Annotated in this window: 99 protein-coding genes; 51 read left to right on the top strand and 48 right to left on the bottom strand. The window is 48.9% G+C overall.

Annotated features, from left to right (window positions below; all coding sequences use genetic code 11):
- Nucleotides 1–153 precede the first annotated feature (153 nt).
- The 10 genes from IM638_04220 to IM638_04175 form a co-directional block, all read right to left on the bottom strand.
- Nucleotides 154–1,026: a pirin family protein gene (locus IM638_04220; protein ID MCA6362217.1), complete on the bottom strand. Its 873-nt coding sequence runs from the start codon at nt 1,024–1,026 to the stop codon at nt 154–156.
- A 97-nt stretch (nt 1,027–1,123) separates the two neighbouring features.
- Complete coding sequence (locus tag IM638_04215) at nt 1,124–1,711, bottom strand: Crp/Fnr family transcriptional regulator (protein MCA6362216.1); 588 nt, start codon at nt 1,709–1,711, stop codon at nt 1,124–1,126.
- Nucleotides 1,712–1,781: 70 nt separating this feature from the next.
- Complete coding sequence (locus IM638_04210) at nt 1,782–2,072, bottom strand: hypothetical protein (protein ID MCA6362215.1); 291 nt, start codon at nt 2,070–2,072, stop codon at nt 1,782–1,784.
- A gap of 42 nt (nt 2,073–2,114) precedes the next feature.
- Nucleotides 2,115–2,957 carry an isoaspartyl peptidase/L-asparaginase gene (locus IM638_04205; protein ID MCA6362214.1) on the bottom strand — a complete coding sequence of 281 codons (843 nt, stop codon included), beginning with the start codon at nt 2,955–2,957 and terminating at the stop codon, nt 2,115–2,117.
- Nucleotides 2,958–2,969: 12 nt separating this feature from the next.
- On the bottom strand, nt 2,970–3,842 hold the full coding sequence (locus IM638_04200; protein MCA6362213.1) for a cyanophycinase: 873 nt from the start codon (nt 3,840–3,842) through the stop codon (nt 2,970–2,972).
- A gap of 73 nt (nt 3,843–3,915) precedes the next feature.
- Nucleotides 3,916–4,347 (bottom strand): hypothetical protein, encoded by a 432-nt coding sequence (locus IM638_04195; GenBank protein MCA6362212.1) that lies wholly within the window; start codon nt 4,345–4,347, stop codon nt 3,916–3,918.
- An 87-nt stretch (nt 4,348–4,434) separates the two neighbouring features.
- Entirely contained in the window at nt 4,435–4,980 is a 546-nt protein-coding gene (locus IM638_04190; protein MCA6362211.1) for a TetR/AcrR family transcriptional regulator, read from the bottom strand.
- Nucleotides 4,981–5,005: 25 nt separating this feature from the next.
- Entirely contained in the window at nt 5,006–5,983 is a 978-nt protein-coding gene (locus IM638_04185; GenBank protein ID MCA6362210.1) for a J domain-containing protein, read from the bottom strand.
- Nucleotides 5,984–6,125: 142 nt separating this feature from the next.
- A complete protein-coding gene (locus IM638_04180; GenBank protein MCA6362209.1) occupies nt 6,126–7,823 on the bottom strand; it encodes a DUF4139 domain-containing protein in 1,698 nt (565 codons plus the stop codon).
- 89 nt (nt 7,824–7,912) lie between these two features.
- On the bottom strand, nt 7,913–9,700 hold the full coding sequence (locus tag IM638_04175; GenBank protein ID MCA6362208.1) for a peptide ABC transporter substrate-binding protein: 1,788 nt from the start codon (nt 9,698–9,700) through the stop codon (nt 7,913–7,915).
- Nucleotides 9,701–10,155: 455 nt separating this feature from the next.
- On the opposite strand from IM638_04175, the gene IM638_04170 reads away from it, so the two are divergent.
- The 4 genes from IM638_04170 to IM638_04155 all read left to right on the top strand — a co-directional run bounded on the left by IM638_04170 (nt 10,156) and on the right by IM638_04155 (nt 15,854).
- Nucleotides 10,156–10,968 (top strand): hypothetical protein, encoded by an 813-nt coding sequence (locus IM638_04170; GenBank protein ID MCA6362207.1) that lies wholly within the window; start codon nt 10,156–10,158, stop codon nt 10,966–10,968.
- Between the two features lie 71 nt (nt 10,969–11,039).
- Nucleotides 11,040–11,441 carry a methylmalonyl-CoA epimerase gene (gene mce, locus IM638_04165; protein ID MCA6362206.1) on the top strand — a complete coding sequence of 134 codons (402 nt, stop codon included), beginning with the start codon at nt 11,040–11,042 and terminating at the stop codon, nt 11,439–11,441.
- A gap of 112 nt (nt 11,442–11,553) precedes the next feature.
- On the top strand, nt 11,554–12,930 hold the full coding sequence (locus tag IM638_04160; GenBank protein ID MCA6362205.1) for a T9SS type A sorting domain-containing protein: 1,377 nt from the start codon (nt 11,554–11,556) through the stop codon (nt 12,928–12,930).
- A gap of 242 nt (nt 12,931–13,172) precedes the next feature.
- Nucleotides 13,173–15,854 (top strand): T9SS type A sorting domain-containing protein, encoded by a 2,682-nt coding sequence (locus tag IM638_04155; protein MCA6362204.1) that lies wholly within the window; start codon nt 13,173–13,175, stop codon nt 15,852–15,854.
- Between the two features lie 20 nt (nt 15,855–15,874).
- On the opposite strand, the gene IM638_04150 is transcribed toward IM638_04155, so the two are convergent.
- The 3 genes from IM638_04150 to IM638_04140 are packed head-to-tail and all read right to left on the bottom strand — an operon-like array spanning nt 15,875 to nt 20,122.
- On the bottom strand, nt 15,875–16,513 hold the full coding sequence (locus IM638_04150; protein ID MCA6362203.1) for a class I SAM-dependent methyltransferase: 639 nt from the start codon (nt 16,511–16,513) through the stop codon (nt 15,875–15,877).
- Between the two features lie 3 nt (nt 16,514–16,516).
- Nucleotides 16,517–17,149, bottom strand: a complete 633-nt coding sequence (locus IM638_04145) for a response regulator transcription factor (protein ID MCA6362202.1) — start codon at nt 17,147–17,149, stop codon at nt 16,517–16,519.
- 3 nt (nt 17,150–17,152) lie between these two features.
- A complete protein-coding gene (locus IM638_04140) occupies nt 17,153–20,122 on the bottom strand; it encodes a hypothetical protein (GenBank protein MCA6362201.1) in 2,970 nt (989 codons plus the stop codon).
- A gap of 149 nt (nt 20,123–20,271) precedes the next feature.
- On the opposite strand from IM638_04140, the gene IM638_04135 reads away from it, so the two are divergent.
- From IM638_04135 to IM638_04120, 4 genes are all read left to right on the top strand, one after another.
- Nucleotides 20,272–22,446, top strand: a complete 2,175-nt coding sequence (locus IM638_04135) for a T9SS type A sorting domain-containing protein (GenBank protein ID MCA6362200.1) — start codon at nt 20,272–20,274, stop codon at nt 22,444–22,446.
- An 18-nt stretch (nt 22,447–22,464) separates the two neighbouring features.
- Nucleotides 22,465–23,802: a cellulase family glycosylhydrolase gene (locus IM638_04130; protein ID MCA6362199.1), complete on the top strand. Its 1,338-nt coding sequence runs from the start codon at nt 22,465–22,467 to the stop codon at nt 23,800–23,802.
- 245 nt (nt 23,803–24,047) lie between these two features.
- Nucleotides 24,048–24,524 (top strand): dCMP deaminase family protein, encoded by a 477-nt coding sequence (locus IM638_04125; protein MCA6362198.1) that lies wholly within the window; start codon nt 24,048–24,050, stop codon nt 24,522–24,524.
- A 3-nt stretch (nt 24,525–24,527) separates the two neighbouring features.
- Nucleotides 24,528–26,105 (top strand): S41 family peptidase, encoded by a 1,578-nt coding sequence (locus IM638_04120; GenBank protein ID MCA6362197.1) that lies wholly within the window; start codon nt 24,528–24,530, stop codon nt 26,103–26,105.
- Nucleotides 26,106–26,174: 69 nt separating this feature from the next.
- Here IM638_04120 and IM638_04115 read toward each other — a convergent pair whose 3' ends face one another.
- Nucleotides 26,175–26,414, bottom strand: a complete 240-nt coding sequence (locus IM638_04115; GenBank protein MCA6362196.1) for a hypothetical protein — start codon at nt 26,412–26,414, stop codon at nt 26,175–26,177.
- A gap of 138 nt (nt 26,415–26,552) precedes the next feature.
- Here IM638_04115 and IM638_04110 point away from each other — a divergent pair, with 138 nt between their 5' ends.
- The 3 genes from IM638_04110 to IM638_04100 all read left to right on the top strand — a co-directional run bounded on the left by IM638_04110 (nt 26,553) and on the right by IM638_04100 (nt 28,396).
- Complete coding sequence (locus tag IM638_04110; protein ID MCA6362195.1) at nt 26,553–27,161, top strand: superoxide dismutase; 609 nt, start codon at nt 26,553–26,555, stop codon at nt 27,159–27,161.
- 41 nt (nt 27,162–27,202) lie between these two features.
- Nucleotides 27,203–27,850 carry an outer membrane beta-barrel protein gene (locus IM638_04105; protein ID MCA6362194.1) on the top strand — a complete coding sequence of 216 codons (648 nt, stop codon included), beginning with the start codon at nt 27,203–27,205 and terminating at the stop codon, nt 27,848–27,850.
- Nucleotides 27,851–27,922: 72 nt separating this feature from the next.
- Nucleotides 27,923–28,396, top strand: coding sequence for a TM2 domain-containing protein (locus IM638_04100; GenBank protein ID MCA6362193.1), 474 nt, complete (start codon nt 27,923–27,925; stop codon nt 28,394–28,396).
- A gap of 77 nt (nt 28,397–28,473) precedes the next feature.
- Here the strand turns inward: IM638_04100 and glmS are convergent, their stop codons facing one another.
- The 3 genes from glmS to IM638_04085 are packed head-to-tail and all read right to left on the bottom strand — an operon-like array spanning nt 28,474 to nt 32,533.
- Entirely contained in the window at nt 28,474–30,312 is a 1,839-nt protein-coding gene (gene glmS, locus IM638_04095; GenBank protein ID MCA6362192.1) for a glutamine--fructose-6-phosphate transaminase (isomerizing), read from the bottom strand.
- Nucleotides 30,313–30,324: 12 nt separating this feature from the next.
- Nucleotides 30,325–31,680 carry a DUF4270 domain-containing protein gene (locus IM638_04090; GenBank protein MCA6362191.1) on the bottom strand — a complete coding sequence of 452 codons (1,356 nt, stop codon included), beginning with the start codon at nt 31,678–31,680 and terminating at the stop codon, nt 30,325–30,327.
- Between the two features lie 22 nt (nt 31,681–31,702).
- A complete protein-coding gene (locus IM638_04085) occupies nt 31,703–32,533 on the bottom strand; it encodes a glycogen/starch synthase (GenBank protein ID MCA6362190.1) in 831 nt (276 codons plus the stop codon).
- A gap of 259 nt (nt 32,534–32,792) precedes the next feature.
- On the opposite strand from IM638_04085, the gene IM638_04080 reads away from it, so the two are divergent.
- Entirely contained in the window at nt 32,793–33,638 is an 846-nt protein-coding gene (locus tag IM638_04080) for a pantoate--beta-alanine ligase (protein ID MCA6362189.1), read from the top strand.
- An 89-nt stretch (nt 33,639–33,727) separates the two neighbouring features.
- Here IM638_04080 and IM638_04075 read toward each other — a convergent pair whose 3' ends face one another.
- From IM638_04075 to IM638_04065, 3 genes are all read right to left on the bottom strand, one after another.
- On the bottom strand, nt 33,728–33,883 hold the full coding sequence (locus IM638_04075; GenBank protein ID MCA6362188.1) for a hypothetical protein: 156 nt from the start codon (nt 33,881–33,883) through the stop codon (nt 33,728–33,730).
- Nucleotides 33,884–34,030: 147 nt separating this feature from the next.
- Nucleotides 34,031–34,909 carry a hypothetical protein gene (locus IM638_04070; GenBank protein MCA6362187.1) on the bottom strand — a complete coding sequence of 293 codons (879 nt, stop codon included), beginning with the start codon at nt 34,907–34,909 and terminating at the stop codon, nt 34,031–34,033.
- A 267-nt stretch (nt 34,910–35,176) separates the two neighbouring features.
- On the bottom strand, nt 35,177–35,650 hold the full coding sequence (locus IM638_04065; GenBank protein MCA6362186.1) for a hypothetical protein: 474 nt from the start codon (nt 35,648–35,650) through the stop codon (nt 35,177–35,179).
- Nucleotides 35,651–35,877: 227 nt separating this feature from the next.
- Between IM638_04065 and IM638_04060 the strand changes: the two genes are divergently transcribed.
- Nucleotides 35,878–37,404 (top strand): hypothetical protein, encoded by a 1,527-nt coding sequence (locus tag IM638_04060; GenBank protein ID MCA6362185.1) that lies wholly within the window; start codon nt 35,878–35,880, stop codon nt 37,402–37,404.
- Nucleotides 37,405–37,412: 8 nt separating this feature from the next.
- Here IM638_04060 and IM638_04055 read toward each other — a convergent pair whose 3' ends face one another.
- Both IM638_04055 and IM638_04050 read right to left on the bottom strand, forming a co-directional pair.
- Nucleotides 37,413–38,423, bottom strand: coding sequence for a zf-HC2 domain-containing protein (locus IM638_04055; protein ID MCA6362184.1), 1,011 nt, complete (start codon nt 38,421–38,423; stop codon nt 37,413–37,415).
- Between the two features lie 56 nt (nt 38,424–38,479).
- Nucleotides 38,480–39,058 (bottom strand): sigma-70 family RNA polymerase sigma factor, encoded by a 579-nt coding sequence (locus tag IM638_04050; GenBank protein MCA6362183.1) that lies wholly within the window; start codon nt 39,056–39,058, stop codon nt 38,480–38,482.
- 224 nt (nt 39,059–39,282) lie between these two features.
- Here IM638_04050 and IM638_04045 point away from each other — a divergent pair, with 224 nt between their 5' ends.
- Nucleotides 39,283–39,492, top strand: coding sequence for a hypothetical protein (locus tag IM638_04045; GenBank protein ID MCA6362182.1), 210 nt, complete (start codon nt 39,283–39,285; stop codon nt 39,490–39,492).
- Between the two features lie 231 nt (nt 39,493–39,723).
- Here IM638_04045 and IM638_04040 read toward each other — a convergent pair whose 3' ends face one another.
- On the bottom strand, nt 39,724–40,719 hold the full coding sequence (locus tag IM638_04040) for a hypothetical protein (GenBank protein ID MCA6362181.1): 996 nt from the start codon (nt 40,717–40,719) through the stop codon (nt 39,724–39,726).
- Entirely contained in the window at nt 40,719–41,189 is a 471-nt protein-coding gene (locus IM638_04035) for a hypothetical protein (GenBank protein MCA6362180.1), read from the bottom strand. The genes IM638_04040 and IM638_04035 overlap by 1 nt, the downstream gene beginning before the upstream one ends.
- A gap of 154 nt (nt 41,190–41,343) precedes the next feature.
- On the opposite strand from IM638_04035, the gene IM638_04030 reads away from it, so the two are divergent.
- Nucleotides 41,344–42,204, top strand: a complete 861-nt coding sequence (locus IM638_04030; GenBank protein MCA6362179.1) for a leucine-rich repeat domain-containing protein — start codon at nt 41,344–41,346, stop codon at nt 42,202–42,204.
- 229 nt (nt 42,205–42,433) lie between these two features.
- On the opposite strand, the gene IM638_04025 is transcribed toward IM638_04030, so the two are convergent.
- Nucleotides 42,434–43,237, bottom strand: a complete 804-nt coding sequence (locus tag IM638_04025) for a helix-turn-helix transcriptional regulator (protein MCA6362178.1) — start codon at nt 43,235–43,237, stop codon at nt 42,434–42,436.
- 90 nt (nt 43,238–43,327) lie between these two features.
- On the opposite strand from IM638_04025, the gene IM638_04020 reads away from it, so the two are divergent.
- Nucleotides 43,328–43,750, top strand: a complete 423-nt coding sequence (locus IM638_04020; protein ID MCA6362177.1) for an SRPBCC domain-containing protein — start codon at nt 43,328–43,330, stop codon at nt 43,748–43,750.
- Nucleotides 43,747–44,286 (top strand): hypothetical protein, encoded by a 540-nt coding sequence (locus IM638_04015; protein ID MCA6362176.1) that lies wholly within the window; start codon nt 43,747–43,749, stop codon nt 44,284–44,286. The genes IM638_04020 and IM638_04015 overlap by 4 nt, the downstream gene beginning before the upstream one ends.
- Nucleotides 44,287–44,346: 60 nt before the next feature.
- On the opposite strand, the gene IM638_04010 is transcribed toward IM638_04015, so the two are convergent.
- From IM638_04010 to IM638_03985, 6 genes are all read right to left on the bottom strand, one after another.
- The gene (locus IM638_04010) at nt 44,347–44,841 is read right to left on the bottom strand and encodes a DUF1761 domain-containing protein (GenBank protein ID MCA6362175.1); all 495 of its coding nucleotides are present in this window, start codon (nt 44,839–44,841) and stop codon (nt 44,347–44,349) included.
- Nucleotides 44,842–44,937: 96 nt separating this feature from the next.
- Nucleotides 44,938–45,339, bottom strand: coding sequence for a hypothetical protein (locus tag IM638_04005; GenBank protein ID MCA6362174.1), 402 nt, complete (start codon nt 45,337–45,339; stop codon nt 44,938–44,940).
- A 12-nt stretch (nt 45,340–45,351) separates the two neighbouring features.
- Entirely contained in the window at nt 45,352–46,041 is a 690-nt protein-coding gene (locus IM638_04000; GenBank protein MCA6362173.1) for a hypothetical protein, read from the bottom strand.
- A 2-nt stretch (nt 46,042–46,043) separates the two neighbouring features.
- Nucleotides 46,044–46,853 carry a hypothetical protein gene (locus IM638_03995; GenBank protein ID MCA6362172.1) on the bottom strand — a complete coding sequence of 270 codons (810 nt, stop codon included), beginning with the start codon at nt 46,851–46,853 and terminating at the stop codon, nt 46,044–46,046.
- A gap of 108 nt (nt 46,854–46,961) precedes the next feature.
- The gene (locus IM638_03990; protein MCA6362171.1) at nt 46,962–47,615 is read right to left on the bottom strand and encodes a response regulator transcription factor; all 654 of its coding nucleotides are present in this window, start codon (nt 47,613–47,615) and stop codon (nt 46,962–46,964) included.
- 2 nt (nt 47,616–47,617) lie between these two features.
- Nucleotides 47,618–49,465, bottom strand: a complete 1,848-nt coding sequence (locus IM638_03985; protein MCA6362170.1) for a tetratricopeptide repeat protein — start codon at nt 49,463–49,465, stop codon at nt 47,618–47,620.
- A gap of 352 nt (nt 49,466–49,817) precedes the next feature.
- Here IM638_03985 and IM638_03980 point away from each other — a divergent pair, with 352 nt between their 5' ends.
- Nucleotides 49,818–51,329 (top strand): lamin tail domain-containing protein, encoded by a 1,512-nt coding sequence (locus IM638_03980; GenBank protein MCA6362169.1) that lies wholly within the window; start codon nt 49,818–49,820, stop codon nt 51,327–51,329.
- 64 nt (nt 51,330–51,393) lie between these two features.
- On the opposite strand, the gene IM638_03975 is transcribed toward IM638_03980, so the two are convergent.
- A complete protein-coding gene (locus IM638_03975; protein MCA6362168.1) occupies nt 51,394–52,593 on the bottom strand; it encodes a hypothetical protein in 1,200 nt (399 codons plus the stop codon).
- A gap of 239 nt (nt 52,594–52,832) precedes the next feature.
- On the opposite strand from IM638_03975, the gene IM638_03970 reads away from it, so the two are divergent.
- Both IM638_03970 and IM638_03965 read left to right on the top strand, forming a co-directional pair.
- Nucleotides 52,833–53,900, top strand: coding sequence for a hypothetical protein (locus tag IM638_03970; GenBank protein MCA6362167.1), 1,068 nt, complete (start codon nt 52,833–52,835; stop codon nt 53,898–53,900).
- 159 nt (nt 53,901–54,059) lie between these two features.
- Nucleotides 54,060–56,285, top strand: a complete 2,226-nt coding sequence (locus IM638_03965) for an HYR domain-containing protein (protein ID MCA6362166.1) — start codon at nt 54,060–54,062, stop codon at nt 56,283–56,285.
- A 66-nt stretch (nt 56,286–56,351) separates the two neighbouring features.
- On the opposite strand, the gene IM638_03960 is transcribed toward IM638_03965, so the two are convergent.
- Nucleotides 56,352–56,972 carry a CAP domain-containing protein gene (locus IM638_03960; GenBank protein ID MCA6362165.1) on the bottom strand — a complete coding sequence of 207 codons (621 nt, stop codon included), beginning with the start codon at nt 56,970–56,972 and terminating at the stop codon, nt 56,352–56,354.
- 273 nt (nt 56,973–57,245) lie between these two features.
- Here IM638_03960 and IM638_03955 point away from each other — a divergent pair, with 273 nt between their 5' ends.
- From IM638_03955 to IM638_03890, 14 genes are all read left to right on the top strand, one after another.
- Entirely contained in the window at nt 57,246–59,705 is a 2,460-nt protein-coding gene (locus tag IM638_03955; GenBank protein ID MCA6362164.1) for a hypothetical protein, read from the top strand.
- A complete protein-coding gene (locus IM638_03950; protein MCA6362163.1) occupies nt 59,689–60,417 on the top strand; it encodes an acyltransferase in 729 nt (242 codons plus the stop codon). The genes IM638_03955 and IM638_03950 overlap by 17 nt, the downstream gene beginning before the upstream one ends.
- Complete coding sequence (locus tag IM638_03945; protein ID MCA6362162.1) at nt 60,414–61,718, top strand: glycosyltransferase family 4 protein; 1,305 nt, start codon at nt 60,414–60,416, stop codon at nt 61,716–61,718. The genes IM638_03950 and IM638_03945 overlap by 4 nt, the downstream gene beginning before the upstream one ends.
- Nucleotides 61,669–62,745 (top strand): glycosyltransferase family 4 protein, encoded by a 1,077-nt coding sequence (locus IM638_03940; protein ID MCA6362161.1) that lies wholly within the window; start codon nt 61,669–61,671, stop codon nt 62,743–62,745. Before IM638_03945 ends, IM638_03940 begins: the two co-directional genes overlap by 50 nt.
- 117 nt (nt 62,746–62,862) lie before the next feature.
- Nucleotides 62,863–64,071: a DUF1972 domain-containing protein gene (locus tag IM638_03935; GenBank protein ID MCA6362160.1), complete on the top strand. Its 1,209-nt coding sequence runs from the start codon at nt 62,863–62,865 to the stop codon at nt 64,069–64,071.
- A gap of 2 nt (nt 64,072–64,073) precedes the next feature.
- Nucleotides 64,074–65,153, top strand: a complete 1,080-nt coding sequence (locus tag IM638_03930) for an undecaprenyl/decaprenyl-phosphate alpha-N-acetylglucosaminyl 1-phosphate transferase (protein ID MCA6362159.1) — start codon at nt 64,074–64,076, stop codon at nt 65,151–65,153.
- A 208-nt stretch (nt 65,154–65,361) separates the two neighbouring features.
- Nucleotides 65,362–66,720 (top strand): sigma-54-dependent Fis family transcriptional regulator, encoded by a 1,359-nt coding sequence (locus IM638_03925; GenBank protein ID MCA6362158.1) that lies wholly within the window; start codon nt 65,362–65,364, stop codon nt 66,718–66,720.
- Nucleotides 66,717–67,253, top strand: a complete 537-nt coding sequence (locus IM638_03920; protein MCA6362157.1) for a heme NO-binding domain-containing protein — start codon at nt 66,717–66,719, stop codon at nt 67,251–67,253. The genes IM638_03925 and IM638_03920 overlap by 4 nt, the downstream gene beginning before the upstream one ends.
- Nucleotides 67,243–70,089 (top strand): PAS domain S-box protein, encoded by a 2,847-nt coding sequence (locus IM638_03915; GenBank protein ID MCA6362156.1) that lies wholly within the window; start codon nt 67,243–67,245, stop codon nt 70,087–70,089. Before IM638_03920 ends, IM638_03915 begins: the two co-directional genes overlap by 11 nt.
- A gap of 137 nt (nt 70,090–70,226) precedes the next feature.
- Nucleotides 70,227–71,411 (top strand): response regulator, encoded by a 1,185-nt coding sequence (locus IM638_03910; GenBank protein ID MCA6362155.1) that lies wholly within the window; start codon nt 70,227–70,229, stop codon nt 71,409–71,411.
- Nucleotides 71,412–71,491: 80 nt separating this feature from the next.
- Nucleotides 71,492–73,615 (top strand): hypothetical protein, encoded by a 2,124-nt coding sequence (locus tag IM638_03905; protein ID MCA6362154.1) that lies wholly within the window; start codon nt 71,492–71,494, stop codon nt 73,613–73,615.
- Entirely contained in the window at nt 73,612–74,841 is a 1,230-nt protein-coding gene (locus IM638_03900; protein ID MCA6362153.1) for a hypothetical protein, read from the top strand. Before IM638_03905 ends, IM638_03900 begins: the two co-directional genes overlap by 4 nt.
- Nucleotides 74,823–75,947, top strand: coding sequence for a glycosyltransferase family 4 protein (locus IM638_03895; GenBank protein MCA6362152.1), 1,125 nt, complete (start codon nt 74,823–74,825; stop codon nt 75,945–75,947). Before IM638_03900 ends, IM638_03895 begins: the two co-directional genes overlap by 19 nt.
- The gene (locus IM638_03890) at nt 75,932–77,248 is read left to right on the top strand and encodes an O-antigen ligase family protein (protein MCA6362151.1); all 1,317 of its coding nucleotides are present in this window, start codon (nt 75,932–75,934) and stop codon (nt 77,246–77,248) included. The genes IM638_03895 and IM638_03890 overlap by 16 nt, the downstream gene beginning before the upstream one ends.
- A 74-nt stretch (nt 77,249–77,322) precedes the next feature.
- On the opposite strand, the gene IM638_03885 is transcribed toward IM638_03890, so the two are convergent.
- The gene (locus tag IM638_03885) at nt 77,323–79,479 is read right to left on the bottom strand and encodes a gliding motility-associated C-terminal domain-containing protein (GenBank protein ID MCA6362150.1); all 2,157 of its coding nucleotides are present in this window, start codon (nt 79,477–79,479) and stop codon (nt 77,323–77,325) included.
- A 130-nt stretch (nt 79,480–79,609) separates the two neighbouring features.
- Nucleotides 79,610–82,249 (bottom strand): AsmA family protein, encoded by a 2,640-nt coding sequence (locus tag IM638_03880; GenBank protein ID MCA6362149.1) that lies wholly within the window; start codon nt 82,247–82,249, stop codon nt 79,610–79,612.
- Nucleotides 82,250–82,401: 152 nt separating this feature from the next.
- On the opposite strand from IM638_03880, the gene IM638_03875 reads away from it, so the two are divergent.
- On the top strand, nt 82,402–82,611 hold the full coding sequence (locus IM638_03875; protein MCA6362148.1) for an alkylphosphonate utilization protein: 210 nt from the start codon (nt 82,402–82,404) through the stop codon (nt 82,609–82,611).
- 64 nt (nt 82,612–82,675) lie between these two features.
- On the opposite strand, the gene IM638_03870 is transcribed toward IM638_03875, so the two are convergent.
- The 10 genes from IM638_03870 to IM638_03825 form a co-directional block, all read right to left on the bottom strand.
- Nucleotides 82,676–83,128, bottom strand: a complete 453-nt coding sequence (locus tag IM638_03870; GenBank protein MCA6362147.1) for a hypothetical protein — start codon at nt 83,126–83,128, stop codon at nt 82,676–82,678.
- A gap of 88 nt (nt 83,129–83,216) precedes the next feature.
- Nucleotides 83,217–84,143: a hypothetical protein gene (locus IM638_03865; protein ID MCA6362146.1), complete on the bottom strand. Its 927-nt coding sequence runs from the start codon at nt 84,141–84,143 to the stop codon at nt 83,217–83,219.
- Nucleotides 84,115–85,449 (bottom strand): RIP metalloprotease RseP, encoded by a 1,335-nt coding sequence (gene rseP / locus IM638_03860; protein MCA6362145.1) that lies wholly within the window; start codon nt 85,447–85,449, stop codon nt 84,115–84,117. Before rseP ends, IM638_03865 begins: the two co-directional genes overlap by 29 nt.
- On the bottom strand, nt 85,361–85,666 hold the full coding sequence (locus IM638_03855; protein ID MCA6362144.1) for a hypothetical protein: 306 nt from the start codon (nt 85,664–85,666) through the stop codon (nt 85,361–85,363). Before IM638_03855 ends, rseP begins: the two co-directional genes overlap by 89 nt.
- 154 nt (nt 85,667–85,820) lie before the next feature.
- The gene (locus tag IM638_03850; protein MCA6362143.1) at nt 85,821–86,195 is read right to left on the bottom strand and encodes a hypothetical protein; all 375 of its coding nucleotides are present in this window, start codon (nt 86,193–86,195) and stop codon (nt 85,821–85,823) included.
- Entirely contained in the window at nt 86,192–87,982 is a 1,791-nt protein-coding gene (locus IM638_03845) for a hypothetical protein (GenBank protein ID MCA6362142.1), read from the bottom strand. The genes IM638_03850 and IM638_03845 overlap by 4 nt, the downstream gene beginning before the upstream one ends.
- Nucleotides 87,983–88,212: 230 nt before the next feature.
- The gene (locus IM638_03840) at nt 88,213–89,382 is read right to left on the bottom strand and encodes a 1-deoxy-D-xylulose-5-phosphate reductoisomerase (protein ID MCA6362141.1); all 1,170 of its coding nucleotides are present in this window, start codon (nt 89,380–89,382) and stop codon (nt 88,213–88,215) included.
- Between the two features lie 49 nt (nt 89,383–89,431).
- The gene (locus IM638_03835) at nt 89,432–91,600 is read right to left on the bottom strand and encodes a T9SS type A sorting domain-containing protein (protein MCA6362140.1); all 2,169 of its coding nucleotides are present in this window, start codon (nt 91,598–91,600) and stop codon (nt 89,432–89,434) included.
- Between the two features lie 192 nt (nt 91,601–91,792).
- Entirely contained in the window at nt 91,793–92,581 is a 789-nt protein-coding gene (locus tag IM638_03830; GenBank protein ID MCA6362139.1) for a hypothetical protein, read from the bottom strand.
- A 12-nt stretch (nt 92,582–92,593) separates the two neighbouring features.
- Nucleotides 92,594–93,460, bottom strand: a complete 867-nt coding sequence (locus IM638_03825) for a M23 family metallopeptidase (protein ID MCA6362138.1) — start codon at nt 93,458–93,460, stop codon at nt 92,594–92,596.
- Nucleotides 93,461–93,596: 136 nt separating this feature from the next.
- Here IM638_03825 and IM638_03820 point away from each other — a divergent pair, with 136 nt between their 5' ends.
- The 3 genes from IM638_03820 (at nt 93,597) to IM638_03810 (ending at nt 96,961) form a co-directional block, all read left to right on the top strand.
- Nucleotides 93,597–93,842 (top strand): hypothetical protein, encoded by a 246-nt coding sequence (locus IM638_03820; GenBank protein MCA6362137.1) that lies wholly within the window; start codon nt 93,597–93,599, stop codon nt 93,840–93,842.
- Nucleotides 93,839–94,150, top strand: a complete 312-nt coding sequence (locus IM638_03815) for a hypothetical protein (GenBank protein ID MCA6362136.1) — start codon at nt 93,839–93,841, stop codon at nt 94,148–94,150. The genes IM638_03820 and IM638_03815 overlap by 4 nt, the downstream gene beginning before the upstream one ends.
- Before the next feature lie 159 nt (nt 94,151–94,309).
- Nucleotides 94,310–96,961, top strand: coding sequence for a tetratricopeptide repeat protein (locus IM638_03810; GenBank protein ID MCA6362135.1), 2,652 nt, complete (start codon nt 94,310–94,312; stop codon nt 96,959–96,961).
- Between the two features lie 253 nt (nt 96,962–97,214).
- Here IM638_03810 and IM638_03805 read toward each other — a convergent pair whose 3' ends face one another.
- Entirely contained in the window at nt 97,215–97,604 is a 390-nt protein-coding gene (locus tag IM638_03805; protein MCA6362134.1) for a hypothetical protein, read from the bottom strand.
- 161 nt (nt 97,605–97,765) lie between these two features.
- Complete coding sequence (locus tag IM638_03800; protein MCA6362133.1) at nt 97,766–98,482, bottom strand: DUF2807 domain-containing protein; 717 nt, start codon at nt 98,480–98,482, stop codon at nt 97,766–97,768.
- Nucleotides 98,483–98,574: 92 nt separating this feature from the next.
- Between IM638_03800 and IM638_03795 the strand changes: the two genes are divergently transcribed.
- The 13 genes from IM638_03795 to IM638_03735 all read left to right on the top strand — a co-directional run bounded on the left by IM638_03795 (nt 98,575) and on the right by IM638_03735 (nt 109,985).
- Nucleotides 98,575–98,994 (top strand): polymer-forming cytoskeletal protein, encoded by a 420-nt coding sequence (locus IM638_03795; protein ID MCA6362132.1) that lies wholly within the window; start codon nt 98,575–98,577, stop codon nt 98,992–98,994.
- Entirely contained in the window at nt 98,957–99,187 is a 231-nt protein-coding gene (locus IM638_03790) for an AtpZ/AtpI family protein (protein ID MCA6362131.1), read from the top strand. Before IM638_03795 ends, IM638_03790 begins: the two co-directional genes overlap by 38 nt.
- A gap of 113 nt (nt 99,188–99,300) precedes the next feature.
- Complete coding sequence (locus tag IM638_03785) at nt 99,301–100,041, top strand: hypothetical protein (GenBank protein MCA6362130.1); 741 nt, start codon at nt 99,301–99,303, stop codon at nt 100,039–100,041.
- A 13-nt stretch (nt 100,042–100,054) separates the two neighbouring features.
- Nucleotides 100,055–100,744, top strand: a complete 690-nt coding sequence (locus IM638_03780) for a hypothetical protein (protein MCA6362129.1) — start codon at nt 100,055–100,057, stop codon at nt 100,742–100,744.
- Nucleotides 100,745–100,789: 45 nt separating this feature from the next.
- Nucleotides 100,790–101,179: a hypothetical protein gene (locus IM638_03775; GenBank protein ID MCA6362128.1), complete on the top strand. Its 390-nt coding sequence runs from the start codon at nt 100,790–100,792 to the stop codon at nt 101,177–101,179.
- Between the two features lie 324 nt (nt 101,180–101,503).
- On the top strand, nt 101,504–102,577 hold the full coding sequence (gene atpB, locus IM638_03770; protein ID MCA6362127.1) for a F0F1 ATP synthase subunit A: 1,074 nt from the start codon (nt 101,504–101,506) through the stop codon (nt 102,575–102,577).
- A gap of 34 nt (nt 102,578–102,611) precedes the next feature.
- Nucleotides 102,612–102,863: an ATP synthase F0 subunit C gene (gene atpE, locus IM638_03765; protein ID MCA6362126.1), complete on the top strand. Its 252-nt coding sequence runs from the start codon at nt 102,612–102,614 to the stop codon at nt 102,861–102,863.
- A gap of 113 nt (nt 102,864–102,976) precedes the next feature.
- Complete coding sequence (locus tag IM638_03760) at nt 102,977–103,471, top strand: F0F1 ATP synthase subunit B (GenBank protein ID MCA6362125.1); 495 nt, start codon at nt 102,977–102,979, stop codon at nt 103,469–103,471.
- Between the two features lie 2 nt (nt 103,472–103,473).
- Nucleotides 103,474–104,031: an ATP synthase F1 subunit delta gene (gene atpH / locus IM638_03755; protein MCA6362124.1), complete on the top strand. Its 558-nt coding sequence runs from the start codon at nt 103,474–103,476 to the stop codon at nt 104,029–104,031.
- A 37-nt stretch (nt 104,032–104,068) separates the two neighbouring features.
- A complete protein-coding gene (locus IM638_03750; protein ID MCA6362123.1) occupies nt 104,069–105,649 on the top strand; it encodes a F0F1 ATP synthase subunit alpha in 1,581 nt (526 codons plus the stop codon).
- Nucleotides 105,650–105,721: 72 nt separating this feature from the next.
- On the top strand, nt 105,722–106,597 hold the full coding sequence (atpG, locus tag IM638_03745) for an ATP synthase F1 subunit gamma (protein MCA6362122.1): 876 nt from the start codon (nt 105,722–105,724) through the stop codon (nt 106,595–106,597).
- A 12-nt stretch (nt 106,598–106,609) separates the two neighbouring features.
- Nucleotides 106,610–108,295 (top strand): hypothetical protein, encoded by a 1,686-nt coding sequence (locus IM638_03740; GenBank protein ID MCA6362121.1) that lies wholly within the window; start codon nt 106,610–106,612, stop codon nt 108,293–108,295.
- Between the two features lie 247 nt (nt 108,296–108,542).
- A complete protein-coding gene (locus IM638_03735) occupies nt 108,543–109,985 on the top strand; it encodes a hypothetical protein (protein ID MCA6362120.1) in 1,443 nt (480 codons plus the stop codon).
- Nucleotides 109,986–110,159: 174 nt separating this feature from the next.
- Here IM638_03735 and IM638_03730 read toward each other — a convergent pair.
- Nucleotides 110,160–111,620, bottom strand: a 1,461-nt coding sequence (locus IM638_03730; protein MCA6362119.1) for a pseudouridine synthase, incomplete at its 5' end; no start/stop codon positions are given.

Below are 111,620 nucleotides of genomic sequence, written 5' to 3'. Positions count from 1 at the left end.
TGAGATTTGTTATGAGTGGATTTTTTCTCAGACAAGGCGCTTTTCGCAGGCGATACTTAGAGCGTATCGACAAGAAATGCAACGCAGGATGGGGAAAAATTCACCATAACAAAGCCGAAGGATGAAATTTGAACAGCCTCTATAGCGAGCGTATTAATTCATGGGCACTTCCATAAGCAGCAGCTCGGTGCCGGTTGTGGCTTTCAGTTTCAGCGTATTTATATCCCACACCCCAAGCCCGTCGCGTGTATTGAGCGCCTGACCGCCCACACTTACATCGCCTTTAAGCACGAACACATACACGCCGTTTCCGGGCTTTTTCAATGTGTACTCAAGTGCTGTTCCCGCATCCATATCGGTGAGGTGAAACCAGGCGTCCTGATGAATCCATACGCCTTCATCATCAGGTTTTGGCGAAAGGATTTGCTGAAGTTTGTTTTTGCGATCGGCAAGATTAAGTGTAATCTGGTCGTAGCGCGGCTCTACATTTTTGGTTTTCGGATACACCCAGATTTGCAGAAACTTCACCGGCTTGTCGCTGTTCTTGTTGTATTCACTGTGTGCAATGCCGCTTCCGGCGCTCATTACCTGAATATCGCCGTGTTTAATTACCGCCGTGGTGCCCATGCTGTCTTTGTGTTCAAGATCGCCTTCGAGCGGAATGGAAATAATTTCCATGTTGTTGTGCGGATGTGTGCCAAAGCCCATTCCCGGAGCCACATGGTCGTCGTTAAGCACGCGCAGCACGCCAAAGTGCATACGTTCGGGATTGTGGTAATTGGAGAAACTGAATGTATGAAACGAATCGAGCCAGCCATGGTTGGCGTGGCCGCGTGTATTGGCTTTGTGAAGCACCATGTTTTCCATAATTGCAGATTGTGTATTGGGTAAATGATTAAAACCAACGGCTTCTTCTTTTTCAGAAGGTGCATTACTGGTTTGTGCCACTACTTTGGCAGTAACTGCGGTGGCCGCAACGGCCAGTGTGCCGGTAAGGCCCTTTTTCAGAAAATCCTTTCGATCCATGGAAATACTCCTTTCTGATTTACACCACAAAAGTAGAGCAGGAGGAATGGCCGCACCAATAATCTAGATTAAGTACGAATGAAAACCCGGCAATACTTCAGCTCCTGAGCTTAAGTCCGGCTTTCATTTTGCTGAAAAATTCGGGGGTAACGCCAATGTAGGCCGCAATCTGTTTTTGTGGAAGCGAGTCGATAAGTGTAGGATAGCGAACACAAAATGCCTCGTACCGCTGTACTGCAGTCAGACTCAGGTTATCAAGCACACGTTGCCGGTTTGTAACCAAAGAGTTTTCGGTAATGATGCGGAAAAAACGCTCAAACTTCGGCACCTCGCGGTAAAGTGCTTCCTGATCTGTTTTTGAAAGCAACAGTATTTCCGAATCTTCCAATGCTTCGATAATGAGCGAACCGGGTTTCTGGGAAATAAGGCTGTACATGTCGGCAATCCACCAGTTTGGCGGTGCAAACTGAAGCACATGCTCATAGCCGTTCTGGTCAATGGTAAAACCACGCAGGCAGCCGCGTGTAACAAATGCCGAGTACCGGCAAACTTCGCCTTCGTCGAGTAAAATTTCCTTTGCTTTCAGGCTGCGGGGTTTGAGCATGGCGCTGAAGCATCCGGCCTCGGCACGCTCAAGTGTAATGTAGCGTGAAATATGTTGTAGTACGTCGGCGTGTGATTGCATGTAAGGCAAGATACGAAGAGAAGCGGTAGTTGTAAATACTCAATCGTACAGCGTTGCAGTACCGGAATCACTACCTGTGTTTGCCGCATCTTCCGCTCGAATGGCGTGTGGTGGCACGGCATTGCCTGTATATACTGAATGAATTGCTTCGCTGGTGAGGAGCCAGATAGTCGGAGCCGCTGCATTGCCGGGCAGGCCCTGTACTTTCAATCGAATCCTGAATGAAGCGAAGTCCGTATGTGGAATTATAGTCAATGGTATAATCGCTTCCGCATGGTTTCGTTAACAGCAAATCAGCTGTGGACTGAACGCCGCAGGACGCAAACAGTACAGCAAGAAAAAGGAGGAAACGTACCGGCATGAGAAATAGTATTACCGCAGCTATGGTGCAGGAATACGAATATCAGCCAAAAACCTGAAAGTTTGTACCGTCAAAACTCGCAAACACCATGCTCGGGTGCGAGTCCTGATGATACAAATTGCCATCTTTGTCGATGGCGATAGCGCCGGCAAATCCGTCGAACGGTTTAAGTTCATTGAACGTGCGGCTGAATGCTTCGGCCAGCGGCAAGCCGTCGGTAACGCGGGTAACAATTTTGGTGGCCACAGCTGCGCTCACAATATCTTCGCCCACGCCGGTGCAGCTAACACCGCAGTGTGCATTGGCGTAGTTGCCTGCAGCGGTGGCTGAGTCGGAAATGCGGCCGGGAATTTCAAAGCCTTTTCCGCCGGTAGAAGTGGCGGCGGCAATATTTCCCTGCGCATCCAGCGCCACGCAGCCTACTGTGCCTGTGCCCGTGGCGGCCAGTTTGGCCTCGTACTCACGGCGGCGCTGCGGAATTTCGGTACTGAATTCGGCGAAGCCCTGCTGCCGTGCAAAACGCGTGGCTCCTTCACCGCCCAGCACACGATCATCAACCGCAAGCAGCCTTTCTGCCACACGCACCGGATTCTTTACATTTTCAATATTAATCACACCGCTGAACTTCAGCGTGCGCCCGTCCATAACCGATGCACTCATGCGTATCACACCATCGCTTTGAATCTGCGAACCGATGCCGGCGTTAAACAACGCATCGTCTTCCAGCAATTCTACTGCATACACTACAGTTTCGAGTGCGGTGTGCGTGTGCATGTAGTCAAATGCTTTTGCGGCAATATGGCGAAGCGCGTTTTGCTTGGCCACCTTGGTTTCGGCGCTGGTTGACGATTCGCTGAAAAAGCCGCCGTGAATAATCAGTTTCATGTGCGCGTGTGCTTAGGCGTGCTGCGTGGTGTGCAGCGTCATACGATGTGTGTGCAGGTCGTAACGGTCGTACATACTCATTACATGCACCACCAGGTTTTTGATTGAAATAGGCTGCCCCATTTCCACTGCCGTAAGGTTGGTGTCTTGTATGTGTCGTCCGTCAACCAGAATAACCAGCCCGGAACCGATTGCTTCCATGTGGCGGCCTTCGGTAATGAGCAGGCCGGTGTCTTCGCCCAGGCCAATGCCAAGCACTTTCGGGTTGCCCACCACGGCCTGAAACAAACGGCCAATGCGCCCGCGCTGCACAAAATGCGTATCAATAATAACGTGATCAATAAGCCCGAGACCGCTGGTGATTTTCACCTCGCCTTTCAGCAATGCCTCCTGACTTGAGCCCTGATAAATCATGCTGTCGGATGCCGCCGCCGCGCCTGCCGATGTGCCGGCAAACAAAAACTGCTCATGCGTATATTTTTCCAGCAGCAGATCATGAAACGCGGTGCCGCCGAGAATGGAGGTGAGGCGCAGCTGGTCGCCGCCGGTAAACATGACTACATCGGCCGCTTTAAGCCGTGCTATGTTTTCGGCTTCTGTGGCCTGCTCACGACGTTCAATGTGCATTACATCCACATTTTCCGCACCGAGGAACTGAAACGCACGTGCGTATTCAGGCCCCACTTCACGCGGAATTTTTGATGCCGTGGTGATTACTTCAATCCGTGATTTTTCCCCCTTGAGCGACTCGGTGATGATTCGTTTCAGAATCCCAGTTTCAAAAAAGTTCAGGTTCTTTTCAACCTGCTTGTCGAAGTTTTTCTCCGTGAAACTTCCCTTGTCAACCGCCCCCCCGATAATTACGAGCTTTCCTTTTGGGTACATGCCTGCAAAAATACGAAGACTTAGCGAAGCCGCAATATTTCGTTAATCTTTAGCATACAGGCAACAGCCGGAATTATACCGTGGCGGGCTCCTTTGCTTTCACCCAAAGCGGCCCCACCGCCAGCAGCAGCACAACCACATTGTAAAGCACATTCGACAAATTGCCCGAAGCCGCAGAGCCCGAACTGTCGAGCACAAACCAGGCGCAAATGCCCGCCACCACTGCTTTTCTTACCTCGTCGGGAGCTTTGTCGTAAACCCATTTCCGCAAAAACCAGATGGTGGCACCCCAACCCAGTAAAAAACCGCCGGTTAGCGCACTCAGAAAACGTGTGGTGGGTGCGTCATAACGCTGCACACCATCAATCGGGTGACTCAAAAAATCGAGTGTAAAGCGGGCGGGCTCCGAAGTTTCAGCCATTGTACCCAGAAAAAATACAGGCGCAAACGAAGCCACCACAAAGGCGCTTATGAGTAACCAGAATTTGTGAAACTGTTGTGTCATACAGGTTGTAAGTATTGATGAGGACACAAAAGTTTACTTAATTATCGGGCCGGGTTGTACGGTGGCGTACAATTCGCTGAAATACGCTCAGCAAGCGCCTGCATCAAGCTTTCGGGAAATCACTTTCAGCTCCGCAAAATAGTTCGAGAGCCAGGGGTAGTTTATGTTTTCAGGATTAATCTGAAGGAAAAAATTTTCAAGGGCAAGCTCAAAAATTCCAAGTAGCTGATCCACACTCAGACTTAGTTGCAGATCGTTTTTCCAGACATGCACAAAATCTTTTCCGATAATGCGGTTCGATTTTTCGAGTGTGCTTTTATACGTATTGTTGTTGCTGTGAAAGCGGAGCTGACGGTTGAACAGCAGATCCGTTTTATGTTCGATGAGGATGTGAATGAGTTCAGGATCTATTTTCAGGACCGCATTTTCTTTTCCGGCAAGAATTTTTACCTGCACAAGATGATAGGCGAGCAGGGTTTCGAGAAAAATTTCCGTGCCGGCAAAATGATGATAGAATGATGATTTGCTGATGCCTGCCTTTTTCGCAAGTGTTTCCACTTTCAGCCCCGGTTCTCCGTGCAGTGCAAACAATTCATAACCTGCGGTAATCCATATTTGTTGCGATTCTTTCATAACAGGCAGGAGATATAAGCAGGGTTTATTTGCGGGGATCGCGTGTGAGTTCGCGGGCAAAAAACACGTCAGGTTTTATGGGGGTGAAATGATGATGCAACGGGTTGAGCGAAAGTGTGTCGGCAACGGGAATGCTTGTGCCGGCGGGAGAATAAAGTTTAACTGAGGGTTCGGCGGAAATGTAAAACGAATCGTCTTTTGTAAATCCGCCAACCCCGTTTCGGCTTTGTGTGTTCCAGCGAAAGCCGGTGTTGATTTTAAAAAAATATGTACCAGCCGGAATATCCCGCAATACAATCCAGCTGTTTGCCTCCAGGTATTCGTTGCGAATGGTGCGCCACGGCGGACGCTCTTCTACAAGGCAAATTACCGTTGGCTGTGGCGGACTAAGCACCATAATGCTGTGTGGCGAAAAATCGTCGTACACCCCCGGGCCAAAGAGCTTGTCGAAAGGAGAGTCGAAATTTACTATAGAACGGTTACCCTTTGGGCCATCTGTAGCGTTGAGCTGTTCATAGCGTTCAAGTTCGCGTTCGGCCGCAAATTCCTTACGCTGTTCCTGTACCCAGTTATCAAACCAAAATGCAGCGGTAATAAACAGCACAAAGGTGATAACCATGGCCACAAATATTTTGCGGCGGCGTGTAAAGTGTTCAAGCAACCGGCGTTTTCGCTTCGTTTCAGCCCACTCCCAGGTGGCTTCCGAGTATTTTGCTCGTCGGTCGGTGGCAGTTTGTGTTTTGTTTTTCTGATTATCGGAAGCGGCAAAGAAAGGGCCGGGCGAGTAAAGCGATTCGCGCAAACGCTTTTTGTCATAATTGCTGCGCAAAATCGGGTCGGAAAGCACTTCGTAGGCCGAAGCCACCTCTTTGAATTTCTCGGCCGCACGCGCATCGCCCGGATTCAGGTCGGGATGATAACGCTTGGCCAGCGTGCGGTAGGCCTGTCTGATCTGCTGATCATTGGCATATTCCGAAACGCCGAGTATGCGGTAGAGGTTAATCACGCTGCAAGATACAAAGCCGGGGTGTTTTCACATACATGTATGCAGGCCGAACGACATTCCCATATAAAAGATTGTGGGGGTAATAATGAATCGGGGCCGGAGAATTTTCTCCGGCCCCGATCAAATGCCTGGAAACACATTACAACTTGGCGCGGGAGGCGCGTTTGTAGTTGCGGGTGTTAAGTGTTTTGTTTTTCGGATATTTTACAGAATAGGAAAGTACCACTTTCACCGATTCGCCTGGCGGAATAGTGAGTTTCCAGGTAATCAGGCCTGTGGCCGGATCAAGTACACCGCCGGTCATGGTTTGGGTTTCCACAATAATTTCGGCATCCTGCGAAACCGGAATCTGATCGATGATTTCTACATTAACGGCTGCTTTTCGTGTATTCTTTACCGTAATTTCATACGAGTAGCTTTCCTTTTTGGTGGTGCCTGAAGGTTTTTCCGAATTCATTTCCTTGAGCTTGTTGCGCGTAACAAGCAGCTTCTGGTCGCGGCCAAAAGAAAGGTCGAGTGTGTCGTTTGTGCTGCGGGTATAAATGTATGACTGCCCCACATAGGTGCCGCCGAAATACACATTGGCCGGGCCTTCCACAAGGTCAAGCTCTTCCCAGCCGGTAATGCGCGCCATAAGAAATGCATCGCGGTCGAGTTTGGGTACGGCGCGGTACTGGAAGCTGGCGTTGAGGTTGTAGCTGGTTACATCCACAATGTAGGGCTGTCCGTCGGCAGGCACATCATAGGCCGATTTGATGTCGAACTCTGCGCTGAGTTCGGAGATCTGAATCTCTTCGAACTGCGGTGCGGCTTGTACTTCTTTCTTTTGCACCACCTGTTCGTCCAATTCGTATGCACCGGCCATGGGAGCCGCAGCGGGAGCACTGTTGCGCAGCGCCTGGCTTTCGAGGCTTTGCTGCTGGGGCACATTGTTGTAATAGCCTTGTGTACGGCCATAGTACGTGTCGTTGCTCTGGAAATTGAGCACCCAGCGTTCGGGCTGCGGAGCTACAGCACTTTTCATCGGGTCGCCGGTAGAGAGGCGGAGCTTTATATCTTTCCAGGCCACGTCGGTGCGGTTAAACACTTTTGCGCGGTACTTCAGGTCAATCGGTTTGCCCACATCTTCGGCCACCAGATCATAGCTGGGTGCCCAGCCGGCATTACTAACCACATAGCGCAGCGTAATGTCCGATACAATTTTTACACCGCCCGTTACATTCACCAGCACGGTTACTTCGGCCATGGGCGGATTTTGGTTTGAATTTTCGCGGTTAAGCTGTGCACTCAGGCGCGCGGTGGTTTCGCTGATGCGGTTTTGCCGGCGCTGCAGCTTGATGATCTCCGTATTGATTTCGGTAATACGGCTGCGGTAAAAATCGGCGCTCAGCTTCAGCTCAGCAGCCGAAATACCTTTTTCGGTTCCGCTCATGCGCTGGTTGGCGTCAAGCAGTTGTTTCTCTTTGGTAAACGCATCAATCTGCCCGCCGATCATGGCATACTGGTCATTCATCATATCCAGCGAATCGCTGAGCTGGCGTACACGCGCATCGCTCTTAATCTGACCAAACAGATAGTCAATACGATTGCTGATTGCAAGCAACGATACTGTGCCCGAAGCCGTAAACTGGATGCTTTTCGGAATGAGGTACGATGAAAGTCCTACAAATTTCAGTTCGTTGCGGCCGGGTTGCAGCGTTACCTGTTTGGTATGCATCAGCTCCGCTCCGTTGAGGTAAACAATAGCCGATTTTACATCGGACTCTATTCGTTGCTCGTTCTCAGCGGCCAAAGCGGCCAGAGGAAAAAACAACAAGAGGAGAAACAAATTTTTCATTGCAAATGAATTAGGTGGATTTTGGAACGCCCCTTATTAGCAAAAACCCCGCCATGGTTGAACCAAAGCGGGGCTTTTTGTGAGCGGCATTATTTTTTTTCCTGCTCTTCTGTTTTAGCTTCTCCGGATCCGGCCTTTTTGTCGTTGCCTTTACCTTCGTTCTTTTTCGGTGTGTGATCGAGATACACTTCCGAGAAGTTAAACATACGCAGCGCATTCTGCGAGAAGTTCTTTACATAATTCTGCAAAAGCAGGTAGTTTTCGTCGTACCAGAGCACCATCACAGGTGCATCATTTATCATAAGCTGTTCGGCCTGCAGGAAGTATTTGTTTGACTCTTCAAGCGTTTTGGCCTTGCAGGCGCTCTCATAAAGTTTGTCGTACTCAGGATTGCGGTAGCGTGAAGAGTTCGGGAACGACGGCTTGGAAAGACTGTCGGGCACATCAGCGCCGTAATACATGAGCAGGAATGATTTGGGCGAAGGATAATCAGCCGTCCAGCCATCGCGGAACATTTCGCTGCGGGCATAATCCTCGTCGAGGCGTTTTTGCTCAAACGACACGTTGTTGATTTCAATATTCACGTTGAGCACTTCGCGCAGCTGGTTCTGAATTTCAGAAGCCACGTTGGTGTTTCGTGCCCCGCCACTGTTTATTACAAGACGCACGGTAGGGAAATTTTTACCGCCCGGATAACCCGCTTCGGCCAGCAGCTTGCGTGCCAGCTCGGGGTTGTAATCATAACCCTTTATTTCAGAGGCTTTGTAGCCGGGAATTTCGGGCGGACAAATGCCGTTAATGCCGGGGCCGTAAGCTTCGCCACCAAGCACATCTTCGATAATCCGGTTGCGGTTTACCGCATAATTAAAAGCCATACGCACCTTGCGGTCATTAAACGGCGGGCGGGTGGTGTTGAATTCATAATACTGGGAAGCCATTTCGGCCGTATGCCCCAGGTAGTACTTGTCTTTAAACTCGTTTATTACCTGCGGTACAAATGATTTTACCGCATCAGCATTCAGGCCCCATACAAAATCAAGTTTGTCTTCGCGGAAAAATGTCAGCTCAGAGCCTTTGTTGTTTACGTAAGTAATACTGATTGTGTCGAGAAACGGAAGTTTGTTGCCGTGCTTGTCGGTTTTAAAGTAATCGGGGTTGCGAACAAGCGTAATGGCTGATGAGTCTGACGAAATTTCAGTGAGAATAAATGCGCCGCATCCCACGTGAGCTTTCGCCCCGTATTTTTCAACGGCTTCTTTCGGAATAATGGCGCACATAGCCGAATAGGCGAGCACCTGAAGAAACGAAATGTCAGAGCGCACAAGTTTGATCTGTAACGTATTCGGATCAACCACCTTAATACCACTGAGGCTTCCGGGTTTGGCCGAGCTGCCAGCGTTGTAATATTCGTCGGCGCCTTCAAGCAATCCTTTAAATATACTGCTGTAGTTTTTGTTAAGCGGCGAATTCGTGCATAGCAACTCAAACGAGTAGCGCACATCTTCGGCTGTCAGTTCGCGCCCTTTCCCTTCTGGAAAACAGGCATCGTCATGAAACTTTACACCTTTTCTCAGGTGAAAGGTATAAAGTGTGCCACTGGTATCGGTTTCCCATTTTTCAGCAACAGCAGGAATTACTTTAAGTGTAAACGGGTCGAAGGCCACCAGACCTTCATATATCTGCTGTGCCACATGCGAAGAGGCCAGATCAGTTATAAAAGTAGGGAAAAGTGTCTGAACTTTCTCGTTTTCATTAAAGCGAAGCACGCCACCATAAAACCGGCCGCCTTTGGCCTCGGTTGTTTTTTTGGACGAGGAATCGCCGGAACACGATACGGCAAACACGGCAACAGTTGCCAACCATAAGAAAGATCTCATAGGTAAATAAGTAGCAGTTTAACAGGTCAATATGGAATCTAAGGGAGGCTGGTACCAGATATTTTCCGGGCCGTATGCCTTAAACACCATACCCTGTCAAGAAAAAGGTCAGGTAATGGATGAAAACGCAACGAAACCCGCAAAACCGGATATTTTTTAATTCCCTTTGGATTCCAGGTCGAAAGATAGGAATTCGGCTTCATCGCGGATAATTTTTGCAAGAAGTTTTTGTTTCGGCCTCATTCCGTGCCAGATACATCTTGCCTTTAAACAAGGTCAGCATTTGAGTTTGCAGAGGCATTCTGGCTTAAAAAAGCAAAAATCAGGGTTTTTGCGGATATACGTGACGAAGAAATATTAGGGTTTGTCTAAAAATATTCGGGTTTTATTTTGAAGTTGTGCCATAACGTAGTAATATTGCCCACCAATACCTGAAAAGCTGAGCCCCCTGCATTATGGCTGTTGCTGCAATGAAAACCCGTGTACTGCTTGCCCTTTGCTTCGTCTTCCTGATGAGCCTTACAGGCTATAGTCAGGCCATGATCCTGCTTGAAGGTACCTATCAGGGCAAAAATGTTTATGTACAAAACCCGTTTGCCAGCAATGGCGTTGGTTTTTGCGTGTATGAAGTGCGTGTAAACGATAATGTAACTACAGACGAAATCGGCTCTAACGCTTTTGAAATAGATCTGCGTAACCACAGTCTCAAACCCGGCGATGCAGTTTCCATTAAAATTTTCCATAAAGACGACTGTAAACCCAAAGTACTCAATCCTGAAGTCCTCCGCTCAAAAAGTACGTATGAGATTGTGGACATGCAGGTAACCTCAGACGAAGTGCTGAAATGGGTAACCAAAGGCGAACAGGGGAAACTTACTTTTGTGGTTGAACAGTATCGCTGGAACAAATGGGTAAAAATTGGTGAGATTGACGGCGTGGGAACCCCCGGCAACAATACCTATACCTTTAAAGTAACCCCCCACTCAGGCGAAAACAAATTCCGCGTTAAGCAGGTTGACTACACCAATCAGCCCCGTATTTCCAAGTCGGTTACCTTCATGTCAACCCGCAAGGAGATCACATTCTATCCCACCAAAACCGATAAGGAAATTGTATTTGATGGTGGCGAAACCATGTACGAAATTTTCGATCAGTACGGTGTTATTGTGAAGAAAGGTTTTGGCAGCAAGATTGATGTTTCCTCACTTCCCAAAGGAGGTTACTTCCTGAATTACGACAACAAACAAGGCCAGTTCTTCAAGAAATAATTCGGTGTCACAACACATCTACAAAACGCCTTTCCGCAAACCGGGAAGGCGTTTTACATATCACACAAGCCATGAACAAAATTGAACATATCGGAATTGCCGTAAAGAGTCTTGCCGAATCCGACAACCTCTTTCAACGCCTCTTTGGCGCTGCGCCCTACAAACACGAAAGTGTAGAAACAGAAGGTGTAACGACTTCGTTTTTTCAGATGGGCGAAAGTAAAATCGAGCTCCTTGAAGCGACACGTGCCGACAGTCCGATTGCAAAATTTATCGAAAAAAAAGGCGAAGGTATTCACCACATCGCTTTTGCCGTTGATGATATCCGCGCCGAAATGCGACGCCTGCAGGCCGAAGGCTTTCAGTTGCTGAACGAAGAACCTAAACCGGGCGCTGATAACAAGTGGGTTTGTTTCCTGCACCCCAAAGGCACAAACGGTGTACTTATTGAACTTTGTCAGGAAAGAGAATAAAAAAATTATCACAAAATAATGGTATTGATAGCTGCCTGAACGAAAGTTTTATCTGGGCAGACCATTAGATTGGGCTAAATTTGCAGCTAAACGATTACCCTAAATCAAAACCATGAAAAAAATCTACACCCTGCTTGCTCTTTTTGCCGGAGTAAGTCTTTCAGCACAACAAACCGACGACGGTCGTCTGCACGCCGCATCGCAGCCAGCCACCAGCCAGAACAACAGCATTCAGACTGCAATTTTCAGTTGTGATACTACCGGCACCACGCTTGCCGCTGGCAATGGCAACGATGGTATCATGTTCGACGTAACGGCAGTGCAGAATGTGCGCATTACCTACATTGATGTAGCGTTAGATGGCAGCGGCACCGGCAATATGGCCATTTTCTATAAATCAGGTACACATGTGGGCAGCGAAGCGAACAGCGGCGCATGGACCTTCCTCGATTCGGCGCACGTTGCTTTTGCGGCCAGCGGATTTGTGCATCTGCCTATTTACATCAATCAGGTGGTAACAGCCGGAAACACCATTGCTTTTTATGTGACCGGCGATAATGGTCCGCTTGCAGTGGACTACACCAACGGCTCGTCTGTAGGTAATGTATTTAGCCAGGACGGTTTTATACAGATCAAAGAAGGCACCGGTATCGACTTTCCTTTTGGCGGCACATTCACCCCCCGCATTCCCAACGTAAACATCAACTACTGCGATTTAACCACCATTCCGAGCTGTTTCAGCGATACCACCACGCTCACCAGCAACAACGGCAACGACGGCAACATGTTTGATGTAACCATCGGCGCGGCTGATCTTACCCTTCGTCGTATGTACTGCAATGTAAATAACACCGGCTGGTGGCATATTTATTACCGCACAGGCAGCTACGTAGGCTTTGAAAGTTCACCCGCTGGCTGGATTTTAATCGACAGCGCGTATGTTACCTCTGCCGGCTTCGATCAGCCCACACTTATTCCCATCGACATGGACATTTATGCACCGGCGGGAAGTACCATTGCTTTTTACACCACAGGAAACGGCACCGGTGCTGATCTCAACTACACGGACGGAACCACAGAAGGTGCCGTATTCAGTTCAAACGCTGACCTTTCCATTAAAGAAGGTAAAGGCATGACCTGGCCTTTTGGCGGCCTTTTCACCCCCCGCGTGTGGAATGGTATTCTGGAGTATTGTGCAGGCCCCACCGGCGAGTCGGAAATACTCAGCACAAGCCCCGAATGGTCAGTGCAGGTAATGCCTAATCCGGCCGGCGATCAGGCACAGCTTATGATTACGGCTCCCGCGCAGGTTCAAAACGCCAGCGTACATATTTACGATATGAATGGCCGCGAAGTAACCGTTATTGGCGGCGTAAACAGCAACCTCGTGCAACTTCCTGCCGATCAGCTGAGCAGCGGTGTTTATTACTGCCAGGTGCGCAGCGAAGAAGGTGCTATTCTTTGCACGTCGAAGTTTGTACGTCAGTAATACACCCGCACCTCACTATAAAAAGCGACTCCGTACGGGTCGCTTTTTTTGTGAGTGAAGTTTTGTGCGGATGTGTGTTTATGCGGGCTGCCATGCCAAAATACCTAAACACATTTGCTTTAGATGCAGCGTTTTACGGCTGATATTCGTTTGCAAACGGGGAAGCGGATTTAAGGCTGCCGGGGTAAGCAGTGTTTGTATTCGGCGTAAATTCACATTACTCCATTGTGCTGCTTTTACCCATGAAAAAACGGCTTGTTCTTTTTGCCTTGCTCTGTACACATGTTGTACTTGCACAAACCACCGGCGACTACCGTTCGGCGGCTACGGGCAACTGGAGTACATTGGCCACGTGGGAAACGTTCAACGGCACAGCCTGGGTGGCCGCTACGGTAGCGCCCACCGCCACCAACGCGCAGGCCATAAACATCCGCACAGGTCATACTGTAACCATCACCGCAGCCATATCCGGCGGTATCGACCAGACTACGGTTGATGCGGGCGGCACACTCAACACCGCTGCGGCCATTGCGCTTGCCATTGCCAACGGCACAGGTGTTGATCTCACCATTAACGGCACTTTTGGCGATCTTTCCACGGCAAGTGTAACGTTTACCGGGACATGGCAAATGGGAGCGGCGGGCACACTCATCAAAACCACCGCATCCTCTTCAAACAACTGGCAAAATGCCTATCAGGGAGGCATTGCCACCATTCCGGCCACCGCAAACTGGATTTTGCGCAAAACCGGCACACAAAACCCCGCACTTTCCACCACTGCACCCGCAACCGGTTCGGTTTACCCAAACCTGACCATTGAAAACAACACCGCTGCAAACTGGATAACCCCGGCCGGCTCATCATTTACCGGCACACTGGCTCACGCAACCATTAAAGGCAACATCGATATCGGCGGTAGTGGCACCAACACGGTCGATTTTCTCACCTCCAATACATTTGGCTCTCCAGTTCTCGTTCAGGGAAACATGACCATCCGCACCGGCTGCAATTTCCGCAACTATGGCACCGGTATTGAAATACAGGGCAATTTGCTCGCCAACGGCTCTATGAATTATGATGCGGCCGATGCCAGACAGCTTGTGTTTTCGGGCGGCAATGCACAAACAGCGGGTGGAACCGGCGCTTTAGGCATTTTTGCATTTGTAATTAACAAAGCGGGCGGAAGCCTTACACTCAACCGCAGCATTACGGTTGACAATTCGGCCACATTTACATCCGGTATTGTGGTTTCAAGCTCGGCCAACTTATTCATTTGTGCGGCCACCTGCTCCGTGAGCGGAGCCTCAAACACCAGCTTTGTAAGCGGGCCGGTGCGCTATCTGGGCACCGCGGCCTTTACGTTTCCCATCGGAAAAGGCAGCAGCTATCGCCCCGCCGAAACCGGTGCATTTACGCCCACCTTGTGGACCGAAACATTCAACAACGGCTGCACGGCCAACTGTTTCGGCTCGGCATACTTGGGAGCAAACGGCGCCTGGACGGAAACCATTACCGGTACCGAAGGCAGCGACCCGAATCCGTGGTACGTAAGCTGCGCCGAAAACGGCTACACGGCCGGAGGCTGTGGCACGGGCTGCGTTGCTGCTTCATCTACGGCTACGCTTGCCTCCATGCACATCGGCTCCAATGCCACCATTTTTGGCGACATTGGCGCGGCTTATTTTTCGGGGGGCTTTTGTGGCTTGCTGGGCTGCCCAACCACCGATCGGCGTATTGAGTCGCCAACAATAAACTGCACCGGCATAATCGGCCCGTCAGTTTCGTTTACCTACATCGAAAACGGTTCGGGCACTATTGATAATGCCACGCTCTGGTATTTCGACGGCAGTGCATGGGCGCAGCTTGCTGATATGCCAAAAACCGCACTTTGTGGCGTGCAGGGCACATGGACAGCCTATTCCGTGGCGCTGCCCGTTTCGGCAAACAATAATCCCAATGTGAAAATTGGTTTCAGGTGGGTGAATAACGATGATGGTGCAGGTACCGACCCTTCTTTTGCCGTGGATAATTTAACAGTTGGTGTGCCCGAATATTTTACAGCCGAATATTTCCCGGCCAATCCGCAAACCACATTCAACAATGTGCTGGCACCCACAATAGACGCCATAAGCAGCTGCGAATACTGGGTTATCGACCGTGCGCCCGGCACGACCACCAGCGCCACGGTAAGGCTGAGCTGGGATGCAGCCAGTTGCAATGTAACCACGCTTAGCGATATGCTGGTGGCCCGTTTCGACGGGGCTATGTGGCAGGATCATGGCAATGGCGGCACAACCGGCACAACAGCTGCGGGCACGGTTGTTTCTGCGGCAGCGGTTACCAGCTTTAGTCCGTTTACACTTGCCACGCTGCCGCCCACGCCGCTGCCCGTTGAATGGCTTTCGTTTACTGCTGCCTGCAACAGCGCACAGGTACAGTTAAGCTGGACAACAGCAAGCGAAGAAAACAATCAGGGTTTTGAAATACTGCGCTCGGAAAACGGGAATGAGTTTTTGCCACTCAGCTTTGTAAACGGTCACGGCACCACCAGCATGCCGCATACCTATACCTTTACCGATGCAGCTCCGCCCGCGGGCATGATCTACTACCGCCTGCGGCAGCTTGATTACAACGGGGCATACGAATTAAGTCCCACCGTGGTAATCAATACAAGCGACTGTGCCGGCAAACAGTTGGCGGTAAACACGGCTGTAATAGCAGGCGGGCAGCTGCTTGTAGGCTGGAGTGGTGCGCAGGGCAATGTAACCGCGCAGGTATTTTCGGTAAACGGCATGCGGCTGGGCGAAGCAACAGCAAACGGCGAAAGCGGTTTTTTACAACTGCCTTTTCAATATGCAACAGGTGTGTATCTCGTGCGCATTACCGATGAGAAAAACTCGGCAACCACACGCATACTTCAGTAACAGGTTGGGAAAACAACAGTTTATTTCTTTCGCGCAATCAGAATGAGTCCTGTTTCGGTGCGGCCATCAGGTTTTTGCAGCACTTTGCGGAATGTGTGTGTCACCATAAAGTTGTTTTGACTGAGCATATCCAGCAAATCCGTTTCGCGATAATAGAACTGCCAGGTGCTGTGTTGTCCGTTGCTGCTGGTTTGCAGCTGTGAGCGGGCGTAATCGTCTTCAATAGTACTGAGGTAAAACGCACCGTTTGAAGCAAGCAGGCCTGAAACATCCTGTATCAGCTTTTCGGCATCGGGGCGGGCGAGGTAGGGCAGGCAAAAGCCGCAGATCACCCCGTCAAACGGGCCGGGTAATGTGCTTATCTGGCTACAATCCATTACCTCAAAACGTGCAGCAGGATTGTTTTCTCTGGCCAGTTCTACCATAGCCGGAGCCGCATCGATACCGTAAATGCGAAAACGCGAATAGTGCTGCAGGATATAACGGGCTATATTTCCCGGCCCGCAACCAATTTCAAACAAAGCATTTTCAGGTTTTTCACAAAGTGCACAAAAGGCATCATACGTATCATCATACAAATCAAGATCCATGTAACTGTCTTGCCATTGTTTGGCCAGCACATGAAAGGCATTGATCGTATTTTGATAGTCGTAAGGCATTTTTCAGATCACGAGTTTTTGCTGAAGAGCTTTTGCCACGGCTTCGGTGGCTGAGTTTACCTGAAGTTTAAGGTAAATATTTTTGATATGCGAACGCACGGTATCAATCGATACAAACGTATCAGCGGCAATGCGTTTGTAGGTGTGGCCTTTTACCAGCAGTTCAAGCACCTCAAGCTCGCGCTTGCTCAGATTGAAATTAGAAGGCCCGGGCGCCGGTGCTCTGAATGCCTGCAATACTTTTGTGGCCACCCCCGGACTGATTGATGAGCCGCCCGAGGTAGCGTTGTAAATAGCATCAAAAAGCTGCGAGGGAATATCTTTTTTAAGCAGATAACCATCAGCGCCCGCCTTTATGGCATCAAAAATTTTTGCATCGTCTTCAAATACCGTTAGCATTACAATCTGTGTTTCGGGGCGTGCTTCTTTAATCATTCGCACGCCGGTAATGCCGTCCACCTCGGGCATGTCAATATCCATGAGCACCACGTCGGGCTCTACGCGCATCACTACCGGAACAGCATCGCGGCAATTGGGGTGCATTTCGACCAGCTCAAAATCGGCATTGGCAGCCAGCATCAGTTGCAGCGACTCGCGCAGGTTTGGACGATCCTCGAAAAGAATAATTTTAATCACGTGTCAGTATTTTACAGTAAGCGAAATGAAGGTGCCTTTCCCCGGTGCTGTATCAATTTTGAACACAGCCTGAATGTCCGCTGCACGTGCGGCCATATTTCCAAGGCCGTTTCCTTTTGTGCGCTGTGCATCCGTAATTCCCACGCCATTGTCTGAAATATCGAAATGGAGCGCACGCGAAGAGCAGTTAAAACGAATGCGAACATCTTCGGCGTTTGAATATTTTGCGGCGTTGTTTACGGCTTCTTTGAAAACGAGGAAGAAATTGTATTTGATTTTGCTGTTGAGGGCTATGGTTGGAATGGAGTCGGGTTGTTCAATGGTGTAGCTTATTCCGGTTGCTTCAAGAGACTCGGCGGCATAGCGTGTCATTTTCTGAAATAATTCGGCCACCGAATCAAATTTCGGGTTCACGTTCCAGATAATATCATTAATGGTATTGCTTACCTGCACCGAATACTCCGAAATTTTATCGAGCATAGGCCGTATTTTTTCCGAGCCGCCCTGCTGCGAAAGCATACGTGCCATAATGTGAATGCTGCTTACATTGGCTCCCAGTTCGTCATGCAAATCGCGCGAGATCTGGTTGCGGATAGTACTGATTTGCTCGCGTTGCCGTTGTCTGTAATAATAAAACACCAGCACACCGCTCACGGTAAGCAGCATGAGCAGAAGATAAAACCAAAGGGTGTTGTAAAAGGGCAAACTTATGTTAATGGTATAATGCAATATATCGGATAGCTGCCCCGCCCCCGAATAAGCTTGTATAGCAAGCTTGTACTGGTTTGGAGCAAGGTTAAAAAAACGGATTTGTCCGTCTGTACTTATTTTCCAACTTGTATCGCCAGGTATAATCCGGTAACGGAAAAAATGCTTATCGGCATGTGGATAAATGGGTAATGCAAGATGAAATGCAATGTTATTTTGGTTGTGCCTGAGCGAAAAACGATAATCGCCGGGCGTAAAGAGCTGATCGTTGATCAGGATTCTTTCGGTGATGACGGGTAAGTAATTTTCAGGTGAAAATGTGATTTGCGGATAATTACTCATCAATAAGTGATCGCCAACCGTGCATAATACAAAGCCGCCGTTTACAAAGGAAAGCTGGTTATACCATTTCTGATTATAGTTTTCATATTGTGTAATACGAGTTGCTTTTTCGGTTTTCAAATCAAACAGGTATAAACCGGCGCGTGTGTTGTACACAATTTCCATCCCCGAAAATCCCGTAAGCAGCTGTTCCACCACATCGCCATCAAGTCCGTTTGTACTGTTGTATTGCTTGTAATTCTGGGTGTTTCCGTTATGATAACGCGTCATACCATAGGTTGAACTCACCACTACATCATTATTACATGCAATGATAGCGTGATAATCAATGGCAAGCGGCTGCATGTGCGGCGGTGTGGCGCTTGTTTTTTTTCGTGTGGTGAGGTTCACACAATCGGGTCCGTTAAAAAAGCGGAGCAACCATATTACATTGCCTTGCAGCAATGCATCTTTTGTTATGGCAGCCGGCGCATTACGTGGCTCATTGAGCAAAATGGCATTGGTGTGGTAGTTCCAGACCACTGCGCCGGTGTGTGTGCAAATGGCCGCAAGCGAATCGCTGAGCACACACACATTGAGCAACGAAAGCCGCATTTCGGGGCAGAGGGTTATGGCAGTTGCTTTTTTAAGGTTATCTGCCGAAAGGCTGTAAAGGCCTGATGAGGAGGCAATGAGCCACGTGTGTGCGTTAAGTTTTGCGATAGCATGTATGCCTGCACTGTCGATGTGGCCGAGCGGTATCTGCTGCATGCGGCGGAAATTGTTTGTACACAAGAACAGTCCGTTTCTATCGGTGCCAAGCAACAACGAATCGCGGCCGGCGAATGCGGCTGTATTCAGTTGTGCCCTGTCGGGGTAGCCGGGAATATTGTAGAAGTACAGCAGTTTGTTTTGCTGCAGACTGTGGTGGAAATACGAAAGCCCCTGACTGGTGGCTATCCATAACCCGCCGTTATTATCGGGTGTAATATTGTTTATCTGATTACCGCAAAGACTTTGCGGGTTATTCAGATCTGCACGGCAGTTGTAGGTTTGGCCGGTTTGCAGGCTAATGATTACAAGCCCGGCATCGAGTGTGCCGGCCACAATAAAAGTTTCGCGCCCAAGTGTATATACAGCTGCGCAGAGAAAGGCCTGCGAATTATATACACCTGCATCGAGCGGAAGCAGCATACCTGTTTTGCGGGAATATTCAACAAGCCCGTGTGTTTTCGTGCATAGAATCAGCCACTCATCGTCAAGCTCACAAACTGAATGCACCACTACTTTTGTGCCACGGAGATAAAGCTGTTTATTGTAATTCAGCTGACCGGTTGAAACAGAATAACTGATGAGCGAAGGATTGTCTTCGGGGCAGGCCCAGATGGTATTTGAATTATCGCAGAATAATTGTGTGATGGAATTGCCCGAAGTGCCCGGCAGCGCTGGTTTTGCAGTAAGAGTACTGCCGTTTGCTTCATACTGATCTATGCCTGTCCACGAAGACACAAACAGCCGGTTGGTTTTGTCGGCACAAATTTTACCCCAGCCTGCCTTACGCTGATTAAAGTTCACCACTGAATCGCGGGCCACATCTACCATACAAAACCCGCGGTCGGTATTCACATAAATATTCCCGCTTTTATCGCCCGAAATATCCACCACCCAGTTGGCGGGAATGCGGTGTTTGGGATTTACGCTCTGTTGCTGATAGCTCTGCCAGAATGTGCCGTTAAACCGCGAAAGTCCGTTCAGTGTGGCAATCCAGATCCGGCCACGGTTGTCTTGCACCACATCATAGCAATAGTTTGAGGCAAGTCCGTTTTTCATGGTATAGTTCTGAAAAACAGGTTGCGTAAACAGAAACCCTGCGGGCGACTGTGCAAGGCTTTTCAGCGCAGGCAGCAACAAGAGTGCGAAAAGAAAGCGGAAACATTTCGGCATGGTACTCCTGCAAAGCTAACCACATCCGGCAAACAGAAAATCACATCATCATGTGGTGGCGTAATCTATAAGTAAGCCCCAACTTTGCCGGGTAAGTTAACACTATATAAATCCGCAAGCCCGGCGGCCGTTCATAAACCCACCTACACATGAACAGAACAACAAAAATGTTATTTGCACTGCTCGGTTTTCCTCTAATGGCTTCCGCGCAGCTTCCGCTTGTCAACCTTCAGGCGCACTACAATTTCAACGGTAATATATACGACCAATCAGGCAATGCCAATGATATCACATCTTACAGCGGAAGCTTTACCTCCGATCGCTTTGGTGTTCCGGGCAATGCCTTTCTGTTCGACGGAGTAGCCGACTCACTCGTGCTTCCTGTTCCGCAATTTGCACCTGTACAGGCCGATTTTACCATTTCGCTCTGGTACAAAACAAATTCCCCTCAAATCATGAATTTGTTTTCGTCGAAACAAGCGCCTGATGACACCATCGATAATTTTGAAATACAGCTGAACAGCCATAATCCGTTTTTTCTCGAATTTCTTAAGCAAACCTGGTTTCAGACATTTACATACTGGAATGGTGCAGGTTATATAACAGACTCGTCGGTAGTGGCCGAGGGGTCACCTGGTCCTTATCTGAAAGGCGAATGGTGTCATTTTGCATTTACCCGCAATGCCGATACGATGCGCATTTACCGCAACGGCACAACAGTTTGGCTGAGTGCGAATAATCATTACAGCGGGCCGCTTGGCGATGCGGTTGCATTGATATTCAGTGCGGCTCCCTACAAGTTTAAAGGTGCAATTGATGATATGCGCCTTTACGACCGCTGTTTAAACGATGCCGAAATAACGCAGCTCTGGCATGAAGATCAGCCGCTTATTTTTAAAGCACCAAAACCTACGGATGCGTTTGTGCCCGGTTCAGTGTTGTTGGTAGAATGGATGTATAACGACAGTGTGCTGAGCGATTCTGTGCTGGTGGAATACCGCCTCAACAATGGTGCATGGCAGACGTGGCTGCCCCATTCGCAAATGGCGTATGAAAATGCTTTTTACATGTCGCTTGGCTATTCACCCGGCACCGAAATAGAAATTCGTGTGACCGATGTGGCTGATTCTTCGATACGTTTATCATCCGGCACATTTCTGATCAGCGAATACGACTGGCAGGAAGTAACACCCACGTTGCCATTTAACAGTAAAGACGGCGCGGGTTTGCTCACCTGCAACAACCAGATGTGGCTGCTTGGTGGCTGGGATCCGCCCTATCATCCGCCGCTGAGTACACACAGTGAAGTATGGACATCAACCGACGGACTGACCTGGACGTATGTAACCACTGCCGACTGGCCGGCACGTCATTGCGGCGGCTGGCTCAGTAACGACACTGCGATGTGGGTAATTGGCGGCGATCCGCAATCGGGCTGCCTTACCGATGTGTGGAAAAGCACTGATGGCACAAACTGGGTTGAACAGGTAAACGCCATTCCCGGATACAGCAACCGGAACAACGCCAACTACGCCATTACCGACTCCGCCATTTTTATGTTTGGCGGTGAAGTGTGCAGCGTGGGTGGCACAAACGAAGTATGGAAAAGCACCGATGGTGCAAGCTGGACCCAGCTGCCCAATGCGCCGTGGAGCGGAAGAGGGATGCAGGTTAATTCGTGCGTTGACGATCAGGGACAGATCTGGATGCTGGGCGGATCGAATGAGGGCGACAGGCGTTCGTACAACGAAGTGTGGAAAACGAGCGATGGAATTAACTGGATATTGGTAAACGAATCGGCTCCATGGGGTGGGCGTAACTGGCACACTGTGGCGTGGTTTGATAATAAGATATGGCTTATGGCCGGTATGCTTCAGGGTTCGGAAATGAATGATGTATGGTATTCTTCTGATGGAATTACCTGGCACGAACTCAAAAGCACGACCGGAAACTGGCCCGCCGGAACGCGGCATGCGCAGTCAACCACGGTTTATAATAATGCGCTCTGGTACATGTGCGGCATTTCTACAAACAATGTATGGCGCATTGTAAACGGTTTAACCGTTGGCCAAAAAGAGCCGGCAGCTGTTTCGCAGCGCAACTATCAGCTTTACCCGAATCCTGTTTCCGGCACGCTTCGTGTTGCAGCGCAAGGCGTGGATGCCATTGGTGCGTATCAGGTAGTGAATGCACTTGGCGAAGTGGTAAAAACAGGTGTGATGCCCTCAGCAAACGGAGAAGTTGAGTTGAATGAATTGGCGCCGGGTTTTTACTTCATCTCATTCGCAGCAGATCACTCAACGATGAAATTCATTAAACAGTAAATTTTTATCTTACAAACTATGAATAACGGAATACGCAAAAAATCAGCAGCAGGCCAGCCTATCAAATTCAGCATGTTTTTCCTGCTGCTGATTTTTTCGATGCAGCTTGTTCAGGCACAAACATCCACGCACATCACCACCTCGGGCCGATGGATAATTGGTCCGTGTGGCGATACATTGCTGCTTAAAGGAATAAATTATGCACCCTACAACTGGGGCTGGTCGCCGGCGCAGTTGCAAATTAACCAGCTTGCACAAACAGGAGCCAACTGCGTGCGTTTACCGTGGTATGTGAATACCCCCGACGGCCCCACACCGCAGGCCACTTACAACAACTTAGTGAATTTAGACAGTGCGCTTGCGGCCTGCGTACGCTTTGATATGATTCCCATTATTGAACTGCACGATCAAACCTGCCAGAATAACGTGCAGGCATTGACTACACTGGCCAGCTGGTTTACGCAGCCTGCCGTGCTTGCACTCATTACGCAATATCAGCACAGCATTATTGTAAACGTGGCCAACGAAGCCTTGTACGTGAACTGGACCGCCAATCCGCAGGCGGCACAGAATACATTTCAAAACACCTACAGCAGCATTGTAACCACACTGCGCAATGCAGGCATCAATGTGCCCATAATGATTGACGGCCCTGATTGCGGCACCAACCTTGATGTGCTTGCCGCCACAGGCCCCGCGCTCATTGCCGCCGATCCGCAATCGAACCTCATCTTCAGCGCACACGCTTACTGGTATGCCTATGCCAACAACGATTCGCTGCAAATGCAGAATAAGGTTAACAATGCACTTGCGCAAAATATCCCGTTTGTATTTGGCGAAATTGCCAACCTGCAGGATGATCAGCAGATGTGCCAGTACACACTCAACTACCAGCCTTTGCTGCGTATTTGCAGGCAACACCAGATCGGCTGGATGGCCTGGAGCTGGAACAACGATGGCTGTGCCGCCCGGCAAATGTCAACCAACGGAAATTTCGCTAACCTCACAGCCTACGGCACGGATCTGATTTACAATCCGGGCTACGGCCTGCTTACACAATCTGCTGAAAAATCAAGCTACCTGCTTAATAACGGTTGCCTTTCACTGAGCATGCACACGCACAATCAGCATCCTGAAATAAACCTTGTACCTAATCCCGGCAACGGAATTTTTACAGTCGTTTCAACTCACCCCTTGCTGCGTGTTGAAGCCGCAAACCTTGCCGGACAGGCTGTAGGTATAGTGAAGTCAGGTACATCAGTGTGGGAAATTGAGCATAAAACACCGGGAATGTATTTGGTTACAGTGATTGATGAAAACGGATTCCGCATCACAAAAAAACTGGTTGTGAATTAGTGCCTCTGAGAAAAAATCTGCTCATCATAAACATCAAAACCGAATTTTATAAGACGCTTAACAACAGCTGAAAAATTTCGGCAGAAGCTGAAGTGGTTTCATGATGTGATGTGCTTTTTCCCCCTTATTCATTTTCGCCCCAGACCAATGTATCTGCTCGAATATTCTGTGTTAATTGGTTAACCCGTCATGTGGTTTATCCATGAGCCGCGCGCTCTTTGTATATTTGAAGAATATCTTCAACTATGCATCGTCCGTCGTTTGATGAAATATATATGGATCTGGCAGCCAATCTGGCGCTGCGATCACACTGTGTAAAGGCTAAAGTAGGTGCTGTGCTCACCAAAGACACACGCATTATTTCGCTTGGATACAACGGTCCGCCTGCGGGTACGCACAACTGCGATGTGGAATGGCCTCAGGAAGGTTGCCCGCGCGACAGTAAAGGAAGCTGTTCGCTGGCGCTGCATGCCGAGCAGAACGCCATTTTATATGCGGCAAAAAATAACGTACCCATCGAAGGCTGTACGTTGTATGTTACGCTTTCGCCCTGCATTGCCTGCGCACGCATTATTTACACCACCGGTATTAAACGTGTGGTGTATAAAGAATCCTATGCGCAGTATAAAGGTATAGCCAGCGACGAAGGCGTTGATTTTCTGCGCAAATTCGGCGTGGAAGTATTGCATTACAGTGAACTCAACGTCACCCCTCAACCCTGATTCATGCGAAGAATTGTAATTCTGCTTCCGCTGCTTTGCGGGGTTATGCTTGCCCTCGGGCTGCTGCTTGGTGTAAAACTCGGTTCGGGCGGAAGCTATACTTCTTCGCCGGGGCCGATGAATAAAGTGCGTGCGGTGCTCGATTTTGTGGATGCGCATTATGTGGATACGGTGGATGCAAACCGTCTGGCCGATATGACAGTGGAGGCGTTGCTCTCGCAGCTCGATCCGCATTCAGGATATGAGTCGGCCGAGGAAATGCGTGCGCTGAATGAGCCGCTCGAAGGCAAGTTTGAAGGCATTGGTATTGAGTACAACATTCTGCGCGATTCGCTTACCGTAGTGGCTGTGGTGCCCGGCGGCCCGTCGGAAAAAGCAGGCCTGCAGGCGGGCGACCGGCTGGTGCGTGCCAGCGGCGGCTCACTAACCGGCCCCGCCGGCGTGAAAGACAGCAACATACGCAAACTCCTGCGCGGCGCGGCGGGATCTACCGTTAAAATAGAACTTGTGCGCCGTGGTGCACCGGGCCTGCTGGCCTACAATGTTACACGCGGCAGCATTCCCATTCGCAGTGTGGATGTGGCCTACATGCTTGATGCACAAACCGGCTACATACGCCTGCTGCGTTTTGCCGACAAAAGCCGCGAAGAACTTGTGGCCGCCGCATCGCAGCTTAAACAACGCGGCATGAAACGCATGGTGCTTGACCTGCGCGGCAACGGCGGCGGATTTTTGCACGCGGCCGTAGAAATCTGCGACGAATTCCTCGGCAACGGCAAAATGATTGTATATACCAAAGGCCGCACCGATGGCCGCCACGATTATAAAGCCACCGCTCAGGGCACACTCGAACAAATGCCGCTTGCCATACTCATCGACCAGCATTCGGCCTCGGCCAGCGAAGTGGTGGCCGGCGCCATTCAGGACAACGACCGCGGCACGGTTATCGGCCGCCGCAGCTTCGGCAAAGGACTCGTGCAACAACCGCAAACGCTGGCCGATGGATCGGGCTTCCGCCTCACTATTGCGCGCTACTACACACCCACCGGCCGTTGCATCCAAAAGCCCTATACCGAAGGCGATGAAGAAGGCTACGCCGCCGACGATAACAACCGCTTCCGCAACGGTGAACTACTCAGCGCCGACAGCATTCGCTTTGCCGACTCGCTCAAATTCAAAACACCCGGTGGCAAAATTGTATATGGCGGCGGCGGCATTATGCCCGATGTGTTTGTGCCGATAGACACCGCCAAACGCTCGCTCTGGCTCACGGAAATGGTGTTCGACAACCTCTTCACACTTTTCGCGCTCGAATATGCCACTGCACACAAAGCCGAACTAAAGAAAACCGGCCGAGATGAATTTGTAAAATCGTTTGTGGTTACACCCGCCATTGCAGATGCGTTTTTTGCCACCACCAAAGCTACACGCGATGCGGCCGAAGAACAACGCGTAAAAGTGCAGTTTCACCGCTACATCAAAAGCTACATCGGCCGCGCGGTCTGGAACGACGAAGCCTTCTACCCGGTCTGGAACGAGGCCGACCCGGTAATTGAAGCGGCGCTCAACGCGTTTAAATAATCAGATATAGTAAAAAGCAAAGCGCGGAATCCGAAACGGTTCCGCGCGCTTTATTTCAATGCGTGATGATTATTTTTTCTTCTCACCGGCTGCTTTGGCAGAATCGGCCTTACGGGCAGAATCGGCTTTGGCGGCCACCTGAGCAAGCGAATCCGCTTTATTCATCGAGTCAATCATACGGTCTTCCGCAGAACGCATGTCTTTGCTCACCGAATCTTTTTCCTGCTTCTCTTCCGCTTCAGACGGACCGCAGGAGGTGAATGAGAGTACGAATAAGGCGGGGATGGCAAAGGCAAGAAGTTTTTTCATTTGGATGGCTGTTTTAGTGAAGCGAAATTAAGAAAATACTAATCCACCCCGAAACCGGAGTGCGCATATCTTCAATTCTTACCTTTGTATGTACAAGGGCAACCGTATTGCCCGCATAAACCACAAACACAACTTACTATGGCATTTGAATTACCTGCACTTCCTTACGAGCACAACGCGCTCGAACCCCATGTAGATACCCTCACCATGCAAATTCACCACGGCAAGCACCACCAGGCTTACGTAACTAACCTCAACAACGCAGTGGCCGGCACTCCTGCCGAAAACATGAAGATTGAAGATATTTGCAAAAACATTTCACAGTATCCTGCAGCAGTGCGCAACAACGGCGGCGGGCACTACAACCACTCGCTTTTCTGGACAGTAATGGGCCCCGGCAAAGGCGGCGCTCCCTCGGGCGACCTCGCCGCAGCAATTGATGCTGCTTTCGGTTCGCTGGATAATTTCAAAACGCAGTTTGCGCAGGCTGCGGCTACACGCTTCGGTTCTGGCTGGGCATGGCTTATTGTAGGTGCCGACGGCAAACTCGCCATCACCTCAACCCCCAATCAGGATAATCCGCTTATGGATATTGCCGAAGTAAAAGGCACACCCATTCTCGGCCTCGATGTGTGGGAGCATGCCTACTACCTCCACTACCAGAACCGCCGCCCCGATTATGTAGCTGCCTTCTGGAATGTGGTAAACTGGGACGAAGTGGCACGCCGTTTGCAAGCAGCCAAATAAGCACTATATTGCAAACTCAACCTACCAAACACCCGCTATCTATGAACAAGAGAAAAATCATTCTTGCCGCTGCCATACTTATGATTATTGGCGTAGCCATGCCCAATAAGGCGGCTGCACAAAAATATCAGGGACAAAGCGTAATTACCGGAGGCGTTGGATTTAGCTTGACAGGTCTTCTATTCAGTGTAATTGAACGATCGCTCGACGCAACAACCGACATTAGTTCAACCCGCACTCCTGTTCTGATCGGCGCGTATGACTATGGCCTGTCTGACCGTTTCAGTATTGGTGTAGGATACACGTATCAGAGCCTTACCTTGAAATATGACAGCTATTATTTCAATGGTATGACCGATTCATTAGTAACAGGAAACTTTACTGACCGGGTGGTGCGCCAGAATTTTGGTATTCGTCCGCTTTTTCACTTTGGCGATAATGATGATCTGGATATTTATGCCGGTGTTCGTCTGAGTGCTGTTCGCTGGAGCTATACTACCGACAGGACTGATATCGGCACCGACCGGTGGGTTTCTGATGTACTTGGCGGATTTAGCCCGGTAAAGGTGCAAGGATTGTTTGGTATGCGTTACTTCTTTACCGAAAACATCGGCTTTAACACCGAGCTTGCCATTGGCCCCAGCTACTTTGCGATGGTAGGAATCAACGCCCGTTTCGGCGGCAACTAATTTAGTATTGCTTTTGCAAGCCCTGTCTGGTTTTCCTGACAGGGCTTTTTTTGTGGTTGCTCACATCGGGGCGTGAATAAGAAAGTGGCCGCGTTTACCTGCCGCGCCATGTTTTGCCCATCTTTGCGGGTAATGATGAAACCGCTGTTGTTTATTGTGTTTCTGTTTTGCGGCGTGCTGCAGCTGCATGCCGCCGAAAACCGCATTGCCGTGGTGCAAACCTTTTCTGCCGATTCAGACTCGGTGTATGTTCAGGTAGCACTTCCGGCCGACTCAGCTGCACAGCCACAACTGAGCCAACCCCCCGCTCGCGATAACGTGAAACTGGTGGCCGCCATTCTGGCGTTTCCCTTTCCGTTCGGAATGATCGGGCTGCACCGTATTTATCTTGGCACAAAGCCCTGGGTGCCCATTGTGTATCTCTGCACACTGGGCGGATGTTTTGGGGTGCTGCCGTTTATTGATTTTGTGGTGATTCTGATTCAGGATGAAGAAGGGTTAAAACAATATCAGAATAACGATAAGGTGTTTATGTGGGTGAAGTAAGCCTGCGCAATTCAGAATAAAAAAACCGCCGCGCTTACGGAAAGTAAGCGCGGCGGTTTTAATTTGTATGGCGGGGATTATTCCACCGTTACCGATTTGGCTAAGTTACGCGGCTGATCCACGTTGCAGTCGCGCATTACGGCGATGTGATAGGCCAGCAGCTGCAGCGGAATAACCGTAACAAGCGGCGCAAGTTTTTCGTCGGTTTCCGGAATTTCAATTACATGGTCGGCCATGCCTTTTACGGCTTCATCGCCTTCGGTTACCACGGCAATAATTTTGCCTTTGCGCGCTTTTACTTCCTGAATATTGCTCACCACTTTTTCATACGAGGCGCCTTTTGTAGCAATTACCACCACAGGCATTTCCTCGTCGATAAGTGCAATGGGGCCGTGTTTCATTTCGGCGGCCGGATAGCCTTCGGCGTGGATGTATGAAATTTCCTTGAGCTTGAGCGCACCTTCGAGCGCCACCGGGAAGGTGTAGCTGCGGCCGAGGTAGAGGAAATTGCGCGCATCCTTAAACATGCCGGAGAGGTAGCGGATCTGATCATTCAGTTTCAGGATACGCTCTACTTTGGCCGGAATGGCTTCGAGTTCGCTCAGGAGCTCGAAGTAATGTGTTTCGGTAATGGTGCCGCGACGGTGGCCCAGCATAAGTGCCATAAGCGTAAGCACGGTTACCTGCGCGGTAAACGCTTTGGTGGACGCCACGCCAATTTCGGGCCCGGCGTGTGTGTAAGAGCCGGCATGTGTGGCGCGTGCAATTGACGAACCAACCACATTGCACACTCCAAAAATGGTGGCACCTTTTGATTTGGCCAGCTCAATTGCCGCAAGCGTATCAGCCGTTTCGCCCGACTGGGAAATGGCAATCACCACATCCTTCTCGCTGATTACCGGGTTACGGTAGCGGAACTCCGAAGCATATTCCACTTCAACCGGAATGCGCGCAAGATCTTCAAACAAGTATTCACCCACAAGTCCGGCATGCCACGAAGTGCCGCATCCTACAATAAGAATACGGTCGGCATTCACAAACTTGTTCATGTATTCGCGTATGCCCCCCAGTGCCACTACGCCTTCGGTGCTGTTGAGGCGGCCGCGCATGCTGTCTTTAATGGAACGCGGCTGCTCCCATATTTCCTTGAGCATGAAATGATCGAAGCCGCCTTTTTCAATGGCTTCGAGCTGGAGCTGCAGTTCCTGTATGTAGGGCGTAATTTCCTTGTTGTGAATGGTGCGGATGTGATACTTGCCATCGCGGTTGAGTACAGCAATCTGTTCATCATCCAGATAGACCACGTTTTTGGTGTACTCCACAATGGGCGTGGCATCAGAAGCCACAAACAATTCGTTTGCGCCCACACCAATTACCAGCGGCGAGCTTTTTCGTGCAGCGATAAGCTGGTTCGGATTGTCTTCGTTGAGAATTACAATGGCATAGGCGCCCACCACGTTGTTCAGCGCAATGCGCACGGCTTCATCAAGCGCCACACCTTCGCGCTGCTGAATGTCTTCGATAAGATGTACCAGCACCTCAGTATCAGTATCACTTTCAAAAACGTGGCCACGGTTTTTCAGCTCGGCTTTCAGCGAAGCGTAGTTCTCGATAATACCATTGTGAATGATCACCGTTTTGCGCGAGCCTGAGTAGTGCGGATGCGCATTTACATCGTTAGGCTCGCCGTGCGTGGCCCAGCGTGTGTGGCCAATGCCAATGCTTCCGGTGCGGTCATTATGTTGTGCAATGGCTACCAGATCGGCTACTTTGCCTTTGCTTTTATATACGTTAAGGCGGTTGCTTACTAATGCAACACCGGCACTGTCATAGCCCCGGTATTCGAGGCGCTGAAGGCCTTTGATCAGAATCGGGTAGGCTTCACGCTCACCGATGTAGGCAACAATTCCGCACATAGTTCTTCGGTATTAGTTAACGCGGGTATAAGTAATGCGCAGTTTCATCTGGTTGGCCGAAAGCGGGTTGCCGCTTCCGATAACCGCTCTGCGCGCATTGTTGTTGGGCAGTACTTCTTTCAGCAGCAGCCCTGTATTGGGTTCAGTGCCGTTAATCAAACGCTGGAAATAAATGGCCATGTTTATGCGGTACTCGCCGGCATCAGGATCGTAATTGCCATCAAAATTAGATGCGGGCACGAGGAAATCGGTGAGCAGTTGCTGCTTGCCCTGGTCGTTAAAAGAGGTGAGGTAAAAGCGTGTATTCGGCGGAAGATTCGCATTACCAGAGTAAGCAGGATCTGTATTTATCAGCAACTCGGCTTTATTGATGGCAATTTTGTAGCCGAGGTTGGCTTCATACAGGCGGGTGATGAAGGGGAACTCAATACGTGTGCGAAGACCTGCCATCGCCTGCACGTAGTTTTCGGTAAAACTCCAGGGGCCGCTTGTGGTGGTATTGAGTTGTGTGGTAATGTCTGTAGTCGTAACCGAAGAATAGTCATGCTGGTAATTACCGAAATAGGCCGTTTGTGCGTTGATGACAAACGAAAACTGTTTGGCGGTGTTGTTTGATTCGCGGTAGAAGACCGAGAGGCGCGTGAGGGTATCTTTCGGGCTGAAATACAGCAAAGCCCCCTGATTGGTAGGTTGCCCCGGATTGTTGGGGGCAATATACAGGCCCTTGAGGTTTTGCAGCCAGTTCTCGTTGTTGGCCAGACCACTCTGGCCGCTGAGGGCAAAAATGCTTGCCGCAAAACCCGGGTCGAGTTTTATGCGCAGGTGAGCCGGCAGTGTGTCGGTGCCTACTACAACGTTTGTGCGGGGGCGCGGTGTAAAGGTAACCGTGCCCACGGGCGATGAGCCGATGGTTTTGCTGTCGCTTTCGTAATAGGAAGAGTCTTTGTGTATCGACTCATTCATTTGATACACCACAAAGGTTTGCTGCGTATTGGTATCGCCGTAATAGTCGAAACTGTAGCGCAGCATCAGCACCATCGAGTCGAGCGTAGCGCCAGCGCCGAAGTTGATGTTTTGCAAACTGCCCGGAATCAGAAACTGCGTGTAAAGGCTGGCCTGCGTTTTGCCAAAATCAGGATCGTTATTGCTGCCGATTACGCAAACGGATGATTTATCGGTACGCACCGAGTCGTCGCGTTCTGTTTTGGTCCAGAGCGTAATTGTATCGGTAAATTGTGCGTTGAGGAGTTCGTCGCCCGGCTGCAAACCAAGCCCGATGTCTGATTCTTTTTTACAGGAAGAAAGGCTGAACAGACTTGCTATAAACAATGCAGCGGGCACGAGCGCCCGCAACATTGTTGTATTCAAAGAAGGAGTAGTTGTCATACGATTAATCAACGAGTGATGGCTCTTCGGCCAAAACCGCGTCGTAAAATTCGGAATAAGCATCAATATATTGTTCGGCTGTTTTGTATTCGAGCACATTTTTCCCGCTTTTTTTAAGATATTTTTCGACTTCGGGATTGATTTTCGGTGCTCCTTTAATTACAGCGTCCGAGTAATCTATCGCCAGTTTCATCAAATTGGCAAACGTCGGAGCTTTAGCCACCTGCTCTACGTCACCCTTCTCAATTCCGTCGATCGGAATTTTGGCAGAGAAGTTTTTCTGGAGTGAATCAGGGAATTCTTCGTCGTAAACCGAATATACGACGCGGGTATCCGCAAAAAGTGGGTTGTCGCGGAACGCTTTTTTCAAATAAATAGGCATCAGCGAGGTAAACCAGCCGTGGCAGTGCACAATATCAGGTGCCCAGCCCAGCTTTTTCACCGTTTCAATTACGCCGCGGCAGAAGAAAATCATGCGCTCGTCGTTGTCGTTGAAGTACTGGCCTTTTTTATCGGTGAGGATAAATTTGCGCTGAAAAAACTCGTCGTTATCAATAAAATACACCTGCATACGCGCGGCCTGAATGGAAGCCACCTTAATGATTAGCGGATGATCCGTATCGTTGATAATCAGGTTCATGCCCGAGAGACGTATCACCTCGTGGAGTTGATTCCGGCGTTCGTTTATGCAGCCGTAACGGGGCATAAATGTCCGTATTTCTTTACCGCGCTCCTGAATACCCTGAGGAAGCTGGCGGGCGATCTGACCCATCGTGGTTTCATCGAGATACGGAGTGATTTCTTGTGATACGAAAAGAACTCTGGCTTTTTTCATAGTCTAAAACAGGAAACTGTTTGGTGTCACGGATTTCAGAATTGTTTTTACCGATTAATGCACGGGAACATCGGTTAACTTACCGCCTGACAAGGTTTTGCAGGGAGAGTCGGGCAACTTACAGACGACCGAAAAACAAATCTTCATCAATGTCTGGTGTGAAGGATTATACAAAAATAAGAATTAAAAGCCGAAACCCCAAGAAAAGCCGTAGCTTCGCCGCCTTGCAGGCACGAAAAATGTGCCCATTACAGTTTTGATACAGGTTTCACATCCCGATGCACTGCGTAGCTGGCTCGACTGGCAACGTTCCAAAGGTCACCGCGTGGGCTTTGTACCTACTATGGGGGCCCTGCACGAAGGCCATGGCCGGCTGGTGCGTCAGGCCCGGGCTGAAAACGATGTGGTGGCGGTGAGCATTTTTGTTAATCCCACACAGTTTAACGACCCCAAAGACCTGGTAAATTACCCGCGCACACTTCAGGCCGACTCTCAACTCCTTGAAAATGAGGGTTGTGATGTGCTTTTTGCGCCCGGCGTGGCGGAAATGTACCCCGATGGCTTTGAAGAACCACCGCTGTCCGTATCGCTCAACGGCCTCGACCAGCTTATGGAAGGCGCACACCGGCCCGGGCATTTTGCCGGTGTGATGCAGGTGGTAAATAAGCTGTTTGATGCAGCCGGACCCTGCCACGCTTACTTTGGTCAAAAGGATTTTCAGCAACTGGCCATTGTGCGGCGCATGACTGCCGAGCTGCAACTGCCGGTAACCATTGTGGCCTGCCCCATTGTTCGTGAAACAGATGGCCTTGCCATGAGTTCGCGCAACCGCCGGCTGCAACCGCATGAGCGGGCCGTGGCACCGCTTATTTATCAGTCGCTCGAACTGGCCAGATCGCTCTGGGGTACATGCCCCGCAGCCGAAATTGAACAACAGGCCGCCGCATTGCTAAGCCGTGAACCGCTTTTTACACTCGAATATTTTCAGATTGTGGATGCCGATTCACTGCAGCCGGTGGCTGAGGGGCAAATGAAAAACGCCGTGGCTTGCATTGCTGCCCGCCTCGGCGTTATACGACTGATTGATAATGCGGTGTTGGGTTAGGAGGGGAAGGAACCGGAAACGAACCAAAAGACCCAATACTCGCTAGAATAATTCCGACAGGGTTGCCGGAATCCCGCATTTACCAGCCGTCAAGTTTTCAGGGGTTGAAAACCGGGATTTTCATTTTCAGAAGTATCTCCGTTGCCAAGTGAATCGGCATGTGCCTGAGCAACCATGCTCGCAGCATAGGCAAGCTCACGCAGTTTGTCGGGACAATCGAGGCAACCGAGTATTACTCCTAACATTTTATTATTTATTTAGAGAAACGCAGCGGGTTATGCTGTTTTGTGTTTCATTGACAAAGCGAAGTAACATCAATACCCGGGCTGTTACAAGCAAACTTCAGGGGCATTTTTGGATGTCAAAGCACCCTAAATTTTCATAAAGTGCTGTTAATCAATATGAAGCCGTGTTCGGGAGAGTACCTTTGCCCGGCAGTGAAGAGCGCCTTCCCGCTGCGAAAGTTCAAAATAATTATCGGCCGCAAACACCACTTCGGCCACACCGGCAGCTTCCAGATCGAACCTAAGTTGCTCTTGTACAGCTTCTACAGCTACTTTATAGAGGTGGTTTACACCGGGAAGCGGATCGGGCGGTGTGTAGTCGGGTAAAATGAGGCGGCAATGGCCGTTGTTGTTCTCGGCAAAGGCATTGGTATAGCTGCCAATGTGCGCAAGTTCCGTATCAAAAGCCAGCACCGGCACGCGTATTACGCTAAAACGGATTCCATTTACGCCATTTTCAAGCCATCGGGCTGTTTGGTTCAGAGCGGCTGCAAGTTGGTGTGTTTTTTCGCTTTGCCCGGCCAGGCAATATTCAGCTTTCAGCTCGGCTACAAGTATGTGTTGCAGCGGCGTGGCCGGAACAAGTCGGCCTAGCGGGCACACATACAGATCCACATGAAAGAGGGGCTGCATACCGTTTCGCATGCCGCTTTCGGGGCTGCTGCCCGACAATATGAGTGCAGGTGTACGAAACGCCTCCGCGAGTGAAGAAGCCGAATAACCAGTCTCATTTTCATTTTCCGGAACGCGCAGCATATCGGCCCCGGCAATCAGATAACGGCTGTCTTTATCAATTACCGGCCACAAATTGCCCCCCGCAAGCCTGCCAAACGGATGCAGTAAAATTTTCAGATCCGGCAAATACGTGCAGAGCTTTTCAATTGCACTTCGGTCCAGCCGGTTTTCATCAACACACAACCAGCTACAACCCGCATTGTCCTCAAAACTGATAACCACATCCTGCGCCCAGCTTGTGAGGCTGTGCATAAGTGTTGTTTTATCAGGGTTTATTGGTATTAAATAAATATTTGGTGCTGGCTGTGGCAACTCATCAATTCCGGTTCCGTGGGCTAATTGTATTAGAATATATACATTCACCTCTGCCCCAAGCGCATTTATAAGTCCTGAAAAACGAAGCCCCGTCAGCGCAGGATTTTCGCTGACAGGGCAATGATAAAACAATAGTATTTCACGAATACTTCCGTTTACACTGCAAACAGGCAATACGTTTTCAGGTAAACCAAACATCGTTAATCAATCGTAAAAAGAAGCAGATGTAGAAGTTACATCAGCCGTCGTTTTGCATGCTGACTTTACAATAGAGCAGTTCTGGTCGCCGCATGCGGTATAAATACAAATCTTGTTTGTGCTTTCGTACTTAATCACCACATTGGGGCAGTTTTCTGAATCGGTTAGCGGATAGGTGGTATCCTTCATTGTAATACCTCTATCGTCTCCCAAGCCAATAACAATTGAACAATCGGTGAGTGCAATGGTGCCTCCACAAGTATCCATCTGATAGCTTGTTTTAAACAAACTTGTGGAAGGAGCAGCTTCTAAAACGAGTTCGTCAGTTGAGGTGTCGATGGAGATTTTTCTTCCATTTACGAGAGAATGCACGGCAATTACTTTTTTCTGGGTGAAATCATAAATGCCGAGTTTTTTGTACGATTCAAAAAACACAATGGAGAATGTACCCATTGTGTAACGGGCGGGTAGGGTAGGCATAGAGGGGAAAAGGTTTTAGGGTGAATTTAATACTAGGGATTGTTGAATTTTACTAGGGCCGAATTCGAATTCAGCAAGTTCTACGTCCAATTTTCAAAAAGGTTAAGGTTTAGCAGAACAAAAACAAGGCACATTCTTGGAAGTCAAGATTCAATTAATACGGCTATAAAAAGTGCAGAACGTCAAATAATTCTTAGCTTAGTCGGGCAAAACGCCCCCACAAGAGAATGAAGGCTACAGACGATCTGCACAGGTTGTTGCATAGTTTAACACAGGCAGAAAAGCGATATGTAAAAATTTTTGCGTCCCGCCATTTAATCGGGGAGCAAAATAATTACATGCTTTTGTTTGATGCGGTGCTTGATCAGGATGAATACAATGAGGACAAACTCAAAGCCAAGCTCAAAACACGGCACCTTTCGTCTGAAAAAAACTACCTCTTTCGCTTCGTATTAAAAAGCATGCGCACCTTCCACGCCGAGAAAAACGTGGATAAGCAGCTTAAAGAGTCGCTTCTCGATATCCGGTTTCTGATCGACAAACGGATTTATGATGTAGCGGTTAAGGAATTGGAGAAGGTGAAAAAGCTGGCGTACGAATTTGATAAGTTTCTTGTATTAATTGAGGTATTTGCACTGGAAAGAGCCATTGTTACTGAAAAGCAAACGAAAGAAGTTCGCAAAAAAATCCATGAAATCAATGAGGAAACCCGTAAGGTGTTAGATAAATTGGTAGAATGGCAGAATGGAGCAATGTTACAAAATGACATATTTCTTTACCAAAGAAATAGGGCAACCTATTCACCTGAAACATTAAAAGAGTTAGATCGTCTAATCGAAAATCCATTCTTTCAAAAAGAACCAGATAGCAATTCGTTTGAGTTGAGTTTCAGTTATCTTTTTGCAAAGTCTATTTATTATCAGCAGTGCAATGATTTTATAAAGGCGCACAATTATCAATTAAGATTAATTCAGCTGTGGGACAGATTTCCCCAATATGTGCAAGAGGAAAGTTTAAGATTTAAGAAAATGCTTTCCAACTATTTGAGCATTTGTATGCGAATAGACCGATTTGAGGAGTTTCCAGCTACATTAGAAAGAATTCGATCCATCCCTTGTGATTCAGCGGAAGAAGAGGCAGAACAGTTTCAGAACGTTTATTTTTTCGAGTTTTTATATCATATGAATCTGGCTCAGTTCGACGAGGCTGAAGCGCTCATTCCTGAAATTGAAAAGGGGATGAAGAAATACAAAACCAAAATCAACAAGGCGCGTGAACTCACATTTTATTCGAACATTTCTACGCTGCTTTTTATTAAATCTAATTACAAAGGGGCATACGAATGGTTGAACAAAATTATTCAGGACGGGAAATCAGACAGCCGTCAGGACGTTCAACATTATGCCAAAATCCACCAGTTGGTGCTGCTTTTTGAACTAGGCAAGTATGATTTACTTGAATATACATTTCGTTCTGTACAACGTCACATCAAACAAAGTGAAATAAGTTTAGGCTACGAAGACGTTCTATTACAAACATTACGAAAATTAGTTGATGTACATGAAAATGAAAGACTACCAGTATATAATAAGTTTTACGATAAATTAGTTGAAATAAGAAAAGAGAAAAAAGGTTTTTCAACCGGACTTGATGAAATTCAAATCTGGGTGAAGCACCATATCCAAGACAAACCTATGACAGAAATTTTGTCAGAGATGGTTCTTTCTGCGAATCAGAAAGAGCTTCAGAATTAGGGGTGGTTTTATTCAAACGTAATTCCTAACCGCACATCAATCAAGCCGCGTTTTGAGCCGGGAGTCCAGCGGGGCATTGCTTTGACTACGCGCATAATTTCGGCATCCACTTCAGGGGAGATGGAAAAGGAGAGTTCGGCCAGCGAGACTTCGCCGGTTTTGGCATTTACCACAAAGCTGAGTCCTGTAGAAAGGCGTTTAAGCTGTTCGCGGTTGGTAATTATGGGTTTGAGGTTTGTGAGGAAATAGTTTTTGAGTTCAGCATCGCCGCCGGGGAAATGGGGCATTTCGTCGAGTTCGAAGCCGCCGCTGCGTGGTTTTGAGGGGCCGAGTTGTCCGCCTGATCCGCCTTCGCTGCGGCCAGACCCATCTACGTGCGTGGTTTTGCTGTAGAGCGTAACGTGTTTTACACGCACGGGCGATGTATTGGGGCCGGGCGTGCGTGTGCTTGCGGGTGCAGGCTGCGGGGCCGCAACAGGTTCGGTAGTGGTTTTAGCGGCAGCAGGCTCAGCAACGGGTGGAGTACTGGCCGGCAATGTAGTTTCTTTTGCGGGTGGGGATTTGATGGCCGTTTCGGCAGGCGGATTTTTTACTTCAGCAGCGGGCCGGGATTCGGCAACTGCGGTGTAGCGGGGTTCTTCGAGCACCGCCTGCGGCGCGGGAACAGCCGGAGCGGGCTCACTGCCATGTGGTTGTTGCTGGGTGGTATCGTGCGGTGCTGCAGGCCGGGGCTGGGCCGATGAGGAAAGCATCCACCAGATAATTCCGCCACCTGTAACCAGAAGCACCACCGCGGCCGAAATAGCCAGACCGAAACGCTTCATAAATGGAATGGGTGGCGGCGTATTCATATATACAGCCAGCCGGCGATGTACGTTGGAAGAAACTTTTTCGATGTTTTTTGAACGGCGTGTGGTGAAGCCGTCCATTGCTGCCGAACACAGGCCACATTCCAACATGTGTTTCTCTACCTCGTGCATACTTTTGGCCGAAAGTTTCCCGTCGGCATAAAGTCGCATCGTGTCGAGTGAGAGACACTCTCCTTTTTGAAATATTCGCTGTAATTCTCGCGGCGTCATGAATCAATGCCCACGAGTGCACCTTTCAGGTTTCTCTTTCCGTTCTGGAGGTAGCTTTTCACTTCATTTACCGAATAGCCGGTAAGGTCAGACACTTCCTTGTAGCTCTTCTGTTTAAAGTAGAAAAGTTCAATGCATTGTTTCTGTTCCTGCGACAAACGCGTAACGGCATCCTGCAATTTCTCCAGTTGATTTTCCAGCCGTATTGCCTCGGTTTTCGGGGCTTCGTCCACAGCAACGTGGCGCAGCGCCTGCTCCACATCCAGCGTTTCCATGCTGTCTTTGCGAAGCTTTTTGAGACAATGGTGCTTGGTAACGCTATACACCCAGGTTTTGAAGTTGTTTACTTCATGATGCTGGAGATCGCGGAGGATGATTTCGAAGACTTCCATAACGGCGTCTTCGGTATCCACCTCGTTTTGCATATAATTATATGCCACAGAGGAGATAAGCTGTGTGTAGCGCTGGAAGAGTTCGCCAGCATACCAGGAATTAGACGTACGCTTGTACTGTTCTATTAATTCCTGATCGCTGAGCTTGACTTCCTTTTTAGACCAGAGAAATCGGAGCCGCACCTTTTTTGAGGTTTACAGGTGAAACATGAATTATTTGCCACTCCCAATTTACGAAAAAAAGAACGTCTTGTTGCACTCGGTTGCTTTAAAGGGTAAAACGAACTGATTTTCCACAAAATCAGCCGAAAAAAAATTTTTTTGCAAAATGTGTGTGGAATTTTGTGAATTGCCTCCCTATTATACAGAAAGCAATTCATACTAACCTTTTAACTCAACACAAAAGCATGGTACAAGCATCTCTCCGTCAGTTCTTTACAGTGAATAAAGCCGCAGTTCTCGGTTTCTTCTTCATCGCCGGAGTGGTACTTGTAAGCATTCCTTCTTGTAAATCAAGCCACGGTTCTTGTGATGCCTATCAGGGAAGTTCACGTTCCCACAAAAAGAAGCGTGCTGAGGTTGTACGTGAATTGCCCCAGAGCAACAAGCTCGCTTAATGTAGTATTCCCGAAGCGCGAGTTTCGCTGAAACCGTTCTTCAATCTATACATGTGTTTCATGTGTTTGCCGCAAGCGGACCCTGCCTTCAGCAGGGTCTTCTTGTTTTTAATAAGTTATCAGCATAAAATTCTGCCGGCCCGCTATTGCCACTTTGACGCATCAGCGCGAGTGCAAAAACGGCTATTAAACAGATAATAATCTGCTTGTCAAATTGTTAAGGCGTTTTGCTTAAAATCCGAAGGAAAAAGCGGTTCCAAAATGAAAGCCGTCGGTTGGAAGGCGGAAACCGTAATTTTTTCCCGAGTGCCGGTAAAATACGGCCAGCACCGGACGGTCATAGCGCGTAAGGCTTAAACCAACTGCTCCCGAAAAAAGCCAGGGCAAACCTGATACATACCTTGTTTCGCCGCTGAGTATGAGGCCAACGGTATAGCGGTTGTACCTCAGTCGCTGCTTTGTAGTAGTATTTTTTCCGGGAAGCGAAACCAGGGGAATCGAAAAGTCGATACGGGGTTTGAAGAATGCGCGGTTTTTTTCGGGGCTGCCCAGCCAAACCGGGTTCTGACTGTAAAGCCGGGCATAAGCCCGCCCCTGCGTAAGCGCAAACGAATCGGCAAAAAGCACCTGCTCCAGTCCGTCGAAACTATTGTGCAGCCAGCCAGCCTGCAAAGCTATACCTGCCGAAAAAATCTGGCCGGTGCTGCTGTATCCGCGTGTGGAATAGCCGCCCACAGTGGCCGCCAGCATTGAACTGTAGCGCATACGCTGTAAGCCATAGTTAGTGCCCGGTTCGGGTATTACAAAAAGATATTGCTGGGTTACACCACCAAACCGCGCATAAATTCCCCGCACCACATTGCTTTTGGAAGAATAATTTGCCCGCGACCGAACCCGCGCAAACGAAATCTGCGCATCAGCTCCCGGCCGGTAATTAATACCAATTGCCGCCACATTTTCGTCAGAACGCAACGCAAAATCATACTGCCGGTAGTAGCGGGTTACTTCTTCCAGATCATGCGCACCCTGTATATACTGCCTGAACACACTGCGCGTAAGACCCAGCCGCAAATCGCTGCCGGCATAGTTCACAGCCGAGTAAGAGGAATCATTACCCTTGGTAACCGGCCTGAACAGCGCCGTTTCATCTTCCGGACCTGCATACGGGAACTGCGCAAATGCAGGTAAACTGCACAGCAGTAAAACAGACAGAAAAAATGTGCGCATCAGGGTGTGGTGTTGGGGTCGGTGGTATGGGGCTGTGCGGGGGTAATGCCAAAATCGGCAAAACTGAAGCTGCGTTGTACCTGTTCAAGCATTTCGCTTATTTCCTGCTCCACAAACTGAGTTTTGCCGTTTATGGTTATGAATCCGCGAAACAATCCCTGACCGGTATTTACCCGAAACAGGGTGCAGATTTCATTACCGCCAATGGCTGCATCAATGCGGGTTACTTTGCCTTTTACAAGCAATATCGGTTTGCTGTTTTCAATTATAAACGAACAGTACTGGCAATCGCCCTCGTACTTTACTTCAATGGTTTGAATCTGATCCATGGCGGTTTCGGGCGGGCATCCCCTGCCGGCAGTGGTATCGGCGGCAAGCGAATCGGGCGGTGATTTTTTTCTGCTGCTTTCCCCGCAGCCTGCGGCAGCAAGCAAAATCAGGCAGGAGGTAAGAAGTAGGAGTTTTTTCATTTTGTAAATGTACGCACGGCGCGTACACCTGTCAATTTTTATCCAACGCCGCAAAAACAGGTAAGCGGAATGGAATTAATGCTGATTTAAGCCGTTTGGCGCATGCCGCAACAACACTTATTACGATTTTTTTGTTCTCTTAAAAACCAACCACATGATACGTACCCTGCTTTTGTTTTTTGTCTCTTTGCTTAGTGCAAATGTCTTTGCGGTAAGTTATGATACGCTTCATGTCCGCCTTTTTCCGGCCCAACGCTGGGCGCAGGTGCCGCATGCCACGGTAAAAAATCTGCATGTCGATACGCTCGACGCGGCGGCATTAACGCAGCTCGCGCAGCTGAAACAGGTGGAAGCATTATCACTGCGCGGACATAAACTGGGCGAGTTGCCTGCATCGGTATGCGAGCTTGCTACACTGCGGCAGCTCGATCTTTCGCACAACCGGCTGGTTACGCTTCCGGCCTGTGCAAGCCGTTTAACAGGGCTTGAAGAGCTCTGGCTGGGCTACAATCCGCAGCTTGATCTGGGTAAAGTAATTGATGTGCTGGCGCTGTTACCCAATTTAAAAGCCCTGCATCTCGAGGCTGATAGTATTGAGACAGTGCCGCCAGCCATTGCCCGGCTCCGCAACCTCCAGCTGCTCGACCTTTCGGGCAATACGTTTACGCAGTTGCCGGTTGAGTTCGGGCAGCTTACGCAGCTCAATACACTTTGGCTCGACAACGAGGCCGCCGGTTTTGATCTTGGTGCCAACATGGCTGCCCTGCGTCCGCTGCAAAACCTGCGCGAACTGCATATCGAGGGTGATCACCTCACGCAGCTGCCTCCGGGACTCATGCAGCTTCCTTCGCTCGAGCGTGTGTATGCCGGCAACAACCCGATACTGCGCATGCCGCCCCGCCGCGCGTTGCGCCACAGCCACCTGCGCCTGCTCGATTTGCACAACGCTCCGCTGCCACCGGCCGAAATACAGCGCATGCAGCAAACCGCGCCCGGCTTGCGCATACGCTTCTAGCGGTTACTGTGCTTCTCAAACAGTATCATCATTTGTTAACTACTAAACAGGAAAAAAATAATGAGGAGCATATTCTGAAGTGCAGTGAACAAACACCTGTCCTGTCTTCCGCTATACTCCTCGGCGCAACGCAAAAAACTAAAGCATTTTACTACCTGCGGGGTGCCGCTCCAGCCAGGGCTAATTAATACCGTTTGGTGCGTTAAAAAACCAGCAGGTATGCAAGTGTTCAACTTTGCAGCCGTTTTGCGGCATACGCGGCTGGCGTTTCGCCGGTAAGCTTTTTAAAATCGCGTATAAAATGCGCCTGATCAAAATAGCCGAGCTGTTCGCACAGGCCAATCCAGTCGGGTGCGGCGTGTGTGGTGTTCAGCGTTTCCACCGCTTCGTGCAGGCGGTAGCGTTGTATCATCCACTTTGGCGAAACGCCTACCCACACACCAAACAGGCGTTGCAACTGCCGGATGCTTAACTGCTCGCGTTCGCAGAGTTGTTCTACACGCAGCACATTGCGGTCGTTGCAAATGCGTTCGCAAATGCGGCGTACACGGGCAAGACGCTGGTCGTGTGCGGGCTTTCGCGCCAGCAGGGCCGCCTGCGCACAATTCACAAGTGCTTCGTGTTTTTGCAGTGTGCGCATTTCGTTTTGCAGCGCCTCCGCGTGGTTGAAAAATGTGTGCAGCGGAAGTTGTTTACCGGCAATACTGCTTACCGGCCTGCCCAGCCAGGGGTAAAAAGCGCCCGGTAAAAACTTGATGCCGAAAACACGTCCGCGCCCGGTAAGCTGCCGCGTAAAACGCCCGGTTCGTATGCCGCCCACCGTGGCTTCCGCATCGTCAAACGTAATATGAATGCTTGGGTGCGGAAGCGTGGCCACCTTGTGTACCGCATCGCCAAAATTCCACTCTACAATCCAGTAATGCTCAATCCATTCGGCCAGTCCGGCACAAGGCAGGTAGCGCCGGTGCAGCGTTTGCCCTGCAAATGCGGCCGGATGTAAAATTCCTCGTGCGGGTTTGGACTGTTCCTGCATGTACTAAAGCGCTGCACCAAAAATAGCGACGCGTTTTTACAATCGCATCAAAAAAACACATCCTACTTTTGCCTGCAAACCAAATCATTCATGACACCATTCTCCACACACTGCGAATTTATTTTCCGCACCACCGCCCAAAAACTCTGGCACACACTCACCGATCCCGCTACAGTAAAACAATATTTCTACGGCACCAACCTTATTACTACGTGGGAGCCCGGTACACCCATACGTTTTACCGGCGAGTGGGAGGGAAAAACATACGAAGACAAAGGAACCATACTCGCTTACGAGCATAACCGTTTACTCAAATACGATTATTACAGCAGCTTCTCGCCGCTTCCCGATTTACCGGAAAATTACATGCACATTACGTATCGTGTAACCGAATTACCCGAAGGTGTGAAACTGGAAATTATTCAGGAAAACGCAGCCTCACAGGAAACAGCTGATCATTCGGAGCAGAACTGGAAGGCGCTGATGGAAGAAGTGCGTAAATTGGTGGAATGAAGATTCTGGCAACTTGTCTTACAGTATTCCTCTTGTCGGCTTCTTTTCTTACCAGGCAAAGCGGGTGTGTAAGTAATTTTTCACCGTGCCTGATTCAGGACAAGATTGATTCGGTGCGTAGTTTGCTTTCGCCGACTGATACACTTGTGGTGTATTTGAAGGATGGATGTGAAAACGAAAGAACGATTATTTGTTTCAGGGAGCAAGGACAACTTTGTGCTTTGGCCTACAGCGATAGTGTGCGCTTTGAAAAAATCTACGGAGCAACATTATCATCTGTATTTAAGTCAATAGACATTCCCAGAACTGCAGTAAGAAAACACGAAGACAAGCTGGTGTTTAAATCTCCGATTTTAGGATCTTGTGGCTGCAATGTTTCACTTATATATATAGGTAAAAATAGATTTATTGTTGAATATGGAGGTGATTGTGATTACCAGTTGGACCGTTCGCGGAATAATAGCAGGAGAAGTTATTTTAAAAAATTAGATACCTGCTTCTCAATATTGAATTTTACAGGGAATACCCGAAATTGATTAATAGAATAAAAAAAGGAGCGCAAACACGGCGCTCCTTTTTTGTTGAGGAATATCAGATTACATAAACTGGCAAATCACACCACCCATAAGCATGCAGGTAATTACCCAGTAGCCGAGGTGAATAAATATGTATTTACCGCCGCGGCGCTCAAACAGCGCGTTGATGCCCATTACAGGGAGTGCAAAAAACAAACCGGCAATTGTACCGTGAAACATGCCGTGCTTGAATGTGCGGTAGTTGTGTGCATATTTTGTATTAAGCAACTCCAGAAAACGGCCTACTTCCGAATTCGGATTGGTCATGTCGGGGTCGCCCACAAAAATAGACGGCACACTTGCCTGGTGGATAACCAGAAACTGAATTACCATGGCCATCATCACTGAAAACAAATAGGTGAGGCCGAGAATAACAAGCATGTTGCTGTTTTTCATTTTCTCCTCAGTCATGCCGCTGGCCTGCTGCCAGGCTTTACCGAAAACCTTATCGCTGTACCAGATAAAGCCGATAAACAGCGGAATTAATGCCGAAGCAAAGAGTACGAGAAAATTCATTGGAAGAGAGTTTGGTTTGCTGCAAACTTAAACCAAAAAAGCACAAACGCCGCACAGATTCTTTTGCACGGCGTTTGAAGCGGGTTGCTTTCTTCTTTACGGACGTTTGAAATAAAATACTTCCGAGCGCACAATGTTCAGGTCGGCATCGGTGTAATGGCGGGCAAGTATGAGTTTGCGGCGGTTGTGTTTTACTATGTTGTAGCCGCCAATGCTTACCATTTTGCCCACATTGCCTTCCCAGCCATACATATCGAGCGGAATGGCCAGCGAGCTGCCGGCCTGGTTGGTCAGTTCGTCATCGTCCCAGAGGTAAAGAGCGCCGCTGTTGGCTACCGAGCTGTCGCGAACCATGGCGTTGTTTGCATAAAATTCATACACCACTTTTTCGCCTTCCCACACACCGCCAAGTTTGCGCTCGTTTACCACTTCTTTTGAGCAGCCTGCAGCGCCCAGTGTGGCGGCGGCAAACGCAATAAGGAATACTGTATATTTCATTATCGTAATTTTTTAGTCGATGTATTCGCCGAAATGAACCACAAAACCCACGCCGGCAGAAAACGCACGGAACGTATGTGTGGCGGCAGTTTGTCCGAGTACTATGCGCGGCGCGGCTTCCGAATCGTTGTTGACTATTGTGTAACCGGCATCGAGTGTGAGCCAGAAATAATCGGTAATGCGGTGATGCAGCGCCAGCCTGAAATTACCGCCTATGTTTACCCAACTTTGCTGGCTTGAAAGGCCGCCCGCAAAATAGTCAACCTCATCGTTAGGCAGAATAACATAAGAATCGGAAGTGCTGCGGCAGGCCGTTAAGCCCGCTTCAACAATTATCTGGTTGTTTTCGCCGGGATAGAAGTAACCAATGTTTACATTCCAGAAACGGTAGTTGTACCGGATTTTCCGTTTCGCTCCGTTTGTAAAAGTGGCGTGTGTTTGCGAAGAAAAACGGCTGTTGCGCAGCGACATCGACATTTTCAGAATCCGGTAGCCAAGCTCAATCGAATAGCCGGCACCCAATTTCGGATTCCCCATTTTTTTGCTCAGGGTCGAATCAAAAAGGGTGTTGTAGGCATTCGAAAAATCGCCGAAAAAAGGCGCCGTGTTCAGGAAACCCTGTCCCTGCACACCAAGTGTAAACTGCGCACGAAGTGTAAACACCGTGCAGCAAAGCAGAAGGAATAGCAGTGTGCGTTTCATGGTCAGTTAAAGTTGTAGAGCAGGGCAAATGTGTTTGAGGCAACCGGAAAAGCTTTCGACGACCAGGGAATATTGGTGTATTTATTGGTTTGCGAATTCATATCGCCGTTGAGCAGGCCCCAGTTGTGCGAGTAACGCAGGGTAAACTTCCCGATGTCGTAGGCGCCAATCAGGCTTACAGAAGCAATTGGTGTGCGTGGCGTTATGCCGTCGCCCAATACTTTGAACGAATAAAACCACGGCGCCCATTTCCCGTTTTCCGCCGGATTACCATCGTCACTAACCTTTGTCACCGTTTTCAGCATACCAATATCAATGGATCCGCCCAGAAACAGGTTTTTGCTTAACAACGACTGTGTGCCAAATGCAAACACTACCCAGTTCATGGTCATTTTTACCTTCTGGTAGTAATTGTAAACGGGAGTTGAAGGACCATTGTCATACGTGTACTCAATGTCCGATACGCTGCGCTGATGCTGCCATAACAACGAGTAGGAGATTGCACCATCCACACGAAAACCAAGCATACCGCCGTAATAATTGTTTATGTTTCCGAACCGGTCTTTTACTTCCAGCTGCCTTTTTGCTGATGAGTTTCCGTAAGGATCAATGAAGCCGTTGTTTTTGCGCCACATGTAAATTTCGGGTCCCGACATGTGATACTGATACATGCCGTAAACGGGACCGGCAAAAAATCCGGATTTGTCAATTTCGCTGTCCGGGTGCTGAAATTTGTTGCAGGCAGGCATTGCGTGCAAACGGGCGCAAGCCGGAATGAGCAGCACAAGTGCGTGTAAAACTATTTTTTTCATGTACAGAATTGAAGGTTCGGGATATGTGCAAAACTAAATCTTAACCAGTCTGCACAAAGGGGTATAGAATAGGGTAAGAATGGGTATAAGTCCCTATTTACGGTCAGACTATTCCATCCCGTTACGAATAGCAAACTTCACCAGACCGATGGTTGTTTTACACGCTGTTTTGGAGAGAATGTTCTGCCGGTGATTGTCAACCGTTTTTTTACTCAGGAAAAGCTTTTGTGCAATTTCTTCGCTGGTATGTTCTTTTACAATGAGTGAAAGTACTTCGCGTTCGCGGGCCGAGAGCACAGAGAGTGCGTCCTGCTGCTGCTTTTCCCGCTGATACTGGTTGTAGATAATGGGAATAATGTCTTGCGCGAAGTAGGTGCCGCCGTCGGTAATGCGGTGCAGGGCTTTAATAAATTCGTCTTTACCTGCGCTCTTGAGCAAATAGCCGTCGGCCTCGGCAGCAAGTGCTTCCTTTACTACCGATACGCCGCTGTACATGGAAAGCACCAGCACTTTAATTTCGGGATACTGCTGCTTTACATGGCGGCAAAGGTCAATGCCGGTCATGTGCGACATGCTTACGTCGGTAATGACAAGCTGAAATTTTTCAGGGGCCGACTGAATGATATTCAGGGCTTCCTGACCGTTGTTGGCTTCTCCGGCAACGATGTAGCGTGTTTCGTTTTGAAACATGCTTTTCAGTCCGTCAATCACCAGCTGATGATCGTCGGCAAGGAGGATGTGTGTGATGCTTTCGCTGGTCATGGTTATGCGCCCGGCTCAACGGGAATCCGAAGATACAATTTGGTTCCTGATCCGGGTGCCGAGTCAATGGCAACAGTGCCGCCCAGCATGAGTGTGCGCGCCTGTACATTGCCCCAGCCTCGTCCGGCTGACTGGGTAAATTGTGTGGTGTCGAATCCGCGGCCGTTGTCGGTAATGCGGAGTTCGGCGTGGTTTTCGGTTTTTTGCAGGTCGATGGTGATGTGTGTGGCCTGCGCATACTTGAGCATGTTGCCGGTCACTTCCTGCGCGAGCCTGAAGACCGATAGTTCGGCTTCGGGTTTGAGCAGCGGGCGGGTCAGGCCGGTTGCGGGATTGAATGTGGCAGTGGTGCCGCTGTGGCTAAGTTGCACGCACAATTCATCGAGGGCGGCGGCGAGGCCGAAGTGGAGTGCTTCGGGTATGAGGTTGTGCGAAATGGCGCGCACATCGCGCAGGGTTTGTTCTACCAGCTGCATGGAAGCTGCGCTGAGGTTTTGCCCGGCCATCTGCATTTTAAGCGCGGCAAGCTGCTGGCCAATGCTGTCGTGCAGATCGCGGCCAATGCGCAGGCGTTCCTGTTGTTCGCCTGCAAACAGGGCTTGTGTGGCAAGCTGCTGCTGGCGGCGGAGTTCGTGTCGCAGTTCTTCGTCTTTGCGGTGGCGGTAGCGGCGGTAAACCGAAAAGCCTGTGAGCAGCAGCAGCAGCGCCGCTACCGCCACCGCGCCGGTAATAAGCCGCTGCCTGCCCAAACTCACCGCAGCCTCGGCCAGCAAACGGTCTTTTTTCTCCGTGTCATACACCGTTTGCAGTTCGGCAATGCGCGTTTGTGTTTTCTCGTTCAGCAAACGCTCGCTGATGCGCCGCACCGAATCTTTTGCCGCCAGTGCTTCGGTGTATTTGCGCTGTCCGGCATACACGCCGGCCAGAATCTGCCAGGCCTGCTTTTCGCCCTGGCGGTAGTTTATGCTGCGGGCGCGGCGCAAAAATTCGTTCAGGTAAATTTCGGCCTGTGCCACGTTGTTTTGCGCCAGAAACAAATTGCTTAGTCCCAGATACGAATCGGCCTGCTGCCGCGCATCGCCGGTGAGCGAATCCTGCGCAATGGAACGCATAAAAGCGGCATAGGCCTTGTCAAACTGCTGCATTTCGGTATAGCAGTTGGCCTGATTGTCGTAAAACATGGAACGGAATTTCTGAAGGCGGTCGCTGTTCAGCTTCAGCAGCATGGCACTGTCTATGGCCAGCGCACTGTCAATTTTCCCGCCCATGCCATATAAATTGGCCAGCGTGTGAGCAGCAATAAAATAATTTCTGTCGGAACCATTTTCGCTGCTCATGCGCATGGCTGCCTGCAGGTGCTCACGGGCAAGATCAGTTTTATCGCTCTGCTGATACACCTGCGCCAGCGAAATATGTGCGCCTGCAATACCGCGGTTGAAGCCGGTGTTTTCGGCCAGTTTTAGCGCACGCAGCATTTTTTCAATTGCATTATCTGTGCGCCCTTCGTTCCAGTCGCACTGGCCGGCTCCAATCAGTGCGCGCACACGCAGCGTGTCTGTGCCGGTTTTTGAGGCCAGTGAGTCGGCATTCATAAACGAACTGTACGCCTGCCGGTAATATCCTTTCTGCTTGTAATAAATTCCGTAACCGAAGGAGGCCATTGCTTTTACCTGCGCACGGTCGTCGGCCACCGAATCAAGCATTTGCGCATAAATCAGTAACGAGTCAACAGCGGGTTTTGTATCGCTGGTAATCCGGTTATACCACCTGTTGCTGATATCGCCGGGCACTACAGGTGTTTGCCTGCTGCATCCTGCTGCCAGCAAAACCACCGCAAGAAATAGTCGCATCCGCATATGCCCGCAATGTACTATTTACCCTTTTAAAGACTGCAAACAATAGCTTTAATTCTGTTGTAATCACTTTTAAACGGCGTCTTAATGATGAACAGCAACGGTGCTGTTATTTTTGAGTTGGACACTAAAAAAAAGTATCATGCGCTCATTTCTCGTTTCGCTGCTATTCCCCGGCTCACTAATTCTTGCCTTTGTGGCTCTTGCCGTTTTCTGTCCGTTCGATTAACCAATAATTTGTATTGGGGCTTGTAATCAGCATGTTATTTGTGGCTGAAAGCGGTTGCTGGTGCAAATTGATAAGAGAGAATTAATAGGAACTACGGGGGGAAAGGTTTAATTTCGCAGCATGAAAAAAACCATTACCCTGTCTCTGCTGTTGCTGGTATCAGCCGCCGGCTACGCACAATCGTGTTCGGAGCTCTTCTTCTCCGAATACCTCGAAGGCTCATCGAACAACAAAGCCATTGAAATTTACAATCCTACCTCTGGCACGGTTAACCTATCCAACTACAAAATTTACCGCTACAACAACGGTTCACCTACGCCTACCGATTCACTTTCACCTCAGGGCACGCTTGCTCCGGGCGCTGTGTATGTAGCCGGAAACTCGCAGGCCATAGCTGCTATTCTCGCCGTTTCAGATACACTTCATAGCATTACTTTCTACAATGGCGATGATGCGATGGTGCTTAAAAACATTTCCACCAACACCGTACTCGATATCATCGGTATTATTGGTGTGGATCCCGGCACCAACTGGCCCGTAGGCACCGGCGCTACCAGCGAATTTACACTGGTGCGCAACATCAGCACCAATCAGGGCAACACGAACTGGGCAGTGGCCGCTACGGAGTATGACGTGTATCCGCAAAATACCACCACCTACATTGGTAACCACACTATGACACCGTGCTGCGTGGCTCCGGTGGCACAAATTACCAATACACAAAACGTAAACTGTTTCGGAGGTACAAACGGTCAGGCCACTGTGCAAGCTACCAACGGAAATACCTTTACCTACGCCTGGTCGCCCAATAGCAGTACTTCTGCCACAGCCACAGGTTTAATGGCTGGCGTGTACACCTGTATCGTTACCAACGAGTGTAACCTTTCTGATACCGTTTCGGTAACCATTACCCAACCCACACAAATTACCGCCACCTTTACCAACATTGTAAACCCCGGTTGCAATCAGAACAATGGTTCAGTTACAATTGTGGTAAGCGGCGGCACACTGCCCTACACCTACCAGTGGTCAAACGGTGGTACTTCGCCCACAATCAACAACCTTCCGGCCGGTGTTTACAACTGTGTAATTATAGACGGAAACGGCTGCGGCACCCAATTTTTCACCACACTCACCAACAGTACACCGCCGGTTGTTACCCTTCAGCTTACCAATTCCGATACACTTTGCCTTAACACACCGGCCTTTATGCTTGGCGGCGAAAGCCCGGCAGGCGGCACCTGGAGCGGCCCCGGAGTTAGTGGCAATATGTTTAATGCATCCACCACCACGCCGGGCTGGCAGCTCATTACCTACACTTACACGGATACCAGCAGCTGCGTAGGCAGCGCCACCGACAGCATTTTTGTAGATGTATGTACCGGTCTTGCACAAAGCAACACCACCGGCAGCATCCGTGTATTCCCCAATCCGGCTAATGAAACACTTCAGCTCAGCGCAGTGCCCGCCGGCACACAGCTTGAAGTATTCGATGCTACAGGCCGTCTGGTAATGGCACAAACCGCCCAGCCTCAACTCAACATCAGCGCACTTGAAAACGGCAGCTACGTGCTTGCCCTTCGCAATGCATCAGGCATTATCATTGAGCGTATTGCTTTTGTAAAACAGTAAGCTGTTTCTACCAACAAAAAGCGGCGGACTCACATCGGGTCCGCCGCTTTTTTATGCCGTTCTGTTAAACCGGCCGGAACATGGAATTGTCGAGCGGTTTCACTGTGGTTTCAATACGCGGGCCGTTTGCTCCCTGCTGCCCGTTTTGGCCGGGTCGTCCGGGCAGTGCGGCATTGTTGCGGCGCTGGTTTGCACGTTCGGTACCTGTGCCTGCGCCGGCATCGCCGCCCCTGCCGCCATGCCCGGCTCTTCCGCCTGAATTGGATGTGGTGAGTTGCAGGCGGCTCAGGCTTACACTCGTATCGGCTATAATGCGTATTTGTCCGCCATTGCCGGCATTGGCACCATGTCCGCCATCGCCGCCGTTTCCTCCCGTACAACGGAAGTCGCCCTGCCGGCCGCCATTTCCGCCATCGCCGCCCCTGCCGCCGTGCCCACCGTCGCCGCCATTGGCAATTACCCGCAGCGAACCGCTGTAATCCATGAAATAATAATAACGGCGGCCGGTTGTAAGGTCATGCACTATAGCCTGTAGGTATTCCGTTTGCCCGTCGGCCGTTTTGTATTGCTTCAGGTAAATGTCGGCATCATGACCATCAGATCCGCGAAATCCGTCGGTGCCGTGCGTGCCGTGTGTGCCGCTCTGGCACGATCGTTCTGAGGAGCCGTCGCTGCCGTTTGTACCACTGTTCCCACTGTTTCCCCAATAGCCATTCCTGCCGCTAAGATTGAGTTCAAAGCGTTTGCCCGAAAGCAGATTTATTTTTGCAGTATTTGTAAACCCGCTTTTGTGTTTGTAGGTAAGTGTAACAGATGCAACTCCTTCAAGACATTGTGACGGCGAATTGTGTATCACAAAACGGTTGCTGTCTATCAGGCGCGCTCCGTTTACGCTTATGTCAAAATCTTTCCAGTAAAACGGACGATATGTCATTTTTGTATAGGGCCGCGGAAGGGTGATCATTTTTGCAGCATCATTATTATTTATATAATACAATGATTTATCATAAACCATATACGAATACCGCTGCCCTTCATGCTCCACCGCCATTGCCACACCAAATGTTACCGTATCGCCAAAACCCGGGTTAACCGAGTCGATGAGCAGTACACGCATTTTCACCACTTTTTCGGGCTTGAAATACGAAAGTATTTTATGCTTTTTGTAGTGTGAGGGAGTATTGTCGGGCTGCACCTGCCGCGAACAGGCCAATCCCAATGAAACGAACGCGGAAAAAAGCAGCGCAGGTAGAATTGTTTTCATATCAATAAATTGCAGAGGTTAGCTGTAAAGCGTATTTCAATGCGCAATAATTATACCATAATGTATTGATAAATAAACATTTAACGATTTAGGCTGCGTTGTGATTTGTAAGTGAAATACAAATTTAATGGGCGGGGATAAAAGCTGAAAAAGTGTGAGGATAAAAATCAGGGTGTATCTTTTTGTACGGCAGATGTTATACCGGTAATGAGCTAAAACTACGCGCAACAATTTCTGAAATGAGTACCACCCTTCTGCTGCGCGGACTTATTGTTTGTGGTTTGCTGCTATGCGGCTGTCAGCGAGATATCCGCAAACTCCACATCGAAAAGCGTATTTATCGTCCGGGCTGGTACGTGAGTATTCCGCCACGTGGCGAGCCGATTACACACGCGTATCCGCCGCCAGTGCAAACGCCGGTAATTTATCCCGCAAGTGTGCCGCAGCCCCGGCAAAGCAGCCCGCCGCAAACTACTCCGGCTGCTGTGCCTTCTTTTCCATCGCCGCCGGGGGGCACCGCCGGCACACCGCCTGCAACCCCGCTGCCTTCACCTCCGTTGCCGCCGCCGGTGGCTCAGGTTCCTCAGCCTCCGGTTGCTGCTCCGCCGCAGGCAAACGCGCCGCCGGTGGCAGATAGTGCTGTTGCCGCGCAGCCATCCGTTGTGCTGCCCGACAGCAGCGGCAGCCGAAACGCCACTGTGTCGCGGGGCGGGGTTGATGTAGAGGGCGGCTTCCGTGTATTTGCCGCCGGACTCATGCCTGCGGGTGGCCGCCACTTTCCGCTGGCAGCGGGTGCTGGTTTTGCCGGAGGCGGCTACACGCTTGCTTTTACCACCGGCCCGCGTCTGGCTGTGCTGGCCTCGTGCAGTTACCGCTATGCACGCTTGCCGGTGAAACAAACCCCGCAACGCCCGCTCCCGCTTCCGGAAACCGCCGCCGCAAATGAAAAAATCCGCCTGCACAGCTTCTGCACCGAAACTGCGCTGCACATTAACCGTACCGGAGGTAAATTCATCAGCAGCATAGAGGTCGGGCTGGGTATCGAACGCATTGTGCGCTCGGTTTACATGGCAAGAAATATAGTGCAACAGCCGCTGCCGGCATCGGGGCAGCAAAGCGTGGCCGTTACAAAAATTAAAGCCACCGGTTTATACAGCATCAACGCATGGAGCAGCTACATGACCTGCGGCATAAGCCATGCGGGCTGGCGTGTGTTTTTGAACTGCCGCATAAATAAACAAACCACGCACGAAACCGATTTCCCGCGTGTGGCTTTGGGTGTAAGTTATTCGACATTTGATTTTTAACAAAACAAACCGCGTTTGCGCATGTGGTTTACGTGTGTGGAAAGGGAATACAAAAATGTTTTCGATATGCAGGAAATACCTGTTTCTTTCTTTCGCGGAATTACCATGGCGGATATTGCTTATTTTTATAAGCCCCTATTATTCTTCACGCAATATTCCATGAAAAAACAACTACTTCTTGCGGCAGCCGCTTTTGTGTGTGTCATTCATCTTCACGCACAGTGTATCAGCATCACGTGCCCCGCAAACGTAACAACTACGGCCAATTCGGGCATATGTGGCGCTGTGGTAAATTACACTTCGCCGCAGGCCACCTCGTCGTGTGTGGTGGCCAACGATTCGGCGGTGTTTAACTTCACCGGTGCGGTGCAAACATTTTTGGTGCCGCCTGGTGTTACGCAGGTTACCATTAAAACATGGGGCGCACAGGGTGGCGCAAACTGGGTAAACAACACCAACTTTGGCGGTTATGTGAAAGGCACGGTGAGTGTAACACCCGGACAAACACTTTACGTGTATGTGGGCGGACAGCCTACAACAACCGCCGGCGGTTTTAACGGCGGCGGTGCGGGCGACGGCGCCGGCAAAGGCGGTGGCGGCGGCACCGATGTGCGCACCATCAGCAACGACCTCAACAGCCGCCTTGTGGTGGCCGGAGGCGGTGGCGGCGCCGGCTACTGGAGCAACCTGCACGTAGTAGGCGGCGCGGGCGGCGGACTTACCGGCGGCGATGGTTACCGGAACACCACTTCAGACATGGGTGGCCTCGGCGCCACACAAACCGGCCCCGGTGCCAACGGCACGTGCGTAAACTTTAACATGACCACAATGGCCGGCGGCTTTGGCTTTGGAGGCACACCGTTTGGCTTCAACTGCGGCTGCGAAGGATACGGCGGCGGCGGCGGCTGGTATGGCGGCGCAGGCAGCGGAAACTGTCGCGGCGGCGGCGGCGGAAGCGGCTACGTAATTCCCGCAGCTACCAATACAGCCATGCAAAACGGCGTGCGTGCAGGCCACGGCAAAGTGGTAATCGAATACCTCGGCACATCCACACCCACACTTACACAAACAGCCGGACTTCCCTCCGGAAGCATTTTCCCAACGGGCATCACCACAAACACATTCATTGCAAGCGATGCATTTGGTAATACCAACGTTTGTTCCTTTACAATTACCGTGAGTGACAACCAGCCGCCCGTAATTTCGGCAATACCGCAAAACCTCAACGTGTCAACCGACTCCGGCCTTTGCTCGGCAGTAGTAAGCTGGAACGCACCTGCGGTGAACGATAACTGCGGCGTAGCTTCGCTTACGCTGTCTGACAGCAGCGGAACGGCATTCACCACCGGCACGCACACCGTGGTTTACATTGCTACCGATGCCAGCGGAAATGCCGACACGGCTTCGTTTACAATTACCGTTACCGACAACGAAGCACCCGGAATTGTTTGTCCGCAAAACATTACCGTAGCTGCCGATTCGGGTCTGTGCACAGCCACGCTGCCAAACATCGGCAACGCAATTACAACTGATAACTGCGGTATTGTTTCAGCAGGTAATGATGCTTCTGCAACCTATCCGCTGGGCACAACAATAGTTACGTGGACAACCACCGACGGAGCGGGCAACACAAGTACCTGTCAGCAATTAATTACAGTTGTCGATTCGCTTGCGCCACAGTTTACTTCCATACAGCTCAACATACAACTTTGTGTGGGAGATACCTTGTTGTTTGCACTGCCCACCGCTACCGACGTCTGCAGTCCGGTTACAGTAACACAAACCGCAGGCCCGGCAAGCGGCTCTGTGCTTCAGGCCGGAACCTATACGCTTCAGTTTTCGGCAACAGATACTTCGGGCAACGCGGCGTTTACTGCCTACGGAGTAACGGTGCTTGATCCGGGTGTTACACTTGCACTCAATACACCGGCAGCCGTTTGTGAAGATGATGCATCGTTTACGCTCACCGGCGAATCGCCTGCTGGCGGCACATGGAGCGGTCCCGGCGTAACAGGCACACAATTCTCGCCGTCAACCGCAGGAGCAGGTATGCATGTGATCACCTACACATTTACTGATTTCAATGGCTGCACAGGTGTTGCCACCGATACAATTACGGTGCAGGAGTGTACGGGCATTGCAACTGTATCAGCAGGTGTGCTTGCGCTTTATCCGAACCCTGCTGCAAACGAGTTTTTGTTTGTAAGCAGCGGAAACGGTATGCTTGAACTGGTATCAGCAGCCGGGCAGCTTGTTGCAGCACAGCGCATCACCTCCACCCGCGAAACCGTGAGCACATCGGCACTGGCTTCGGGCATTTACATGGTGCGTTACACCAACGCATCAGGCGCAATAAGCACCGCACGTTTGGTGATTCAGCGATAAACAGCAACGATACAACACAAAAAACGCCGCATCAGCTACGATGCGGCGTTTTTTGCGTTCATTAATTTACTTGCGTCCGCCAAAATTCTGCACGCAGTTCCAGTTGTAACGTTTGTGTTTTCGGATGGCTACGCCGATGTGTGTGAATTTTGGGTCGAGGATGTTTTTACGGTGGCCGAGGTTTTTGATGCCATCGTCGATGAGCAGTTGCATCACAATATCGAGCGCATCGCTGTAGCCGTAGCTGCAGTTTTCGCCCCAATACGAAAAGCCGCTTTTTTTGAAACGCTCTTTTTTTCCGCTGTGGCCGGTGGTTCCTGCTTTTCCGCTTTTCTCGGCGTGTGCGGCGGCAGTTTTGGTGAGGGCTTCATCGGGCAGAAGTGCTGCTGCGGGTTTCATGGTGCGCAAGGTGCGCAGTAATGAATTGGTGTAGCTGTTCTTCTTTCCTGCCGAGTCGATAAACGGCTGCGCGTAGTTTTGTGCAAATACTTTTGGCTGCGTGCGTGCGATGTTGCAGAGTGCGATAACACGCTTTTCTTCTTCGCCGAGGTAAGTTACATCGCGAGCAGTGTTCACACTGTCGGGACTAACCGCAACTGTTTCAGGGGTAAATTTTTGATGTTGAGTATCACGGGTGAATGCCGCACAACAAAAAAGTGTAAAAATGAAAAGTGTAAATCGGGTCATTTGAAATGGCTTCTAGTGTTTAAGTGGTGCATCAATGCCAGAATATCATCGGGCAAATCAAACAGGTGTTTTGCGAAAGCATAGTTATGACGTTATGTAGATGCAAGTGCCAATTTCAGTAATGTTTGGGGATTAAAGCAGTTTTTCCCGGATGTTTTTCCGGATTTCGGAAATGCCTGTCCCGAATTTGTAGTGCTGCAAACATGCAGTTTCTGTAAGTATCAGAATAGCAGCACGATGCAATATTGGCATGCCAATCGTAATTCTGTTGGCATGGCACAACAAGCAAACTTATTTACATCACCTTCCGAGTTACAGGCCATTGCCGAAGCTGTTTATCCGCAATCAGGCAGTTCACACAGCAAAGTAAAGGTGTATTGCCGCAACAATCCCGACGGAACAATCCGCTGGGCATGGCCTTCGGAAGCGCAGCAGCCTGATTTTTTAAACTTCTATCATGTGGGAAGTTTTCGGGCTGCTGCAATGGTGATGTTTATCCGTTTGCTTTTTGCGATAAACCTGCAGCGGTTGTTTGTGAGTTCTTCCGGTTTTCTAGTTGTCCCGGAAGGCTCACCGCTGGCAGGGAAAAACTGGGCGCTTTTTACCGGTACGGTTGGCCCGAACCGTAAAGCCATTTTTCGGCTCAGTGATGCCGAGGGCGTAACATTTATAAAAGTACCTGTTGGTGAGCAGGCCAAACATCAGCTCAGCAACGAAGCGGCAGCATTGAAGCGGCTGAACCTGCATCCGGTATGCGGGTTGGTTGTGCCTGAGCATAAATTGCTGCAGAACGATATTCATCAGCTCAGTGATATAAACGTTCCGGGCGCAGCATATCCGAAATCGCTTTCCGATTTTCCGTTTGCCACACTTTCCGAATGGTTTACAGGTTCAATTACCGAACAAAACCGTGTGGCCTCTGCCTGGTGGCAAAGATCAACCACATACCTCAGTCTGTTGCGCTACAACAACAAGCACATCAGTAAGGCATTGATCTCAAAACTCGACCAGCTTGCCAAACATCTTGGTCAGTATGACACCTGTCTTACAGCGCCGGCGCATGGCGATTTTACACCGTGGAATACACGGGCTGCAGAGAACCAGCTGATTGCGTGGGATTGGGAAATGTTTGACACATCATACCCTGTTTTTTTTGATGCATTTCATTTTATGTATCAGCAGGCTGTGCTTATCAACCGCCATTCGTATGCACAAATCAGAAAGACAATAGATGCATTTTTTGATTTGCCCTGTTGCAGGAGTTTTACGGATAAAATAGGAATCAACCTCGACTTGCTTGAACAGCAATATCTCTACACCGTAATTACGTCTTCGCTGCAAAGCTGGTCGAAACAAAATAGCTGGCATGTTCAAACCAACTGGCTTATGGAGGTTTGGAACGAAGCCCTGAATGATCATTTAACGCTTGAGGACCCTTCTCAATACAGGCAGCTGCTGCTCCGCGATTTTTTCTCATCAGTCCGGATGCAGCAGTACGCCTGGCTGAAATCATGCGGCGCGCAGCCCTGGGAATTGCATGAGTGGTCTGACATTGATCTTTGTGCAACGCCAAAAACAACAGCAATAATTATCAGCTTTTTTAAGCGGCATGCTTTTGTAAAGCGTGTCAATGTTACACGATATTTTCACCGAACGGTTATTGCCGTTGTGCTTGCAAACGGCGAAATGCTTTCAGTGGATTGTATTCACAAATTCAAACGCAAAGCATTACAGTTTATGAATACAGCTGATGTGCTTAATAATGCAGAAACAACAAGCACCGGTATCCGCATTGCATCGCTGGCAGATGATTTAACTTATAGCTGGTTGTTTGCACGGCTCAACGGAGCAGCGTTGAGCGAACGTTACCGTTTGTATTATTTCAGCCGCTATGCAGTGCAGCGGCAGGTGCTCGATAAAACAGCACAGGAACTGGGCGCCGAAAATTTTGTTCAGCTTTTAAATATCCGGCAGCAGCCAAACCCGCTCAGGGTTATTGGTGAACTGAAAAGTAATAAGGGTTTGGTTGCTGCCCGGAACCGGATCGAATATTATGCTGATGTGCTGCGTTCGTTTTTTGTATCACCCGGCTTCATTGTCACATTCAGCGGTGTTGACGGTGCGGGCAAGAGCACTGTAATCAATACACTTCGCGAGCGAATTGAAAAACGCACACGCCGCCGTGTTGTGGTGTTGCGTCACCGTCCGTCTGTGCTGCCCATCATAAGCGCGTGGCGCCACGGCAAAGCGAAGGCCGAAAAGCTGGCCACCGATGCAATGCCAACAACACATGCACAATCAGGCAAAGTTTCGTCACTGCTTCGGTTTACGTATTACTATGCCGATTATTTATTCGGGCAGTTTTATGTATTCTTTCGATATAATCTCAGAGGTGATATTGTTATTTATGATCGGTATTATTTTGATTTCATTCATAATCCCGAGCGCAGTAATATTCGCTTACCGCAACGTCTGGCGAAGTTGTGTTACAAGTTTTTGCTCAAGCCCGATTTCAATTTCTTCTTGTATGCGCCCGTTGAAGTGATTTATGCGCGCAAACAGGAAATGAGCCGGACAGCTATAAGTGCAATAATGGATCGATACCTGAATTTTTTCAGAACGGCTGCAGTGAGCGCTCCGCGTCGTTATGTGCCTGTTCAGAATCTCGACCTGAAGCAAACTATTTCACAGATCGAAACCATAATCTTCAGCAGGTATGAAAAAATGGCTTGAACAACTCATCCGCAGGCGTAATCCGAATTTTACTTTTTCGGATGCGGCGGATGCACGTATGCTGTTATTGTTTTGTTTTCAGCAATTGTTTTGTTTGCTGCGTGGTATGCGTGTGCTTGTTTTTATGAAACACCCGCGTATGCTGCTGGCCGGCCGGGGCGTTGTTTTTTTCAATCTTCGCCGCATCAGCTGGGGGCGTTTTCTCCGGCTTGGTGATGGTGTGTTACTGAGCAGTATGAGCAGCGGCGGAATTACGCTTGGCAACAATGTAAGCATTGGAGCATACAGCCGTCTGGTAGTTTGCACATCGCCGCAACAGCCCTGTGGTTTTATCCGCATCGGCAACAGTGTGGGTATGGGCGAATTTGCTTACCTCGGTGGCACAGGTGGTTTGGAAATTGGCGACGAGTGCATTATTGGTCAGTATTTCAGTTGTCATCCCGAAAATCATATTACAGCAGACCCTGATCAGGCTATCCGCTTTCAGGGCGTAACAAGAAACGGTATCCGTATTGGCAATAACTGCTGGATTGGCAGCAAAGTAACCATACTCGACGGGGTGAGTATTGGTGAGGGTAGTGTTATTGCCGCGGGTGCTGTAGTTAACCGCAGTTTTCCGCCGGGCAGCATTTTAGGGGGCGTGCCCGCGCGGTTGCTGCGCAATCGGTATGAAGCAACTGAATTTACAAACCAGCAACGTGCGGCAGTATGAAAACTGTACTTATAACAGCGTATGCAATCAATCCGTACAAAGGATCGGAAGACGGAATGGGTTGGCAGTTTGTATTGCAGGCTGCTCGATTTCAGCGAGTAGTTGCTGTAACACGGCGCAATAATTTGCCGCACATCAACACTTACATAGCCGAACATCCTGAGCTAAAAGCACAAACAGACAACATCGTGTTTCGTGCAGTTGACTGGCCCGGCTGGATGTTGTTTTGGAAAAAAGGCCCGCTGCTTTCGCTCATCTATTTTTACTGCTGGCAAATTTCGGTTGCGCTTCGTTTGTTTTCACAGCGCAATAAATTTGATGTAGTACACAACCTCAATTTTCATAACGACTGGACACCTTCTTTTCTCTGGATACTTGGCCGCCCGCTGGTTTGGGGGCCGGTTGGTCATCACCCGCCTGTTCGCAGCACTTTTTTGCGCCGGTTTTCGCGACGTGAAAAAATGCGTGAGTATATGCTGCGCGGTTTCAAATGGATGTTTTGGAATTTTGATCCGTTTTTAAAAATCACCCGGCGGCGTGCATCGCATGTGTTTTGTATGCACAAAAAATCGGCCGCAAAATTGCCGCGCACGGCAACTTATTCACTGCTTCCTTCGGTAGCAACCGAGGCGCCAGAGCCCGGAGCAACAACCGACAAAGGCTTCACTGTTTTTTCGGCGGGCCGTTTTGTTCCGCTCAAAGGCTTTGATATTACAGTGCGCAGCTTTGCCGCATTTTGCAGGATGCTGGGCGATGAGGATCGGGAAAAAGTTAAGCTTCGCCTGGCAGGAACCGGCCCGATGCTGAACGAAATAGAACGCATTGCCGAAAACGAAGGAATTCGTGAAAAAGTAGAAATAATAGCATGGATACCGCGCCATGAATTGGGAGCTGTTTACCGAAGTTCATCTGTTTTTCTTTTCCCCAGCCACGAAGGTGCGGGCATGGTGGTGGCCGAAGCCATGAGCTATGCATTGCCGGTTGTGTGCTGGGACAATTGCGGGCCGGGAGCTTTTCTGCATCCGCAGGCTACCACCGCAGTTCCGGTATGCAGCTACAGGCAAGCGGTTGATGCTTTTGCAACACAACTGTTTAAGCTTTTTACCAATAAGCAGCACCTGCTTAAAGAACAGCACCTGGCTGCCGAACAGTATCAAAAACACTTTCGCTGGGAGCAGCGCGGCGAAATACTGCGTGATGTTTACACGGCTGTAATCAATAAAGAAAAAATTAATTCAAAAACTCCTGCACATGAAATACAATCACTGGGGGCGCACCTACGCCGTTCATCTGCTCAATGATTTCAGCGGAAGTCCGCTTGTGCTGCGCGAAGTATTACGCGATATGCAAAAAATGGGAAACCGCATAACTGTACTTACTTCTACTGAAAAACCCACCGGCTTTCTTACTCATGGATTACAGGTTCATGTAGCCAGAATTCCTTACGGCTGGTCGCCATCAAAAGCCGTTACATTTATGCGTTACCTCTGGTCGCAGCTCTTCACATTTTTCTTTCTGCTCCGATCACTTAACAGAAATGATTCTGTATATGTGAATACATTGCTGCCCTTTGGTGCTATGCTGGCCGGTAAGTTAAAACGTGTGCAGGTAACTGTACACATTCACGAAGTAAGTCTGCGGCCTCTATGGCTGCAGCGTTTCCTTGTATTCATGGCTAAGAGTTGTGCCAGTGAGGTTGTATTTGTATCACAGTACACTGCCAGTCGTTTTCGTTTTTCGAAAACCCCTACCAGCGTGGTGCGCAACACACTTCCCGACGAGTTTTGGGACAAAGCCACCCAGCACAGGTTTACGCGTCCGCAAGGGAAGTTTACAGTACTTATGCTGGCTTCACTCAAAGCATACAAAGGTATTTATGAATATGCCGGGCTTTCCAGGCGTTTTCCGGGAATCCGCTTTTTACTTGTGCTAAATGCCGGTTTAAACGAAGCAGAGAAGTTTAAGTGGCAGGTAAATGCACCGGCCAATCTGGAAATCCATCCGGCTACATCAGACACACATTGGTTTTACAGCCAGGCTCATGTGGTGGTTAATCTTTCACGTCCCGATCAGTGGATTGAAACATTTGGGATGACCATACTCGAAGCATTTGCCTATGGCCGTCCGGTTATTGCCCCCCCTGTAGGCGGCCCTTCCGAACTGGTTACGCATGGAGTAAATGGTTTTCTTATCGACTCGCGTAATGCCGGCGCGCTTGATGCTGCCATAAAAAAACTCTGGCTCCGCAACGATTTGTACCATGATATGGTGCGCCATATCTGCAACGAATCTTATCCTCATTTCTCACATACGGCGCATGCCGGATAATGGAAACCTGCTTCCGGATTCCGGAAAATCACTTCCTGTCTTTTTGTGTAATTGTTTTGTTAACAAGATGATAGGAGTATGGCACGGTACAAGTATTAAGCAGTAAAATTCAAACCTATGAATTCCAGAGTAGCCATAATAGGAACTGTGGGCATACCGGCCCGATACGGCGGATTTGAAACGCTTGCTGCGCGCCTGACTGCGCATTTGGGCAATGATTATTCGTTTACGGTGTATTGCTCAAAGCAGGCTTACCGTAAAGAGGAGCGTAAAGCGCACGAAGGGAATACCCGGCTTGTGTATTTGCCATTTAAAGCCAACGGTATTCAAAGTATTATTTACGACGCAGTAAGTATATTACATGCGCTTTTCAAAAACGATGTATTGCTTATTCTTGGTGTAAGCGGCGGATTTATGATTCCGTTTGTGCGCTGGTTTACACGCAAAAAAATTATTGTGTCGGTTGACGGGATTGAGTGGAAGCGGGATAAATGGGGGCGTATGGCTGCGTGGTATTTATGGTTTGCCGAAATGCTTGCCGTGCGTTATGCACATGTGAATATTGCCGATAACGAAAGCATACAGGATTACACCGCAAAACGGTACGAGAGTTTGAGTTGCATTATTGAATACGGGGGCGACCATGTGACGCAGCAGAGTTTTACCAATGCCGATTTAAAACGATACCCGTTTTTATCTAAACCCTATGCATTTTCAGTGTGCCGCATTGAGCCTGAAAATAATATTCATCTCATGCTTGATGCTTTCAGTAGTATTCCAAACAGACAACTGGTGCTGGTGGGTAACTGGAGCAAAAGCGAATACGGGAAAACCCTTCTGGAAAAATACGCCGATTATGGCAACATTTTCCTGCTCGACCCGATTTACGATCAGCGGCTAATTGATGCGATGCGCACCAACTGCATGCTCTACTTGCACGGCCACAGTGCAGGTGGCACCAACCCCTCGCTGGTAGAAGCAATGACTTTAGGTTGCTGTGTGTGCTGCTTTGATGTGAGCTACAACCGCACCACCACACAGCAAAAAGCCCTGTATTTCGCCGATGCAACTTCGCTTGCCAATCTCGTTATGCACACACCCTACCTTAAAATTCTTGCACAGGGAAATGCAATGAAAAAAATTGCAGCGCAACGTTACACGTGGCATGCAGTGGCTGCGCGGTATGGCGATGTAATACGCTGTGCACTTGAAGGGGAAATACGCAACTCGCTGCAGTCGAATGCAGAATTGCTGAGCATACATGAATTGGGCGAGCTCGGCGCAACACATCTCCAGTCAACTCAATTATTCTATCAAAAACGCTGAATATGCACACACATCTCACTCAGGCATTACTCATGGCAGGAGTTTCATTTCTGCTGGCCACCTTGCTTTTTCCGGCCTTCATTCGTGTCTATTTGCATAAAGGCTGGGTTGATAAGCCTGACAACCGAAAGAAACATATTAAGCCGGTGCCGGCAGCCGGCGGTGTAGTTATTGCTCTTTCTGTGTTTGGAGCTCTGGTTATGTTTGAAACGGGCCGGTCTTTTCTGGCTTCGCACCTGTTTGAAACACTTGCATTGCTTGTACTTTGCGGCATAGGCGCATGGGACGATCAGCGAAACCTCAGGCCGTTGATGCGTTTGCTGGTGCAGTTGGGCTGTGGTGCCTTGCTTTCGCTCTCAGGGCTCAGGCTGCAATCGTTGCACGGTGTGTTTGGCGTGTATGAACTTGCATGGCCGGCCCAGATTCTGTTAAGTACGGTTATTTATGCCGGAGCCACCAATGCGTTTAATCTTATCGATGGAATCGACGGACTTTCGGGTGTGCTGGCTTTAACAGGGCTTACTGTATTCAGTATTCTTTTTTTATTATGCGGATCAACATCAATGCTGTTGCTGCTGTTGCCTTTTATTGCAGCACTGGTTCTGTTTCTAAAATACAATTTTACACCAGCCTCGGTTTTTATGGGCGACAGCGGTTCGCAAATGCTGGGATTTTTGCTGGCGGCGTCGGGTATGACTATTCTTGAACAGGGGGCAAACACTACTGCACATCCGTATGCTGCATTAGTTTCGGCTATACTTATTCTTCCCGTGGCCGATGCTTTACGTGTGTTTGCTTATCGGATCGGGTCAGGACGTTCGCCTTTTATGGCCGATCGCAGTCATCTGCATCACTGGTTGCTGCTGGCAGGAAACAATCACCCCTCGGCTGTGAAACACATTTTTGTGTTGCAGATAGGTATTCTCCTGTTTTCACTTTTTACCATAGATAAATTAGATACGACATATATTCTGCTTGTGCAGCTTACTATGGTACTGCTCTTTACAAGGTTTGTAAAAGCCATCGCCCGGTTCGAAAAATGGAAAAACATGGTAAGAGAAAACGAAAGAAGTTATAAGTAGTTGCTGTTCAGCGACTTACATTGTGTAACCTATTCTTAAAAATTTCGTTCAAATTGATGTGAGTTCCGGTTATTGGAATACATTTAAATTCAGGATAATATAATCCAATCTGTATTTCAGTAAAATAAGTAAACAGATCATGTAACTCATCATTTCATCCATCATGTAAACACGAAAGAAAGTTTCGTCTGTGACTTCCCTGCACGTTATGAGCACATTCAGAATTTTTATTGTGGAAGATGATCCCTGGTATGGGGAAATTCTTGACTATCATCTTAGTCTTAATCCGGATAATTCGGTTACGCTGTTCACAAACGGGCACGACTGTTTAAAGGCCTTATCAGCTTCTCCTGATTTGATTACAATAGACTATGGCTTGCCTGATATGACCGGGCAGGAACTATTTCGTAAAATACGGGAGCGTTATCCTGGTATTCCAGTTGTAATTATCAGTGCACAGGAGGATGTGTCTGTTGCAGTGAGTTTGCTAAAAGAAGGAGCTTATGATTATTTGCTGAAAGACGAGAATACAAAAGATCTGCTCTGGTCAACAGTGAATGCCGCGAGAGAAACACATGCACTTCAGCGGAAAGTGGAGTATCTTGAAGAGGAGCTTGGCAAAAAGTATTCATTTTCGAATAGTATTAAAGGCGACAGTGCCGCGCTGCGCAAGGTATTTGCTTTGCTTGAAAAGGCGATACGCACATCCATAAACGTAACCATTACCGGCGAAACGGGCACAGGCAAAGAGCTGGTGGCAAAAGCAATTCACTTTAACAGCGACCGCCGTAACAGGCCGTTTGTGGCTGTAAACATGGCCGCCATCCCAAAGGAGTTGCTCGAAAGTGAATTGTTCGGACATGAGAAAGGTGCTTTTACCGGCGCCGTTTCACGCAGGCACGGGCGTTTTGAAGAAGCCGAAAAAGGCACACTCTTTCTCGACGAAATAGCTGAAATGGATTTATCCATGCAAAGCAAGCTGCTGCGTGTATTGCAGGAACGTGAACTTATCCGCGTAGGTGGCAATGAACGTGTTTCACTCGATGTACGTTTGGTTGTGGCTACGCATAAAGACCTTGCAGAGGAAGTAAAAGCTGGTCGTTTCAGAGAGGATTTGTATTACCGAATTATTGGATTTCCGGTTCATCTGCCTCCACTGCGTGAGCGGGGCAATGATATTCTGCTGCTTGCACGCTCGTTTCTCGATGAGTTTTGTAAAGCGAATGCCCTTCAGCCACTTAAATTGTCAACCGATGCAGCAAACAAGCTCATGCAGTATCACTTTCCCGGTAATGTGCGCGAACTCAAATCAATTATTGAACTTGCCGCTGTATTGGCCGATCCGCCCGAAATAAAAAGCAGCGAAATTTCTTTTACACCCAACACACGCACATCCGTTTTATCGGGCAGTGAACGTACATTGAAAGAATATACAATCGAAATAATTGAAACCTACCTGCGCAGATACAACCACAACATTGTGAAAGTGGCTGAAAAACTAAATGTCGGAAAATCGACCATTTACAAAATGATAAAAGACGGCGAGGTAAAAAACGAGAGCGAATGAAAGGCTTAATCTTTACTGAATTCCTTGAAATGGTTGAAAAGCGGTTTGGTATCAAAACCGTTGATATAATTGTTTCACAACCAAATATTGAGTCTGATAGCTATACCTCAGTTGGGTCATATCCGCACGGACAAATGGTTAACCTTGTGGTTAACCTGAGCAAGCATACCGGAATACCTGTTGAGGAGTTACTGAAAGTGTACGGGCGTTATTTATTTGGCCGCCTGGCCGCGCAATATCCTGAAATGATAGTGGGCATTACCGATCCGCTCAGCTTTCTTGAGAAGATTGAGACGCACATACATGTGGAAGTAAAGAAATTATACCCTGAGTCCAGACCACCTGCGCTTCAGCCTCAGCGTATTTCGGAGCAACAAATAAAACTTACATATCAGTCGCATCGTGGAATGGCGGATGTGGCCGAAGGACTTATTTTAGGTTGCGGTGATTATTACCAGACCAGCCTGATTCTTGTACGAAAGGAATTGCCCGATGGCACAACGGAGTTTTTAATCAGTTGCAATGAGTGCTGAGGATGAAATTGCTGTGCTGAGGCGTATGCTTGAGCGTGAACGCAATGCACGCAAGGCTTCTGAGCGCATTCTGGAAATGAAAAGCCGCGAGCTGTATTATGTGAATGAAAAACTCAGCGAACAGAATAAAACCCTCGAAACATTAATACAAAGCCGTACTCATGAACTTCAGATAAGTGAAAGCAGACTAAAGTTTGCCATCGAAAGGTCGGGCGATGGGATGTGGGAAGTTGATTTCAGAACAAATGAAATTATATTTTCCCCGCGCTATAAATCAGTATTGGGGTATCTTCCCCATGAATTTGAAAATAATGTTGATTTCTGGCTTAGCATTCTGCACCCCGATGATTTGCTCCGGGTATTGGGAGTATATAAAGAATATTCAACCGGTTTAAGAAGCGAACATACACTTGCATTCAGAATGCGTTCAAAGCGCGAAGGATGGAAGTGGTTACTCGATAGTGGTTGTGCCGTTGAGGTTGACGAGAAGCGAAAACCGCTGCGAATAATTGGCGTCAATACTGATATTTCAGAACAAAAGCATGCAGAAGAAGAGTTGCGGCTGGCTGCAGATAAGCTTTTGCACATGATTACCAACCTCAATTCAGGCGTGCTGCTCGAGAGTGAAACGCGTCATATTGAGGTAATCAATCATACCTTTTGTCAGATTTTCAGCATACCGCTTTCGCCTGCCGAACTGAGAGGTATGGATTGTTCACAATCGGCCGAACAAAGCAAAGGGTTGTTCGAGGATCCCGAAGGTTTTATTGCCCGCATTAATGACCTGCTCCAACAGAAAACAGCTGTTACCGGTGAAGAGTTGATTATGGCTGATGGCCGTGTACTCAACCGCGATTATATCCCGTTTTTTGTGAATAATGAATACAAGGGGCATCTCTGGAAATACACTGATATTACAGCTGCAAAACGCTATGAGCAGAAACTTCAGGAACAGGAAGAAAAGTACAGAGGCATTATAGAAAATATGAACCTCGGACTCATTGAGGTTGATCTTGAAGAAAAAATCGTTTACGCCAACCAGTCGTTCTGTAATATTTCCGGTTACACGACTGACGAATTATTGGGCCGGAAAACATACGATTTACTTTTACCTAAAGAACTCCGCCAGACTTTCAATAGCCGGCAGAAAGAACGGAATCAGGGTATTTCGGATGCCTATGAAATGCAGGTGCGTAACAAACGCGGCGAGGCCAGGTGGTGGATGATTTCCGGAGCGCCTATGTATGACTCAAAAGGAACCGTTATCGGAAGCATTGGCGTACATGTGGATATTACAGATCAGATGGAGCTTGAGGAACAGCTACGTACAGCCCGCAAGCTTGCCGAAGAATCGGCTAAAGCCAAAGAATCGTTCATGATAAACATGAGTCATGAAATACGAACACCCATGAATGCGATTTCGGGCTTTGGCGAGCAATTGCTCAATACGCCGCTTTCCGGTAAGCAACGCACGTTTGTGAATGCCATTAATTCGGCAAGTGCCAACCTGCTTGTAATTATTAACGACATTCTCGACTTCTCGAAAATTGAAGCGGGGCAATTAACTGTTGAACGTATTACGTTTTCGTTAGTTGATGTTGTAAAAACAGTATGCAGCATCCTTTTTTCGAAAGCCGAAGAAAAAGGTATTCTGCTTGAATGTAAAATCGACGAAAACCTTACGCCCGTTCTCATTGGCGATCCTTTCAGAATTACGCAGGTACTCATTAATCTGATCGGAAATAGTATAAAGTTTACAGAACAGGGCAAAGTATCAGTTCAGGTGACCGTAATTCAGAATGCCAAACTCGGACAGGAAATAGAGCTTGCCGTAAGCGATACAGGAATTGGTATGAGTAACGAATTTTTGACGCAGATGTTTGGCAAATTCAGTCAGGAAGATGATTCAACAGCACGTATGTACGGAGGAACCGGGTTGGGCATGGCGATTACCCGCGAGCTGGTTGAGCTTATGGGTGGAAGTATTTCGGTTGCAAGTACAAAAGGGCTAGGGTCGGTATTTAAAGTTAATTTGTTGTTGCCTGCCGGAAATAGTTCTGATATAAGTGTGCAGCATCCCGATATTACTCCTGATGGCCAACTGAGCGGCAAAACGATTTTGCTTGCTGAAGACAATTCCTATAACCAGCTCCTCGCCACCACAATTCTCGAACGCTACGGAGCCGAAGTAATTGTGTGCAACGATGGAGCCGAAGCGGTACTTGCGTTAGAAAAACGGGATGCAGATGTTGTACTTATGGATGTTCAGATGCCTGTGATGGATGGCGTTGAGTGTACCGGCATAATTCGTCAGTTGTATGGAACGGGTTTGCCTGTAGTTGCCTTAACAGCAAATGCGCTTACGGGTGAACGCGAAAAGTGTATTGCTGCCGGTATGGATGATTTTCTTTCCAAACCGTTTGAAGAGCAGCAACTCATTCAGAAAGTCTTTAAGTGGATTGCCATTGGTTCCGTTATATTGCGGGAGAATACAATGAATGACGACTATACACCGGATCTTTCGCGCCTGTTAAAGATTGCGGCTGGCGATAAGGTGTTTCTGAATAAAATGCTCACGATTTTTGTAAAGGAAACTCCCGCTCAACTGGCAGAAATGAAAGCCGCCTGCGATGCCGGAGATTTTGTGAAAATGGGTCGTATTGCTCATCGAATCAAACCTTCTTTGAACGATGTGGGTATATCCACCAATCTTCTTGCTGAAATTGAAACCGAAGGGAAAAACAATAATCCCGTTCCTCAAGTTAGTGAACGATTTGCCGACTTAACTGATAGGGTGAATGGGGTTATTGAGCATATCAGACAGTTTTATTTGTAAAATACGGCCTTCTATTTTTTGGAAAAGACTGTCTATAACAAAGAATTCCGGAATGTGGCTGATGGCTTAAGTGCCATTATATCAGTTGAATAGATAATTGGCACAGTATTCATGGACTGCTTTTTAAAAAGACAGCCATGTTTGAAAATCCAAAAATCTTTCTTGTAGATGATGATCCGTTTTACCGGTTAATCTATGAGAAAATGCTGCGCAGACTTGGGTACTCAAAAATTACCTGTTTCGAAGACGGGCAGCAGGCAATTAATCAGCTTACCGGGCATCCCGAAATTATTTTCCTGGATCATGTTATGAACAATATGGATGGTTTGGATGTGCTTTTGAAAATCAAGCGCATTAATCCAGACATCTATGTGGTTTTTATTTCATCGCAGGAATCAATTTCTGTAGCTGTGGATGCCTTGAAGTATGGAGCCTTTGACTACATCATAAAAGGTCAGGACGATCAGGGAAAGATTTCGAATGTGCTTGAACGGATCATGCAGGTGCGTATTAAATTGCATGAAAAGCAAATGGGTAATAATCGTAAGGGTGGATTTTGGAATAATCTGAAGTTGTTGTTTTTTGCTTTTTCGTTTTTTCCGCTGCTTTTTTTTCTGAACGGATGTTCTGCCCAGAATCTCTTTGAGAAAAAGCAGGCTGCAAATGATTTGGTTTCGGGCGATACGGCCTTTTTTAAATATGATCCGTTTTATGAATACCGGATTAGTAAAGATGATAAAGTAACCATCAGCGTATGGAATCACGATGATTTAAGCGTGGGCTCTCTTTATGGAATATACAATTCCAATGAAGTATATGGAAAGTGGCTGATGGTGGATGCTGAAGGAATGATTCCTGTGCCGCGCATCGGACGTGTGAAAATTGGTGGGCTAACACAGCGTGAAGCGAAGGACACACTTGTGAAAAAGTATTCGTTGCTGGTAGTTAATCCGGTTTTAGAAGTAAAAGTGCTAAACAAAGAAGTTACCATGCTGGGTGAAGTTAAAACCCCCGGAAATTATCTGCTCGAAAAAGAACATAATACGCTGATTGAACTTATTGGCCGGTCTGGCGGTTTTGAATTTTATGCCGACAAAAAACAAATACAGGTGTTGCGCATTGTAGATGGATTGCAAAAGCAGGTAACCGTAAATCTTACCGGCCGCGACCAGCATCTCGAAACCAACATTCAGCTTCATCCCCGTGATATTATTGTGGTGCCTTCGCGCAAAGGAAAAATGTGGGATAAAAAATCAGGCTCTGTTATTCCGATAGCCAGTGTGATTAGTGCGCTTGCACTGGTGTTTAATTTTTTCCGCTGATCTGCACCATGAAAATTGCCTCACTTCTGCCTCCCGTATTGCGTCCCGTTTACAGAGGGATTCCAATCGTAATTGTTTGTATGGCAATTGGTGTACTGGTTGCAAACAGGTATTTGCGTTATGTCACTCCTGTGTTTGAAAGCACCACATTCATCAAACTTGCCGATAACCACGATGGCCCGTCAGGTGCCAATTTGTTTAATGATTTTGACGTGTTTGCCACCAGCAATAAAATAAATGCTGAAGTTGAACTGATAAAATCAGGTGTACTGCTGGAAAAGGCAGCGCACATGTTAAACCTTGAAGTAAGTATTTCACGCATCGGGAAAATTAATAAAACAGAACTGTACAAGAATTCACCCATTACCATACTGGTAAATCTCAGCAAAGAAAATTGGTTCGATAAACCATTTAAGCTATGTGTGAGTAACGATACACTCACACTCACTTCACCCGACGGTGTAGTGCATCAATCGGTATTCGGGCAAAAAATTATTACCGCCGGCGGCGAAATACTGATTGTGAAAAACGACGAATTTATTACTGCAAACAAGCAGATACGAATAAATGATAATTACGAATTTGTATTCAACAGCTTAAAGAAGCAAAAGGAAATGATAAGCGGGCAGCTGGATGTAATGGCTGTTGATAAAGAGGTTCCTGTATTACGTATCAGTTGCCGGAGTGCTGTGCCTGATAAAGCTGCCGATATGGCCAATGCCGTGGCAATGGCTTATCTCAATGATTTTGTGGAAACCAAATTTCTGGTAGCAGACACAACCCGAAAATTTCTTGACCAGCAACTTGAGTCGTATGGTAAAAAACTAAGCAGGAGTGAAGATGATATTGAAATGTATCGTGATACTCACCGCATAATAAATATCAAGCAGGAAACCGAAACCGATTTGCGTAAAATATCCGACCTGAAAAAACAGTACATCAGTGTGCAGATGAGCCTTTCGGCGGTTGACAGCTTACATGCGGCGATTCAAAAAGGGGTAGATCGCTTTCTTGAACTGGCGCCAAATTTTGAGCAGTTTACGGATCTGCTTTCTACCGAAATTGTGCTTAAAATAAAAGCACTTCAAGCCGAGAAAAAGGAGTTGCTGACCCGCTACACGGCCGAACATGAGAAAGTAAAACTGATCGACGCCAAGCTTCAGGATCTGATTCTTTATCTCCGCGAAAGCATTTCAAATTCGAAAACAGCGTTGCGCATTAAACTCTTTGAGCTTGAGCAGGGCATTCGTGATGCGGAAGCGGTATTTGTTGGACTACCCTCGCGCGAAAGGCGTATGAATGATCTTGAGCGCGATTTCAGTTTAAACGAACAACTTTACCGCTTCCTGCATGAAAAGCGTACTGAAGCCGAAATTGCACAGGCAGCGCGCATTTCGTTTCACCGAATTATTACTGCAGCAGAAGCAGCCCGGAAGCCGGTTTCGCCCAATGCCGGGTTGATTCGCATTCTGGCGGGCTTTCTTGGCATGCTGGCTTCTGTTACGCTTATTTATATCGTGCATTTTCAAAAAGCCCGTGTTAATGATGCCGATACGCTTCAGCGAAATACATCATTGCCGCTTGATGCAAGTGTACCCGTTTTCAAAAACCAGGCCGAAAAACAACTTTTCTTTCGTCGCTGGCTCATTGAACTTGAGTTGAGAAACAAGCTAAACCCAGGCAAAGTGCTTGTGTTTTCGTCAGATACGGATAAAGATGGCCGCCAGTTTATGTGCATGCAGCTTGCCGCTGCGGCAACAGATGCCGGCTATTCGGTCTTGCTTGCCGATGCTGATAATACACTTTCTGATTCAGCAGCAGCAAGCAGCATTACCCGTATGCAGGGCGAACAATTGCTGGCAATACGCAATGCAGGCACACTGCGTGAAATGATGCAGCAGTGGATGCAAACACATACGCTGATTATCTGGAACAATGGTTGTATGCGAAAAAACCCCGATGCCCTGCGCATTATGGCTGCTGCCGACCATAATTTTCTCGTTACCGATTCGCGCAATACGCGCAGGAAACAGCTTGTGCAAAACGACATGCTGTGCAGCGAGTTCCGATTGCCCGACCCCGCTTATGTGCTCAACCGAGCGGATTATACACCCAGCATTTTGCGCAGTGCATGGCTGTTTGTTTGCGAAGCATCAGACTTTGTGCATACATGGATGAAGCGGATTAAAAAAGCTCAGGCATGAATATCTTAAGGTACATAAACCGTTTGGCTGTGGTAGCCGATCAGGCTGTGGTGAGCGGTACTGCCTTGCTTTCGTCGTTGTTCATTGCGCGTACAAGCGGGGTGGATGGTTATGGTCGTTTTTCGGCTGTGGTACTTTTGCTTTTTTTGTTGCAGGCCGTGCAGCAGGCATTTATTTCGGGTGTGTTTCAGGTAAACTTCAGCAGGATTTCGGTGCATCGCCGTAAGGCATATACACAGGCTGTGTTGCTGGGGCTGGTGATGCTTACGACTTTACTTGTTTTGCTGGTTCTGCTGTTCAGACAATTGCCGTTTGCCTTTGTGCAGTTGTTTCCTGCTTCGGCGGCTATATGCGTGTATGCAGCCGCACAGCTTACTGCCGACGGTGTGCGGCGTGTACTGCTTGCCCGAAGCAACTACAAAACAGTGCTTCTGCTTGATGTGTGTGTGTCGCTGTTGTTGCTGGCTTTACTTTTTATGCAGCGCCATACGCTTACTGTGGAGGACGCATTGTTCACATCGGCTGCGGCATTGTGCCCCATGCTTGCGGCCAGCATGTGGTTGTTTGGCAGGCCGGTTGTGCAGCGTAGTATGTGGCATCTAACCCTGCGCATACATTTTCGTCAGGGACGCTGGTTATTTTACACGGCTTTACTGCAATGGTGTTCGGGCAATCTGCTCATGCTGGCGCTTTCTGCACGAACGGGTGCAGCAGCTTTGGGCGTGTTGCGCCTGGGGCAGCAGTTGTTTAGCACGTTTACACTCATTTTGCAGGCTGCCGAAACGTATGCGCTCCCCAAAGCTGCTGCCCTTGCCGCACACAGCGCACAACTGGCAGCCGGACTACGTAAAATGACATTCACACTTTTGCTTTTGTATGTGCCGTTTGCCCTTGTGCTTTGCCTGTTTGCGCGCCCGCTGATGCAATTTATTGGTGGTAACGATGTGCCCGATAGCAGCAGTATCATTCCGGCACTCGCTGCAGTTTATCTGCTTGTTACTTTGGGCTATAGTGTGCGCACTGCTTTACGCAGCCTACATCTCAATCAACTTTATTTCTCAGGCGCAATCCTATCGGTTGTGGCTGCTTCTTTTGCATTGCTTATCCCCGGGGCTGATGCATTGGCAATTGTGGCCGGACTTTTCGCCGCACAGTTTTTCCCTCTTTGCTACTGGCTCATTATTCTTCACCATAAACATCATCTTACATGGAAATCATTCATCTGATTCTTGGTAAAGCCAATCCCGAAAGGATGAACGGCGTGAATAAAGTAGTTTTTGAACTAGCTTCGAAACAAACTACCCAAGGGCACAATGTGCAGGTTTGGGGTATTACACAGAATCCCGAACATGATTATCCGCCACGTAATTTCAGCACACGCTTGTTTTTAGCGTCACGCAATCCGTTTGCAATGAGCCGAAAGCTAAGCGAGGCAATTGCCCAAAAAAAGGGCAAGGCTGTTTTTCATATTCATGGTGGCTTTATTCCCCTGTTTTATTCGGCTGCATTGTGGATGAAGAAAAACAATATTCGTTTTGTATTTACTCCGCACGGCAGCTACAATACAATTGCCCGACGCAAAAGTAGTTTGCGCAAAAAAATTTATACCATATTGTTTGAACGTAAACTCCTCGAAGCCGCTTCCGTAGTTCATTGCATCGGTCAAAGCGAAATACACGGCCTGCACGAAGTGATGCCCGGTAAGGAAGCCGCATTACTTCCCTATGGCTTTGAAGCCGCTGACGAATGCGCCCCCCGGTACGAACAACATGCTGATTTTATCGTAGGCTTTTGCGGGCGTATTGATGTATATACAAAGGGGCTTGATGCCCTCATTGACGGGTTTGCGGAGTTTGCCAAAAACAACAACCGCACACAACTTTGGATTATTGGAGATGGTGCTGAACTGGAACGGCTGCGCGAAATGACTGTTTCTCACGGCATTCAGCATAAAGTAAAACTTTGGGGAAGCCGATTTGGCAATGATAAAACAGCCTTGCTCAAATATATTTCTGTTTTTGCCCATCCCTCACGCAACGAAGGTTTACCTGCATCGGTGCTCGAAGCGGCTTCGCTGGGTGTGCCCTGCCTCATTAGCGAAGCAACCAACCTGGCAGAGGCCGTACAGAATTATCACGCAGGCGAAGTCATTCACAGCACTTCGGCATCCGAAGTTGAACAGGCGCTCTGTAAAATTTATGGCGAAGTACAAAACGGGAAAATGCCCGCACTTCGCTATGGCGCACGTCAAATGATCAGACAGGCATTTAGCTGGGAGCGTATCATCCCCGAATTTCAGCAACTCTATCTAAAAGCATGGAAGGCAATCTGACATTTGCACACCGCCTTTTTCTGCGTCGCACCGAATGGCTGCTCCTGCTTATTCTGTTTATCATGATAGGCGGCTTCTTTACGTGGAGCGAAAATGTGGCCATAACACGCGTACTGAAAGTAGCCAGCCGTATGCTCATGGTGGTGTCTGTATTTGCCGTGCAGTGGAGCATTGTGAAACGTGGTGCTGTTGCATCTTTTGGATGGAAGAATAAAGGTGCCATCCTTTTGTATGTTGCCTATCTGTTGCTTGGTCTCGTTTCATTGTTATGGTCAACCAACCCCGGTTACAGTGCTTTACAATGGGTAATGGATGCGCAAAGTCTTGTGTTTGCTTTTTTCTTTATCCAGTGTTTCATTTTACTCGATACCTATTTTCCGGGAAATCACATCAGATTTTATTCGGTTACAGGAAATGCCATTTTTTTAATGATTCTGATTTTTGTGTCCGGCATGTTCATTGCTCCTGATCAGTTTTACCGCATGACACATGGTGGCGAAGAAGCCAGACTGGGGGGGTATTTCATGAACCCCAATGAACTTGGAATGCTTTGTGCATTGGGCGTTTCGTGTTTGTTGTTTGATCTTTACAATAAATCAAATAAAGTATGGACCATCACTAAAGTACTGGTGCTGGTGTATGCGTTGGTAATGACTGGCTCCCGTTCGTCAACCATTGGTCTTCTGCTCATTTTCTTCTTTCACATCAAACGCTCCGATAATCGTAAACTTAAAGCTGCAATGTATATCGGCGCTTTGCTGGCTGTGCCTGTGGCCGTTGAAAAAATCATGATTAAGGAAGGTGGCGGCGGACTTGATGAAGTAATGAGCATGACGGGGCGTTTGCCTTTCTGGGAAGCTCTGCTCACTGAAGGTTTACCCAAAGAACCGCTCTTTGGCTTTGGGTTTATGCGCATTGCGTACAAAGATTATTTTCAAGGCGTACACACCTACGCCGGACAAATGACACACAATACCTTTATTCAGGTGCTCATGAATCTTGGCTTTGTGGGTTTTGCAATTGTGTTGTTTCAAATGGTATTTACTATACGCGGTTTCAATCGCGCAGAAAACACAGAAACAAAGTTGATGTATTACGGGATGATGATTCCGCTGCTCATCAATTCATTTACCGAATTTGGCATTTTTGGCGAAACCAATTACGGCATTTTGTTTTATCAGCTCATCATAATGCATGCAACCCGCAGCGGCAGCAGCTTGCTTACTCCAATGGAGGCAAAAACACTGCACATACGACGTTCGCTGGTGCGTAAAGAAAGTGTAGTGGGAATGAGGAGATGAATGGTTAGGGTGATGAATATAAAAGGCTGTCCTTATTGAGACAGCCTTTTATACATTTCATTTCATCAAACTTCTCAATTCCCCCTGATGATATGGAAAAACCCGGTAGCCGGCTCCTGCAAATCAACAGCCTCCACTACGTAGTAATACACGCCGTCAACCATACCGCCGCCGTCCCAGTTGTTCTGGTAGTTGGTGTTTTCATACACCTTGCTGCCCCAGCGGTTGTACACGGTAAGGCGTGCGTTGGGATAAAACTCAAGGTTGATGAATACAAGGTTGTCGTTTTTGCCATCGCCGTTGGGAGTGATGATGTTGGGGGCGATGATGGTGAAAGGCAACACCACGTACTCGTTGCAGATAGTATCGTAGCACGGTGTGGATGTGGCTACATACAGGCAAACGTTGTAAGTGCCCGGTGTGCCGTAGCTGTGTGTGGGGTTGGAGGCGGTGGAGTTATTGCCATCGCCGAAATCCCAAATCCACGACGTGATGCTGCCGCTGCTTACGGTGCTTTGGTCGGTAAAGGCCACGGTGTCGCCGGCAAATGCAGTGGGCGGTGTGGCGGCGAATGCGGCCTGCGGAACCGGGTTGGCATTTACGGTAACGGATGCCGATGTGCCGGTGCAGCCATTGGTGTCAACCACGGTTACAGTGTAGTTGCCGGAGCCTGCAGTGGTTACGGGTGTGGTGGTGTTGTTGCTCCACACATAGCTGGCATAGGCCGGGTTTGCGGCACTGAGTGTAGTGGTAGTGCCGCAGAAGTTAAGCACGCCGGTAATTGCCGGTACCGGAGAAGGCAGCTCGGTTATGGTAATGGTGTCGCGGTCAAAGCAGCCGTTGTCGGCCACGGTTACAATGTAGGTGCCTTGTGTAATGTTGCTTACCGAGTTCACGTTTGTAGGGCCGTTGCTCCACATTACACTGTCGTAGCCGGGGTTGTTTACGGTAAGTGTAACGCCGGGCGTGTTCTGGCAATATTCGTCGAGGCCGGTGATAACCGGGGGCGGCAGCTGGAAGGTATCCACCAGAATGTTTATTGAGAAAGTAGCTGTGCCTACGGGCGTGCCATTATCGGTGCCGGTGAATGTAAATGTATTGATGCCGAAGTTGGTGGCATCGGGGGTGAATGAGCCGATGAGAATGCCGGCTGTGCCGGGTGTGTTTGATACTACGGTGAAGTTTTGCGGAGCGGTGTGCGTAACTGTAACGGTTTGGTTGGGCTCGGGTGCAAAGAAGGTGGCGTTGAGTGTAACCGTGTTGCCTTCGCAAATGCGCAGTGTGTCGCCGCAATAGGGCTGCACACTGGTCGTGTTTCCGGCAGGGTCGGTAATGGTCATGGTAGGAATGGGCGGAATATTGCCCACCGCACAGGTGTTGAACACGAAGTTCTGGTTATCGAGCCAGCTTATCTGATCGTTGTTGCCAAAAGGACCATCGTACAACGAGCCCGGTGCATCAAACTGCCCGAACTGAATATAATCCACTCCGTTTCCGAGGTTGGCACCCACGGTGGCCGGTGTGCCGCCAAAACCATTACTGCCACCCGAGGCATCGCCGGTGGTCCACTGCATATCGCCGTAGCAGAACGATACGTTGTTGCCGCCAGGAATGAGCGGATCCACACCATCGGTAATGATAAGCTGGAAATCGTTGAGTTTGTCGAAGTAGGAAGCAAAATACCCTACTGTTTGCCAGCGCACAATAAGTGCAGTGGGCGTAACTTTATAATACACCAGTCCCGAACCGGTGCCGCGTGTATCCACATCGGCCCAGAAGGGTGCTACCATCGAGAACTGATTGCTCGGGAAGCCAACGGCAGAAAATGTAGCATAAGAGCCACCAAACGAAATGTTACCATTGTTGTTGATGTAGCATGAGGTTTGGTTTTGGCCGTAAAAGCAAAAGTTGAAAGGGATGGGAATTACACCCGTCGATCCGTCATCGTTGCGGTAATCGGGCGGGTTGGAGAATGAAAACGGCACAACCTGAAATGTGCTGTCCACAGGAAGCATACAGTCACAATCGGTTGATTGTGTGGTAATGCTGGGTTGTACGCGCACGTTTGCTGCAGGGGCGGTGTTCCAGGCGGCAGTGCGTATTACGGGCTGCCGGCCCTGAAGCTTAATCTGCTCGTACTGCTGCAGGGTGTTTGCCGTGTCCGTTGCAGCTGATTGCGCAGAAACTGCTATTGCACCAAAAAGTGCAAAGGCGAGTAAGGTGTGTTTCATTGTTCTGGTTTATTGTGGTAACGGGAATCAGATGGAAAGATACGCCGCTTTTGCTAAACCTTATCATGGTGAACTGCAGGCCGGGCGATTTTTTTTGCGTTACCCGCCCATAAGAACGTTATGCAACTGCTTAAAAATCATCATCCTCCGGCGGAGCCTCTTCATCTTCACCCTGTTCAAAGCGGATGATGAACTTGCCGTCTTCGTTCTTTTTCTGCGGTTTCTCGCCGGGCTTTTTATTGTTGAGTGTAGTGTCTTTTTTAAACCAGCCAAACTCTTCGCGCAGCAGTTGTTTCAGGTCTTGTTTTTCCTGCTTCAGATCGTTGCGTATGCCGCGCACAAGGCCTTTTGAGTCGTAGCGGATATCGGGATTATCGAGCGGGCCGCTCATGAGTATGTAAAGTTTGGTACGGTGGCCGCCGTCGTCTTCTTCCACAATGCCAAGTTCGGCGTTTACCGGATTGGCTTTTTTCACTTTCTGTGCACGGAGTTCATCGAGCCCCACCACAATGTGGTAATCCACCACATTATCAAAATTGTGAGTGCCCGACATGGTTATATCTATTGCGCTTGAGCGGATATCCATTTCGGGAATGGTGATGATGCGGTTGCGGATGTCGATGTGGTTGGTGAGTGTGCTGAAACGGATGTTGCGCAGGTCGTCGAGTTTGATGAAGCGCGAAAGTTCTTCGAGCGGTTTGAAGTTGATGAGCTGGCCCTGATCAATGGTTACATCGGCACCGGCAAAGAGTTTTTGTTCGTTCATCACAAGGCTTGTGCTCCAGAGTGAAGCGAAGTTGAGATCAGACGTAAGTGTGCCGCGCACGTGTTCGTTTGTGAGTGTGGTTTGGCCGAAGTTTTCGAGCTGCACAAACAGTTTGTTGATATTTACGCGCTCACAGTGTGCGTTGCCGGTAATAAGCAGCGAGTCGGACCGGGTGCCGTCTATCATTCCGCTGCCGTTTATTTTTCCATCCATTGTCCAGAACGACACCGGATCGGCCACAAGTCGCTGGTTTCGCAGCTTGAGTTCGCCGCGCAGGTCGCGTGCATAGAACTTGCGGAATTTTACCTGTCCCACCTGCGCGGCAATGCTCACGGCAATGCGTTCGGGCAGTGTGAGGCTGTAGGTTGTATCGCTGCTTTTGGTGGTTGCAGGTGTGCTCAATAGCGCGTTGAGGTCGGTGAGTTCGGAGCTGAGGCTGGCGGTTATGTCAAGCACTTCGCGTTGTGTAAACAGGAAGCCGAGCAGGTTGCGCAGTTTGCCGTTGAGCACAAGGTCGCTGGGTCCTGAGCGGACGCGCAGGTTAGTAATGGATACGTTGTTGCCGTCGAAACCCAGTGCGCCGCTGAGACTGTCAACCGGCAGTGCGCTGTTTTTGAGGCGGCATACTACGTTGCGCAGGGTCATTTCGCCGCTGGTTTTAAAGTTGCGGAAATCGGCGGCGGTGAGTGTGCTGCCTTTTCCGGGGCGGCCCGATGCGTTGATGCGCAGCTCGATGTTGCCCGCTGCTTTTTCAATGGTGTCGAGCTGAAAAAGCTCCTGCATTTCGGCCAGATTGATATTGCCGTTGAGCGAGGCTGTGTAGCCCGGATTGGTGAATCCGTCCATGGCAAAGCGTCCCGAAAACCTGCTTGTACCCGTGCCCGCGCTGAACTCCGAAAGCTCAAACCCGTCGCGTCCGCGCCCGCTGCTGAACACGCCTTTGAGTGCAATGTTGCGCATTGTCACATTGGTGCCTTCGCGGCTCAGCGTGCCGTTGCTGCGTATGCCGAATTTGCCTTCTACCGCCAGTGCAGCCGTATCGGCCACAGGCCCTTTTACGGTAATGTCGGTGTAAAATTCGCCCGTGGCTTTGTAGTCTTCAATGTCTTTGCGCAGGCTTTCGGGCAGCAGCGTAAGAGCCTTGCCGAGGTCGATGCGGTTGCCGGTAACAGCTAGATCAAGCACCGGCACACCGGCCTTGTTGTTTACTGATCCGCTCACCAGCAGTTCAAGCTGCGAAAGCGTGAGTCGGCCGGTTTGTACCGTGTAAAGGTTCTGCGTGTTGTTTATCTGCAGCGCAAGGTCGAGGGTGCCTTTGTTCCCGGCAAAATACGAGGCCCTGCCCTGTTTGAGCTGCCCTACTGTAAAGCCGGCATCGGTTTGCAATACGTATTGCTCAGTACCAAAATCGCCCGAACAGTTGAGCGCATCAATTAGCACTTCATAGGTACTTTGTGCGGGCTGGTTGAAGTAAAGTACGCGCACATTTTCGAGCCCCACATGCTCCAGCGCAAAAGCCACCGGATTAGATGCGCCCGTGTCGGCAGTGGTTTTGAGGAAGTGAAAGTTGTCGCGCCCTTTTTTGTCGATACGCAGTTCAACCGCCGCATTTTCCATTGCAATATCGCGCACAGTATAGTTTTCGCGGAAAAAATCAAGCAAGCTGAACGAAAGCGCAATTCGTTCGGCCTTAAACAAGGTATCGCGTTTTTCGTCGGGCAGCGCATCCAGCGCCTTCACATTTTTAAACTCAAGCGACACATCCGGAAAACTGCTGAACAGGGTCAGGTTGATGTCTTTCGGATCAATAAACACTACCGTATTCAGGTGCTTGTTGGCTTCGGCGGTAATGTATTTTTTCACATCATCCTCAAACACAAACAGCAGCAGCACCGCCAGCCCCAGCAGCAACAGTACCGAAAGACCTGTCCACATAAACAGGCGCAGTATCCGTTTCCACCACGGGCGTTTTTTCTTTACTACTACAGCAGCGTTTTCTTCCATGCAGGCACTTGCAGACTGGTTTGCCTGCAAATTCAAAACTAAAACGCTGCCCGATGCAGAAAGGTATGTGGCAGGAGAAAGTATGAAATGTGAAATGTTTATAACGTAATGCCCGTCAAACTCTACCTTTGCTTCACCAAACCAACTCAATTATGGAAGTAAGAGACAGTAACGGCACGCTTTTAAGCGAAGGCGATAACGTGACCCTGATCAAAGACCTCAAGCTGCGCGGCTCTTCGGCCGTGCTCAAACGGGGCACTATGGTAAAAGGCATCCGCCTCACCGACGATGAAAGCGAAGTGGAAGGCCGTATCGACCGCCAGACCATTGTGCTGCGCACCGAGTTTTTGAAGAAGTCGTAAATGAGTGTCTTCAAAAAAGCGGCTGATGCACTGTGCATCAGCCGCTTTTTAGTGGGTGTGTATTTTATCTGAACACCTGCAAAAATCCGCCGGCAATGGCGCGCTCCTGTCCGTTTACTTTTACGGTACTCAGCCGGCGGCTGTCGTCCTGTTGTTTCAGGAAACAGGAGTTGCATTCAAAGGTTTCGTATTTAAAATTGGTAATGTCTATTTGCTGTACGGGCAGCTGAATGCGGTAATTGTTTTGCGGGGTGAAAGCAGCAGGCAGTGTAAAGGTGTAGTGCATTGAGTCGGGGTTGTTGTTTGTAGGCGAGAGCGCTGCACTGCTTATGGTAATGGTGTCAATAGGTTGTGTGAAGCCGGAAGCGGCATCGAAGCGGATGATTTGTCCGTTGCTGATCTGGTTGCGGGTGTAGTTATTGAAACCGATGGCGGTGATGGTTGTGGTTTCGTCGCAGTCGCGGCGGGTGCAGCAGCCGGCAATGCCCAGCAGGGCAGTAAAGAGTATGAGGCGCATGAATTGAATATTGGGTCGGAGCCAATATACAGCGTACAGCGTGAAAATATAATTCCGATTCGGCCGTGTGCCGGTTTTTGCCGGTGCTTTACTTTCCGGCAGGCTTTGGCGGTTCGGGCTTTAGTCCGGTCTGGTAGCGTAGTTGCAGCTGGCGCATGAGCGAGGGGAACGCTTTCTGGATGATTGCGCGGGGCGTATTGTCGGTATTGGCAAATTCGCTGCGCAGTTTTCCGGCGGCAGTGCGTTTTCCGGTGGCGGCAGAAAAAATGGTAAAGTGCATTATCGCACTGCGTTTAAAGGTTTGCGTGCCGTTCAGGTTGTAGGGATCGCTGCCAAGGTCGTTTTTCAGGTCAAGCTGGTTGATGAAAATGATGTACTGCGCCTTGTACTTGGTTTTTAACTTTTCAATGACCTCTGGCGTTTTCAATACGGTATTCATAAACCGGTCGCCCTGTGCGGTGGTCGCTTGCACCTGTCCGTTTTTAAGGCCGGGTTGTGGCTTTTGCGGAGTGGTAGCCGGGGGCGGATTTAAAGGAGATCCGGTTAGTGTCCATTCGCTGGCTGTATTGGCATATACATAGCGCAGGTCCTCTTTCATTTTCACGGTATCATCAATGAGCGAGGTAATGCTGAAGCCGTTGCCAAACTGTTTGCGCAGCTGGTCCACAAGCGCCTGGTTGAACGTGTGGCGGATTTGCTCGAAGGTTTGGCCGCTGGCTTTGCTCATGGCGCGGCTTATGTCGGGGTCCACGTTAAACATGGTGGGATACATGGGTATCACCAGAATGTTTGTTTTGCCTCCCGGCGAGGGTGTGGTGCCGCCCGCACTGTCGCTGCCGGTGCCGCGTGTGGTGGTTTGTGCGGGAAGCAGCGCCGGGGTGGCCAGCAGCAGAAAGAGCAAACGAAAAGCCTTCATGTTCATCCTCAAACGCAGTTTGGGTGCAAAATCGTATCTGCTACCGGCAAAGCCCGTGCCAGCCTGTTCATCAGCCGCCGATGAGCGGTTTGATGACAAATTTCCAGAGGTCGTTGCCGTTGGCAAAGATGAGCAGGCCAAGTACCATAAAGGTGCCCACGTTCATGGCAATGCGCATGAATTTCTCGCCCGGCTTGCGGCCTGTAACCATTTCCCAGAGCACAAACAGAATGTAACCGCCGTCGAGCACCGGAATGGGAAGCAGGTTCATAAAGGCCAGAATGCACGACAGTAAAGCCGTAATCCCCCAGAAACTTTCCCAGTCCCAGCTGCTCGGGAAAATGCTGCCCATGCTGGCAAAACCGCCCACCTGTTTGGCGCCGGCTTTGGTAAACAGCAGCGGAAGTTGTTTCACGTAGTTTGTAAACGATTCGCCGGTGCGGGTAAAGCCGCGCACAATGGCTGCACCAAAGCCATACTCGGTGGTTACTTTTTCGAGTTCAGGCTGTTTGGCTGCAACACCCATTTTACCTTCCTCATTCAGCTTCAGTTTAATACTCATGGGTTCACCTTTTCGGGTGAGGCCAAGGGTTACTTCTTTGTTTTTATGTTTACCCAGCGAGGCCGCAATTTCGTGATACCATACCAGCGTATCGCCGTTTACCGCAAAAATGCTGTCGCCCTTTTGTATCCCGGCTTTTATGGCCGTGCCGTCAGCCATTACACTATCAACCACAAAAGGCATGCAGATGTCAAACATCGATCCGCCATTTTCAATCAGTTTCGTCGGAAGATCTTCGGGCAGTTCAATTTTTACTTTATTCCCGTTGCGCATTATTTCCAGCGAACGCGCATCATCGAGCAAAATATCCTTGCGGATTGCCATAAAACTCTTAGTCGGCTTACCATCAACAGCGGTAATGAAATCGCCATTCATCAATCCTAAATTTTTCGCCAGCGAATCGCAGGCAATACCGTAGGGCAATTTGTTGGCCGGTGTGTAGCTTTCGCCCCATACAAACGACATTACAGCGTAAATGATTACCGCCAGAATTGCATTCACCGTCACACCACCGGCCAGAATAATCAGTCGCTGCCAGGGTTTTTTGCCACGGAATTCATCGGGAGCGGGCGGCGTGTCGGGGTCGGTGCCCGGCTCGGCCGCCATGCCGGCAATGTCCACATAGCCGCCAAACGGAAACCAGCCCAAGCCGTAAGTGGTATCGCCTATTTTCTTCTTAAACAGCGAAAACTTCAGCAGGTTGCCGAAGGGAAAAAGGAAATCGAAGAAAAGGTAAAACTTGTCCACCCGCGTTTTAAACCAGCGGGCGGTGATGTAATGACCAAATTCGTGAAGAATAATGAGCAGCGAAAGGCTGAGGAAGAATAGCGTGAACTTTACCAATTGAAATAGGATTTTGACAAAAATAAGCAGGGTTGCGGGTTATTTGGTCATGTTTGGGATTTTTGGCAAACAATGCATTGTGAATGCCGGGCTTTGGCTGACCGGCGGCTTTGATCCCCGCAGAAATTGCGGGGAGGGGCATTGTTGTATCGGTGGCTTCGACAAGCTCAGCCACCGGGAGCATGTTGGTTGCGGTGGCTTCGACAAGCTCAGCCACCGGGAGCATGTTGTATCGGTGGCTTCGACAAGCTCAGCCACCGGGGTATTGTGGTGCGGCAGGTTTTGTATCCGTTGGTTGAGCCCCCGCAATTTCTGCGGGGATCGAAACCACCGGGTACAAAATGTTTGTCGGAATCACCGGGTAGAATGCTTTACTTTTCGTCCCATTCCTTGAGTTGCTTCTTTGAAGCGAGGCGGCGCCAGCCTTGTTCCAGCACTTCTTCGAGCAATGGTTTGCGCGCGGCGTGCAGCCAGAGGGCAATGTAGGGGTAAGCCTTAAAATGTTCGGGGAGGTGAAAGGCTTCGGGATAGGTTTCGAGGTAATATTCGCGGCGTTCAAAGCCAACCTGAATGCTCAGAAACTCGCCGCTGTCGTGCAGGCGGCAGAGAAGTTTGCCCCGCACCTTGATAGAAGGTGTGCCCTCGTGCGAAATGCTGTCTTCGGCACCGGGAAATTTCAGCGCAATTTGCCGCACCGGTTCAAAATCGGCGGGGTTGAAGTTTATGTGGGGAGGTTTTATGGTCATTTTACGAATTTCCGGAAAGCTGAAATAGTTTGGAAAATGAAGAAGGCGAGGGTTAATTTGTGCAGGTATTCAAAGGGCCATACCCAAGACTTTATTTCCAATTCTCCGAAACGGGTAAGATCATATACCGGATTTAGCATTTTGAATATTAACGGAAAGTTATCACATGAAAAAGCAGCACTTCCCCACCATGGTTTGGAGTTTTGTATGAATTCGTGTTTGTAGGAAATTCCAGTGAAAATGATAAAATAAAAACAGACGGTGAATACAACCGCCCAAAGAATTGGCCACCTGTAATCTTGGCCATAGCTGTTTGTGCGACTAAGAGCAAGCAATATTCTATCCGCATTGTAAAAACGCTTTGTTCTGATTAACTCCCGGTGAAGGGTTCGCATTTCGTGAGATTTGTAATATAAAGCTCCTGATCGATCACCGGCTTTTTCGCAAACCAATTTGAGCTGGCGGAAAATATCGCGTTCTTGTTTCAGAATATTTACGTCATAAGAATCTTCGAGTTGGTTATTATATAGATTGATGAGGTATCCCTTTAAATTTAGAGATGTTAACTTAGGAATGAACTTTTCTGCGGAGATTGGTTTGTATGGAATAGGTGATATTGTGATGGTAGATAAATCAGTACCTAACATAATGACAGAGTCAAATTTATCAATATTAAAATTTCTAAATTGTGTATCACCAAGTACTGTGTCGGTAATGGCTAAAGTGTTATTTTCATCTTTTAGTACAGAGCAGTGATAAAATTGTAAAACACCTTTATTGGTGAATTTACTTATATTCATCGATCGAACATGAATATTGTTAATTGTTGTAATGCAATTACTATTGACTAAACCAGAGAAAAATAATTGATCTACATGAAGATTATTTAGACTAATTTCACCCATACTACCATTAGAGTATCTCAATCTAATTTCAGACAAGTTTGGGATTGATTCATTCCCTATCGCATCTACGGAAATATTTTTCGAAACAATATTACTATCTATTAATAATGACAATACATTTAACGAAGGCTCTACACTGTTATTTTTTTCCAGTAAAATTTTGATTTGTTCTAAGACAGTATTTCTACTAATTTCAATGTTAGCATTATTATAAGGGTAATTGCATATAGTAACCATTTTTTTCAAAGAAGGATTTTCTGTGAAAATAACTTTCTTACTACCACTCGACTCGAAATAAAGATCACCATAGACTTCATTATTTGCAAATAGCAAGTAGTTGAAATAATTAGTAGTTGAATAAAAATTACAAAAAAATTTGTTGTGAACAAATTTTGTAATTTGTGCAAACACATTTCTGCCAAAACTATCAAAAGAGTTTATTTCGCATTTTGATATTTCATAGTTTCCAGATTCAATCTCTGTATTAGATATCTTTAAATTGTTTATTTGGCAATCATTAATAAGCACTCCTCTGTTTATATTACATCCCATTTCGAAAAGTAGTGTGCCGACAATACTGCACTTAGATATAAACTGAATAGATGGTCCATGTGCATTTGATGTTTTCCGAGTAGTAACATTAAAAAACACAATATATTTAATAAACCTGCAATTCTCAAATATTACTTGATTAATAGTGGTCGAGCTATTGAATATAATTTCATTTTCAAAAGTCACTCCAACAAAATAAATACGCTTATTTTCTAATTTATGTATAGAATAAAAGTCAAGTCTCTCAGAAACAGTACAATTATTAATAATAACATCTTCCCCACTATTTAAAGCAATAGCTTGATAAATATCTTCGGCGGTTTTTTTCATTGTTTTTTTTGAAATAAAATCTAATCTTGTAAATGCGAAAATGTATTAATGCTAACCTAGTAATTTTGACCCAAAAACAAAAAAACAAGTACTTGAAAATCTTATTTTTTGAAAGAGAACAATATAATTATTAAAAGGAATTTTATAATTAAATCAGCTTCGCGGCCTGAAACAAGTCTGGAGACTTGTTTCAATCTTGCACGGAGTTATACTCGCTTCGCTCGTTAAACTCAGTGCAGCTTCGCAAGCTCAGCTGCAATCCGCCTCGCTTCCGCATCGGTTTGTACGTAATCTTCATAGCTTGGCGAAGCTACAAACGAAGTGCGCTGCATGGCTTCGGCATTGATCTCGGCAATTTGCAGGAAGCCTATTTTTTCTTCGAGGAAGGCGGCCACGGCTACTTCGTTGGCGGCGTTGAGGGCGCAGGCTTTGTTGCCGCCCAGCGCCAGTGCGTCAAACGCCAGTTGCAGGCAGCCGAAGGTTTCCCGGTCGGGCGCTTCGAAGGTGAGCTGCGGATAGTGGAGGAAGTTGAAGCGCGGAAAATCGGCCTTCAGGCGCTGCGGGTAGGCCAGCGCGTATTGAATGGGCAGCTTCATGTCGGGCAGGCCCATCTGGGCTTTCATGCTGCCGTCGGTAAACTGCACGATGCTGTGTACTATGCTTTGCGGGTGTACAATTACATCAATCTGCTCGGGATTGAGGTGAAAGAGCCATTTCGCTTCAATCACTTCCAGCCCTTTGTTCATAAGGCTGGCCGAGTCGATGGTAATTTTTGCACCCATGGCCCAGTTGGGATGCCTGAGTGCCTGTGCGCGGGTTACTGTGGCCAGCTCATCGCGTTTTTTGCCGCGAAACGGGCCGCCCGATGCGGTGAGGTAAATCTTCTCTACCGGGTTGTGAAACTCGCCGGCCAGGCACTGAAAAATGGCCGAATGCTCGGAGTCAACCGGATAAAGATTTACGCCCTTTTCACGGGCCAGTTTAGTCACAATATCGCCGGCCACTACCAGTGTTTCCTTGTTGGCCAGCGCAATCTGCTTGCCTGCATCAATAGCGGCCAGCGTAGAACGCAGTCCGGCATAGCCCACAATGGCGGCCAGCACCATATCCACACTGTCCATGCGCACCACATCGGCCAGCGCCTCTTCGCCGCCATATACTTTTATATCGTGCGGGAGCAAGGCTGCTTTTACTTCGGCCAGTTTGGCGGTGTCGTTAATCACCACCACATTGGGCTTAAATTTTATGGCCTGCTCAATGAGCAGTGTGGCATTGCCGCCTGCGGCCAGTACTTCCACCTCAAAACGGCCGGGCTGTGCAGCCACCACATCGAGCGCCTGTGTGCCGATGGAGCCGGTTGAACCAAGAATTGCGAGACGGAGTGGTGCAGATGAATTCACAAACAGACAAATTAGCGTGGCCGCAAATATACCGTGAATCGGTTCACGATTAATGCGCCACTACAACACGCGAACGTTGCACATTGTTTGCCGCCTGCATGCGCAGTACATACACCCCGGCCGGCAAATCATACACCGGCATGGTGTGTGTGCCGGGTTGCGCCTGCATTTCGCGCACCATGCGTCCTGCGGCATCGTACAACGCTACACGCGCAGGCTGCCGGAGCGTAAACCGCAGCATATCTGTTGCAGGCACCGGATACACCGGCCACGTTTCCTCCTGTGCGGCCACCGGCGCCGAGGTAATGATGTCGAAACTCCATACACTGCCGGTGTAGGTGCTGATGAGCACATAGCCGTTGGCCACAGCCAGCGCCGGATAGCCGTAGGCGTGCGTGGTGGAAAGATTACCCGTTACATCGCTCCACGAAACGCCCTGATCGGTGCTCATCCACACCCCGCCGTGCAGCGTGTAGCTGGTGTCCATTTCGGCACCACTGAAACCGGCAAACAGCGTATCGCCCTTAAACAGCAGGGTTTTGCAAACCATCGGGCCCCAGATTGGGTTGGTGAGATTCTGATACACGGGCCAGGCGCGGAATACCTGACCGGTTTGCAGCCCGGCGTAAATGCTGCCGTTGTGTATTGCAAGGGTAGTTACATCAAAACCCGCAAAAAGCTGTGTCCAGTTGCTGCCATCGTCGGGACTGATGAAGATGCCGTTTTCGGTTGCTGCTACCAGCGTGTCGGATGTGGGTGAATTCCAGAGCTGGTTTACGAGCTGTGTAAGTACCGGTGTAAACGTATTGCCACCATCGTTGCTGCGGTAGAGGCCAAACTGCAGTGTGGTGAGATCCACTTCGGCAATAAACACTTTTGCGGTGTCCTGCGGGTCGATGCTGATTTCGCCGATGAGTTTGTTGCCGCTGCGGAGTTGCGTCCACGTAGTGAAGCCGTTGTACGATTTAAACAGTCCCTGCGCAAACGTACCCGCATACATTACCTGCGGCGCGCCGGGCACAAAGCGCACGCAAAGTCCGTGCGCATCGGGCCCTTTGCGTGTCCAGGTAAGGCCTGCATCGAATGTTTCGGAGAGGCAGGGCTGGTTCCAGTTAGCCGAGTAAGTGCCGAGCAAACTGATGCACCAGTGGTTTTGATTTTGCGGATCAACCACAATGCTGTTTGATTCGATGCAGCGGGGCGACTGTGCGATTTGCGAAAAGGTGTTGCCGCCGTCGGCAGAATGCCAGATGAGGGTGTTGGAAAACGTGCCGTAGAAAATTTCGTTGCCCCGCGCGGTAAGGCCAATGCCGAGAAGGTTTGAGGGCGCGGCGGTGAGCACCGTCCAGGTGCCGGTTTGCGACGACCAGCGCTGCGGCTGCAGGGTGGCGGTGCTGTAAATTTCGATAGCGGGTGTAATGCGGGCAATGCTGATGTCGAAATTGAATTCGCCCGTGAGACCGATGTTGATGAAGGTGCCGCCCCCGTCGGTACTCAGGTAAATGCCCGCCGGATAAGCCGCCACTGCCACCACCTGCCCCGACACTTCAATTTGCTGAATGCCTGTGGTGCCGGGAATAGCCGTTACGGGCTGCCAACTGGTTCCGCCGTTGGTTGAGGTGTAGAGCCCGTGACCGGCTGTTCCCGCAAAAAGTACGCCGGCGGGTGTAACCGCAAGGCAGGGCACTGTTGTGTCCTGCAGGCCTGTAGGTTGCCAGCTTGCCCCGCCGTTGGTGCTTACAAACACGCCGTTGCCGGGCCGGGGCGGATTGCCGTTTTCGTCGCTGCCGGTGCTTATCCAGAGGCGCTGGGCATTGGCCGGGTCAACGGCCAGTTTGGTTACCATGCGGTCGTACTTGGTTTGCAGGCCGTTGCCGATGTGCGTCCACGTATTGCCGCCGTCGGTTGATTTGGCTACGCCGTAGCGGCCATACATTTCGCAGGCATATACAGTGCCGGGCGTAAGCGTATCAATGGTAATGTGCCAGCCGGTAAAGTCGGGAAGTTCTTCGGTTACGTGTGCCCAGGTTACACCGCCATCGGTACTTTTCCAGATACCGCCCGAATCGTCGCTGCCGGCAAACACGGTTTGCGGGCTGGCCGGGTCAATGGCGAAATCCTTGAAGTAGCCGCCATTAGGGCCGAGCTGTGTCCAGAGTTGGGCGGCGAGGGAATGACACAGGAACAGGAATACGGCTGAAGTGAAGCAATTTTTCATGGCAGGGTTAATTTACGCAAATCAGGACAATTGTATATTAAATGCACCTGACCAGTTGAGGCTATAGCCCTGATTGAACGAAGGGGCGGCCGGGTATGTGTTTTTTGTTGTGTAACCGCTGCCGCACCGCAGAGAAAGCAGGAGCCGAACGGTTTTTTGAAATGCTGAAGGTTCGCTCCTGATTTTTGATTTTTAGTTAATCACCAACCGCGCGTAAAACTTCTTTAACCGATAATCGGGACTCCCGTAATCGGGCACACTCTGTTCAATAATGGCTTCGTTTGCGCTGATCCACTTTGCATTGGTGGCGCCCCATTTATCGTAAGCACGTTCGAAAACAACGGTGGCATTATCGCCGCTGAGGCTGAGCAGTTGTAGGCCGTTAAAGGTGTAGCCGGCTTCGAGGTCGTAGTTGTACACGAGCAGCCAGTTTTTTTGCGGCGAGAGGATGGGATAGTGATAAAGCGGCACTTCCTGCCCGGTGTTGAGGTTGTAAAGGGCGGCATCAAACGCTTCGTAGTACGTGCGGCCGAAAACCAGCCACGGCATACGGTAAAGCCTGCCCATGTATTCGTTGAGGCGCACATCGCCCTCATTGGCTTCGGTGTAAAGTGTATCGCGCAGGAAGATGTTGTTTCCGTTGTTCAGGCGGATACGCATAGTTACCGAGTCGGTGCGGGAAACGATGGCGGAATCGGCGATGAGCACATCTTTCATCCATTTTTCGAGGCAGGAGAAGTGCTGTTCGCCCAGGTTTTCGTTGCAGGGAATGCGCCACTCAGACGCATCGCGCACGTTGAATTGGGCCTCGGTGGCGGGCAGGAGCATAATGGTGTGGCCGTTTGCGGTAATGGTGTCGAAACGATTGAGCGTATCGGCCACGGCTGCGGGCGTGGTGACGGTGCCGGCCACGGGTTTTGGGGTATTGCTGCCGCATGCAGCCAGCAGCAGAAGCAGTGAAAGGGCGGCGATGTAGTTCATGCGCAAAAAAAATCAGAAGCTGATGAAGTCCTGCGGATCGAGCGGGATGCCGTTGTACCAAAGCTCGAAGTGCAGGTGCGGGCCGGTGCTTTGTTCGCCGCTGGTGCCTACAATGGCAATGGGGTCGCCGGCTTTTACAAACTGGCCGGGTTTTTTGAGCAGCACCGAGTTATGCTTGTACACCGAGACGATGTTGTTGGTGTGCTGAAGCTGAATGACATAGCCGTTTTCGAGCGTCCACCCGGCCGAAATAACCGTGCCGTCGAGCGTGGCTTTTACGGCATCTGATTCGGCGGCGGCCACATCCACGCCGTAATGTTCTTCGGCCGCGCTGTAGGCGGTAGTAACAGCGCCTTTAACCGGAGCGAAGAAGAAGAAGCCGCTGATGCCGCTGCTTTTTTTTACGCCCAGGCGCAGGGAGTAGGTGTTCATGTCGCCCTCAATTTCGCGGCGCAGGGCGGTGTCGGCGGCTGAGGGTTTGGCGGCGGGGATGTTGCGTGTGCGGGATGTATCGCGCGGGTTGCCGGGCTTTTCGGGCTTGTCGGTGCCGGTGAGTATTTTTTGCAGGTTGCTTACCCAAATGCTGTTGGCCTCGGCCGCCCGGTTGAGCGAATCGACCCGCTGCCGGGTCATATCAAGCTCGTTGCGCAGTTCGGGGTCGGAATAGCCGGGAATGTATTCGCGCAGCGGGGTGAAGGCAATGAGCATGATGACCAGCGTGGTCATAATGATTGTGACCACACCGATAAGCACCAGAATGCCCATGGGTGTAAGCCGCAGCGAAAACTGCTCGGCAAAGGTATCGTCGTTCATTACCACCAGCCTGTAAGGGCGGCGTAAACGATCTCTCCATTTGCGTTTGCCGGTTTCTTTTGCCATGATTGCAAACAAATATCGGATTATTCCCGAATGAATCAGGAATTCGTCTTTTTGTTGTTCAAGAGAGACGCTTTTATCCCCGAGTCAAAAGAAAATATGCGTGGGTTTTGTTACCTTTAAATCAAAATAAGACACGATGACGACTTCGGCATTAAGGAAAAAAATTCACGAGTACATCGATCAGGTTGATGATAGTTTTTTAATTATCGTTCATCAACTATTGGAGCGTGAAGTAGGTCTTCAAAATTTTGAATTAAGTAATGAGGACATCGAAACAACGAAAAGACGCAGGATGGAAATGCAGACAGGTAAAGTGAAAGGGTTGAGTCATGAAGAGTTAATGGAGCAAATGACCAAGACGTTAAAAACAATTTCAAAATGAATTTTCGGGTACGGTATCACCCGGAAGTTTTTAGCGAGATTATTGCCGTATCGAAATGGTATGAGATACAGCGTGAAGGTCTTGGGAGTGTTTTTCAGCAGGAATTTCATCAATTCATTCGGTTTTTAACCGAAAATCCGAATACGGCGGTGAAAACGAGAAATAATTCACGCCTTGCCCGGATGGAAAAATTTCCATATTATATTGAATATGATGTATTTGAAGATGAATTAGTGGTGTTAGGGTTATTTCATTCGGCCCGAAATCCGAATGTTAGAGAGCGGGCCATACGCAAGAGAAGGAAGTAAATTCAAGACTGGCTTCCCTGCTGAGTCTATCGTTTCCCGGTGAAATAGTATGGTTTAGCCTTCTTTCAAGCAACCAAACACCCTTTTCTGCGTCCTATTCTTACACAGAATACACTATTTTTGTTTTTCGGGCGTTATCCCCGCCAGACCATTCGTTTCGTGAACCGTACTTCCGCATATCTGTCTTTTGCCGCGCTGCTGCTTTTGCTGGGCGCTTTTGCCACATCGTGTACCACCAAGAAAAACACGCGGGTTACCCGTGGTTATCACAACATGACTTCGCGCTACAACGGCTATTTCTATGCCCGCGAAAGCATGAAGGATGCCCGCGACAAGATTGAAAAGGCCTATGTGGACGATTACTCGGAGCTGCTGCCTATTTTCCGCCTGCCCAATACGCCCGAAACAAAAGGGTCGTTTGCCGATTACGAAAAGGCCATAAAGAAATCGACCACCGTTATTGAACGCCACGCCATTACCAAAAAAGACGGTGAAGAAATTGCCGGTGCGGTAAAATGGATTGACGACAGCTACCTGATTATTGGTCAGGCGCGCTACTACAAGGGCGAGTACCTCTCGGCCATGGAGGTGTTTAATTATGTGACGCAGAAATACGCCAAGTTTCCCATTCGTTTTGACGGTTATCTCTGGCAGGCGCGCACACACATCGGGCTGGGTGGCTACAGTCAGGCCGAGACGCTTCTTGACATGATTGCCAACGATAAGGCCTGCCCGCCGGCACTGCTGCCCGAAATAAAGGCAACCTACGCCGATCTGTACATGCACACCGGCAATTACGGCAACGCCATTAAATACCTCGAAGAAGCCCTGCTCATTACCAAAAAGAAAAAGACCCGCGCACGCTACACCTACATTCTGGCGCAGCTTTACGAGAAAACCGGCGAGGAGAAAAAAGCCGGCAAACTCTATGGCGAAGTAGTGGAAATGAATCCGCCCTACGAAATGCTTTTCAATGCGCGCATAAGCCGCGCACGACTGAGCGGAGCCAACAGCAAAACACGCGCCGGCGCCAAAAAGGAACTGGAGAAAATGCTCACCGACGATAAAAACAACGAGTATCAGGACCAGATTTATTACACCCTGGGCCAGCTCGAAGCAGCCGGTGGCGATATGGAAGGCGCCCGCACGTTCTACAAAAAATCAATTGCGGTAAGTGCAGGCAATGCCAAACAAAAAGCACTTACGTATCTGGCGCTCGGCGATTTGTATTTTACGGAAACCGATTACATTAATGCACAGGCCTATTACGACAGTACCATGCAGTTTTTGCCCAAAGACTACGCTTCGTATGCCCAGATTGATGAAAAAAGATCAAGCCTGAGCACCCTGGTACGTTATATAAAAACTGTGCGCCTTGAAGACAGCCTGCAGGGCATTGTAAAAAAGTACGGTACAGACACTACCGGGCTGTATGCCTATATCGACAAACTGATTGCAGCCAAGAAAGAAGAAGACCGTAAGAAAAAAGAAGAACAGGAGGCCTTGCTGCAGCAAGGAGGCGGCCCCGTAAATCCGGTAAATAACCCGGGCGGCAGCCCCATTGGCGGTGGCAACCCGGGCGGGCTTTGGTACTTCTACAATCCGTCCACCATTTCATTCGGCATGGGCGAGTTTACCCGCAAATGGGGCAACCGCAAGCTTGAAGACAACTGGCGGCGGATGAATAAGGAAACCTACATTACCGAAGACGGCGGCGACGGAGGCAGCAGCAATACCACGCAGGCTGGCGGAAACAAACCCGGCAACAACGACAAACTGGGGCGTGATTTTTACCTGAAAAACCTGCCGCTCACGCCCGAACAGCTTACCGCATCTGACGAAAAAATTGCCGAAGCACTATACAGCCTCGGAGCTATTTACAAAGAACAGTTGCGCAACAATGCGCGCTCCATTGAGGCTTTTGAAGCCCTGTGCCAGCGTTTTCCCACACACAAATATTCACTGCCCTCACATTTTCAGCTTTACCGTATTTACCAAAGCCAGAATAATACCGCCAAAGCCGACGAGCATAAAAACTATATCCTCTCAAAATATCCGCAAAGCGAGTATGCTGAACTCATCCGCAACCCGAATTTTGAGGTGGATAAGCTCACCGAAAAAAACAAGGTGGTTCGCTATTACGAGGAAACCTACGTAATGTTTACCGAGGGCAAATACAGCGAAGTAATTACCCGCTGTAATTATGCCGATACCACATTTGGCCGCAAAAACGAAAATGCAGCCCGCTTTGCCTATATCCGCGCCGTAAGTATTGGCAAAACACAAGGCACACCGGCAATGGAAAAATCGCTTACCAACCTTGTGGCCACATTCCCCAAGGATCCGGTAAAAGATCAGGCGCAGGCGCTGCTTGATGCGATAAAACGCCAGCGCGGCGATGTGGTTAGTGCCGACACGGCTAAAGCTGCACCACCCTATACTTTAGATGCCAACGCCGAACACCAGTTTATGATTGTGGTGACTAAAGGCAAGGGAAACATCAACAACTTTAAAATAGCCTTGTCTGATTTCAACATGCAGAATTACGCGTCGAACGGGCTCACTATTTCAAGCATTATTCTGGATAACCAGCGCGAAATTATTCTTGTGAAAGGCTTCAAGGATAAAAATTCGGCCATGAGCTATTTTTCCGTTCTCAAAGGCCGTCCTGAACTGTTTGCCGAACTTACAGCGGGATCTTATCAGGTGTTTAGTATTTCTAAAGACAATTACAGCCTGTTTTACCGCAGTAAAAACACCCAGCAGTACAAGGAGTTTTTCGACAAGAACTACGTAAACAACACGAAATAAAAAGAGCATTATTCAGCGCCTGTTTAAATTCATCCTTTGGCCTTGTGATGGTGGATTTTTCCCCATCCTGCGTTGCATTACTTGTCGGTACTTTCTAAGTATTGCCTGCGAAAAGCGCCTTTTCCGAAGAAAAATCTGCTCAACACAAATCTCAACAACAACTATTTAAAAAGGCACATATACTACAAAGCCGCACTTATTTCAGTGCGGCTTTGTAGTATATGGGGATGTATTAATCGGGGATGCAGATTGGCTAAAAGTCCTGATCGGTAATCACGAAGGTATATTGATGGGAATAGTAAGAAGGGAATTTTTTTATCTGTGAAATATCGATGCCCCAGTTACGCTGATTGAAAAAATCCTTCTGCATAAAATTGTTCGTGGCATTTTCAATAACCACGGTATCAAACACGGTAAGTGCACGCAGCACACCCGAACTTGCGCCCGCCTGCATTTGCGAATAAATGACGCGGGTTTTTCCCGGTTCAATGGATTGATAAAGCGTGTCGCCGGTTATTTTGGTAATAAGACTTACCCTTACGGTAGTGGCCGAACGGTTTGAAACCACCCACTGGCGCTCGGTGCTGCTTTCGCAGGCTGTGAAAAGAAAAAGTGAAGCGATAAAAGCAAATGCAAGCCTCATTGTGTTTAGTGATTGTTTAAAATTTATCCTTTGGCTTTGTTTCGGTTCATTTTCCCTCATCCTGCGTTCTGTTTTTTGTCGATCCTCTCCAAGGATCGCCTGCAAAACACGCCTTGTCTGAGGAAAAATGTGCTCAAAACAAAGCTCAAAAACAAAGGCTCTTAGTTTACGTGTACAACGCGCCCCGAACCCGAAATGGAAACGTTTAGTGCCGGATTGCCCTGGTAAAACACGTCGCCGCTGCCCGAAATGTCAACCGCAAGTGTTTGCGATACAGTTACTTCGCAGTTGCCGCTGCCTGAGCAGGTGAGGTTGGCTGTTTGAGTGATGAGATCGTATGCTTTCAGGTTGCCGCTGCCGGAAACGGAGTGGGTAAACAACTGTGCACTGCCGCTGAGGGTTACGTTGCCGCTGCCACTGATATCGGAAACAACCGAATTGCTGCGTATGTTTTGAAGACTGGCCGTGCCCGAGCCATTAATGTCGATGCGTAATGAAGCTGCGGTGAGGCTGTCGTTGTTGCGTATGCTGCCTGAGCCGCTGATGCTGACCGCCACATATACAGGAGCATACACATGAATGGTGATGCCGCTGTACTCACTTACGCAATCTGAAAAGTCGATTTCCAGTTCGTTGTTGTTTACGCGTGTGGTAAGTACATCGAGTATGTTGCGCTGGCCGGTTATTTCGAGGCGGTAAACCGAATCGGAGTGCAGAATCACATCGGCATCAATATCAAGAGCCAGTTTTTGAAATACACCCGGAGAACGTTGTTCTACTACGGCAGCGCCTTCACCGTGTACACCCAGCACACCTGAGCACGAAGAAAGCACCGCAAGGGCCATTGAGAAAAGTAATGTGTAGCTGAATTGTTTCATTTTATGGATTGTGTTATGCAGGTATGACAAGGCAGAACGGGCGAACCCCTATTTGCTGGTGTTTTTTTTGTGCAAATACTTATCTTTACTTCATGTTCAATGCAAAAGGCAATACTTCATCACGCACAGCTGCTGCCGATGGCGGTTCAGTAAACATTATTGGTTCGGGCACATCCATTGACGGCGATATTGTTTCGGGCGGCGATATCCGGATTGACGGCAACCTGAAAGGTTCGGTAAACACCCGTGGTAAATTAGTAGTAGGCCCAACCGGTGTAATTGAAGGAGAAGTGCATTGCCAGAACGCCGATATTTCGGGTACTGTAAAAGGCAATGTGAACGTGGCCGAGCTGCTTACACTTAAAGCCACCTCAAAGCTTTCGGGCGATCTGGTGACCGGCAAACTGGCTATTGAGCCCGGTGCCGATTTTTCAGGTTCCTGCACCATGGCCGGTGTAACCAGGCCCGCACTGCATGACAGCACCGCCACCACCGAACCGCAAACGGCTTGATCCGTCGGCCGCACGTTACCTGAGCATGGCCACCTACATGGCCGTAATTATTACCGCTGCCGCTCTGGGCGGGCGCTGGCTTGATGCGCGTTTCCCGCTGGGCAAAATTCCGGTGTTTACACTGGTGCTTACACTGGTTGGTGTGTTTGCCTCCATCTGGTATTTCATCCGCGATTTTCTGAAGAAGAAATAACCCATCCTGCACAATACACGTGGAGAAGTGAAATTTAACGTACTCGCCTGCTTCAGTTTATCTAAATTAGGCTCACAAACAGCATATCCAGTACACATACTTAAACTCCCGTTATGAAAAAATTGTACTTTATTTCAGCGGCAGCTGTGTTTGCGGCCATGACATTTGGTGCTACGCAGGCGCACGCACAAAACCCGCTCAAAGGCGGCATGCAGTATATCGGCCCCGGCGCCGGTTTTTATGTATTGCCCATCGCCAGTCTCAACAGTCAGCTCCGTTACAGCGGTTTTGCCAGCGGTTTTGAAAGCAACGCGATGTATGTGGGGCTTGATCGTGGTCGTTTTAACCATGTGGATGCTTCCAGCACCGAATTCAATTCGGCATCGCTGCTTACTTTTCATTACCTGCTGCCGCAAACCATTTCCGATTCGGCCCGCGAAATGACGCTGGGTGGCTGGAACATGCAGTATGATGGTTCCAGCTTCGATTTCATCAGTTCGCGCAAAGTGGTGTTTACGGCCGGCTTGGGCTGGACCTGGGGCCGCACCAAAATTGTAAGCAAGGATGCAGCCGGCGAAACGGTTTACACCAATCCGTATTTCATACCCATGCTGCGTTCGGAGCTCAGCTTTACGCTGTTTGACCGTGTAACCATCGGCGCACGCGGTGCCTATCGCCACGACTGGTCGAAAACCGGCTGGCGGAAAAAGAGCGGCAATGGCGGCGATTTGCCCGGCACGCGTTTAAGCGGCGGCATGTACGGTGCATTTATCGCATTCACCTTTGGCACTGCCGATAAGGAAGATGCACCGGCTGATACAATGCCGGCGCCTTCGGCGCCGGGGGCGGAGTAAATGTTAACAGTTCATGTACGGCAAAAAAATTATCATTACCGCAGCTTGTATTCTGGCTGCGGTAATGGTTTGGGGGCATCCGGGAATCAGGCATCCGCGTGATAAAACGGTGAGATCCATTGCAGATTATTATGGTGCAGGATTGGGTTATCGCCCGCTGCCGCTTGCCGGAGTAAATGCTTTTCTTGCGGCTCAATATGGTGCTGCAGGCTTTCAATCGGCGATGTTTTCTGCGGGATTTGAAACCGGGGCAATGGGCATGTTTGTGGTGAATCAATGGCCCTCTACAAGCGGGGCTTTTGCATTTCATTACTACCCGGCTCAAACAGTTCGTACCTCTTCACATGAATTCAGACTGAGCGGCTATGAGTTTTTCCTTGATGGTTTCAGCTGCGATTTTCTTTCTTCTGAAAAGCTGGTTTTAACAGCCGGTTTAGGCTGGGCGTTGGGGCGGTTCAGGGTGGTGCAAAGCACACAAACGGAAGAAAGCCGGTTTGTCAATCCGTATTTTGTGCCTGTATTACGTACGGAGTTTACTATCCTGTTGGGCAGGTATGCTGTACTTGGCTTGCGTGGCCTGTACCGTCACGACTGGTCGAAAACCGGCTGGAAGCAAAAACGTGGAAATGCTTTGCCATTTCCGGGCACGCGGCTGAGCGGGGCTTCGGCTACATTTTTTGTGGCAATTCCGTTTTTGAAATAACGTTGCGGGCAAAGCCGAGCGGCAAACTCCTATCTTTGCGGCCAGATGCCTGCAGCTTTCAAATCCTTTTTAGTGCGTTTGCTGGTGTTCTCGGCCATTGTGGGCGGGGCGCTGGCGGCATGGAATGCATTTATGCCGGTGTGGAAGCAACACCCGCTGAGCTGGGCATTGTTTGCTTTTTTTGTAATCATTACAGCGGTGGTACATTACATCCTTCTCCGCTCGGGCGAGGGCGACCCGAAAGCCTTCGTGCGCATGTTCATGGGGCTTACCACATTTAAGTTGTTTATTTTTCTGATTGTCATTGTACTTTATGCATTTACCAACAAGGCGCTGGCGGTGCATTTTATTATTCACTTCCTCGTTTTTTATCTCCTCTTTACTACGTTTGAGGTAGCACTTCTTTATAAGCATTTCCTGCCCAAAGGCAAGTAAGTTTTTCCCGCTACAAACATCCCCCGGGGTTTTAATTTCGCCCGCATTCCCGCAACCTGACCACAATCAGCTCCGAATACGACCAACGGGCAACTGATTTCGACGAATTTCCCTGAACTTTCTTTCTGATCTCCGAAACAAATCCCTACATTTGCAGCCGAATTTCGGGGTGTAGCACGCCGCTCACCTTAAATGCACTCAGAATCAATGCGTTCCAACGCCGCTCTGACCCGTCTCGTCCTCTTTTTCAGCACGCTGCTGCTGCCTGCCTTTGGTTTTGCTTACGAACCGCAGGAACACGATTCGCTCAATAATGACTCCGTAATGGCTTCGGGCCATGAGGCCAAGCCTGCCCACGGCGAACATGGTGAAGAAGCCAAGTTCAATCCCGGCAAAATGATCATGGAGCACATCTCCGATGCGCACGACTGGCACCTCTGGGGCCACACGCACATTCCCCTGCCCGTGATCCTGAAAACCGACAAAGGGTTTGAGTTTTTCCTTTCCAGCCGTTTCCACGACAATGCGTCGGGTGTGTACAAAGGTGCCCACTACAGCTACAAAATGGAGGAAAACAAAATTGAGGTTTGGGACGAAACGCTGAATGCGGCCAACCACGAGGCTACCCACCACCTGTATGATTTCTCCATTACCAAGAACGTAGTTACCCTTTTCATTGTGGTAATTATGCTCATGTATGTATTTATGAGCATAGCGAAAGCCTACAAGCGTCGTCCCGGACAGGCGCCCAAGGGCATGCAGTCGTTCTTTGAACCCATTATCATTTTCGTGCGCGATGATCTTGCCAGGCCGGCGCTGGGGCACAAGTACGAGAAGTTTATGCCTTACCTGCTCACGGTATTTTTCTTTATCTGGTTCTCCAACATGCTTGGTCTTATTCCGTTCTTCCCGGGCGGAGCCAACTTTACCGGAAACATCACCATTACCGCTGCGCTAGCCCTGCTTACCTTTATTATTACCACCATTAACGGAAACGGCCACTACTGGCGCCACATTTTTGCCATGCCCGGTGTACCGGCGTTCGTACTGGTTATTCTTACTCCGATTGAAATTCTGGGTATGTTCCTGCGTCCGTTCGTACTCATGATTCGTTTGTTTGCGAACATTTCAGCCGGTCACATCATAGCCCTTGCGTTCTACAGCCTCATCTTCATCTTCGGCAAAGGCGGCGAGTCTATGGGAGGTGGTCTTGGTGTGTCCATAGTATCCATTCTCTTTACCGTGTTCATGTTTGCCATGGAATTACTTGTGGCATTCCTTCAGGCGTATGTATTCACCCTGCTTTCGGCCATTTACTTTGGCGCGGCAGTGGAGGAGCATCACCACGAGGAGCATGATCACGCACACGACCACGCGCATGCGGCGGCCGCTCACTAACCACGTAATTTGTTTAACCTAAATATAAATTCACATGCTTTCTGACATCCTTCTCCAAGCTGGTGCTACAACAGGTCACGGTCTCGCTGCACTCGGTGCAGGTCTTGCTGCTGTAGGTGCCGGTATGGGTATCGGACGTATCGGTGGCAGCGCTCTCGAGTCTATCGCTCGTCAGCCCGAAGCCGCTGGTGACATCCGCGCCAACATGATTCTTACTGCCGCTCTCGTTGAAGGTGCAGCCTTCTTCGCGATGGTAGTTGGTCTGCTCGTTACCTTCATTGCGTAATTTGCGGAAGAAACATTGAAAAGATCAGCCGCAGCGGTTGGCTGTGGCTGATCTTTCAAAACATCAGGTTAAACAACATCAAGCATTCATTACCCAACAATACGATACGCTAAATGGAACTCGTAAAACCGGACTTAGGCTTGTTCTTCTGGATGATGGTCACCTTCCTGATCGTTCTTTTCCTTTTGACCAAGTTTGCGTGGAAGCCGATCATGAAAATGATCAAGGATCGCGAAGCTTCAATTGACGATGCGTTGAAGTCGGCCGAAAAGGCGAAGGCTGATATTGCGTCCATGCAGGCCGACAACGAGCGTTTGCTCAACGAAGCCCGCCGCGAGCGTGACGCGATGCTGAAAGAAGCCCGCGACATGAAAGACGCTATTGTGGCCGAAGCCAAAGGAAAAGCCAAGCAGGAAGCCGACAAGCTTCTGGCTGCTGCCCGCGAAAGCATTCACAACGAGAAAATGGCTGCCATTACCGAACTGAAAAATCAGGTAGCGCAGCTCTCGATTGATATTGCCGAGACCATGCTCAAGCGTGAACTCTCTGCCGAAAACAAACAGAAAGAACTCATCGGCGATCTGCTTAAAGACGCCAAGCTCAACTAACCATGCGCGAAACACGGGTTTCCTATCGCTACGCGAAATCGCTGCTGGATCTGGCCATCGAAAAAGGTCAGCTTGAACAGGTGCGCGAAGACATGCAATTGGTGCGCGACACCGTGCATGAAAACCGCGATCTGGAGCTGCTGCTGAAAAGTCCGGTAATTAAAACCGACAAAAAGCAGGAAATTCTTAAAGCCATTTTTGGCGGAAAGATTGGTGTTATTACTACCGAATTCATCGACATTATTACCCGCAAACGCCGCGAGGCCGAGCTGGAAATTATTGCCGAATCGTTCCTGAGCCAGTACCGCAAAAACAAGAATATTGTTACCGCCAGCATTACCACAGCTGCTCCGCTCGACGATATGCTGCGCAAACAGGTACTCGAAATTGTGCGTAAAGCAGCCGGCACCGAAGTGGAACTCACCGAGAAAATTGATGATACACTTATCGGTGGTTTTATTCTCCGCGTAGGCGACCGTCAGGTGGATACTTCAATGATCCGCCAGATCCGCATGCTTGAGCGCAGTTTCAGCGAAAACCCGTTTATCAAAGAATTCTAAATACAACACGCGAACCAACGCATAACTATCCAATACAATGGCAGAAGTTAAACCGGCGGAAGTATCCGCGATCCTACGTCAGCAGCTTGCAGGCTTTAAGTCGGCTAAAGAAATGGAAGAGGTGGGCACCGTGCTCCAGGTGGGCGACGGTATTGCCCGTATCTATGGCCTTTCAAACGCTCAGTCGGGCGAGCTGATTGAGTTTGAGAACGGCCTTCAGGGCATCGTACTCAACCTTGAAGAAGACAATGTGGGCGCAGTACTGCTTGGTGCCTCCAACGATATCCGCGAAGGCGACACTGTGCGCCGCACCAACCGCATTGCTTCTATCAATGTTGGCGAAGGCATGCTGGGCCGCGTAGTTGACACGCTCGGCAATCCGATCGACGGCAAAGGCCCGCTGAAAGGCGAGTTGTACGAAATGCCGATTGAGCGTAAAGCGCCGGGTGTAATCTACCGTCAGCCCGTTACCGAGCCGCTGCAAACCGGTATCAAGGCTATCGACGCCATGATTCCGATTGGCCGCGGGCAGCGTGAGCTTGTAATCGGCGACCGCCAGACCGGTAAAACAGCCGTTTGCATCGACACCATCATTAACCAGAAAGAGTTTTACGAAGCCGGCAACCCGGTATTCTGTATCTACGTAGCTGTGGGCCAGAAAGGCTCTACCGTGGCTAACGTAGTACGCGTACTCGAAGAAAACGGCGCTATGCCTTACACCGTAGTAGTAGCTGCTCCCGCTGCCGATCCGGCTCCGCTGCAGTTCTACGCTCCGATGGCGGGCGCTGCCATCGGCGAATTCTTCCGCGATACCGGCCGTCCTGCGCTGATCATTTATGATGATCTCTCCAAGCAGGCTGTAGCTTACCGCGAAGTATCACTGCTGCTCCGTCGTCCTCCCGGACGTGAGGCTTATCCCGGCGACGTATTTTACCTGCACAGCCGTCTGCTCGAGCGTGCTGCTAAAATCAACAACAGCGACGATGTAGCCCGCGCCATGAACGACCTGCCCGAGTCTATCCGTCCGCTCGTAAAAGGCGGCGGTTCACTCACCGCACTCCCGATCATCGAAACACAGGCCGGCGACGTATCCGCTTATATCCCGACCAACGTAATTTCAATTACCGACGGTCAGATCTTCCTTGAGTCGAACCTGTTCAACGCCGGTGTGCGCCCTGCTATCAACGTAGGTATCTCCGTATCGCGTGTGGGTGGTAACGCCCAGATCAAGTCGATGAAAAAAGTGGCTGGTACACTTAAGCTCGACCAGGCGCAGTACCGCGAACTTGAGGCATTTGCCAAGTTTGGTTCTGACCTCGATGCGGCTACCAAGTCGGTACTCGACAAAGGTGTGCGCAACGTGGAAATCCTCAAGCAGGGTCAGTTCCAGCCGTTCCGTGTAGAAGATCAGGTAGCCATTATTTACTGTGGTACCAAAGGTTTGCTGCGCGATGTGCCCGCCAACAAAGTAAAAGAGTTTGAAGTGGATTTCCTGCAATACATGCGCGGCAAGCACGCTTCAACCATGAACGAAATCAAAGCCGGTAAAATTGACGACAACATTACCGGTGTGATTGAAGCGGCTGCAAAAGAAGTTGCTGCCAAGTACAAAGCGTAAATCTGAACAAAATGTGCGGACGAGTAATTGTCCGCACAATGCTTCCCCGTAACCGGAGCAAAACGCAATACGATGCCGAACTTAAAAGAAGTCCGCAACCGAATTACCTCGGTACAGTCAACCCAGCAAATCACCAGCGCCATGAAAATGGTGTCGGCTGCCAAGCTGCGTCGTGCGCAGGATGCCATCACCCAGATGCGTCCGTATGCCGAGAAACTGCGCGAGATTCTTGAAAACCTGAGCGCCAGTTTAGACAGCACCGAGGGCGTTTATTCACGCCAGCGCGAAGTGAAAAACGTGCTGTTTGTGGTGATTACCTCCAACCGTGGTCTTTGCGGCGGCTTTAATGCCAACGTAATCAAGCGCACCATGCGTGCCATCCGCGAAGATTACCCCACGGCAAAAGCCAGCTACATCACCATCGGTAAAAAAGGCGGCGATTTCTTCCGCAAAACACCGTACACCGCTGCATTGTCGGAGTTGGGCAACCTCAATGTGCTTTTCGACAAACTAGCCTTTGCAAACACTGCGCCCGTGGCCGAAGCCATTATGAAAGCGTTTGGCGAAGGACAGTTTGACAAAGTGGTGCTGGTATATAACCAGTTTAAAAACGCTGCGGTACAAATTACCCAGGCCGAGCAGTTTTTGCCCGTGGTGCCCACTGCTTCCGGCAACGCATCAAGCAAAACCGATTACATTTTTGAGCCCGAGAAAGCCGAGATCGTTCAGGATCTCATTCCCCGCTCGCTCAAAACACAGCTTTACAAAGCACTGCTCGACTCACACGCTTCCGAACACGGCGCGCGTATGACAGCTATGCACAAAGCTACCGACAACGCGAAAGAACTGCTGCGCAACCTGCGTATCAGCTACAACAAAGCCCGTCAGGCCGCAATTACCAACGAGATTCTGGAAATTGTGGGTGGTGCGGAAGCGTTGAAAGGATAAAGGGAAAATTGTATGTATGAGAAAGCCGGAGTATATTTACTCCGGCTTTTTTGTGCTGTTATACAGCAACAATTGTTAACCCTAATCACAAATCAAATGCACAACTTTTTAAAAGCACTCATTCTGTGTCTTGTCTTTTCGTATGAGCTGGCCGGACAAAATGTAAAAATTCAGTGGGGAAAACCTCTGGAATCATCGGTAAAGATTACATCCTTTATGGCAAGCAAGGAGGGAAGGCTATATACCCTTTCTGCAAAAGGAGATGATTATTATATTGAATGTTTTGAGCAGGGCACTTACAATAAACTGTTCAGTACGAAGCTTGATATTCCGAGAATAGTAAATAAAAAGCAGGAAATAGAAGAGATTATATTTCAGGGCAGTCAGTTTATTATTTTCACATCGTACTATAATAAACCTGAAAAGAAGTTTCGGCTTAATGCATACAGTATAAACATGCAAGGTGTACTTAACCCAAAGCCTACAGAGTTGATTAAACTTGAAGCAGAAGGCAAAAATGATATCGGGGATATTTTCTTTCGCTTTTCTCCCGACTCTGCAAATATTCTCATCACACATATATACACCAGCCCCAAGACCAAGCTTAATCATCTCGAATTTTTTATTCTTGATAAGAGCCTCACCATCCTTTCTCAGGCAGATAATATTATTAAGAGTAAAACAGATGATGCCTATAATATTCTGATGAATTGTTATATAAATAATAACAAAGAAATATTTCTAACCGAGTTGCAACTGGTTACACCCACAGAAACCCGAGACAGTAAGTTTAGTTATTCAATTATCAAGTATGCTTCAGATGGTAAAGAGACTGATCGTTTTCCTGTTGAACTGGAAGACAAGCGAATCATTTCATTTTCAGTTCAGTTTAATGATAACGGGGACCTGATGGTTTACGGTCATTACAAAAGCAATCCGGGCAAAAAAGAGCGATATTACGATATGAGCTATAACGGAACCTATTTTATCCTGCTTAATGCACAGACAGGAGCCGTAAAGTCAGTTTCGCAGTATAATTTTGAAACGGAACTATTCAACAACTACTATCAGCTGAAGCAAACCAAAAATGGGCCAATAACATATTTTGGTGTAAACTCAAAGCCCGGGAAAGTAATTCAGAAAGAAAACGGGGGGTATGTGATTACGTATGAAGAGTTTTACATGCAATTCAATCAGGGGCCAAATGGTGCATCGAGCCAAACGTATTATTACGGCGATCTTTTGATTGTAAATATTGATCCAAAAGGCGATATCCTTTGGGTGAAAATGGTGCCCAAAAGACAATATTTTATTCGAAAACAAGGACCGCTAGGAATTGGAATCGGACCGGTGATGCTTACTACAAGTGTGAACCTGAATAGTGATGAGTCTATTTACTATTCCTACAATGTGGTAATAAAAGATGAACAAATTTTTGTTTTGTATAATGACCTTCCTGCTAATGCACCAGTAACCAAACCAAGAGACATCAAGATTTTGAAAAAAATAAAAGGTACAGTCCCGGTGGTGGCCATCTTAAATGAAAATGGTGAAATGAGGAAAAAAACACTCACCGAAATCGCAGGTACGGAAGTAAATCTTTGTCCGCGTATTTCACTGCCTCTCGACCAGAATCATTTATTGATCTATGGTTCAAAGGGTAAAGATTACAAATTAGGAGAGCTAACCGTGGAATAGTCTTCACTTCATTGCATGCAAAAAAAGAGGCGGCCTCAGCATATTGAGACCGCCTCTTTTGATATTTGATTGTACAATCAATCCTTCTTCTTACTGCGATACCCGGTAGTTTTCGCTTTCACCTTTTTGGTACCTGCGCCGGTAGTCATTTTCAGCATACCCAGGATATGATTAACCGGACAAGTAATTTGAGAGTCCCCAATCAATTTAAAAAAACAATTATTTTTAAGAGCTGAAACTAACCCTTATGAAAACAATATTTGCACTCCTTCTTTTTTCTCTTACCCACTCAGTTATTTTTTCGCAAACAATACAACTTTCCGGTTGCGATAAAAGAATCTCAATTGTCAATCCTGCCACATATCTTCATTTTTTCGCAGGAGATACATTGATCGTGGGCACATTTTCCAATTCAAAAAAACGTGCTCCAAAACAGAGCAAATATGCAATAGCATCATGTAAGCCAATTAATAACGAGAAAGAAATTTCGCGCCGTAAGATGAAAAATATTCATCCCGGATGGGGAGATCTGCCCGATAGTGTTATGCGAATTTCCTTTTGGATTGGGAAGTTCAATGGATATGAGGCTTATGTTTGCTACAGGATAAATAACTCAACGGCAATAATTGAGATATCACGGATTATGGGTGATTCGGTGCAGACAAAAGAGTTAATCAGGTTTCCCTATTCTGATGATTCTGTTTTCGACTTATATCGGAATTTAGAAGTACTTATCTCGCCCGATGAAACTAAGTTGGCCGTTATTTATGACCGTTCTGAGTTGAACAGTTTTAGCTGTATGATTGATCAGGATATGGATGTGTATAAGTATGACCGTGTACCCAAGACCAATTCGTTGATTAGTCCGCATTTAATGGGCCGATACAATGCGGAACAGTTAATTCAAAGTAAAATACTTTCAAATGACGGATTACTTTTTTATACGTTTGGCGAGCATGCTGAAAACGGATCGCCTGAACAGGAAGTAATATGTATTGATATACCCAATAAGGAAACATACAAGTTTAAGCCAGAAGGAACTCCGGTAAAAACAGGCTGGGTCCGGTATATTTCTTACCATAAAAAAACGTACGCTATTGCCCCAATGTTGTCGAAAACAAACTGGCAACATGTAACCGGTTTTGCTTTCTGGCAAATGGACGAATTTGAAGGGACGTTTAAAACGCCACAGTTATCCTATATTCCCGATTCGGTATTTATGCGGCTCCATGATTATGATCGTATTATTAAGTGGAGCGATGATTTACTTTTTTTCGATCTGAAAGAAAACGGGTTTATTATAATTGGTCGTGGTGGCGATGATTTTTTTATGCCATTCAGTGCGGACGATAAAAAACTACGATCCGTAGTGCAGCTATATAGGTTTAACTCCAACCTCGAAAACACCAATGCAGAGATTATAGAAACAGTAGTATTGCCCGATTTCAAAAACAATTCACTCGATAATACAGCGCATTTAAAACTTGAGAAACAGTTTTTTCAAACAGGAAATTCAATAGTTGTCATATATAATTCGATGATAAATCCGGCTGTATATGGGCAGGAAAAAGAAGCACCCAAAGCCAGTTCACGATGTACGGTAATTTCATCCGAAGGGCGACTAACCCATTATGAATTTCAACTGAACAATATGCCTGCCGGACAGGTTATCGCTTCAAATTGTAAATGAAAACCTAATACGAATGAGTGGGAGTTTTTTGTAGTTTGTCAGGCTGTGGGAGTGAATTATGTTCCGGCTTCGTTTGTACTGAGGTTATAGTCAAAATCAAGATAAAAGTGTGATTACAATAAAACAGGGCTGTCGGAAATTATCCGGCAGCCCTGTTTGAATATGGTTGAGAAATCAATCTTTCTTCTTACTCCTGTACCCGGTAGTTTTCGCTTTAACCTTTTTAGTACCTGCGCCGGTAGTCATTTTCAGCATACCTACTTCTTCTTCGGTGAGGTGGCGCCAGCGGCTGCGGGGGAGGTTTTTCTTGGTGAGGCCGGCGTACACTACGCGGTCGAGGCCGATAACCTGATAGCCGAAGTGTTCGAAGATGCGGCGTACGATGCGGTTGCGGCCGGAGTGAAGCACGATGCCCACTTCTTTCTTGTTGCCGCCTTCGCCCACGTAGCTGAGTTCATCGGCTTTGATGGGGCCGTCTTCGAGTTCAACGCCGTTTTCGATGGCTTCGAAATGCTCGGCTTTAAGGGCCATGTCGAGCGTAACGTGGTAGATTTTGCGGATCCCGTAGCGCGGGTGCATCAGTCGCTCAGCAAGATCACCATCGTTGGTGAGCAGGAGCAGGCCGGTGGTGTTGCGGTCGAGGCGGCCAACGGGGTAAATGCGCTCGTCGCAGGCATCGCTCACAAGCTGCAGTACGGTTTTGCGTTCCTGCGGATCATCGGTGGTGGTGATGAAGTCTTTGGGCTTGTTGAGCAGCACATACTGCATGCGTTCGCGGCGCAACAGCTGATCGCCGTAGTGAACAGTGTCGGTCGGCGAAATTTTGGTGCCGAGTTCGGTCACAATTTTGCCGTTTACTTTCACTACACCTGCTTCAATCAGCTCATCGGCTTCGCGTCGCGAGCAGAGGCCGGTGTTGGCTATAAAGCGATTCAGACGCACTGATCCGCCGCTGGCTTCGGCATACTGCGAGGGTGCGCCTTTTGATTTGCGGAAAGCCGGACGCTCCGCTGCCTTTACATAATCGCTGGCCGAGGGCGCGTCGTCAAATACTTCCCAGCTTCCTGCATCGTCGTCGCTGCCGCGCGATTTTTTATAGGGCTTTTCGTCGTTGTTGCCGTAGCTGCGTTTGGGTTTATCGCTTCCGTAAGCTGATTTGCCGTAGGGCTTGTCATCATTGAATTTACGGCGCGGCTTTTCATCGTCGCTTCCGTAGCTGCGTTTTTGCTTCTCATCATCAAACTTACGGCGCGGCTTTTCCTCATCGCTGCCATAGCTGCGTTTGGGCTTGTCGCTGCCGTACGATGATTTTCCGTAAGGCTTATCACTATCGAATTTGCGTCGCGGCTTTTCCTCATCGCTGCCGTAGCTGCGTTTTGGTTTCTCATCATCAAACTTACGGCGCGGCTTTTCATCATCGCTGCCGTAGCTGCGTTTTGGTTTGTCGCTGCCGTATGAAGATTTTCCGTAAGGTTTATCGTCGTTGAATTTGCGGCGCGGCTTTTCATCATCGCTGCCGTAGCTGCGTTTTGGTTTGTCGCTGCCGTACGATGATTTTCCGTAAGGCTTATCGTCGTTGAATTTGCGGCGCGGCTTTTCCTCGTCGCTGCCGTAGCTGCGTTTTGGTTTGTCGCT

This window comes from Bacteroidota bacterium (assembly GCA_020402865.1).
GTDB lineage: Bacteria > Bacteroidota > Bacteroidia > Palsa-965 > Palsa-965.
This window is presented reverse-complemented; position numbering and strand designations above follow the sequence as displayed.

Coding starts and splice junctions, on each gene's coding strand:
- IM638_04015 (MCA6362176.1), top strand. CDS start 43,747: ATGAAGATTCTGGCAACTTGTCTTACAGTATTCCTCTTGTCGGCTTCT.
- IM638_04110 (MCA6362195.1), top strand. CDS start 26,553: ATGGCATTTGAATTACCTGCACTTCCTTACGAGCACAACGCGCTCGAA.
- IM638_03970 (MCA6362167.1), top strand. CDS start 52,833: ATGAGTACCACCCTTCTGCTGCGCGGACTTATTGTTTGTGGTTTGCTG.
- IM638_03905 (MCA6362154.1), top strand. CDS start 71,492: ATGGCAATTGGTGTACTGGTTGCAAACAGGTATTTGCGTTATGTCACT.
- IM638_03805 (MCA6362134.1), bottom strand. CDS start 97,604: ATGAGGCTTGCATTTGCTTTTATCGCTTCACTTTTTCTTTTCACAGCC.
- IM638_03735 (MCA6362120.1), top strand. CDS start 108,543: ATGAAAACAATATTTGCACTCCTTCTTTTTTCTCTTACCCACTCAGTT.
- IM638_04000 (MCA6362173.1), bottom strand. CDS start 46,041: ATGAAACGCACACTGCTATTCCTTCTGCTTTGCTGCACGGTGTTTACA.
- IM638_03945 (MCA6362162.1), top strand. CDS start 60,414: ATGAAAACTGTACTTATAACAGCGTATGCAATCAATCCGTACAAAGGA.
- IM638_03890 (MCA6362151.1), top strand. CDS start 75,932: ATGGAAGGCAATCTGACATTTGCACACCGCCTTTTTCTGCGTCGCACC.
- IM638_04030 (MCA6362179.1), top strand. CDS start 41,344: ATGATACGTACCCTGCTTTTGTTTTTTGTCTCTTTGCTTAGTGCAAAT.
- IM638_03985 (MCA6362170.1), bottom strand. CDS start 49,465: ATGCGACTATTTCTTGCGGTGGTTTTGCTGGCAGCAGGATGCAGCAGG.
- IM638_04045 (MCA6362182.1), top strand. CDS start 39,283: ATGGTACAAGCATCTCTCCGTCAGTTCTTTACAGTGAATAAAGCCGCA.
- IM638_04070 (MCA6362187.1), bottom strand. CDS start 34,909: ATGCACAGCCTCACAAGCTGGGCGCAGGATGTGGTTATCAGTTTTGAG.
- IM638_04135 (MCA6362200.1), top strand. CDS start 20,272: ATGAACAGAACAACAAAAATGTTATTTGCACTGCTCGGTTTTCCTCTA.
- atpB (MCA6362127.1), top strand. CDS start 101,504: ATGGCTTCGGGCCATGAGGCCAAGCCTGCCCACGGCGAACATGGTGAA.
- IM638_03885 (MCA6362150.1), bottom strand. CDS start 79,479: ATGAAACACACCTTACTCGCCTTTGCACTTTTTGGTGCAATAGCAGTT.
- IM638_04060 (MCA6362185.1), top strand. CDS start 35,878: ATGAAGGCTACAGACGATCTGCACAGGTTGTTGCATAGTTTAACACAG.
- IM638_03815 (MCA6362136.1), top strand. CDS start 93,839: ATGAATTTTCGGGTACGGTATCACCCGGAAGTTTTTAGCGAGATTATT.
- IM638_04155 (MCA6362204.1), top strand. CDS start 13,173: ATGAAAAAACGGCTTGTTCTTTTTGCCTTGCTCTGTACACATGTTGTA.
- IM638_04105 (MCA6362194.1), top strand. CDS start 27,203: ATGAACAAGAGAAAAATCATTCTTGCCGCTGCCATACTTATGATTATT.
- IM638_03775 (MCA6362128.1), top strand. CDS start 100,790: ATGCCTGCAGCTTTCAAATCCTTTTTAGTGCGTTTGCTGGTGTTCTCG.
- IM638_04215 (MCA6362216.1), bottom strand. CDS start 1,711: ATGCAATCACACGCCGACGTACTACAACATATTTCACGCTACATTACA.
- IM638_04140 (MCA6362201.1), bottom strand. CDS start 20,122: ATGCCGAAATGTTTCCGCTTTCTTTTCGCACTCTTGTTGCTGCCTGCG.
- IM638_04010 (MCA6362175.1), bottom strand. CDS start 44,841: ATGAATTTTCTCGTACTCTTTGCTTCGGCATTAATTCCGCTGTTTATC.
- IM638_03980 (MCA6362169.1), top strand. CDS start 49,818: ATGAAAAAAACCATTACCCTGTCTCTGCTGTTGCTGGTATCAGCCGCC.
- IM638_03900 (MCA6362153.1), top strand. CDS start 73,612: ATGAATATCTTAAGGTACATAAACCGTTTGGCTGTGGTAGCCGATCAG.
- IM638_04190 (MCA6362211.1), bottom strand. CDS start 4,980: ATGAAAGAATCGCAACAAATATGGATTACCGCAGGTTATGAATTGTTT.
- IM638_04005 (MCA6362174.1), bottom strand. CDS start 45,339: ATGAAATATACAGTATTCCTTATTGCGTTTGCCGCCGCCACACTGGGC.
- IM638_04180 (MCA6362209.1), bottom strand. CDS start 7,823: ATGAAAAATTTGTTTCTCCTCTTGTTGTTTTTTCCTCTGGCCGCTTTG.
- IM638_03820 (MCA6362137.1), top strand. CDS start 93,597: ATGACGACTTCGGCATTAAGGAAAAAAATTCACGAGTACATCGATCAG.
- IM638_04085 (MCA6362190.1), bottom strand. CDS start 32,533: ATGAAAAAAGCCAGAGTTCTTTTCGTATCACAAGAAATCACTCCGTAT.
- IM638_04065 (MCA6362186.1), bottom strand. CDS start 35,650: ATGCCTACCCTACCCGCCCGTTACACAATGGGTACATTCTCCATTGTG.
- IM638_03875 (MCA6362148.1), top strand. CDS start 82,402: ATGGAAGTAAGAGACAGTAACGGCACGCTTTTAAGCGAAGGCGATAAC.
- IM638_04220 (MCA6362217.1), bottom strand. CDS start 1,026: ATGGATCGAAAGGATTTTCTGAAAAAGGGCCTTACCGGCACACTGGCC.
- IM638_03920 (MCA6362157.1), top strand. CDS start 66,717: ATGAAAGGCTTAATCTTTACTGAATTCCTTGAAATGGTTGAAAAGCGG.
- IM638_03955 (MCA6362164.1), top strand. CDS start 57,246: ATGGCACAACAAGCAAACTTATTTACATCACCTTCCGAGTTACAGGCC.
- atpG (MCA6362122.1), top strand. CDS start 105,722: ATGCCGAACTTAAAAGAAGTCCGCAACCGAATTACCTCGGTACAGTCA.
- IM638_03760 (MCA6362125.1), top strand. CDS start 102,977: ATGGAACTCGTAAAACCGGACTTAGGCTTGTTCTTCTGGATGATGGTC.
- IM638_03880 (MCA6362149.1), bottom strand. CDS start 82,249: ATGGAAGAAAACGCTGCTGTAGTAGTAAAGAAAAAACGCCCGTGGTGG.
- IM638_04130 (MCA6362199.1), top strand. CDS start 22,465: ATGAATAACGGAATACGCAAAAAATCAGCAGCAGGCCAGCCTATCAAA.
- IM638_03825 (MCA6362138.1), bottom strand. CDS start 93,460: ATGGCAAAAGAAACCGGCAAACGCAAATGGAGAGATCGTTTACGCCGC.
- IM638_04200 (MCA6362213.1), bottom strand. CDS start 3,842: ATGTACCCAAAAGGAAAGCTCGTAATTATCGGGGGGGCGGTTGACAAG.
- IM638_03845 (MCA6362142.1), bottom strand. CDS start 87,982: ATGAAAAAAACCGCCGAAGATATTTATCAAGCTATTGCTTTAAATAGT.
- mce (MCA6362206.1), top strand. CDS start 11,040: ATGAACAAAATTGAACATATCGGAATTGCCGTAAAGAGTCTTGCCGAA.
- IM638_03850 (MCA6362143.1), bottom strand. CDS start 86,195: ATGACCATAAAACCTCCCCACATAAACTTCAACCCCGCCGATTTTGAA.
- IM638_03895 (MCA6362152.1), top strand. CDS start 74,823: ATGGAAATCATTCATCTGATTCTTGGTAAAGCCAATCCCGAAAGGATG.
- IM638_03935 (MCA6362160.1), top strand. CDS start 62,863: ATGAATTCCAGAGTAGCCATAATAGGAACTGTGGGCATACCGGCCCGA.
- IM638_04120 (MCA6362197.1), top strand. CDS start 24,528: ATGCGAAGAATTGTAATTCTGCTTCCGCTGCTTTGCGGGGTTATGCTT.
- IM638_04115 (MCA6362196.1), bottom strand. CDS start 26,414: ATGAAAAAACTTCTTGCCTTTGCCATCCCCGCCTTATTCGTACTCTCA.
- IM638_03990 (MCA6362171.1), bottom strand. CDS start 47,615: ATGACCAGCGAAAGCATCACACACATCCTCCTTGCCGACGATCATCAG.
- IM638_03995 (MCA6362172.1), bottom strand. CDS start 46,853: ATGAAAAAAATAGTTTTACACGCACTTGTGCTGCTCATTCCGGCTTGC.
- glmS (MCA6362192.1), bottom strand. CDS start 30,312: ATGTGCGGAATTGTTGCCTACATCGGTGAGCGTGAAGCCTACCCGATT.
- IM638_03965 (MCA6362166.1), top strand. CDS start 54,060: ATGAAAAAACAACTACTTCTTGCGGCAGCCGCTTTTGTGTGTGTCATT.
- IM638_03950 (MCA6362163.1), top strand. CDS start 59,689: ATGAAAAAATGGCTTGAACAACTCATCCGCAGGCGTAATCCGAATTTT.
- IM638_03780 (MCA6362129.1), top strand. CDS start 100,055: ATGTACGGCAAAAAAATTATCATTACCGCAGCTTGTATTCTGGCTGCG.
- IM638_04025 (MCA6362178.1), bottom strand. CDS start 43,237: ATGCAGGAACAGTCCAAACCCGCACGAGGAATTTTACATCCGGCCGCA.
- IM638_03975 (MCA6362168.1), bottom strand. CDS start 52,593: ATGAAAACAATTCTACCTGCGCTGCTTTTTTCCGCGTTCGTTTCATTG.
- IM638_03870 (MCA6362147.1), bottom strand. CDS start 83,128: ATGCGCCTCATACTCTTTACTGCCCTGCTGGGCATTGCCGGCTGCTGC.
- IM638_04075 (MCA6362188.1), bottom strand. CDS start 33,883: ATGTTAGGAGTAATACTCGGTTGCCTCGATTGTCCCGACAAACTGCGT.
- atpH (MCA6362124.1), top strand. CDS start 103,474: ATGCGCGAAACACGGGTTTCCTATCGCTACGCGAAATCGCTGCTGGAT.
- IM638_03750 (MCA6362123.1), top strand. CDS start 104,069: ATGGCAGAAGTTAAACCGGCGGAAGTATCCGCGATCCTACGTCAGCAG.
- IM638_03910 (MCA6362155.1), top strand. CDS start 70,227: ATGTTTGAAAATCCAAAAATCTTTCTTGTAGATGATGATCCGTTTTAC.
- IM638_04160 (MCA6362205.1), top strand. CDS start 11,554: ATGAAAAAAATCTACACCCTGCTTGCTCTTTTTGCCGGAGTAAGTCTT.
- IM638_03930 (MCA6362159.1), top strand. CDS start 64,074: ATGCACACACATCTCACTCAGGCATTACTCATGGCAGGAGTTTCATTT.
- IM638_03795 (MCA6362132.1), top strand. CDS start 98,575: ATGTTCAATGCAAAAGGCAATACTTCATCACGCACAGCTGCTGCCGAT.
- IM638_04195 (MCA6362212.1), bottom strand. CDS start 4,347: ATGACACAACAGTTTCACAAATTCTGGTTACTCATAAGCGCCTTTGTG.
- atpE (MCA6362126.1), top strand. CDS start 102,612: ATGCTTTCTGACATCCTTCTCCAAGCTGGTGCTACAACAGGTCACGGT.
- IM638_03940 (MCA6362161.1), top strand. CDS start 61,669: ATGAAATACAATCACTGGGGGCGCACCTACGCCGTTCATCTGCTCAAT.
- IM638_04150 (MCA6362203.1), bottom strand. CDS start 16,513: ATGCCTTACGACTATCAAAATACGATCAATGCCTTTCATGTGCTGGCC.
- IM638_04125 (MCA6362198.1), top strand. CDS start 24,048: ATGCATCGTCCGTCGTTTGATGAAATATATATGGATCTGGCAGCCAAT.
- IM638_03925 (MCA6362158.1), top strand. CDS start 65,362: ATGAGCACATTCAGAATTTTTATTGTGGAAGATGATCCCTGGTATGGG.
- IM638_03960 (MCA6362165.1), bottom strand. CDS start 56,972: ATGACCCGATTTACACTTTTCATTTTTACACTTTTTTGTTGTGCGGCA.
- IM638_03830 (MCA6362139.1), bottom strand. CDS start 92,581: ATGAACTACATCGCCGCCCTTTCACTGCTTCTGCTGCTGGCTGCATGC.
- IM638_04035 (MCA6362180.1), bottom strand. CDS start 41,189: ATGAAAAAACTCCTACTTCTTACCTCCTGCCTGATTTTGCTTGCTGCC.
- IM638_03740 (MCA6362121.1), top strand. CDS start 106,610: ATGTATGAGAAAGCCGGAGTATATTTACTCCGGCTTTTTTGTGCTGTT.
- IM638_04055 (MCA6362184.1), bottom strand. CDS start 38,423: ATGCGACTTTATGCCGACGGGAAACTTTCGGCCAAAAGTATGCACGAG.
- IM638_04040 (MCA6362181.1), bottom strand. CDS start 40,719: ATGCGCACATTTTTTCTGTCTGTTTTACTGCTGTGCAGTTTACCTGCA.
- IM638_04210 (MCA6362215.1), bottom strand. CDS start 2,072: ATGCCGGTACGTTTCCTCCTTTTTCTTGCTGTACTGTTTGCGTCCTGC.
- IM638_04170 (MCA6362207.1), top strand. CDS start 10,156: ATGGCTGTTGCTGCAATGAAAACCCGTGTACTGCTTGCCCTTTGCTTC.
- IM638_03915 (MCA6362156.1), top strand. CDS start 67,243: ATGAGTGCTGAGGATGAAATTGCTGTGCTGAGGCGTATGCTTGAGCGT.
- IM638_03835 (MCA6362140.1), bottom strand. CDS start 91,600: ATGAAAAATTGCTTCACTTCAGCCGTATTCCTGTTCCTGTGTCATTCC.
- IM638_04020 (MCA6362177.1), top strand. CDS start 43,328: ATGACACCATTCTCCACACACTGCGAATTTATTTTCCGCACCACCGCC.
- IM638_04205 (MCA6362214.1), bottom strand. CDS start 2,957: ATGAAACTGATTATTCACGGCGGCTTTTTCAGCGAATCGTCAACCAGC.
- IM638_04175 (MCA6362208.1), bottom strand. CDS start 9,700: ATGAGATCTTTCTTATGGTTGGCAACTGTTGCCGTGTTTGCCGTATCG.
- IM638_03800 (MCA6362133.1), bottom strand. CDS start 98,482: ATGAAACAATTCAGCTACACATTACTTTTCTCAATGGCCCTTGCGGTG.
- IM638_03790 (MCA6362131.1), top strand. CDS start 98,957: ATGACAGCACCGCCACCACCGAACCGCAAACGGCTTGATCCGTCGGCC.
- IM638_03785 (MCA6362130.1), top strand. CDS start 99,301: ATGAAAAAATTGTACTTTATTTCAGCGGCAGCTGTGTTTGCGGCCATG.